This window comes from Flavobacterium ranwuense, from assembly GCF_004349315.1.
GTDB lineage: Bacteria > Bacteroidota > Bacteroidia > Flavobacteriales > Flavobacteriaceae > Flavobacterium > Flavobacterium ranwuense.
The window spans coordinates 115,344-230,686 of the sequence record NZ_SMLH01000001.1; the positions used below are offsets into that span (position 1 = coordinate 115,344).

Sequence of the window (115,343 nt, forward strand, 5' to 3'; positions counted from 1 at the left end):
CCGGTAAATCTTTTTTAGCAATGTAGGTTGAATCATAAGGAACATCTGAATTTGAATTAACGAATTCTACTGTGTTCGTCGTTGTTCTAAATCCTGGCAAAGTATCGTTTTTACCTGTAGCCTGGTTGTACACCACACTTCCGGTTAACAATGCATTTATTTTTGATTTTACTTCCGTTTCATCCGCTGCAGAAGCTTTGTCTTCGATCAAAACATATTCTACTTCACGAGATTCGTCAGCTTTGTATTTTTTTTCATTTTTCTTCATGAAATCAACAATTTCAGCATCAGTAATTTTTACTTCACTGTCTTTAATTGTAGAATATAAACCTGCAACGTAAGCAAAGTTTACTTTGTTAGCTTCCATTTCATATTTCAACTTTCCTTCGCTTTCAGTTGTATAAACTGCTGCTTTAATCAAAGTGTTATACATTTGATATTTAGCGTTCAAATCAGCATCTTTCTCTCTCTCTTTCAAGAATTGAGCTTGCGCAGGATTAGCTTTGAAGTATTCTTTGAATTTTGCAACGTCAAAAACACCGGCAGCATTTAAAAACAATGGGTTTCCACCAATATTTTGATCTGCTTTCAAAACTTCCAATAAGTGTTTTTCACCTACTCTAAGTCCTAATTTATCAAATTCAGAAGTTAGTAAAGCTATAGAAACTTCTTGTTCCCAAACTCTGTTTGCAGCTGCTGTTGAAGTAATCCCTTGACCACTTTTTTCAACATTACTTACTTTAACTCTAAAATCTTCAAATGAAATATCTTTCCCATCGATGCTTCCTACATCTTTTGATGTACTACTGAAACCACCGCTGTTGAATATATCACCTATGATAAATGCTAATAAACAAAACCCAATAACGAGTATCAGAAGAAGTGAACGTTGTCTAATTTTTTGTAAAACTGCCATTTTATTGTTGTTAATTTTTATATTCAGTTTGCGAAAATACAATTATCTAATTAATAATTATACTAGTAGCGTTTTATTTTGCAAGAAATTTTATTTTGCTAAAAAAAATCACTCTTGTACGGTCATTTTTACTAATTCTATTTTCTTATTTGTGGCTTCTTCAATTATAAAATGATAGCTGCCTATGGTAATTGTCTCGCCTTTTTGAGGGATTTCTTTTGTAAAATCTACTATAAACCCTCCAAGTGTCCCGTAAGAATCACTTTCGGGAATTGCAAGCTTATAGGTATCGTTCAAATATTCAACATCAAAACGGGTTGAAAAAACAAAAACTCCTTCTCCCAATTTTTTTTCTACCAATTCTTCGTCTGAATCGTGCTCGTCTTCAATTTCACCAAAAAGTTCTTCTACAATATCTTCTATAGTAATAATTCCAGACGTCCCTCCGTATTCATCTAATACTACTGCGACGCTTTTACGCTTTTTAGTAAGCAAATTCATGGCATCTTTTATGAATATTGTTTCCGGAACAAACTCAACCGAAATCACAATTTCCTTGATGTTATTTGGTTTTTTAAACAAATCAAACGAATGAACGTAACCGATGATATCATCAAGAGAATTTTGATACACCACTATTTTAGAATACCCTGTTTCTATGAATAACTGCTTCAGTTCTTCGATTGAACCGAATACATCAACTGCAATAATTTCTGTTCGCGGACTCATCACATCTCTGGCTTTCACGCCAGAAAATTCTAAGGCATTTTGAAACATCTGTATTTCAGAATCTACCATTTCATTATCCTCAATTGTACTCATTTGCTCCGTAATGTAATTTCCAAGTTCTATTTTACTGAAATACAACTGAATAGTATCCCCTTCCGTTTTAAAGAATTTCCTTAAAATAAAATCAGAAATCCCAATAAAAAAGGTAGAAATAAAATAGAAAAATTTATAAAAAACATACGCCGGAATTGCAAAAACCTTAATTAATGAGTTCGCATAAATTTGAAAAAAAACTTTAGGAAGAAATTCGGCAGTAATCAACATCACCAGTGTCGAAACCAAAATTTGAAGCACTAAACTTAACCAATCTGAAAAATGATATCCTAAAGCAGCAAACCACCGTATCAATAATTCTCCCATAAAAAAACCATAGACCACCATCGCTATAGTATTTCCAATAAGCATAGTTACTATAAAATTAGTAGGCTTTTCAGTAAGCTTTGTAAGTATTTTTGAAACGAAATTATCTTGTTTTTTTTCAATTTCAAGATAAATTTTATTGGAAGAGACAAAGGCTATCTCCATTCCTGAAAAAAAAGCACTTAGTATTAGACACAATATGATAATACTAATTTCCATTAATTAGGATTTTTTGTTTCGATCATCAAATTTTTTGGCAAATTTTCTTCTAAAGAAAAACATGAAAATAGCCAATCCTGCAATCATGAAACTCAACCAAGGCGTTCCTGCAGGATCTTTTAATTTAGTGACACCATCATAAATGAAATAGGCGCCAAAAACAAGATAAACGTATTGTGTATATTTTAGGTAATTCATAATGTATTTGTATTAATCGGCGGATTCTATTTCGCCTGTTATTTTTTGAGAATTAATCACTTTGAAATCTTTGCTAAAATCGATTCCTTGCCCGTTTGAAGTTCCTTTTGGATCCGTAAATTTAAACTTTCTTTCCGTAAAGAACCATTCATTTTTTTGATCAAAATACAACTGCTCCGTTTCTAGCGTCTGACCGTCTTCCGTGAAAATTTTTACTTTTCCTTGTAAATCAATGATGCTGGTTCCTTTATACGAAATGGCATAATTGGATTTTATAAATGTTTTCTTCGCTTTTTTATCGAATAAAGTAACATCAATCCCTTTTGGAAATTCCGTGAAAGGAAAATCAACACTGGAATAATCCAACATTTTAGGACTTACCAGAATTGCAGTAATTCGTCCCGAATCAGTGTATTTCAAATTTACTATATCAGCGTCACTGGTAGGAATAAATTCCGAAAAATTAATCTTCTGAATTTCCTTAAAATTACTTTCGCAACCAAAAAACAGTGTCACAGCAAAAACTGTGACAACTGATTTAATATAATATTTTTTGACTAAAGTCATACGCTGAACTTGGCGAAGAAATTTGGCAATAGTACCAATTCTTGTTTTTAGTTGAATTTTCGTTTTTCAAACCACCTGTCATTAAGTGAAAAACTCACACTTAAGTTTGCATAGTTCTCCTGAACAAGATTTGCTTTTGTAGTTCCTTTTTTTCCTAACTCCAAACCAAAATTAACATTTGAGAAACTACCCGTTATCGGAAGTCCTAAACCAAAAGTTAACCCCATATCATTTATAGATTCTGAGTTGATAACCAATCCTGTTTTTTCATATTTAATACCGGCTCTGTAAACAATTCTTTTTGCATAACTAGAAAACGAATTGTAATTAGGAACGTAATATCCTCCTAAACTAACGCTGCCATATTTTCCATAACCTACATTCGCTTCGTCATTATAATCGTTTGCCTGACCTGAAGTTTTACCATAAGAAATCTTACCCCCAAGAAGCCATTTTTTAGCCTCTCCAATTCCCGCGCTTAACGATATTTTACTTGGCATTGTTATACTTTTTTCTGTTTTAACATCATCAAGAGCATCAACTACAGCCAAATCAAAATTTGAATTATAGATTACTGTCGAAATATTTCTTGTATTTTTAGATGTTAAAGTGCTTTCCAATGAATATGTTAAACTACTAAAAACAGATATTTTTTTGTAAATCTTGGTTTGATACATCATTCCAAGATTAAAATTCACTCCTGATAAATCTGCTGAATTCAATTCGCGCGTCCCAATAGGAACTCCATTAATAAATTCAAGACTATTTGTTTCAATTTTACCAAAATTATAATTCACATCGGCACCAACGCTGAAATTTGGAGCAATTTTATATCCTAAACCCAAAAAAGCTTTATTCAAACCACCTGTGCCGTTAAACCGTTTGTTGTTTTCTGTTCCATTTTCTGAAATAGATTCAATTTTATACCCAACAGAAGAATACGGAATCAATCCAAAACCTAACCCAAACTTACCAAAAGGCAAACCAACTGCCAAATAATCCAAAGTAGTTCTTCTGGCATTTGCAGATTCAGTATTGTTTTTTAAAGTTGTAGTTCCATAAGTTCCTCCTAAAGTAAAAGTAGTTAATTTAAGACTCGCGTAACTGGCTGGATTTTGTAAGTTCATGTGTATACTATCCTGCTCAACAGCTACTCCTGCCATAGAGCGGTTTTCGAGCGTTCCTTTGAATCTTACATCCCCTATTCCGTAAAAAGAATATGGAGAAGATGTTCCTTCTTGAGCAAAAGACACTAATGATAAAAGCAAGCATGCGCTTATTATAATTTTTTTAATCATTTTTGATTTTATATTGAAATGTTTGGTTCAAACTTTCCAGAAGAAAATTTGAATTGGCAAATATGGTATTTTTTAATCGTTTAGCCAAAAAATCTGTGTCGCCACCCGTTAAAATTATTATAAAATTTGAATACCTTGCTTTATACTCCTCGATAAAACCGTCAATCTCATAGACGAAACCGTTAACCACACCAGAATGAATTGATTCAGAAGTAGATGTTCCAATTAAATCTTTTGGACTTTCTAATGATAACAAAGGAAGTTTAGCCGTAAAATTATGCAACGCTTCGTACCGCAATCGCAATCCTGGCGCAATAGCTCCGCCCAAATAATTATTTTGCTGATCAATAAAATCATACGTTACACAAGTCCCTGCATCAATAACTAATCGATTCTGATTTGGAAACTGAAGCGTTGCTCCTGCGGCAAGAACCATTCTGTCAATTCCCAAAGTTTTAGGAGTCGAATAGCAATTATGGAACGGAAAAGGATCTTCATGGGATAGAAAATGCACATTTAGCACTTTATCATAGGCTAAAAAAGACTGTTTTTCGACATCTCCAACAGATGAAACGATCAAATCAGTTATTTTTTCAAATTTTTTTAAAATATTTTCAATATTTTTTTCAAGTTCTATTTTAGAAAAAACAAAGACTTCAAAAAGTATAGCGCCCTCAAAAACAGCGCCTTTAATTCTGGTATTTCCAACATCGATAACTAAAATCATAATTTGTTTTTTGATGCTGCGAAGGTACGAATTGATTTTTTTTAAAAAATGTTTTGGATAAACTAAAAATCATTCTATATTTGCACCCGCAATAGCGCGGTACCTTAGCTCAGATGGTAGAGCAATGGACTGAAAATCCATGTGTCCCTGGTTCGATCCCTGGAGGTACCACAAAAAATTTCCCTAACCCTTTAATCAGGATTTAGGGATTTTTTGTTTTTGGACCTATTAGATTACTGACAATTGCTTGAATCATTTATTCTTCCTGTTTTACAACACAAATAATACTCTTTTACAAATCATCATTTAGTGTTATTTTGTCTAGCATGCTACCATCTTTAAAATAATCCCCTTGAAATATCGAAAATATTTTCTGCTCGTTATAAAATTAAAGTAATTCCTTCTTTAGAATTACCTTAAGCATATTCCAAGAAATAAAAAACAATGAATAATACTCCGCAGATTTCCCATACTTTTATATATTTACTAAAACCCAAGTCTCGCCTTTATTCGATCAACACAATTAAAATTTGACACAGCACTATCTGTTGCAAATATTAGAAACACAGTATCAAATAAAGTTTAGCTACAAAATTACAATTATGAGAAAACTTTCAATTTTACTGTTTTTTATTACTACACTACAATCTGCCATTGCTCAAAATGGGAAAGAGGCTATTAACCTGACGGATCTGTTAAAAATTAAAACTGTTGGAAATGTAACGCTTACTAAAGACGGATCAAAAGCAGCCTTCACTGTTACCGCTATTGAAGCTGATGAAAACAACAAGTTAGATTACAAGTATCTGACCCAAATCTATAGTGCTTCTCCATCAAACACCTCACCTCCAATACAACTCACTACTTCCAAAGAAGGTGCTACAAAACCTGCATGGAGCCCTGATGGGAAACGACTGGCTTTTACACGAATGATAGACAACAACTCTCAGATTTTTATTCTGTCAATTGAAGGAGGAGAACCAATCCAATTGACAAGCCATAAATACGGGGCAAACAATCCGAAATGGTCCCCAGACGGAAAAAAATTAATGTTTTCTTCCAATATCTCATTTCAAGAACTACTCAAAGATTCTACGTTAAACAAATCTTTTTCAACACCAACTTGGACAATGGAAAAACCAGGTTTTGACAAAAATGAACATTTGTTGCCTAATAAAGCTCGACTAGACCCCGACGGAAGTTTATCTGAAATAAGGGCTTATTTGGATAAAAATGCTACGGATAAAAAAGCTATTGTACTAAATAAATTGAACTTTCAAAATGAGTCAGTTATTTCTTCTGAAATAAATTTCAATCACTTTTTTGACATTAATACCAATGCAAATGCCAAACCCCGTTTATTAACAAAAGGCTTTTATAGTTTCACTAATGCTGAATACACACCAGACGGCAAACAAATTGTGTTTTCGGGAAATATTGATAGTACAGAGAACCCAGACCGTTCATTAGAAAGCGAAATTTATATAGCGGATAGTGATGGTGGTAATTTTAAAATGATTTTAGGCGAAAAAGATAAAAAATACAGCAATGCATCTGTATCACATTCTGGCAAATGGTTGGCTTTCCTCTATAGCAACACCTCTTTTATATCAGTACCTACGTTAGCAATAATGCCACTTAATGGAACCGAAAAAGACATCAAAACCTTTCCTTTCGACCGCAATAAAACAAATCTTACCTGGAGTAAGGATGATAAATATCTATACTTCACAGGACAAAGTAATGGAGGAAACATCTTGAACAGGCTCAATATAAACACCAAAAATATAGAGCCATTATCCAGTAGCGAAGTTGGCATTACAAGTTTTGATATTTCAAATAACACTCTTGTTTATTCTAAGACACAGGTATCAAATCCTTCTGAGCTGTATTTTGCAAATACTAATTTCAAAAAAGAAAAGAAAGGAAGCAATCTTAATGACTGGCTACTAAATAAGAAATTATCCTTTCCGGAAAAGAAAACTTTTATCAATGACGCAGGCATGACCATTGAGTATTGGGTAATGAAGCCTACCCAGTATCAAGAAGGAGAAAAATATCCGCTATTGTTAGAAATTCACGGCGGCCCCTCAGCCATGTGGGGACCAGGAGAAGAAAGTATGTGGCACGAATACCAATATTTCTGTAGTAAAGGGTACGGCGTTGTTTACAGCAATCCAAGAGGTTCCGGCGGTTACGGTTTAGATTTTTTAAGAGGTAATGTCAATGATTGGGGCAAAGGTCCTTCCAGCGATGTACTTACGGCTCTAGACAAAACCATAGATCAGGGCTGGGCTGACCCATCGAAATTACTAATAACAGGAGGGTCGTATGCCGGCTATCTTACAGCATGGATTATCAGTCATGACAATCGCTTTAAAGCCGCCTGCGCACAACGTGGTGTTTATGATCTTCCCACTTTTTTTGGCGAAGGAAATGCATGGAGACTCGTTCCAAATTATTTTGGGGGTTATCCATGGGAACCAAAAGTTAAGGAAATTCTAATACGAGAATCCCCATTAACATACGTTGAAAATATCAAGACACCATTCATTATTTTCCATGGAGGCAACGATCGTCGAACGGGATTTGTTCAAGGAGAAATGATGTTTCGCAGTCTTAAAGTATTAGGCCGTCCTGTCGAGTATGTGGTACACCCTGGTGCAACACATGAAATTACCAGAAATGGAGACAACCGACAGAGAATGGACCAAATGTTACGAACATTTGAATTCTTCGAAAGATGGTTAAATAAAGACAAGTAAAGTACACCTATGAATTTTATACCAAAAGGCATACCGATCAAAATGTATGCCTTCGCAAAATAGAAATAATTCTTTTAAAGGAATTCTACGTTCAATGGATACTATCGAAAAAAATAGGCTGTTCAATTAAACCCATTTCTACTTATAAGCGGAGTAAATTCAAATGGAACAAATTGAAAATCAATTCACCCTTTAAAACTAGCGGATAGCAAAGTATTCATTGGCTTTTTGGATTAATAATGTACCTTTGGTTTTAAACATTTCAAATGACAAAATCACAATTTCAAAATACATCTGATTGGATTGACGCGAAAAATGCTCAAGATCCAAATATTGAAATTTATCAATCTAAACGTTATCCGAAGGAATTATTATATTCTAATCGAATGTACCAAAGACTAATGTCTTTTTATCCTGAAGCGTCTGAAGAAGTACAGATTGCTTCCAAAGCGCAACATATCTGTCGATGGGAAGTCGCACGAGAGTCCTTTCCAATGGATCGAGTGGGTTATTTAAAATGGCGTGAAGATCTAAAAAAATTCCATGCTAACACTACTGCTATAATTTTAAAAAAAGCAGGCTATTCCGAGGAATTCATTGCACGTGTTTCTTTCCTAATCGAAAAAAAATTACTCAAGAAAGACACTGAAACACAGCTGTTGGAAGACGTAATCTGCTTGGTATTTCTAGAATACTATTTAGACCCTTTTGTTCATAAGCACGACAGGGAGAAACTGAAAAATATAATTCTCAAAACTTGGAATAAAATGTCTGAAAAAGGACATCAGGAAGCTCTAAAAATCAACTTCAGCACTACAAACTTTCAATTGATAAAAGAGGCTCTGGGATTGTAATTCGATTTCTATATATAAGAAATGGCAACATCCATACACACCCTTTCCTTTAGAGAATGTTAAGAACTGTACTAATTTGTCGCATATAGACATAGCCTTGACACTATTAACACAGCTTGCATATAGAGAGGCGCATTTACAAAAATTAAAAGGGCTTATTCCACGAGCATCAAAACATTGTTGTATTACAACAAGTGTCGATGCTATTGTTCAATTACACTTTTACCACACCATCATTTCACATAACCCTTTTGCAAAAATGCAATTTTAACTTCCGTAAAATATATTTTGTAAACAAAATGATTTCAAAACCAAACTAAGACCTTCAGGAAAGTCTTTATTTTGAAAGTCATAAAATTTATCAAACACACATAGTTTTCTCAATAAAAATGCACCTTTCATAAAATTAAACCAATTTTATTAGATAATTCTCTTTTATATAGTTGCTAAATTACTATATTTATGCAAAATTTATATATATGGAACTTTTAACGTGTCCGAAATGCCAAAATACCCACATCATAAAAAGCGGGATAATCAACAGTAAACAAAGGTACTTATGCAAAAAATGCAATTATTTTTTTACGGTTAATAAAATTGGCAAAAAGATCGATGATTACTATGTTACCAAAGCATTACAACTATATCTCGAAGGATTGAGTTTTCGTGAAATAGAGCGAATTATAGGGGTTTCCCACGTCACAGTAAGCAACTGGGTAAAGACCTTCAATATAAAAAAACCGTCTCACGCCAACTACCATCCTACTTACAAGATTTTTAGTCACTTAGAGCTGGTAGAATATTTAAAAAACAAACAATTACTCTCTGGTGCAGGTATGATAATAACCGAACTTGGCGATAAGTTTATGCTCATAAAGTGGGAGCGCTTCAAAGATTAACTATATACATTTACACATAAATATACCTAACTTTTTTTTTAGAATAAAATAATAGAATTTGGCGCTTTATTAACCAACCATTTAACAACCAAATCTTATTTATGAAAAAAATATTTTTTATAGCGGCAATACTCTTATTGTCCCTAAAAGGTTTTTCACAAGGCTCCACCGATTATGGTAGCGGAATGAAATTCAATTTGAACGAAGATGGTTCAAAGTACATGCGCTTCATTGCTTGGAACCAAATATGGTTTCGTTCCAGCCAAATGAATCCAGGAACAATGATTGGAGGCGAATCGGCTTCAACTGGAACAGATATCGGAAACAGACGTTTGCGTTTTCTGGCGTATTCTCAAATATCTAAACGATATATGATTGTGACACACTTTGGTATCAACAACCAAACCTTTACAAATGGGGGTGCTGCTGGAACTACAGGAACCGGCGGGTACGGAGCCGGAAAAAAACCAGGAATATTTTTCCACGATGCATGGAACGAATACGCCTTAGTTTTACCTGAAAAAGACAAAAAATTCAGTTTGACTATGGGTGGCGGATTGCATTACTACATGGGATTATCCAGAGCAACAATGGCCTCTACATTAAACTTTCTAACAATTGATGCTCCAATTTTTAACTGGCCGTTAATTGAAAACTCCGATCAGTTTGCCCGACAAATGGGCTTATTTGCCAAAGGTAAATATGGTAAACTAGAATACCGTGTGAGCTACAACAAACCTTTTGCAACCAACTTAGTCCCTACGAATGTAACTTCAGCTGATAATGCTGTAGCAGTAGACAATAGTGGAAATACAAAGTGGTCCAAAGCGGGTTATTTCGAATACCAGTTTTTAGATCAAGAAGCCAATGTACTGCCTTACAAAGTAGGAAGCTACCTTGGAACTAAAAAAGTATTCAATATTGGCGCTGGTTTTTACACTGCGCCTGACGCAACTAAATCTTCTGTTAACAATACTATCAGTAAACACAACATCAATCTTTTTGCAGCGGATGTTTTTCTTGATTTGCCTGTTGGAAAAAAAGAAAACAAAATGGCCGTAACAGCATACAGTGTTTATTACGACTATGATTTTGGTCCAAATTATTTACGCAACGTAGCTATCATGAACATTGGTTCTGCTGACCCTAGCTTCACTGGAAATAGAGCAATGGCCGGTCCTGGAAATGCACAAGCTACGATTGGATCAGGTAATATTTGGTACACACAAGCCGGAATTTTATTGCCCAACAAAGCAGTCAAACCTAAACTACGCGTACAACCATTTGGAGCTTTTACCTACAAAAATTTTGATGCTTTAGATAAATCAAGTACTCAATTTGATCTGGGGACGAACTTCTTCTTGGATGGACAACACGCCAAAATCACAGCACAATATTCAACCAGACCCGTTTACACTACTCCATCTAATATCTCAGGATCAAAAGGAGAATTCATTGTACAACTACAAATCTATCTATAAACTAATTTTAAAAGTATAATTATATGAGTACTAAATCAACAAAAGGAATTTGGAAAGTCATCTCGGCCTCCTCAATGGGCACAATGATCGAATGGTATGATTTCTACATCTTTGGAAGTTTGGCAGTTGTAATTTCAACCAAATTTTTTCCGTCAGACAATCCTACTGCAGCTTTCTTATCTACATTGGCAACATTCGCAGCTGGGTTTGTAGTGCGTCCGTTTGGAGCCCTTTTCTTCGGAAGATTAGGCGATTTAATTGGGAGGAAATACACCTTCATGGTCACTTTATTGTTAATGGGAGGAGCCACGTTCTTGATTGGTTGTATTCCGAGCTATGAAACCATTGGGTTTATGGCACCTTTATTAGTCTTAATTCTTCGTTTGCTTCAGGGTCTTGCGCTGGGTGGCGAATATGGCGGAGCCGCAACGTATGTGGCCGAGCACGCACCAGTGGGACAAAGAGGGTATTGGACTTCTTGGATACAAACTACTGCAACTGTTGGATTATTTATTTCTTTGATGGTTATTTTAGCCACAAGAAATATTCTTACTCCGGAACAGTTTGACGCATGGGGATGGAGAGTTCCGTTTTGGGTTTCTATTATCATGGTATTTGTTTCGTATTTGATTCGAAAAAACATGGATGAATCTCCTGTTTTCGCTAAAGCAAAAGCGGAAGGAAAAACAAGTACGAATCCATTGAAAGAAAGTTTTGGAAACCGTTACAATTTGAAATTTGTCTTGTTAGCTTTATTTGGAGCCACAATGGGTCAAGGAGTTGTTTGGTATACTGGTCAATTTTACGCTATGAATTTCATGAAAACGGTAATGTCTATTGACTCATCACAAGTCGATACTTTACTTGGAATTGCATTAATCCTTGGCACACCATTTTTTATCCTTTTTGGTTGGTTGAGTGATAAGGTAGGGAGAAAATACATTATGATGGGCGGAATGTTACTAGCTATCCTATTATACAGACCTATTTACAAAAGCATGTACGAAACCACATCAGTAGCAAATAAAACTGAAATGGTAGAAAAAACGACTCTAGTTGCTGAGTTGAAAGAAAACAAAAAGCAAACGATGGACTCTATCTACACTACAAACAAAGAGTTTGCAGATGGAACTACTTTGCTGGAAGTGAAAACCGTATCTTTAGAGAATGGCAAAGCTATGGTTGTAGATGGCAAAGCAAAAGTTGAAACCAAAACAACAATTAAAATCAACACTGCCGATAAATGGGCTTTAATCTTTTTAGTATTCATACAAGTATTATTTGTAACTATGGTTTACGGGCCAATTGCAGCATTCTTAGTTGAAATGTTCCCAGTTAAAATTAGATATACTTCTATGTCATTGCCATATCACGTAGGAAATGGAATTTTTGGGGGATTACTTCCTGCTATTTCAACTTATTTTGTTATCAATGCAAAAGAAGCAGGGAATCCAGAATTTTATCTCGAAGGGCTATGGTATCCTATAGTTATTGCTTCAATCTGTTTTGTGATTGGAATGGTTTACATTAAAAATAAAGACAAAAACACTCACATTTAAAAAAACAACTATGAATCAAATAAAAAGAATTTTAGGATTAGTTTGGATAGCATTAGCAGTTGCTGCAGCCTATTTTTGCATCTTTACTTTTGGATTACCAAAATTTATGTCAGGCAAACAAGAGGATTTAGTATTTGGAATTATTATCCTGTTCATACTCACACCATTAATCGTTCTAGGATTAGGCACCTTTGGGTATTATGCCTTGATGGGAGATTACGATGAAAAAAACAATTAATTAAATCAATACCAAAAAAACAATCTCTACATTCATTTGTAGAGATTGTTTATTTTTTTTTACAATGAAAAAAAGACATGAACAAAAGCTGGTTATTCTTTCAGTGCTAATTCTATTAGGATTGAACATTCCACTTTTGCTATTATTTGACAGTTCCAAACCTCTTTTTGGTTTCCCAATAATATACCTCTACATTTTTTCGGCATGGCTGTTTTCAATTGCTATTACCTACATAATCATAAAAAGGTATTATGAATAGTATATGGCTTTTATTGATTTTGGCACTCTATGTCTCGATTCTATTTTACATAGCGCATTGGTCCGAAAAAAGGAAACACTCTAAATGGACAAACAATCCTTATATCTATTCCTTCTCATTAGCTGTTTATTGTACTGCCTGGACCTACTATGGTAGCATAGGTGTAGCTGCAGAAACAGGATTGGGTTATTTGCCTATTTATTTAGGGCCCATAATTATTATACCCACCTGGATGATAATCCTGAAGAGAATTATCCGAATTTCGAGAGTAAATAAAATCTCAAGTATTGCAGATTTTATTTCTTTACGATACGGAAACAGCAGATTTCTAGGAGCATTAGTAACTATGGTTTGTGTTTTTGGAATAGTCCCTTATATTTCTTTACAACTAAAATCGATTTCAGACACTTTTCATATTGTTAGTAAAACCCAATCGAGCGAAAATATTTTTACAGATACTACTACTTACGTTTGTATTGCATTAGCATTATTTGCTTCGTATTATGGGACACGTTATGTAGACGCTTCCGAAAAAAGGCGCGGAATCGTAACTGCTGTGGCAATGGAATCCATCTTAAAGCTAGTTTTCTTTGTAATGATTGGTATCTACGTAACTTTCTTTGTATTTGATGGATTTGACGATATCTATCAAAAAGCGGCCGTACTTGAAAATTTCGACAAAAAGAATACTATTGGCGGCATCACTAAAGGAATTAACTGGTTTTTTCTTTGTGTGCTGTCCATGTTTGCCATTTTTCTTTTGCCTAGACAGTTTCACACTGCCATTGTTGAAAATAATAAAGAAAGCCATATCCGAACAGCAATGTGGCTTTTTCCTCTGTATTTATTGCTTTTTAACATTTTTGTTTTCCCAATTGCCTGGGGAGGAAATATTCTTTTTGAGGGACAAGGACTCAATTCAGACACGTATTCTTTATTGATCCCACAATATTTCAACAATAATACACTAACCGTTTTAGTGTTTCTAGGCGGGTTTTCGGCAGCCATATCCATGATTATCGTTTCCTCGATTGCACTGGCAACCATGCTGAGTAACAACTTATTAATTCCTTATGGATTCATTGGTTCGCTACAAAATTATTCACAAGAAAAAAACAACAAACGAATCTTGATTAGCAGAAAAATAGGAATTTTTTCACTCATTATTTTGGCATATGCCATATACCGGATTTTCATTCTCGACTATTCTTTGGTTTCCATAGGACTGGTTGCCTTTGTAGTTATAGCGCAATTAGCCCCTTCTTTTTTTGGCGCCATATTCTGGAAAAGAGGTTCAAAAAACGGTGCTGTAACTGGAATTATTCTTGGTTTTTTAACTTGTTTTTATACGCTTTTAATTCCCTACGCCGTTGGGATTACTGAATCAACAAGCCTGTTCATTCAAGAAGGACCTTGGGGAATTGAATTACTAAAACCTTTTCAACTTTTTGGATTGGATTATTTAGAACCCATACCACATGCTGTTTTTTGGAGTTTATTAATCAATTTGATGAGTTATTTGGCCGTTTCCGTAAGTTTCAAAGGAAATTACAGAGAACGCAATTATGCCGAAATGTTTGTAGATATTGACAAATACATTACCAATCACGAAAATGCTTTTGTATGGAAAGGAACGGCTTACATTTCCGATATTCAAAAAGTGTTGCAACGATTTCTAGGCGAAGAAAGAACAAAACGAGCGCTTACTATTTTCAATTTAAAATACAATATTGATAAAAATATCACTACCGCTGACGCCCGATTTATAAAATTTGCCGAAAATTTATTGACGGGACACATTGGTACGGCTTCCGCCAAAATATTAATCTCGAGCGTAGTCAAAGAAGATAAAATTAGTTTACCCGAAGTGTTGCGAATTTTGGAGGAATCCAAAGAAAATATCATTATCAACAAGAAGTTGACAGACACTTCGAATGAATTAAAAAAAATATCCGAACAGTTAAAAAATGCCAATCAGGAACTGGTCAACAAAGACATTCAAAAAGATGAATTTCTGGACACGGTTACCCATGAATTGAGAACCCCGATTACGGCTATTCGTGCCGCAAGTGAAATTCTTCACGATGATGATGACATTCCGGAAGAACTGAGAAAACAGTTTTTACAAAACATCATATCCGAGTCAGATCGTTTGAACCGTTTGATTGATAAAATTCTGGATTTAGAAAAATTTGAAACCGGAAAACAAAAAATTTATTTGTCTAAAAACAACATTACAAAAACCATTAAAAACACGTTAGATTCCTTGAATCAATTGATTAAAAACAAAAATATAAATGTTGAATTCGACACTTCGAACAAAGAAATAAGAGCTTTTTATGATGAAGAACGAATTATCCAAGTGATTCATAATTTATTGTCGAATGCAATAAAATTTTGTTCGGAAACTAATGGAAAAATAGTCCTTACAATCCTTGAAAATGAAACCAATATTGAAGTCAAAATTCACAACAACGGTAAAATAATTAAAAAAGAAGATGCCGAAGCGATTTTTGATAAATTCTATCAGTCCAGAAATCAAAATATTAAAAAACCAATAGGAAGTGGATTAGGTTTAGCTATTTGCAAACAAATAATTGAACATCATAAAGGTAAAATTTGGGCAGAAGAAAATATCGCGGAGGGAGCCACTTTTATCTTTAGGCTGCCCAACTATAATACAACCGTAAACAGTTAAAAAATGAAGAAAATTTTAATAGTAGATGACGAGCCAAACATTGTAATGTCACTGGAATATACTTTCAAAAAAAACAATTTTGAAGTTTTCATAGCACGAGATGGTCAAGAAGCATTAGATATTTTGAAAAACCAACTACCCGATGTGATTATTCTGGATGTGATGATGCCCATGGTTGACGGTTTTGCCACATTGGAACAGATAAAAAAAGACGAACGACTGCGGCATTGCAAAGTCATTTTCCTATCGGCAAAAAACAAAGAAAAAGACATTGAAAAAGGACTTTCATTAGGCGCCAATTTATATGTGGTCAAACCCTTTTCAATCAAAAAATTAGTAGAACAAGTACAGGATTTAATTCATCAAGGAACCCATTCAACACCATGAAATACGAAGAAATTTACACCCGAAGCATCGACCAACCGGAAGCATTTTGGGCTGCGCAGGCCGATGAAATTGAGTGGTACAGTAAACCGGAAACGATTTTGTCGAAAGATGAAAACGGCTATCCGCTGTGGTATAAAGATGGTGAATTAAACATTTGTTATCTTGCATTAGACAAACACATTCAAGACGGTTATGGTGATCAGATTGCCATTATTTATGATTCTCCGGTAACACAAATCATCAAAAAATATACTTTTTCGGAAGTAAAAATCGAAGTTGCAAAATTGGCTGGAGGCATGCAATCACTAGGATTAAAAAAAGGAGATACTGCAATTATTTATATGCCAATGATTCCTCAAACTGCATTTGCCATGCTGGCTTGTGCCAGAATTGGGGTGATTCATTCGGTTGTTTTTGGTGGTTTTGCACCGCATGAATTGGCCATTCGAATCGATGATTGCAAACCTCGAGCAATTATTACAGCTTCCTCAGGGATCGAAGTTGATCGATTAATTGCGTACAAACCTTTAGTAGACGAAGCCATTGCACTTGCTTCACACCGACCAAAAAAAGTAATTGTTTTCAATCGAAAATTAGGTGCTAGAATTCCGTTTAAAAAGTATGATGTAGATTATGACGCATTGGTTTACGGTTCCGAAGAAACGCCTTGTGTTCCTTTGCATTCCAATCATCCGCTGTATATTTTATACACATCAGGCACTACGGGTAAACCAAAAGGAATTGTAAGAGATACCGGTGGTTATGCAGTGGCGTTAAAATTTTCCATGAAACATATATACAATGTAAAAGAAGACGAGACTTTTTGGGCTGCTTCAGATATGGGCTGGGCAGTTGGCCACAGCTACATTCTTTATGGACCTTTATTGAATCGAAATACCACTATAATTTTTGAAGGCAAGCCCATAAAAACACCGGATGCGAGTACGTTTTGGAGAATAATATCAGAGCATAAAGTAGGCACCATGTTTACGGCTCCAACCGCCATTCGAGCCATCAAGAAAGAAGATCCAGAAGGAACATTTATCAAACAATATGATTTAAGCCATCTTAAAAATCAATTCTTGGCGGGAGAACGTTGTGATAATGCCACGTTAGAATGGTACCAACAGCACATTCCTATCCCGGTAATTGACCACTGGTGGCAAACCGAATCTGGCTGGCCAATGATTGCCAATTCACTTGGTATTGAAAAAATGCCCGTCAAATCCGGTTCAGCAACAAAAGCAGTTTGTGGGTATGACATTCGGATTTTTAATGAAAATGGAGAGGAATTAAAAGCAAATGAAGAAGGTTTGGTCGTTGTAAAACTGCCATTACCTCCAGGGAATATGTTGGGGATTTGGGAAAATGAAGCCCGTTTCAAAGCCAGTTACTTCAGTAAATTTGATGGGTATTATCTTTCTGGCGACGGTGGTTATAAAGATGAAGACGGTTATATTTTCATCACCGGAAGAACTGACGATGTAATTAATGTTGCAGGACATCGCTTATCAACAGCAGAGATGGAAGAAGTAGTTGCTTCTCACCAATCCGTTGCTGAGTGTGCTGTTATTGGAATCCATGATGAGCTAAAAGGGCAAGTTCCTTTGGCATTGATAGTAATCAAATTAGGAGATGAAATCGAACATTATCAATTAGAACAAGAAATTATTAAACTAGTCCGACACCAAATTGGGGCTGTAGCTTCCTTAAGAAATGCAGTCATAGTACAGCGATTACCAAAAACGCGTTCCGGAAAAACGCTCCGAAAATTAATGCGTAGTATCGCCGATGGCACCGATTTTCAAATTCCTTCAACAATTGACGATGAGAACATTGTAGGCGAAATTGCCATGGTTTTAAAGAAATATGAAATCGGTATTTATAATAAAAAACAAGAATAACTAAATTTATCAATAACATTATGAGTCGCTATAAAATTAACACCTTAGAAGAATACTTTAAAGAATACAAAAAATCAGTACGTGAGCCTAGAAAATTTTGGGACAAAATTGCTTCCGAAAATTTTACTTGGTACCAACAATGGGATAAAGTAGTCGATTTTAATATGGGGGAAGCTGAAATAAAATGGTTTACTGAAGCTAAAGTTAATATTACAAAAAACTGTATCGACAGACATCTTGCCAAAAAAGGTGATAAAACGGCTATCATCTTTGAGCCGAATGACCCAAAGGAAGAAGCTTTACATATTTCTTACAATGAATTACACCAACGTGTTTGTAAAATGGCCAACGTATTACGTGACCAAGGCATAAAAAAAGGAGATCGTGTTTGTATTTATTTACCAATGATTCCTGAATTGGCCATTACAACTTTGGCTTGTGCCAGAATTGGAGCCATCCATTCGGTTGTTTTTGCAGGCTTCTCTGCTTCGGCAGTAACTGCAAGAATAAATGATAGCGAATGTAAAATGGTCATCACCTCTGATGGTGGATATCGCGGTAACAAAACGATCGATTTAAAAAGTATCGTTGATGATGCGCTGGTAAATTGTCCTTGTGTAGAGAACGTTTTAGTTGCCAAAAGAATCAACTCAGAGATCAATATGAAAGAAGGTCGTGACCAATGGCTACAACCTCTTTTGGACAAAGCATCAGACAATAATGTGGCAGAAATAATGGATGCGGAAGATCCATTATTCATCCTTTACACTTCCGGTTCAACCGGAAAACCAAAAGGAATGGTACATACCACAGCCGGTTATATGGTATATACCGCTTATACGTTTAAGAACGTTTTTAATTATGAAGACAATGATATTTTTTGGTGTACCGCTGATATCGGTTGGATTACCGGACATTCCTACATCCTTTATGGACCGTTATTGAATGGAGCTACAACTGTAATTTTTGAAGGCGTTCCCTCCTATCCTGATTTTAGTCGTTTTTGGCAAACGATCGAAAAGCACAAAGTCACCCAGTTTTACACCGCTCCAACAGCCATTAGAGCCTTGGCAAAAGAAAGCATCGAATACGTACAACGCTACCAATTAACTTCTTTAAAAGTGATTGGATCCGTGGGAGAACCTATCAATGAAGAAGCTTGGCATTGGTACAACAACCACGTAGGAGATAAAAAATGCCCTGTGGTAGATACCTGGTGGCAAACGGAAACCGGAGGAATTATGATTTCACCAATTGCTTTTGTAACCCCAACAAAACCAACATACGCTTCGTTACCGTTGCCAGGAATCCAACCCGTTTTGATGGATGAAAAGCGCAACGAAATTGAAGGCAATCAAGTTACCGGAAGTTTGTGTATAAAGTTTCCTTGGCCGGGAATTGCCAGAACCATTTGGGGCGATCACCAGCGTTATAAAGACACCTATTTTTCTACCTTCCCAGGCAAATATTTTACTGGTGATGGTGCTTTGCGTGATGAAGTAGGATATTATAGAATTACGGGCCGTGTAGACGATGTAGTTATCGTTTCAGGACACAATCTGGGCACTGCACCGATAGAAGATGCCATCAATGAGCATCCGGCAGTTGCCGAAAGTGCTATTGTAGGTTTCCCACATGACATCAAAGGGAATGCTCTGTATGGTTTTGTAATTCTAAAAGAAACAGGAGAATATCGTGACAGAGAAAATCTTAGTAAAGAGATTAACCAACACATATCCGATCACATAGGACCGATTGCTAAGCTCGACAAAATTCAGTTTGTTTCCGGTTTACCTAAAACACGTTCCGGAAAAATCATGCGTAGAATTTTGCGTAAGATTGCCGAAGGGGACTATTCTAATTTTGGTGACATCTCAACATTATTGAATCCTGAAATTGTGGAAGAAATCAAAGATGGTAAAATTTAGATTTTAGTTTTAATCATTATTGGAAACTGCTTCATTTATGGAGCAGTTTTTTTGTATAAAAAAGGCTGTAATTTTACAGACAGCCTTTTTTACACTTAAAACAAACAAACCGTATTATTCCTTAATGAACTTCAATACCTCAACCCCATTATTCTCATCATACGCTTTTACTATATAAAGCCCTTGATTCAACTCACTAATTATAAATTGATGTCCTTCGGATTGATTTGCATCAAAAGTTTTCACCAATTGTCCAGTTATAGAAAAAATTTGAACTTTAGAAGTCACAGTATTTAAAGTAAAATAAATGGAAGCCGGATTTGGATACAACAAAGCACTTGGCGTTTTTTCATAGTCAACTATTGCCAAAGCCGCCGTTTTGTTTCCATAGATTCGGTATTCACCTGCCGGAATTGTTATTGGATCATTTACATTAGTCACCGTAATTGTTGTATTATCCATCAAATTGTACCACTCTCCAGTGTAAGGAAATCCAGTCGCTACATTTTGTGCGGTTACATTAAAATTAGCCAAGATTAAAACATCTTTAAGTTGGCTTGACGCCAAAGCACTATTGGTAATTTTGATATTTGGATACAAAGAACTTGTATTCGACATGGTTGCAGTTCCAGAAAAAACAGGCTCTACAGCTTTCATCGTAATCATTTTGGCCCAATCGTTGTAAATTTTACTTCTATTGCTATCTCCAAGCCAATTACTCACCCATTGTGGTTGCTGTTTGGTATCTAATTTACAATCCCCAGATGTTGCATCTGACGAAGTGTTTACCGTTCCATTATTACAAGCAAAAATAGAATTTTCCCAACCTAACTCCCCAAAATGCCAAATCATCTTTGGTCCAGGAACCAATAAAGAAACTGCTCCAATTGCTGACATTCTAGACAAAGCTACATTTAGTGTTTTTACATTATGGGCAGGATTTGTACTATTCCCAAATTGTAAATTTTTATACATCAAGCGTTCCTCATCATGACTTTCAGCATACCCCATCAGTCTATTTGCGGTAAAACCTCTGCTGGTACTGTTTATTCGAGAAATATTACCGGGATACCCCATAGACAATTCATTGTATTGACTGGTCATTATTCCCCACATCATAATTCCTTTACTTGGCGTTTCATTAATTCTATAATTGGCCCAAAGTTGTTCTTCATCATCATTCCCTAAGTGTTCAAAAATAGCATAATGAGTTGGATCTAAACCCCAAGAATAATCGGCATAAGCTTTCAAAACATCTACACGATCTTGTTGTTTAACACCAGTACAGGCATCCTGACCACCAGCAACATTAGACGGACAATTCTGAGTAAATCCTTTGGTTAAATCCCAACGCAATCCGTCAATTTTATATTCTTCTACCCATTGTTTAACCACTCTTTTTACGTAATTCTGTGTTCTGGCCTGTTGATGATTAAAATCTTCCCCTACACTATAACTATGCATTGCCGTTGTATTGAAGTATGGATTTTCAGTTGAAGGAGAACCCCAACCATCACCATCAGCATCGTTCATCCACATACGAACCATTGGATTTCTTCCAAAAGCATGGTTCAACGCCACATCAAGAATAACGGCAATTCCGTTTTGATGGCATAAATCCACAAACTCCTTTAACTTATCCGAAGTCCCATAGAATTTATCCAAAGCCATATGGAAAGAGGTATTATAACCCCAACTTTCGTTGCCTTCAAATTCCATTACAGGCATTAATTCAATGGCGTTTATTTTCAAATTTTTAAAATAATCGATTTTGTCAATCAAATTTTGATAGCTTCTATTGGCATCAAAATCGCGAACCAACAATTCATAAACTACTAGTTTTTCTTTAGCGGGTTTAACAAAATTGGTGGTGGCACTACTCCATGCATAAGGTGCTTTCCCAGTTTGTAATACCGTCACTTCACGTTCCTGACCTGCTGGATAAACCGGTAGATTTGGATAGGTAGAAGCCGGAATATTAGGGTCATCATAAGGAGATAAAACAAGTGTCGAATATGGATCGGCAGTTTTCACTAAAGATGGTGTCCCTGCAAGAGGTGTTGCATCAACAACCCAATATTGGTAGGTGTAATTTGTACCTGACACTAATCCGGTTAATTCCAACCAAAACTTACCAGAAACAGGATCTTTTTTCATTGCATAAGAAGCCGTAGGCTGCCAACTATTGAAACTTCCTGCTACATAAACAAAATCTTTGAATGGCGCATCCAGCACTAGAGTCGCTTTTGTCGCATCACCCGTATTGTAATTGATTCCGTCCAATAATCCCGCAGACATCGCTTCATTAATAGTACCCGGATTAACAATTGCACTGAACTTTTTAGTAATCAATGTGATTCCTTGAGTAACCTGCAGTTCGTAATTTTGATTCCCGACAATATTGGCATGAGTATACGAATAACTTGAAGCAGCAGCATTTGTATTCAAATTTGTACCGTTTGCTTTCAATACATAACTGGCATTTCCACCGGTATTAGCAGCTGAAATATTCAAACTCCCACCAGAAGTAACAATTGTTGAACTATTTTCAGCTGGAGTCGTCAAAGTAACTTGATAAGCGCCAACTTCAACAAAATTATCTTGCGATTTTTTATCTCCAGTTCCATCCTTTGCTTTAATAAGAAACCCTATTTTACCTATTCCAGTTCTATTATAAAAGGTATTTGGAGTAAATGTTTTAGCATAGGTGTCTGAGGCTGAATTGTAAGTAAATTTGTTTGCCTCGTTAGAAGCGGTCCATGAACCATTTGTTGGACAGTCAAGGCTGTTAGCATCATTGATATCTAAAGACCAAGTCCATAAATATAAAGAATGATCCGTAATTCCCCAACTTGCTTCATTTACACTACTTCCAGCAATAGTTAAAGTAATTGATGTTGTTTCCTCAAAGGGGTTAGGACTTATAGTGCTGGTTACTGTTTGCTGCTGAGCCGAAGAGACTAGTGACCAGAAAATTAATAATAAAAGTATAGTTTTTTTCATAGCTATTTGGTTTTATAAAAAAAGGGCTATCCATGAGATAGCCCTTTTTTTATTGAAAAAAATATTAATTTTTTGTAATCGTGTATTTGTAATTTCTAGGAGAACTTAAATCCAAGGTAATTGTATAAGTTCCAGCCGTTACAACAATATTATCTCCACCATATTCCAAGTGAGAACCATCTGGAGCAGTTTTAAGCTTCCCAAGATTAATATCCCAACCATTATTGGCTCTAAATTTAAATTCAGCTCCGGTTAATGTTGCAGTTACAGACCATAGTTTTGTAGTTTTATTATAAGTCATTGCTGTACTATTATCCCATCCACCAGCAGTTGCACTTCCAATGATCCCCCAAGCTGTTGCTGTCGCTTTGTATGTTAATTTTTCAGTATCAACTACAATTTGGTAATATCCTGCAGCAGGTATTTTAAGATTAGCTCCAGTAAGAGCTATTGTACCAGCTGTAGCACCAGCAGCAAATTCCCCTTTCCATTCTGGAAAACTTGTAAATTTATATTCTGCATTCGCATCATTAAAATTAACATACCCTTCAAAATCTACCTTACCAAATCCTGAAGCAGAAAGCTGTGGAGATGAAGCAGGATCCCAATCTTTAGCATATCCAGAAGCAACAGCATATCCACCAGGAACCCATAGTTTAGGATTTTCAGTAGTATAAGATGTAATAACAATTCCAATTACATTAGAATACATTGCAGCTAAAGTACCAGCGCTTGCTTTAACTCTTACTTCAAATTCTTTAGGAGAAAAAGGTGTTGCTTTTAATGCCAATGCAGCTCCATTCATTGATTCTACAGAAACAGAAACTTGATTTTCAGAAGGCAATGAACTCCCTATTACTTTAGGTGTTTTAAATTCATTTCCTTTAACATCCATTTCAACTACATAATTCACTTGAACATCTCCGCCGTAATTAGCTGATTTCCATGTAAAACGTTCTGCTTGAGCAGCTGCATTTTCTGGTTTTAAAACATAGGCTGAACCGGTAGTTGGAGCAGTCAAAACTGGAGAATCTATACCTTCGATAACGGGTCTGTCTTGAACATCTTCAACGCTGCATGACAAAGCAACTACTGCAAATAAAGCAATTATTGATTTAGTTATATTTTTCATTTTTATTAATTTTTTAAATTATTTAGTATCCTGGGTTTTGTTGTAATTTATTATTTGATGCTAAAGCTGTAGCTGGAATTGGGAATAAATCTCTGAATGATTGTGTTGGAGATCCGCTGGCAGATCCACCTTTCCATGGCCATAAGTAAGCACCTCCAGAAAATTTACCAAAACGAACTAAATCAGTTCTTCTTTGTCCTTCCCAGTGTAATTCTTTAGCTCTTTCATCAAGAATGAAATTTAGGCTTAAATCCCCTTGACTTACTGCATTTCCTTTTGCTCTTGTGCGTAACGCATTAACGTAAGTTGTAGCGGTAACTAGATTTGCTCCTGCACCTCTAACAGCACATTCAGCATACATTAAATAAGCATCTGCTAAACGGAAGATAGGGAAATCTGAATCCGAAAAATTACCGGCTTTATCTGAACCTTGAACTCCGTTTACACCTACGTTTCTAAACTTTTGAATAGCATATCCATCTGTAAAAGACCCGATGTTTTTAATTTCTTTACTTTGTCCATTAGTGTAGAATTGTCCACGTGTATCAGTTGTACTTGCTTCAAATTTATCAACAAACGCAGCAGTTGTTCTGATTCCAGCCCATCCACCATTGATTCCAAATTCACTTGCATTCATACTACCACCCACTGGTGCATGCGTTAAGAAAGTTGTCCCACCATATGTTTGAGTATGAAGACCATCAAAAGCGATAGCGAAAATAAATTCGTTTTGAGCTCCGTTCTTATCATTATCTGCAAAAAACAATTGATTGTAGTTTGTATGCAATTTATAGGTTGATCCTACAATTTTTGTAATTAATGGAACTGCAGCAGCATAATTATCAGTACCGATATATACTTTAGCATTCATATACAATTTAGCTTGTAACATCCAAGCAGCAGCCTGATCCACACGATACGCCTCATTTGATTTTGGCGTTTTCAATAATGGAGTAATTGCTGTTAATTCCTCATCAACAAATTTGTATAATTCTGCTCTTGTAGCATATTCCGGGTAGAAGAAAGTACTTGGAGACTCTTCAGTTACTAAAGAACCACCGCCAAACATATCAATTAAATGCCAATACGTCATCGCTCTCAAGAAACGAGCTTCTGCTCTGTAAGTAGCAATTTCTGCTTTCAAAGTGGCATCAATACCTCTGGCTGCCAATTTTTCATCCGTTGTTTGTCTTAAAAACTCATTACAGTTTACAATTTGAAAAGAGAAACGGGCAAATGTAGCCGTAATAAAACGATCCAAAGATGTCCATGTTTGCGAATGTAAATCTTTTATTGTCCCGTCATTCCAGGCAATAACTGCTTCATCAGTTGTTAGTTCCTGCATTAACCAAAGCCCTCTAATATACTGACTTTCTCCTTCATCTATTCCTGAAATATCCGCAGAACCGGCAGGTCCGGATTGTCCAGATGTAGCAAATCCAGCATATAATTTGGCAAGATTTTGCTTGTACGATTCTGGCGTACTAAAAAATTGTTCCCCAGGAATGGCATTAGCACTTTCTGGAGCTTGGTTTAAATCATCTGTACACGATGGGAACAACATCACCAACAGTAACAAAGAAATACCCAATAATTTTATGTGTGTCTTTTTCATTTTTCTTGTTATTTGTATTAGAAATTAACGTTTAAACCTAACGTGAAAGTAATTGGTCTTGGGTACAAATTGTTATCAATACCTCCTGAAATTTCAGGATCTATACCGCTATAATCAGTAAACAATAAAACGTTTTGTGCTGATAAAGTCAATTTAACTAATGACGAAGCATTTTCTTTTTGGTTAAAAGTATACCCAACACTTACATTGTCTAATCGAATAAAAGAAGCATCTTGGATGTAATAATCAGACTCGTATCTTTTTGTATCCTGAGTGGTAAAACCTGTTTCCAAAATATTAGCAACACCGTTAGACAAATCAGTTTCTCTTAATAATATGTTTTGGTAAGAACCTTTACTAGAATCTACGTTGTTGTAATTATAATTACCCCAAGATCCTCTCCAGTTCATTGCCATATCAAAATTCTTATACGTTACACTTGTATTGAAACCGTAAAAAACATCAGCAGCCGGTTTATGAAAACGGTATTTATCTTGCTCTGTAATAATACCATCTTTATTTCTGTCAATATACACACCGTCAATAGGTTTTGCATCCGCTCCATACGCTTGCTCGTATACGTAAAAAGAACTTGGTGAATACCCCACTTGGTGATTTTGAATCGTATTTCCAGTAGCTCCTTCATAACCACCTACATTAATACCAGGAGTATTATCTAACACAGTAGTTAATTTAGTGATTTTAGAATCTTGAAAAGTTACATTTCCTCCCAAAGTCCATTCAAAATCATCTGTTTTAACCGGTATTACTTCAGCGGCCAATTCGATACCTTTATTTTCTATGGTTCCAATGTTATAATTGTCATAGTTAGAGAATCCAAAGAAAGAAGGATTTTGTGTGTACAATAATAAATCTTCTGTATCTCTCTTGTATAAATCAACGCTACCATTGATTCTGTTATTTAAAAACCCATAATCAAGACCCACATTGACTGTTGTAGTTTCTTCCCATTTCAGATTACTGTTATACGGTTGTGGTCTAAATGTGTTATAAAACGTACTTCCAAATTGGTATTGTGCTGTACTATTAGACACTAAATACAATGGAATAGAAGGATAGCTTACTCCAATATCCTGTTGTCCAGTTATACCCCAACCTCCACGAAGTTTTAATGTAGAAATACTAGACACATCTTTTAAGAAATTTTCTTCATTCAATTTCCAAGCTAAAGCAACAGCAGGGAAATTTGCCCAACGGTTAGATTCAGTAAATCTTGAAGTACCGTCACGTCTATAAGATAAAGTTAATAAATATTTATCTGCTATAGAAATGTTAGTTCTTGCAAAAAATGACTGCAAGTTGACACGCGAAGGTACTGAGACCACATCAACAGTTGTTTTATTCTCAAAATTATAAGAAGATCCACCGTTAGAATCCCTAAAATCCTGATATGAATATCCTCCAGTAACATCAAAAACTGTGTTGATTGACTCTACTTTTTTGTTGTAGTTTAAATACAAATCCATTAATTTATTGAATCTTGAATTTGTATTTTCATACGTATTATTGAATCCAGAACCCGGAAGTCCATTTAGATAATTAGCGTCTGTATTACCATAAGATCTTCCGCTTAACTGATCGTAACCAAAGTTAGCAACCGCTTTCAATTCCGGTAAAAAATGCATTTTATATTCTGTTTGGATATTTCCAATACTTCTGTATGAAGTTCCGAAATTATTTTGTTGTTCAATTAATGATAGTGGATTTCTACCAGCCAATTGATTTAATCCTTCTTTTCCGTTCACTAAGGTATACCATTGGTAATAATTACCATCCGAAGCTCTTGTGATTCTTTGTGTTGGATCATAACTAATTGCAGCACCTATAGCTCCACGATTACTATAATTATTTCTTATTAAAGACGTATTATTGTTAGCTTCAATTTTTAAGTGGTTGTCCAAGAAATTTCCTGTAACGTTAACCCCTAAAGTTGATCTTTCCATGTTATCTCTTTTCAGGATACCATTTAAATTTGTATACCCTACAGAAGCTCTGTACACCACATTGTCCACTCCTCCGCTCAATGCGATATTATGATCTGTCCCAATAGCTGTTCTAAAGATTTCGTCTTGCCAATCTGTATCTGCAGTACCCATTAAAGCTTGTTGAGCAGGAGTACCATTAGCATTAACAAAAGCTCTAAATTGTGTGCTTGTTAAAGCATCAACTTTATCAACAATTTCTGAGACTTGGAAGTTACCATTGTAATTCACTTTCAATTCACCCGCTTTTCCTTTTTTAGTAGTAATGATAATTACCCCATTGGATGCACGTGAACCATAAATAGCAGTTGCAGAAGCATCTTTCAATACCGAAATAGATTCGATATTATTTTGATTGATCGTAGACAATGGATTTCTACCACCCGTAATTCCCCCTGCAGCAACAGGAATACCATCAATTACATATAAAGGATCATTGTTTGCAGACAAAGAAGATCCACTTCTAATTCTAATTGTAGCACCTTCACCCGGAGAACCTCCACCATTGATGATTTGCAAACCGGCAACTTTACCTTGAATCATTTGATCCGCAGAAGTTACAGGCCCTTTATTAAAATCTTTAGTTGTCAAAACGGTTACAGCACCTGTAGCGTCTTTCTTCTTAACTGTTCCGTATCCTACCTGAACCACTACTTCTTTTAATTGATTTGCATCTTCTTCTAAAGAAACGTTTAATGATTTTTGAGAATCGTAGTTAACAACCGTATTTTTGTATCCTATATAAGAAAATACGATATTATCGCCTTTCTTAACATTAGATAACTGATATTTACCATCAAAATCAGTAGAAACACCATTAGCGGCACCTTGCACATTCACATTTACCCCCGGAATTGGCTGTCCTGACACTTTATCAAGAACAGTTCCGCCTACAGAATTCTGAGCCAGAATACTAAAAGGGAGTAGCAGTAATAAAATTAACAACTTTTTATAAATTGTTTTCATACTTTTTGTTTAAATTAATTTATTTTTTCTTGAGTTTTTATGCTTAACTATTACTTCGAATGTTAAATTTATGTAAATTTTGTGACGCCCGACATGGCCTCATTTTATTTCAGTTACGAAAACGTAATAGTGTTGAAAACTTTCTGATTTACATAAAATTTTATCAGTTTAATTACCATTTATAAAATTTAATTTTATCTTTATTACGAAATAAATTATTACCACATCTTCATCATGAAAAGGAAAATAACGCTCAAACAAATTGCAAAAGAATTAGATGTATCAATCTCTACTGTTTCAAAGTCCCTGAGAAACAGTCTTGAAATAGGTGAAGAAACCAGATTAAAAGTGCAAGCCTTTGCTAAATTCTATAATTACAAACCCAATAATATAGCCCTTAGCCTAAAAAATCGAAAAACAAAAACTATTGGAATCATTATTCCCGAAATTGTTCACCATTTCTTTTCAACGGTTATTAACGGAATAGAACAAGTCGCCAATGAACATGGCTATAGCGTAATCATCTGCCTATCGGACGATTCATTTGATAAAGAAGTCTTAAATATGGAGATGCTTGCTAATGGCAGCATTGATGGTTTCATTATGTCACTTTCAAAAGAAACCCAATTCAGAGGTGATTTTCATCATATTACTGAGGTCATCAATCAAGGAATGCCTGTTGTGATGTTTGACAGAATTACTAATGATGTCCTTTGCGATAAAGTAATCATAGACGATAAATATGCAGCTTATGAAGCCGTTCAAAGCTTGATTGATAAAGGGCGAAAAAAAATCGCCTTGGTTACTACTGTTGACTATGTTAGCGTAGGAAAACTAAGGACTGACGGCTATATTAAAGCGCTTCTGGACAACGGAATCCCTTTTGATGAGAACCTAATTATCAAAATTGAAGATATTGATACCTGCGAAATCACTATTGGAAAACTGCTGGAAGACAAAGCCATTGATGCCGTTTTTGCAGTAAATGAGCTTTTTGCAGTAACCATAATTAAAACCGCAAACAAAATAGGATTAAACGTCCCTAAAGACTTAGCTGTTATTGCCTTTACCGATGGCATAATCTCAAAATATTCTACACCTACTATTACAACCGTAAGCCAGAGTGGAATAAAAATGGGAAATAAAGCGGCAAAAATGCTAATAGAAAGACTCGAATCTGAGGAAAATGAAGAAGATGAAAACTATAAAACCGAAGTAATTGAAACTCATTTGATAGAAAGAGAATCAACTAATTAATCTTTATTTGTTAATTTATTCATTACTACAACCTTGTAGTTAAATTTCTTTACTTTTATTTGTTTCTAAAAAATAAAAATCTGAAATATATTTTTATATTTACCTCCTCAAAGCTTTAACTTTTACTTCGAAAATAAGATAAGTTTTGATAAGCATAGCGCTTATCGTATTAATTTTTAAATTACGATAATGAAAAAGCGTAGATTAAGTTTCTGGGAAATTTGGAACATGAGTTTTGGATTTCTGGGAATACAGATGGGTTTTGCCCTTCAAAATGCTAATGCCAGTAGAATTCTTCAAATTTTTGGTGCTGATGTCCACGAACTTTCCTGGTTTTGGATCATTGCCCCTTTAATGGGACTTATTGTTCAACCTATAATTGGACACTACAGTGACAAAACTTGGGGAAAATTTGGAAGAAGAAAACCTTTCTTTTTAGTCGGTGCTTTATTAGCCTCAATTGGTTTAATATTAATGCCCCAAGCCGAAATTTTTATTGCGTTTCTACCTGCCTTATGGGTTGGTGCAGGAATGCTGATGATTATGGATGCTTCCTTCAATATTGCTATGGAACCTTTCAGAGCATTAGTAGGGGACAATTTAAGAACAGACCAGAGAACTTTAGGATTTAGCGTGCAAACTGCCTTAATAGGTTTTGGCGCCGTTATTGGCTCTTTGTTACCCTATGTTTTGACGAATTGGTTTGGCGTTTCAAATAAAAATGAAGATAGTGGCGTTCCTATGCACTTAATTTTATCTTTTGTCATTGGAGCAATCATTCTTGTCGCTTCAATTCTTGTTTCCATTTTTACTACCAAAGAATATTCTCCGGAAGAATTAGCCCAATTTGAAGACGAAATGGCGCATCAAGAGACGAGAGTTTCTGATACCAAGGAAAAAGAATCGAGTTTATTAGACATTTTTGACGATTTTAAAAAAATGCCTACTACAATGAGACAATTGAGTTGGGTGCAGTTTTTCTCTTGGTTTGGTCTTTTCGGAATGTGGGTTTTTACTACCCCTGCAATCGCCCATCACATTTATGGCTTACCGATTACTGATAGTAAAAGTGAAGCGTATCAAAATGCCGGCGACTGGGTTGGTGTACTCTTTGGTATTTATAATTTAGTTTCCGCGTTCTATGCTTTTGCTTTACCCTATATCGCAAAAAAATTCGGAAGAAAACTAACCCATTCTATCTCGTTAATTATTGGTGGTATTGGATTGATTTCCATCTATTTTGTACCCAATGAAGACTGGCTAATCCTTTCTATGATAGGTGTTGGCATTGCATGGGCGAGTATTTTATCCATGCCGTATGCCATATTAGCCGGGTCAATATCTCCAATGAAAATGGGAGTTTACATGGGGATTTTTAACTTCTTTATCGTTATCCCTCAAATTATCAACGCCTTAATCGGCGGACCATTAGTAAAATATTTATATAATGACAATGCCATATTTGCATTAGTCACTAGTGGAGTCAGCTTCTTGATTGCTGCTGTTTTAGTAGTTAAAGTACAAGATGTTGATGACGTAATAAAACAATAATCAATGACTAAAAAAGCATTTATATTCGACTTGGACGGAGTGATTGTTGACACGGCTAAATACCATTATTTAGCGTGGCAAAAAATCGCAAATGAATTAAATATTGAATTTACACTGGAACATAATGAATTATTAAAAGGAGTAAGCCGCGTACGCTCTTTAGATATTATATTAGAATTAGGAAAAGTGGAAGCTTCACAAGAAGATAAAAACAGATGGTTAGTTCAAAAAAATGAAGATTATTTATCCTATTTAGTTGACATGAACGAGAACGAAATTCTTCCGGGAGTTTTCACCATTTTAAAATTTTTGAAAGAAAACAAACAACCAATAGCATTAGGTTCTGCCAGTAAAAACGCCAGACCCATTCTGGAAAAAACCGGAATAATATCCTATTTTGACGCTATTGTCGATGGAAATGATGTTTCAAATGCAAAACCGGATCCTGAAGTTTTCCTGATTGCGGCTAAATTATTAGGAACAAAACCAGAAGATGCCATTGTTTTTGAAGATTCAGTTGCAGGAGTTCAAGCGGCTAATATTGGAAACATGACCAGCGTAGGAATCGGTGAGGCAGCGATTTTACATGAAGCAAAATACATATTTGAAGATTTTACTAAAATTGACTCCAACTTTATTGAAAAATTAATAAACAACTGAGAATTAAAAATTAAAAACTAGAATCAAAAATTATTTGAGATTAATATTAGCATTACAATCTTTAAATTTTAAAATTTTTGACTCTTTAAATTAGAAAAGATGAATCAAGATTATATAAAACCAGATAATTGGTCAATCATAGAAGAAGGATTTGATGTAGAGAACGTAAAATCATCTGAGAGCCTGTTCAGCATTGGTAACGGGGCTATGGGACAACGTGCTAATTTTGAAGAGAATTATACTGGAGAAACATTTCAGGGAAGTTACATCGCCGGAATATATTATCCGGATAAAACTAAAGTGGGCTGGTGGAAAAACGGTTATCCGGAATATTTTGCCAAAGTTTTAAATGCACCCAATTGGATTGGAATCGACATCGAAATCAACGGAGAAAAATTTGATTTAAATACCTGTTCAGAAGTCAAAAACTTTCGTCGTGAGCTGAATATGAAAGAAGGTTGGTACAATCGTTCTTTTGAAGCCACTTTAAAAAACGGAACTGAAATCGCCGTTACTATTCGTCGTTTCCTTTCTATCGTTTTAGATGAAGTTGGGATTATTAATTACGAAATCACACCTTTGAACAAAGATTCAAAAGTAGTGTACAAACCGTACATCGACGCTGGTGTAACCAATGAAGATGCCAACTGGGAAGAAAAATTCTGGGAACCGCTTGACGTAAAAAAGTCTGGAAATGAAGCTTTTGTAACGGCTCAAACGTTCAAAACACATTTCAAAGTAACTACTTTCATGCAAAATAGTATTTTGACTAATGGTGAAAAAACAGCTATTTCTCCTTCCAACATTGATGCGACATTCGATAAAATTCAATTTAGTTACGATGTAATTGTGGCTCAAGGCCAAAAATCATCCATTCAAAAAATTGGTGGTTATACCGTTTCATTGAATCATGAAAACACAATTACAGCTGCAGAAAAAGTAATCCAATCTGCAATAGCAAAAGGATACAATCAAATGTTGCAAGACCAAATTGATGCTTGGGCAAAAATTTGGGAAATGTCAGATATTACTATTGACGGCGATATAAAAGCACAGCAAGGGATTCGTTTCAATATTTTTCAGTTGAACCAAACTTATTTAGGAAAAGATTCCCGTTTGAATATTGGACCAAAAGGATTTACCGGCGAAAAATACGGAGGTTCTACCTATTGGGATACTGAAGCGTATTGTATTCCGTTTTATATGGCGACCAAAGATCAGGAAGTGGCTCGAAATTTATTGACGTACCGCTACAATCAATTAGACAAAGCCATTGAAAATGCTGCTAAATTAGGATTTACTAACGGCGCCGCTTTGTATCCAATGGTAACTATGAATGGTGAAGAATGTCATAACGAATGGGAAATTACTTTTGAAGAAATTCATAGAAATGGAGCCATCGCATTTGCTATTTACAACTTTTACAGATACACTGGCGACTATAGTTATATTCCTGAAAAAGGACTGGAAGTATTAATAGGAATTGCACGTTTTTGGCATCAAAGAGCCAACTTTTCAACGAATTTAAACCAATACGTAATTCTTGGCGTTACGGGTCCAAACGAATATGAAAACAACATAAATAATAATTTTTACACCAATTATATTGCAAAATGGTGTCTGGAATATACCTACGAACAAATTCAAAAAGTGTCTCTGGAATATCCTTCTGATCACAAGAGAATTACCGAAAAAGTAAAAATATCGGATTCCGAATTACAATCTTGGAAAAAAGTTTCGGACAATATGTACTTCCCTTTTTCGGAAGAACATAACGTGTACTTACAACAAGACGGTTTCTTGGACAAAGATTTAGTTCGAGTAGCTGATTTGGATAAAAGCCAAAGACCAATCAACCAAAAATGGTCTTGGGACAGAATTCTTCGTTCTCCTTATATTAAACAAGCCGATGTTTTACAGTGTTTTTATTTCTTCGAAGATCATTTTTCGAAAGAAGAACTGAAAAATAATTTTGAATTTTACGAATCGTTTACGGTTCATGAAAGTTCACTTTCGCCTTGCGTACACTCGATTCAAGCTGCCTTATTAGACAAAATGGATATGGCGTACACGTTCTATTTGAGAACTTCGCGTCTGGATTTAGATGATTATAATAAAGAAGTGGAAGAAGGTTGTCATATTACATCAATGGCAGGAACTTGGATGAGTATCGTAGAAGGTTTTGGCGGAATGAGAATTAAAGAAGACATGCTCCATTTTTCTCCAAAAATCCCAAAAGAATGGGAAGGATATTCGTTTAAAATTAATTTCAGAAATCAAATTTTAAAAATAGCTATCAATCATAAGGAAACAACTTTTTCAATTGACGGCAACAAAGAATTGAAAATCATAGTAAATGGTCAGCCTGTAATCGTTAAGTCTCAGAATCTAGTTACTGTATAATAAACAATTGCTAGAACTTGTAGTTAATTCTATCATTTTGTCTCAAACCTCACTGGGTTTACTAACAATCCCAATAAACATTGGGATTGTTTAATTGTTAATCCGTTCTTAAATCAAAACGGGCTGTAAACAATACACATTTAAACGTCACTGTTGTATAAAGCGCATTGCGTTTATTTTTACTATAATTAAAAAAATTATTAATCATAAAATGTATTTAATCATGAAAAAAACAAGTCCTTTACTATTCATAAACAGGAGCTTTCTAAAAAAAACAACCCTATTTCTTTTTTTTATGACTTTAACATTAAATGCCCAGATTGACAAAGTCGAACCGCCTTTTTGGTATGCAGGAATGCAAAATCCAGAATTGCAAATTCTTTTTTATGGTAAAAACATTGCTCAATACCAAGTCACTGTTTCTAATGGCATAAAAATAACCAACGTTAAAAGAACGGAAAACCTCAACTACATTTTTGTTACCATTGACACCAAAAAAGTGGTGGCATCTGATTTCGTTTTTACTTTTAAAAACAACGGCAAAGAAACGTTTACACAAAAATACAGTTTGCAGCAAAGAAGAGAAAATTCTGCTCAACGCAAAAGCTTTGACTCTTCGGATATGATGTATTTGTTGATGCCAGATCGCTTTGCCAATGGAAACAGAAATAACGACAGTGAAAATACTACCCAAGAAAAATACAATAGAGAATTACCGGGCGGAAGACACGGAGGCGATATTGAAGGAATCATTAAAAACTTGGATTACATATCAGAATTAGGCGCAACTACCATATGGAGCACGCCACTTTGCGAAGATAACGATGCCAAACATTCCTATCACACCTATGGACAATCTGATGTTTATAAAATAGATCCACGTTATGGAACCAATGCCGATTATGTTCTATTGGCTGCTGAAATGCACAAAAGAGACATGAAACTGGTGATGGATTATGTGACGAATCACTGGGGAATTGAACACTGGATGATGAAGGACTTACCTACAAAACAATGGATCAATCAATTTGATACTTATACGCAAACCAATCATAAAAGAACGGTTATCCATGACACTAATGCTTCCGAAATTGATAAAAAAATCACAATAGACGGCTGGTTTGTTCCATTGATGCCCGATTTAAATTTGACGAATCCTTTAACATTAAAATACCTGATTCAAAATGCAATTTGGTGGATAGAATACGCCGATTTGGATGGTTTTAGAGTCGACACCTATAATTATTCAGATCCAAAAGGAATCGCAAAATGGACAAAATCCATAACCGATGAATATCCAAATTTTAATATTGTAGGGGAAGTTTGGATGCAAAGTCAAGCTCAAATGGCGTACTGGCAAAAAGACAGCAAAATAGGTCAAATTCAAAATTACAACTCGTATTTACCAAGTGTAATGGATTTTACATTATATGAGGCAACCAGCAAAGCTTTCAGTGAAGATGACGGTTCTTGGGACAAAGGAATGATAAAATTGTATGACAATTTTACGAATGATTTTCTGTATCCAAATACCAATAACATGCTGGTTTTTGTCGAAAATCACGACACCAATCGTTTCAATCAAACCTATGGAAACGACATCAGAAAATACAAAATGGCAATGACTTTAATGGCTACCATTCGTGGAATCCCTCAATTGTATTATGGAAGCGAAATAGGCATGGCCGGTGATAAAAACAAAGGCGATGCGGATATTCGTCAAGACTTTCCGGGCGGTTGGGAAAGTGATCAAAATAATGCTTTCACCAAAGAAGGAAGAACTCCGGGACAAAATGATTATTTTGATTTTACTTCAAAATTATTCAATTGGAGAAAAACAAAAGCGGCAATTCATTTTGGAAAAATGACACATTACATTCCTGAAAACAATGTATATGCTTATTTTAGATACAACACGGATGAAACGATTATGGTTTTAATGAACAACAGCAATGAAACCAAAACTGTAAACACACATCGTTTCAAAGAAAATATAAAAGACTTTAAAACAGGAAAAGATGTCATTTCTGAACTTACATTTGACGTTACAAACGAAATTATTATTGAACCTAAATCGGTTTTGATTTTAGAATTGAAGTAATGTAAACCACATAAAACAGCTAAGAAAATAATCATTTAATGCTAAAAAAAATGAAAAAATATTCTATCCCACTTTTACTATTAACCATGACAATTCTAAGTAGTTGCTCCAGTACAAAAACCGTTTCCGATAATACTAAAACACCTTTCGTTTGGGAAGGAGCGAATGTTTATTTTCTAATGACAGACCGTTTTAATAATGGTGACACTTCAAATGATATAAACTTCAATAGAACCAAAACAACAGGAAAACTTCGTGGTTTTGAAGGTGGTGATATCAAAGGGATTTCTAAAAAAATTGAAGAAGGTTATTTTGATAAATTAGGAATCAATGCCATTTGGTTTACACCAATAGTGGAACAAATCCACGATGGCGTTGACGAAGGAACCGGTTTGAGTTATGGATTTCATGGCTATTGGACCAGAGATTGGACGAACTTAGATCCTAACTTTGGAACCAAAGAAGACTTAGCAGCATTAGTTCAAAAAGCACACGCACATGGAATCCGAATCATCCTTGATGGTGTAATCAATCATACCGGACCCGTAACTGCAGAAGATACGGTTTGGCCAAATGACTGGGTGAGAACAGGACCAAATTGCGATTATAAATCGTTTGAAAACACAACCGCTTGTACACTGGTTTCTAATCTTCCGGATATAAAAACAGAGAGCAATCAAAATGTAGCGTTGCCATCTTTTTTAATCGAAAAATGGAAAAAAGAAGGACGTTATGAACAAGAAATAAAAGAACTGGATGCATTTTTTGTTCGTACCGGATATCCCAGAGCGCCAAAATATTACATCATTAAATGGTTGACCGATTATATTGTGGATTACGGAATTGACGGTTACAGAGGTGACACCGTAAAACATACCGATGAAACGGTTTGGGCTGATTTTAAAATCCAGTGTGATTATGCTTTTGAAACTTGGAAGAAAAACAATCCGACAAAAATTTTAGACAATAATGCTTTTTACACGATTGCCGAAGTATACAATTATGGCATCAGCGGTGGACAAGATTTTGATTTTGGAGATAGAAAAGTAAACTATTTTAAAAATGGTTTCAACAACATGATCAATTTTGAGTTCAAATGGGATGCGCAAAAAGACTATGAATTTATATTTTCCAAATATTCAAACAAGTTGAACAATGACTTGAAAGGATATAGTGTTTTAAACTATTTATCTTCCCATGATGATGGTGGACCATTTGATGGAAATCGTACCAAAACTATAGAAAGCGGTACAAAATTATTATTGAGTCCGGGACTTTCTCAAGTGTATTATGGTGATGAGAGTGCACGTTCCTTAGTTATCGAAGGAACAAAAGGTGATGCTACATTGCGTTCTTTTATGAATTGGGACGCTATTAAATCAAATCCTGAAACACAAAAAACACTGTTGCATTGGCAAAAACTGGGTCAATTTAGAAAAAACCATCCCTCTGTTGGAGCAGGAATTCACAAACAAATTTCGGCTCAACCGTATACTTTTTCCAGAACTTTTTCTAAAGGAGATTATTCAGATGCAGTAGTTGTTGGATTAGATTTAGCGACTGGTACAAAAGAACTTTCTGTAGGTTCTATTTTCGCAGATGGTACATCATTAAAAGATGCGTATTCTGGAAAAGAAGTACTTGTTACTAATGGAAAAGTGACAATCGATTCAGAATTTGATATTGTTTTATTAGGATTGAAAAAATAATTTCAAAATAATTTCAAAATAATTTCATCAAAACGCCTTTAGAAATGAAGGCGTTTTTTTTTATGTTTACCTTTACCAAAAAATAAAAGGCAATGCTCAAAATTGGACATCGTGGCGCAAAAGGATATGAACCCGAGAACACCTTTGTTTCGTTCCAGAAAGCATTAGACATGCAAGTGGACGGCATTGAGCTCGACGTGCATTTGAGTGCTGATGGCGAATTAATGGTTATTCATGACGAATCCATTGACAGAACAACCAATGGAAAAGGATTTGTAAATACATTATCTTTGCGCGAATTGAATGCTTTTCGAATAAATAGAGAACACAAAATTCCAACGCTGAAGGAAGTTTTTGATTTGGTAAACCAAGATTGTTTTATCAACATTGAACTCAAAAGCTATGAAGCGACAGAGAAAGTAGTTTCACTGATTGAAAAATATGTCACTAAAAAAGGATGGAAATACGATTGTTTTTTAGTTTCCAGTTTTGATTGGAACGCGCTGCAACAAGTGGCCTTTTTAAATGATAAAATTCCAATTGGCGTTTTAACAGAAACCGATTTAGACTTGGCTTTGGCTTTCGCCAAATTCATTCAGGCAAAATCTATTCATCCTCATTTTCACTTATTGACAAAAGAAAACACGGCCAAAATACAGGAAAAAGGATTGCAGGTTTTTCCTTGGACTATCAATGAATTAGAAGATATTCAAAAAATAAAAACATTCAACGTAAACGGAATCATCACTGATTTCCCAAATAGAATATGAACCAGAATTTCGATATAATAATAGTAGGCGGTGGTGCAGCAGGATTTTTTACAGCAATCAACATTGTAGAAAAAAATCCAAAACTAAAAGTTGCCATTTTGGAACGTGGTGCAGAAGTGCTTAATAAAGTTCGTATTTCTGGTGGTGGAAGATGCAACGTGACGCACGCTTGTTTTGAACCTAATGAACTAGTGAAATTTTATCCTCGAGGCGAAAAAGAATTGCGAGGTCCTTTCCATCAGTTTTGCTCCGGCGACACGATTGAATGGTTCGAAAAACATGGAGTAGAACTAAAAATTGAAGCAGACGGGCGTATGTTTCCTGTTTCGAATTCCTCACAAACGATTATCGATTGTTTCCTAAAAGCCAAGCAAAAACTAGGAATTGCAGTACTTACAGGACAAAGTGTGCAGTCTATTTTTAAGAAAGAAAACACATGGAAAATAGAAACGCAAAGTGAAAACTATCTAGCTGAAAAATTAATTCTAGCCACTGGAAGCAATCCTAAAGTATGGGAAATGTTGCAGACTTTTGGGCATGCTGTTGTTAGTCCGGTTCCTTCTCTATTCACTTTTAACATCAAAGATTCCAGAATAAAAGAATTGCCCGGAGTTGCTGCCCAAGTTACCGTAAAAGTAAAAGACACCAAACTCACCTCTACAGGACCTTTATTAATTACCCATTGGGGAATGAGCGGTCCGGCGATTTTGAAACTCTCCGCTTGGGGCGCCCGAATCTTACATGACAAAAATTACCAGTTTACCATTTTTGTAAATTGGTTAAATGATGAAGACACCGCGGATGTCGAGAAAAAGCTAAAAGAATTAAAACAAGAACACGCGAAAAAATCGGTTTCTAAAAAATCACCTTTCGAATTAACCAATAGGTTATGGGAAAGTTTAGTACTCGCCTCAGGAATTGAAGTTGAAACTAAATGGGCGGATTTATCTAAAATTCAATTGCAAAATTTAGCCAATCAATTGACAAATGGCACCTTTCAGGTGAATGGAAAAAGTACCTTTAAAGAAGAATTTGTCACTGCAGGCGGAATTGATTTAAAAGAAATCAACTTCAAAACCATGGAAAGCAAACTACACGAAAATCTTTATTTTGCTGGAGAAATCGTGAATATCGATGCGATTACGGGAGGATTCAATTTTCAGAATGCGTGGACAAGCGGGTTTATTCTTGCAAACAACATATAAAAAAAGCTCTCCAACGAGAGCTTTTTAAATTTTATTTTTTTCCACCAATATGTACATTTTGCCAATCTTTCAGCTTTTTCCATTTTCCTTCAAAGGCTAATTTTGACTGATGCGGCCAAGTTTTCGGGTCATGAACAACAAACTGTTCTCCAGCCATATCCAAAATTTCCTGACACCGATTAACGGAAGTTTCTGAAAGCACTTCCCATGTTAAAATTCCATTAGCATTGAACAGCTCTTCAATTTTTGGACCAATTCCTTCAATGACTTTTAAGTCATTTTCTTTTACTTTTTTTCCAAAATCAGAGGATGCTAAATCCGCATCAAAAGGAACATAAGCCCCTATAAGTCCAGAATTAACTGCTTGTGGTGCTACAAAGCTGCTGCTTTTAGCTTTTAAAGTTGCTAACTCAGCCTCTAGCTTAGATGATTTGGCTCTGCAATTGTCTAATTCTAGTTGCAAGGCGCTTAAATTGTCTTTGCCGGAGGAAAGTATTTTTCCAAGTAAATAGCCTAATACTGCGCAAACTAAGCCTACTCCAACCGGGATTAATATACAAGGTGAATTCATAATTATAATTTATTAAGTTAATTTATTAGTCTATTATAACAACAAAGTCTGTTTTTAGCTCTACTCCTAGTGCTCAAAGTCTCTGCCTTTGAGGATGTGTTAACCAGTCTTAGACTGACACAAAGATCGAAGATTGAAAAACAAACCAAAAACAAGGTCGATAAAAACCGAAAGTCACTACCTTAAAGTCAGAGACTTTGTGGTGCGGCCGGTTCGGTAAATTTAACAACTAACTCAAAGTTACTAAAAATCAATTAGTTATATTAAAAAAAACTAAGAAATCAGTAAAAATAAATTTAAACTATTTTTATCTATTCAACCACCAAATACTCGCTTTCAAAACGGCTGCAAAACTTTAATTAAGAGAACTTTAGTTTTTGATTAACAAGAATTTATTATTCTGTTTTTATTTTCATAGAATGATTTGAATATGTTTGTAATCAAAATATTACGAATGATTAAAAACTACTTTTTTGTTTCCTTACTGGTTTTTGTATTTCAATCTAGTTTTTCACAATCAGAAAAATCAATTAAGGGTATTGTTTTGTATGAAAAATTTCCTGTCGGTAAAGTCGAAGTTGCTAATTTTAGTTCTAAAAAAACTACCATTACAAACGCAGCTGGGGAATTTTTTATAGTAGTAAAAACGGGAGATGCACTCGTTTTTGTCTCAAAAAACCATGATATCAAAAAGATTGTAGTGGATAAAAACACCTTTGACAAAAATAATCTTATTATTTCATTAACACTTAAACCCGAAGAGTTAAAGGAAGTCGTAATTACAAAAATTCCTTCTATTCAACTAAGTACAGATAAAGCGTATGAACAAGGAAAGCTGGATAAATTAGCTTTAGAGAAAGCCGCAAAAAGGCTAAAAACGGGTGTTTACGATGGAACTATTGAAAATGGGATGGATTTGATGCGAATTGGCGGAATGATTTTTGGTTTATTCAAAAAAGAAAAAGAGCCCGTTAAAAAAGCTGTTCCAAAAATTCAATTCAAAGAATTAGCAAAAAGCACCTGTGATCAAAAATTTTATCTTCAAACTTTAAAATTAAAACCAGACCAAATAAACCTGTTTCTCGAATTTTGCGATGCCGATCCAAAATCAAAAACAGTAGCCGAAAGCAACAATGTTCTGAGTGTAATGGATTTTTTACTTTCGAAAAATATTGAATTTAAAAAACTATAAACGGAATACTATCGATTCAACCACCAAATACTTCCATTTAAAACGGCGGCAAAACTTACCCAAGCCAAATACGGAAGCAATAAATATCCTGCAATTTTATTGATTTTGGCAAATTGAATGTATGTTTCATATATCATCAACCACAATACTATAATTTCTAAACCGGCTAACATTGGGTTGTGCAATCCAAAAAATAAATAGGACCATAACGCATTTAGTGCAAGCTGAATGGCAAAGAAAACCAACGCTTTTTTTACGATTTCTTTTTCTGCTTCTATTCGATCCCAGACTAATCCGGCCGCGACCCCCATCATCACATACAACATGCTCCAAACTGGTGCAAAAACCCAATTAGGTGGATTAAAACTTGGCTTTACTAAGGTCGGATACCATGTTGTAATTGAGGAACGAGTAACAATTCCGGAGAAATAACCAATCGCAAGACAAGTGACAACAACAGCTAATATTCGGGTAATTTTATTCATTTTATGTTTTTCTAATGTGCGCCAAATTTACTCAAAAGTTTAGTACAATTCGATAATTAAACAAATCTGCTTGTAAACCAAAAAAAGTATCTTTGCGTAAATTTTTAAATTCATGATTTCAGCAAACGATTTTATTCCATCAAAATATACGCATTCGGTTGAAGAAGGAAATTTTCAATGGAGTGCACCCAGTAACATTGCACTTGTAAAATATTGGGGCAAAAAGGACAATCAGATTCCAGCCAATCCTTCGGTGAGTTTTACCTTGAATAATTGCAAAACCATCACTAAGTTGGCTTTTGCCAAAAAACAAAATGATGGTACATTTTCCTTTGATTTACTTTTTGAAGGACAACCAAAAGAAGATTTCAAACCAAAAATCCAAAAATTCCTGGAGCGAATTGAAATCTATTTACCATTCTTGAAAGACTACCATTTTACGATTGACACAGAGAATACCTTTCCGCACAGTTCCGGAATTGCTTCATCAGCATCAGGAATGGCGGCTTTGGCAATGAACCTGATGAGTATTGAGAAAGCGTTATACCCTGAAATGACCGAGGAGTATTTCTATCAAAAAGCGTCTTTATTAGCGCGTTTGGGTTCCGGAAGCGCTTGTAGAAGTGTAAAAGGAAGCGTAGTAGTTTGGGGAAATCATACAAATATCTCCGGAAGTTCTGATTTATTTGGAGTGGAATTTCCAAATGCCATTCATGCTAATTTCAAGAATTTTCAAGATACCATTTTACTGGTTGACAAAGGTGAAAAAAAAGTTTCAAGTACTGTTGGACATGATTTGATGCACAACCATCCTTTTGCCGAAAGGCGATTTGCACAAGCGCATGAAAATTTAGACCAACTGATTACCATTTTTGAAAGTGGGGATTTAGAGGAATTTATCAAAATTGTAGAAAGTGAAGCCTTGACTTTGCATGCCATGATGATGACTTCAATGCCTTATTTTATATTAATGAAACCGAATACTTTGGAGATTATAAATGCGATTTGGAAATTTAGAAATGAGACTAAAATTCCGGTTTGTTTCACGCTGGATGCCGGTGCAAATGTGCATGTTTTATATCCTGAAAATGTTGCCAAAACAGTTTTACAATTTATTAAGAACGAATTAGTTGGCTATTGTCAAAATGGTCAGTACATTTGTGACGAAATTGGAAATGGAGCTATGTTGATTTAATTTGTTTTTTTCCTATCTTTAATTTTTAAAGAGCTGAAAATATGGACATTCAATCCGAAAAATTAGAATTGATCAAAATGTTGTTAGAAACTGACGACAAGACTATAATCGAGGCTATAAAAAACATTTTCAAAGCACAAAAAAAAGATGTTTGGAAAGAATTATCTCCCGAGCAACAGGAAGAAATTGATCTTGAAATTCAAGAGGCAAATCGTGGAGACCAAGTTGATTTATAAAAAAAATTATTTGTTGCAATATATAATTACCAACCCCAAATTGTTAATTTACAATCTAATATGAAAGGACCTTTATTTTACTCAAAAATATTACTCTTTGGAGAATACGGAATCATTCGTGACTCAAAAGGGTTGTCTATTCCTTATAATTTTTACAACGGTGCGCTTAAAAGAGATGAAAATCCGTCTGAAGAAGCCATCAAATCAAATGGAAATTTGAGACGTTTTGTTATCTATTTGGAAACGTTACAAAACGAACAGCCTGATTTAGTCACTTTCGATTTAGATACGTTAAAAAATGATGTTGAAACCGGAATGTATTTTGATTCCAGCATTCCTCAAGGCTATGGTGTAGGCAGCAGTGGCGCACTTGTAGCAGCTATTTATGATAAATATGCACAAAATAAAATCACGGTTTTGGAAAATTTGACTCGTGAAAAATTATTGCAATTAAAAAACATATTTTCTCAAATGGAGAGTTTTTTCCACGGAAAAAGTTCTGGTTTAGATCCTTTAAACAGTTATTTGAGCATTCCAATACTTATCAATTCTAAAGACAATATTCAAGCAACAGGAATTCCGAATCAAAGTTTTGATGGGAAAGGCGCTGTATTTTTGTTGGATTCCGGTATTGTGGGCGAAACCGCTCCGATGGTCAACATTTTCATGGAAAACCTGAAAGACAAAGGTTTCCGTACTATGTTGAAAAATCAATTCGTAAAATATACTGATGCTTGTGTGGAAAATTTCCTTGGCGGTGACATGAAATCATTATTCATGAATACCAAAAAATTATCAAAAGTGGTTTTGAATAACTTCAAACCAATGATCCCGGAACAATTTCACGGAATTTGGCAACAAGGAATTGACAGCAATGATTACTATTTAAAATTATGTGGCTCTGGTGGTGGCGGTTACATCTTAGGTTTTACCGAAGACTTAGAAAAAGCCAAAGCTTCCCTGAAGGATTATAAACTAGAAGTAGTGTATCAGTTTTAAAAACTTCTAGCTTTAAACTCCTACAACTTTAAGCTGACAGCACAATTCTATATATTGAATGCTGTCCGTTTGTTATCCTTATTATTAGCATAAATTCCTTTTTGCTTTTTTGGGCAAAACTCTATTTCTCATTCGAAAATCATGAATTTACTGGACTAAAATTGTCTTATAACATTCGTATTTCTTGATGGTTCTGTGGCAATACCGTATATTGATCCGCCTGTTTTTTTTCAACAAAAAAACTTTGAAATAAAAATCAAATTATTCCACATAAAAAAATTGAAATAAATTTAAACAAAATCTTACATTTCGATAAAAAAACAGCTTATCTTTAAGCATCTGATTTTTTTTGCTCTTTTACTTACTAAAAACCTATATGTTTAAACGCAAGATTCTTGAAAAATATAAGCCACGCAATGTTTTCACTCCGCTGATTATAGTAATTCTATCTTGCTCTTCGCTGATTATTATCAACTACCTGACGATTAAAATCTTGTCCGCATCCAGAGCGTATGTAAATGGAGAATCCCATTATTCAAAAGGGCAAAAAGATGCAGCCCGCCACCTTATCACCTACCTTTATACTAAAGATCCCATTCAATGGAAATTGTTCAACGAAGAATTAAGTGTTCCGAAAGGAGATGGTATTGCGCGAATTGGTTTGACCAATAATGATGACATTAACACCATTGAAAATGGATTAAGGGCTGGCAGAAATCACGAGAAAGATTTGGATGATATGGTTTGGCTATTTAGACATTTCCACGCTGTTCCTTTCTTGGCAAAAGCTATTAATGAATGGAAAAAAGCGGACTATCTAATTGACCAACTTGCTTCGATTGGAAATGAAGCTAATAAAAAAATAAGCGGTAATACTTCAAAATCAGACGACAGGCAAAAAATTCTCCAAAGGATAAACATCATTACTGATAAATTAACAATAAATCAGCGTAATTTCTCTGATGCACTTGGAGAAGGCACTCGCTTAATTAAAACCTACCTTCTTTTTACCAATATCTTTTTTACTCTGATGATCATTGGAAGTGTAAGCCTTTACTATTCTGTAATGGTTAACAGACTAAGACGCTCGAAGCAGGAAACAGATGACAAGAACAGGAATTTAATAATTGCCAATAAGGAGCTTGACAAGTTTGTTTACAGTGCTTCGCATGATCTAAGGTCTCCTATCTCTTCTTTAAAAGGATTAATAGAAATTGTGAAATTAGAAGATGATTTGGATCAAATTAGGGATTATTTAGATCTAATGCATCAAAGCCTTGATAAGCAAGACCAATTTATAAGAGAGATAATTGATTATTCGAGAAATAAGAGAAAAAAAATAACCGTTGCTTCCGTTAGTTTAAATAAAGTTATAGATGAGATTATTGCTCAACATCTTTATATTAAAGGAACGAATGAAATTGCTATCAAAAAAGAATTGTCAGTTGATGAGGTTTATAGTGACGGTTTGAGACTGAAAATTATTTTAAATAATTTATTGTCAAATGCCATCAAGTATACTGACGAAAGCAAAGAAAAAAAGTACATTTCAATTAAAACGTATACCAAAGGAGAATTTTACAAAATAGAAATTGAAGACAATGGCATCGGAATTAATAATGAATACCATGTCAAAATCTTTGAAATGTTTTTTGTAACTAACAACAACAAGAAAGGCTCCGGTTTAGGCCTTTACTTAGTAAAAGAAGCTGTTGAAAATCTTAATGGAAGCATAAGCGTAAATTCGAAAATGAATATTGGAAGCAAATTTATAGTAACTATCCCGAAACAATATGAAGCCCAATTATAAAATTTTGATAATTGACGACAATACAATTGATCAAATTGTCACCAAACAATTGCTAAAAAAAACACTTGGCATAACTGATATAAGTACTACTAATAATGGTAAAGAAGGAATTCAATGGCTTAATAATCACAAAAAGAGTTTTGAAGAATCTCTAATTATTCTGTTAGACATTAAAATGCCGGAAATGGATGGATTCGAATTCCTTTCGGAATATGAAACGCTACCCGAAGAATTGAAAAAGGAAACTCAAATTTTCATGCTTTCCTCAACATTAGATCCTAATGATATTAGGCGGGCAAAAAATAATAAATATGTAAAAACGCTTTTAAGCAAACCTTTACCAATTAAAGAATTTGGAGAAATGATTTATCCTGATTCTTCTCCAAAATAGTACAATCCGTTTTTGAATCAAATGAAATCAGAATTATTACCAATGGATATGCCCGAAATAATCGTAGCATTTAGCAATTTCTCTTAAAAAAATTCTCGTGTGTGTGTTTTTGTAAAAAAATCAAGTTGATTTTAGAAACAAAATCCTAAATTTGAAGATAAATAGGCAAGTTTGCTATACCATTGTAAAAACTTGACAAAAAAACTACTACTAAAAAATGTTAAGCAGGCAACATAAGCTTTTAGTGATGAAGATTATTAGTTTATTCTCTGTTGTTAGAGGATATAACATTCCAATAATAATTTTGGCGCAATACCTTTCGGCGATATTTATTCTGGCTCCCGAAAAAAGAGCGCTGGATATTCTACTCGATTTTAATTTATTCATACTGGTTTTCGCTTCTTCACTTACTATTGCTTCGGGTTATATCATCAATAATTTTTATGACAGCCGAAAAGATTTAATCAATCGTCCTAACAAGTCGATGCTGGATCGATTAGTGAGTCAAAAAACAAAACTGAGCGTCTATTTTACACTCAATTTTATTGTGGCTTTAATGGCTTTGTTTGTTTCTTGGCGTGTATTTTTATTTTTTTCAGGATATATATTTTTCATCTGGTTTTATTCCCATAAAATAAAAAAATACCCAATAATAGGAAACCTGACAGCCGCTTTACTGGCAGTTTTACCCTTTTTTGCGATACTGTTGTATTTTTATACTCGGATTCCATATGAAGAGATTGAAAATTACAAAAGACAACTTGGAGTGATTTTCTCTCATGCTTCCTTTCTGTTTTTACTACTGTTGATTCGAGAAATGATTAAGGATTTAGAAAACCTAAAAGGCGACTTAGCCAATGACTATAAAACGATTCCGATTGTTTATGGTGAAGAAATATCAAAAAAAATCATTACTGCTTTGACAATTCTGACTGTTTTTCCAGTTTATGTTTTAATCGAAATTTACGATGTAGGTTACATGGATGTTTATTTTTATTCCTGTCTCATCAGTCTGATTTTTTTCTTGACTTACTTGTGGAAATCAAACACAAAAGCACAATTTTTATTGCTTCATAATGTCCTAAAATTCCTTATTGTCGCTGGTGTTTTTTGTATTGTATTGATTAATCCGAGTGTTTTGTGGCACGGAAAAAGATTATTGATGACGGTTTAGATGATTTCTGCTTTGGGATTATAAAAGGTTGAAAACAATTTTCTCAACAACTCTTAAATTCCTCCATTTGGTTAGCCCCGATTGAAATGGAATCCTTTTTCTTTTTTCTTTAAAAGAAAAAGATAGAGTGGAAAGCGGGAAATAGCTCCAAAAAACGAAACTAAAACGTATTAATTAGCTTATTAACTAGATAGTTAGCGTTTTTATAATTGGCTGTTATTGATTGTCAACTATATAAATAGTATCTTTGCACAAATTATTGGAATATTATGAATAACAAGGAAGGCAATAATAAGAAAAGTGGTCCTAGAGCAGCTAGCTCAAGACCAAGTTCAAATAAGCCAAAACCTGCCATGCAGAAGCGCGCTCAAGGGCCGAAAAAAGTTAAAGTAAATACTAAAGTTGCCGATATCGCTACTGATAAAGTAGAGAAAAAACCAAATCAAGCACCAAAGAGACCGAAAGTAAAAGACGAAATTCGTTTGAATAAATACATTGCTAATTCTGGTGCGTGCTCGCGTCGTGATGCTGATATTTATATTCAATCCGGGACGGTGAAAGTAAATGGAATTCCTGTTACCGAAATGGGATACATGGTAAAACCAGGAGATGTTGTAAATTTTGACGGTGCCACTTTGACACCGGAGAAAAAAGTGTACATCTTACTGAACAAACCAAAAAACTTTACTACTGCCATGGACGAAGGTCAGGAATATCGTAATGTATTGGAATTAGTTAAAGGTTCTACTACTGCAAAAATTGGCGCAGTGGGAAGAATGGACAAGAATACAACTGGATTGCTATTGTTCACAAACGATACGGATATGATCCGTAAGTTTACGTTACCAAGCCAAAAATCATCTAAAATTTACCAAGTTTCACTAGATAAAAACTTGAAATTTGAGGATTTAGAAAAAATAAACAAAGGTTTGACTCTTGACGGACACCGCGTTTTTGTGGAAGATGTAAGTTACATTGATGGTGAAGCAAAAAGTGAAATTGGGTTGCAATTAAGATCGGCTAACGTGAAAGTGGTTCGTTCCATTTTCGAACATTTCAGTTATGATGTGTTGCGAATTGACAGGGTTGCTTTTGCTGGTTTGACCAAAAAGAATTTACCAAGAGGAAACTGGAGATTACTTACTGAACAAGAAATTATCAATTTGAAGAACGTTTAATATTTCTTTGAAATTATAGCAATAAAATCCCTTTCGCATAAAGCGAAAAGGGATTTTTTAATTAAAAACAAATCCTAATTACCATGACACCAGAAAAACTACAATCAATTGCTTTTAAATGGTTTGAAACTTTTAATAATAAAGAATTAGAAAAATTATTGTCTTTATATGATGAGGATGCAGTTCATTTCAGTCCGAAACTAAAAATCCACAAACCAGAGACTAACGGTTTTGTTACTGGTAAAGAAGCACTGCGAGAATGGTGGCAGGATGCTTTTGAGCGTTTACCAAGTTTAAATTATAAAGTAAAATCATTGACCGCAAATGGCGACCGCGTTTTTATGGAATATATTCGAACGGTTGTTGGTGAAGAAGACTTACTGGTGGCGGAAGTTTTGGACATCAAAGAAAATAAAATAATTGCTTCTCGAGTATATCACGGATAAATTTTAAATATAATTTAAAAAAAATAAATTAGCTTTACGGTTGTTATAAATTCAAAAACTATGAAAAAGACATTATTATTTACTTTCTTACTATCATTGCTGATGATAAACTGCAAAAAAGAGGAAAAGACACAAGATTTTTCTGCGTTGACCAAAAGCTATTTTGACGATAGAAATGCGATGAGTCCTTTGGATGCAACGCAAAATGGTCAAAATGAGTATAACGACCAGTTGCAATTTGAAATGACGGACAGTTACAGAAAGTCGCAAGAAGCTTTTTTTGATAAATATCAAACTGCTCTAAAAACTATTGATAAAGAAAGTTTATCCGAAGAAGAAAAAAACAGCTACGAAATAATCAAATGGGAAGTTGAGATTGGTAAAGATTTATTGAATCAACCTACAAACCTCATGCCTGTACATCAATTTTGGGGAACACACCTAACTATGGGACAATTTGCGGGAGGAACCAGCGCACAACCTTTTAAAACAGAAAAAGACTATACTAATTTCCTAAAAAGAATGGACAAATATTCTGTTTGGATTGATTCTGCAATGGTATATATGAAGAAAGGAATAGCAAAAGGAATTGTACTGCCAAAATCATTAACAACCAAATTGATTCCACAATTTGCCGAAATGGCCACACCAAAAATTGAAGATAATTTATTTTACTCGTCGATAAAACTGATGCCAGCATCCTTTTCTGATGCTGTAAAAAAAGACTTAACCACAAAATACACGGCCACCATCAATGACAAATTGATTCCTCAATACATGAAAATGGCTGATTTCCTCACCAACGAATACCTTCCTGCCTCAAGAACAACCAGCGGAATAGGAAACTTCCCTTTTGGAAAGGATTTGTATGCCACGTATGTAAAACAATGGACTACAACCGAAATGACTCCAGAGGAAATTCATGAATTGGGATTAAAAGAAGTAGCCCGATTAAATGCCGAAATGGAAAAGGTAAAAACTCAAGTAGGTTTCAAAGGAACTTTAGTACAATTTTTCGAAGAAGTTAGGAACAAAAAAGAGCTAAAACCTTTCAAAAAACCAGAAGAAGTTATTGCTAATTTTCAAAGCATTTATACCCGAATCAAACCGAATGTAGACAAATTATTCGCACTGCAACCCAAAACAAAATTTGAAATCAGAAGAACGGAAGCCTTTAGAGAAAAAACGGCAAGTGCCGAATACATGCAAGGAACGGCAGACGGTTCGCGTCCCGGTATTTTTTATGTTCCAATCCCTGATGTAGCCAATTATAATCTTTATGGAGATGAAGATTTATTTTTACACGAAGCCATTCCAGGACATCACTTCCAAATTTCATTGCAACAAGAAAATGCCAGTCTTCCAGATTTTAGAAAATTCAATTGGTTTGGTGCTTATGGTGAAGGCTGGGCTTTATATACCGAAAGTTTAGGCAAAGAGCTTGGATTGTATCAAGATCCGTATCAATATTTTGGAATGCTAGGCAATGAAATGCACAGAGCGGTTCGATTAGTAGTTGACACAGGACTACATTCAAAAGGTTGGACTAGAGAGCAGGCTATCAAATATTCATTAGCAAACGAAGCCGAAAGTGAAGCTAGCATTATTCCGGAAATAGAGCGTTATATGGCAATTCCAGGACAAGCTTTGTCTTATAAAATAGGCCAGTTAAAAATTATAGAACTTCGTAAAAAAGCGGAATCCAAAATGGGTACAAAATTTGATATTAAAAAATTCCATGAAAAAGTATTAGAATCTGGGGTAATGCCTTTAGCATTATTAGAGATGAAAATTAATGCGTGGATAAATGAATCTAAATAATAAAAATTAAAAACTATGAAAAAACTATTGCTAAACACATTATTACTGTCTTTTATGGCGTTCAATGGTAATGCGCAACGAATTATGGACACCATGGATCCCAACTCCTCTGGAGCTTTATTTAGAAACAATGTTTTAAATAAAAAAGACTTGGCTAAAATAGAAGGCTCCGAATACCTTGTTGACGAATTTAGATTAGCGGAGGTTTCAGGTATTCCCCAACAAATCATGGTCCGATACAATGCAATGACCGATATGATAGAAGTTCAAAATGAAAAAAAAGAGCTTTTTTCGCTAATGAAAAAGGATCCTTTCAACATCATAACTATTATCCCTTTCACTGATAAAATCAAGCTTTTGAATTATAAAACTAAAGAGGGAGAAGCAAATGGATATTTAGTAGAATTATTTAATAAGAATGACGTTGCATTATACCGAAGAGATAGAATTACCCTTCAAAAGGGGAAAGAAGCTGTTAATTCATATGCAGCTGCTACACCAGCAAGATATGTTAAAACAAGTGACGAATATTATTTAAGTTTAAAAAATGAAACGGCTATAGCCTTACCGAAAAATAAAAAAGAATTTCAAGATCTTTTTCCGATGAGAAAAGAAGAAATTACAGCTTATCTTAAGAAAAATAACTTTTCTTTAAAAGATGAAAAGAGTATTATTGAAATGGCAAAATTCATAGCTAATTTCTAATACATACAAAAAAAGCTTCTCGATAGAGAAGCTTTTTTTTGTGCGGATAATAGGACTCGAACCTACACGCCTTGCGGCACCAGATCCTAAGTCTGGCATGTCTACCAATTTCACCATATCCGCGCAATTGTGGGTGCAAAGATAAACATAACTTCCAATTTTCAAAGTAATTTACATAAAAAATATTCATACTCTTTTTTGTACTTTTGAAATTATAAAAAAATTCAAATAATGGAAAATATTAAAGCATACGTTCAACAACACAAAGATCGCTTTATCAACGAGTTAATCGAATTATTAAAAATTCCATCCGTGAGTGCTGACACCGCTTATTCGCATGATGTTTTTGAAACAGCTGATGCCGTAAAGGCCAGTTTAGAAAAAGCAGGCTGCGATTTTGTTGAAATTTGCGACACTCCGGGTTATCCAATCGTTTATGGTGAAAAAATCATAGACCCATCATTACCAACCGTTTTGGTTTATGGTCATTATGATGTACAACCGCCAGATCCAATGGAACTATGGACTTCCCCTCCCTTTGAACCCGTAATCAAAAAAACTGAAATCCATCCCGAAGGTGCTATTTTTGCCCGTGGATCATGTGATGATAAAGGCCAAATGTACATGCACGTAAAAGCATTGGAATATATGGTTCAATCGAATACTTTGCCTTGTAATGTAAAATTCATGATCGAAGGCGAAGAAGAAATTGGCTCTAAAAGTTTGAGTTGGTTTGTGGAACGCAATCAGGAAAAACTAAAGAATGACGTGATTTTAATTTCGGATACCGGAATGATTTCTAATCAGCAACCGTCAATTACAACAGGATTACGTGGATTAAGCTATGTAGAAGTAGAAGTTACGGGGCCAAACCGTGACTTGCATTCTGGATTATATGGTGGTGCTGTTGCCAACCCGATAAACGTTTTAGCCAAAATGATTGCTTCACTTCATGATGAAAACAATCACATTACAATTCCCGGTTTCTACGATAATGTAGCAGAATTATCACTGGAAGAAAGAGCCGAAATGGCCAAAGCGCCTTTCAATTTAGAAAACTACAAAAAAGCATTAGACCTAAATGACGTTTATGGCGAAAGCGGCTATGTAACTAACGAAAGAAATTCCATTCGTCCTACGCTAGATGTAAACGGAATTTGGGGTGGTTACACCGGAGAAGGTGCCAAGACAGTGATTGCAAGTAAAGCTTTCGCTAAAATATCGATGCGTTTGGTTCCAAATCAAGACTGGGAAGAAATTACCGAATTGTTCACCAAACATTTCACAAGCCTTGCTCCTGCCGGCGTTACCGTAAAAGTAAAACCGCATCATGGCGGACAAGGTTATGTAACCCCAACAAACAGCATTGGCTACAAAGCCGCAAACATGGCATATACAGAAACCTTTGGCGTTCCCGCAATTCCCGTGCGTTCCGGAGGAAGTATTCCTATCGTAGCGTTATTCGAAAAAGAACTGAAAAGCAAAACCATTTTGATGGGATTTGGATTGGACAGCGATGCCATTCACTCTCCAAACGAACATTTCGGAATCTTTAATTACCTAAAAGGAATTGAAACCATTCCGTTGTTTTACAAATATTTTGTAGAACTGTCTAAATAATAGTTAGCGATATCGTCAGTTCGAGTTTTTTTGTAAAGAGAAACGGAACAAAAAAGTATCGAGAACCTTCATTAAATTCTATATCCGCTCTTATAAACAGGGCGGATTTTTTTTGGGCGTTCCCCGCTGAAAAAAGCGGGTCAGGCTGTCCGTTCTCAATCTTTTTATTTTTTAAAGAAAAAAAATAAAAAGGATTTCCACTCTCATCCTTAACGCAAACCCCTGACAACCAAAATATTTTTATTTAAAATTTGTATATTTGGATTTATATTCTACATTTGTAGAGCAATGTTTTAATCTGTAGAATATGAAAGCCACAAATCTTTATAAAATTGCCATCCTTTTAATATGTATAAGCCTAACTAGCTGTAAAATTAATCAAACCAAAAACGGATTAAAAACGGGTAAATGGATCCAAAATGAGAAATTCATGAACATCGAATCCAGTGCAACAGGAAGATACAAAAAAGGAGATAAGATTGGCACTTGGAAAGAATTCATGAGCGATAGATTACTTTCAAAAGAAAAATATAAAAAAAACAGTTGCCACATCATCAAATATCACAATACTGGAAAAATTCAACAAATAGGTGTTTCAAATAAAGCCATAATAAATTCAAAAATAGAATGGCTACCCACAGGAGAATGGAAATTTTATGACTCCGAAGGGATTTTACTTGGAACCAAAATCTATGAAAAAGGAATACCTGTTCAAGAAATTTACACCAAATAAAAAATAAACATGCAACAACTAACGAACGCAGAAGAACAAGTAATGGAACACCTTTGGAAACTCGAGAAAGCCTTTATGAAAGACTTGCTTGAAGCCTATCCAAAACCAAAACCCGCTACCACAACCATCGCTACTTTATTAAAAAGAATGATTGACAAGCAATTTGTAGCCTACAATGAATTTGGGAACTCTCGGGAATATTATCCTTTGGTAAAGAAAACCGACTATTTCTCGAAACACGTCAACGGATTGATTAGCAATTTCTTTAATAATTCGGCATCGCAATTTGCCTCTTTCTTTACTACCGAAACCAATTTGTCCCAAACGGAACTGGAAGAACTTAAGAAAATAATAGACAGTGAAATTCAAAAAAAGAAAAAATGAGCGACTTTCTAATCAAATCGACAATTACTTTATTCGTGCTACTGGCGGTGTATTATTTGTTTTTGGAAAAAGAAAAAATACACGTATTCAATAGGTTTTACTTGTTGTTCAGCCTTGCCTTTTCGATGATACTCCCATTTATAACCATTGAAGTTATTCAGGAAATAGCACAACCTACAGTCAATCCGGAAAATATGCAGATCCTACAAGGAAACGCAGTAATACTAGAGGAAACTAACTATCTGGCAATAGGATTATGGAGTTTGTATGCGGTAGTAACAATCGTTTTGGCGGTACGTTTTATCAGCAATATCAATAAGATTTCGTCTAAAATGAAGTCGAATACACCTATTGACTATAAGAATGCCAAATTGATTTTGGTTCCCGAAAAAACGTTGCCACATACTTTCTTGAATACGATTTTCATCAACGAATCGGAATACAACAACCGTCAAATTGAAGCTGAATTGTACACACACGAATTGACGCATGTAACCCAAAAACACACTTTGGATATTTTATTCATTGAACTATTGAAAACCGTTTTTTGGTTCAACCCCATTTTTATTTTTTACAAAAAAGCCATACAACTCAACCACGAATTTCTTGCCGATGAGAAAGTAGTGACCTGCTATAACAACGTTCCGTTCTACCAATCTTTATTACTATCGAAAGCAAACGAGAACCAAACTTTTTACTTGGCCAGTAATTTGAATTATTTAATAACTAAAAAACGATTACTTATGATGACAAAAACCACATCAAAAACAGAAGCTTTATTAAAAAAAGCAATGCTAATTCCTGTAGTAACTGCCTTATTGTTTTTATTGTGTACGAAAGTCGTTGCGCAAGAAACCAATGTAAAAAAAGAAACTACTCCTAAAAAATCCGAAAATTTATTTAAAACGTATTACGACAAAACTACTTTTAAAATCAAAGATGAAAAAGGAAAGATTGCCAGCGAAAAAAAATACAATGAACTAACTCCTATAGAAAAGAGGGCAATACCTTCCATCCTATCCAAGCAAAAAGAATTGCCTACAAACGAGGAACTTCTGGGGATTTTAAGTAAAGGAGCTCCTGAAGTGATTGAAATTGATGCGTACGATTCTGAAAATCAGTTTGTCCAAAAAGGGGAAAATGAAGTCTATAATACTGCTGGAATAACCGAAAAACCAGATTTTCCAGGAGGAATTATGGAATTTTACAAATTTGTCGGCAATAATTTTAAAACTCCAGAACAACCTAACTTAAAAGGAAAAGTATACATCACCTTTATCATAGAAAAAGACGGCAGTTTAAGCGATATAAAAAACATACGAGATATTGGTTTTGGAACTGGTGAAGAAGCCATACGTGTTTTGAAAATATGCCCGAAATGGATTCCCGGAAAAATGAACGGTGTCCCTGTTAGAGTAATGTACAGCTTACCAATAACTATTCAATCTGGAAAGGTGTAATTGTAAAAAAAGAAATCCGCTTCAAAAGAAGCGGATTTATAAAACTGACGTTTCACTGCTTGGCAATGTGGCGGATTTAGAAAACCTAAATCTTCAATTAATGACTAATTTTCCAAGTAAAAAACCAACTTTAAACTAAGCTGAAACCTCTCCGCAAAAAAGAGGAACAAAATTTTCTTGGAAATACCTCTAAAATCTTTACGATAATACCATAGTGTTAACGGCAGGCACTCTGTTCCGTTCAACACGGGCTTCATTGTTCGTGCTACGCACGCAACGAAACCCTAGCTGTTAGCAGACGTTTTTTGTGTATATGTCAAGTCTTTAAACCATTTTCATAAAATTTCTTTCCTAATTCGTTAATCATAAATAATGTTCCGTGTCTATGACCTATTCCACAAGCAAACATTAATGCTTCACCTATTTGGTCTCTACCGTGATTTGCGTAATTGTATTCTTTAGCCATTTTGTCTAAAAACAAAAATCCTTTTGGGTGAATATTATCTAGGACAGCCGTTAAATCGGTCAACTCATCCCAAGATATTTTCTCTTCTATGTGAGAAATTATCAATTTCGCTAAAATTTTTGATTTCTCTATTTGCAAAAATCTTTCATTTAGTAATGTTATAGTTTCTACCACTTGATTTTGATAATCAATGTCTTCATCGAATTTTTGCTTAAATTTTCCTAATTTGTCAGGTTTAATTTCGGATGAATGAAATTCTTTAAAAAATGTCAAAATCTTTTTTGTCTTATGTCTATCAATTATAGAATTACCAATATTGTAAAATGAAACAACTGACTTCACAAATGGAATTTCTTTAAGAACACCGTCTTTCAAAAATTCATCTAATGCTAATTCTGAATAATCAATTCCTAAATCTAATGTCTTACAACTAATTTCTTTTGAGACTATTTTAGTCATGTCGGTTGAATTGATACTATTTTCTTGTTCTCTGTTCTCCATTTGAATGATGTATTTGATTTCGTTTTCTACAAAATGACTTCTAACCTCTACATATGCGAAACAAACCTTCGTATATACTCCTACTTCTGGGTACCTTGGCGCAGGTTTGTTTCGCCTTAGTCATTCCCAAATGTAATCAAATTTTCTTACAATTTAGTAAAAAAACGACACGTCATTGGAATGCTTTGCGTGAGGGATGGCAGCGAAAATCCTTTATGTTTTTTCTTTAAAAACATAAAGATTGCAGCGAACAGCCCGACCCGAAGTTGCGAGGAGGAACGACGAGGCAATTTGCAGGGTCACGCCCATACTTCGGCGACGCTCAGCATAAATAAAGAATTTTAAAAAACAAATCCGCTTCAAAAGGAGCGGATTTATCAAACTAAAAATCTAAAAAACTACTAACTAAACTCTTTATCCGGATTGTATCCTAAATACGACATGGATTGTTCTTTGAAAACAACACCATATTCTTCTAATTCTTTCAAAATAGGCACATAGACTTCTTTACGAATAGGCAATTGAACTCCCGGAGTCGTAATTTTACCATTCAATATTAATAAAGTTGCCATTGCAACGGGTAAACCCACGGTTTTTGCCATAGCAGTATAGGTTTGATCATCACCAATACAAACCATTTTTGAATCTATTTGTTCTTTTTTGCCATGTATTTCGTATCCAAATTTGTGATACATGACAATCATATCTTTATCTTTAGGTTGAAGTGTCCAACTATCACTGAGTATTTTTTCCAAAATTTGAGCCGGAGTAGCATTCTTCAATCCTACTTTTTTATCACGATTGAACAAATCTAATTCTAACAATTTATCCCACATGATGTCATCTTGGTCAATTTTTAGAATCAAACGCGTTTTAATTTCTACTGAATCCGTTGGGTGATACGGTAAAAAAGAATTCACAAATTCTCTATAACTCATGTTTTCAGAATCTTCCATGATGTAACTGTCATCCGTCATTCCTAATTGCACAAACATATTCCACGCTTTAGAAAAACCCACACGACGAATCGTTCCTCTATATAAAGTAAGCACATTATCTAAACCATACACACTTCTGTATTTTAGGGAATCCCTATTCGAATAGGCTTCAAATCGCCCGTATCCTTCTACATCCAGAAACTCTGTTCTACGGAATAAATTACAATACGGAATGTATTTATACGTACCTTCCTGAATAAACTTGGCAGCGCCACCCTGACCGGCAAGAACGACATTACGAGGCGCCCAGGTAAATTTATAATTCCAAAGATTCGTATCAGACTCGGGGGCTACTAATCCACCGCAAAAGGATTCAAAAAGAAGCATTTCTCCGCCTTTTTCTTTAATCTCATCAATCACTTTCATCGCACTCATGTGGTCAATCCCAGGATCAAGTCCAATTTCATTCATGAAAATCAAATTATTCTCTTTGGCTGCAATATCTAATTCCTGCATGGCATCACTCACGTATGAAGCGGTAACCAAATGCTTTTTGTAAACAATACAATCCTTAGCCACTTCGATATGCAAATGAGCCGGCAACATTGAAATAACAATATTAGCTTTCTGAATCGCTTCTTTTCTTTGATTTTCATCAAAAATATCTAAGGCAATCGCAGTTGCATTGGGATGATTATTTGTCTTTTTTTGAGCTAATGCCAATGACAAATCACCAATAATAAGATGCAAGTTCTCTTTTTCTGATTTATTTAAAAGATACTGAATCAAAGATGAAGCTGATCTTCCTGCTCCAATGATTAAAATTGTTTTCATTTTTTATAATTATAACACAAACATACAAAATTGTTGTATTTATAACAAATAGCGTTGTTAAAATTTTTCATAAATGGCAAAAAATTCAACACCTGCTAAATCAATCCCTATTAAAAGTATCTCATAAAACACTTTTAATTTAAATATAGATGAGATACTTTTGTATTAAAACAAAATCAACATGGACAAAAAGATAATTTCAACAGGAGCTATTTTGGGAATGATTGCAATAATTCTTGGTGCTTTTGGCGCACATGCCCTAAAAAAAGTACTGTCTATGGAGCAATTAGCTACTTTTGAAACTGGTGTACGCTACCAAATGTACCATGCGCTGTTTTTATTATTTATTGGACTAATGAAAGAAGTACCTCAAAAAACAAAAAAAGCAATCTATTTTTTGGTTCTTTTTGGTATACTATTATTCTCTGGATCGATTTATTTATTGGCAACGAATGATCTCACTTCTTTTGATTTTAAAATTATAGGATTCGTGACTCCTATTGGCGGACTCCTATTAATACTGGCCTGGGGCGTTTTATTAATGAATATTATGAATAAAAAATCACAAAATTAGTAGAATCAAACTGTATCTGAAATATAATTTCTACTTTTGCAGTCTATAAAAAAGAAACTACACAACAATAAATTTATGGACAATAACACGCTTTTCTCGCAATCGATTTCGTTAAAAGAATTAGGAATTGAAAATACAAAAATTCATTACCAGTTATCCCCTGAAGAATTACACGACATAACAATAAAATCAGGTCAAGGAATTGAAAGTTCTACTGGAGCATTAGCCGTAAATACAGGAGAATACACAGGCCGTTCACCGCAAGACAGATATATAGTTAAAGACAGCATAAGTGAAAATCAAGTTTGGTGGGGAAAAGTAAATATTCCTTTTGAGCCAGCTGCTTTTGAAGCGCTATACAATAAGGTCACCACTTATTTATCCAACAAAGAAGTTTTTGTCAGAGACTCTTACGTATGCTCTGATCCAAATTATAGATTGAATGTTCGCGTAATTACAGAAACACCTTGGGCAAATTTATTTTGTTACAATATGTTTTTAAGACCTGAACAGGAAGAATTAGCAAAATTTAGCCCAGAATGGACTTTACTTTGCGTGCCTAGTTTTATGGCAGATCCTGCAGTTGACGGAACTCGTCAAAGCAATTTTGCGATTCTTGATTTTACAAGAAAAGTAGTTTTGATAGGCGGAACCGGGTATACAGGAGAAATGAAAAAAGGGATATTTTCTGCTTTGAATTTCATTTTACCAGTTTTCAAAAACACCTTACCAATGCACTGTAGTGCCAATGTTGGAAAAGACGGTGATACTGCCATTTTCTTTGGACTATCAGGAACCGGAAAAACAACATTATCAGCAGATCCAAACAGAAAATTAATTGGTGATGACGAACATGGTTGGACCAATGAAAACACTGTTTTTAATTTTGAAGGAGGTTGCTATGCAAAAGTGATAAACCTTACTGAAGAAAACGAACCAGACATTTTTAGAGCTATAAAAAAAGGTGCAATCCTTGAAAATGTTGTTCTTAAAAAAGACACCAATGAAGTTGATTTTGAAGACATTTCCATCACTCAAAACACTCGAGTAAGTTATCCTATTTACCATATTGACAACATTCAACCTGGTTCTATTGGGAAAAATCCTAGAAACATCTTTTTTTTAACTGCCGATTCATTCGGAATATTACCTCCAATTTCTAAACTGACTCCTGGGCAGGCTGCGTATCATTTTATTTCTGGTTATACGGCAAAAGTTGCGGGTACAGAAGCTGGAATTACAGAACCTCAGCCTAATTTTTCTGCTTGTTTTGGCGCACCTTTTATGCCATTGCATCCGACAAAGTATGCTGAAATGTTGAGTAAAAAAATGAAGGATGCCAATGTAAAAGTTTGGTTAATCAATACCGGTTGGACTGGCGGTCCTTACGGAACAGGAAGTCGAATGAAATTAAAATACACGCGTGCCATGATTACCGCTGCATTAAACGGAGAATTAGATGATGTAGCTTACGAAAACCATAAAGTATTTGGAATTGCAAAACCGCAAACGTGTCCAAATGTTCCTAATGAAATATTGAATCCGAGAAACACATGGGAAGATCCTGAATTATACGATAAAAAAGCGGTAGAATTAGCTCAAAAATTCAAAGCTAACTTCGCCAAATTTGAAGAATTTGCCAATGCCGAAATTATGGCAGGAGCACCATTAGCCTAAGTTAATATTAATTCAAAAACCAATTGAGCCGTTCGTAAAGAGCGGCTCTTTTTTTATACGCAAAAACCTAATTAAAAACATACCAACTATTTATACCAATATTCATTTTTTGGCGTTAAATTTGTGATCATCAATCAATCAAAAAAATCAATCATGTTAAAACAATTTTTTATCCTTTGTTCCGGAGCTGACAAAGATCTTCTTGAAGGCTGTTCCGAAGGCGAACAAACCAAATATGTTGGTATTGGCGCCACCGTTTTCTTCACCGCCATCATGGCTTTTCTTGCCAGTTCTTATGCGTTGTTTACCGTTTTTGACAGTATATATCCCGCAATCGCGTTTGGTATAGTTTGGAGTTTACTTATCTTTAATTTAGATCGTTTTATTGTTTCCACGATTCGAAAAAGAGACCAGTTTGGAAGTGAATTTCTGCAGGCAACCCCCCGAATTATTTTAGCGGTAATTATTGCGATAGTGATTTCAAAACCATTGGAAATTAAAATCTTCGAAAAAGAAATTAATACCGTTTTATTGAAAGAAAAAAATGCCATGGCTTTGAATAACAAAAAAGAAGTGGCCAATTATTTCAAATCGGATTTGGACAAGAACAAAACTGAAATAGCAAGTTTGAAATCGGAAATTACCAAGAAGGAAAAAGAAGTCAATACACTCTATGAAACGTACATCACAGAGGCAGAAGGAACTGCCGGAACTAAAAAATTAGGCAAAGGCCCTGTTTTTAAAGAAAAAATTGCCAAACATGATTTGGTGAAAAAAGAGCTGGACACTTTACAAAAAACCAACTTGGCTAAAATTGCTGAAATGGAGAAAAATACCAAAACCCTCCAGACCGATTTAGACAAGAAAGTTACCGAAACCCGACCTATTATTGATGGATTTGACGGTTTAATGGCACGGATCAACGCCTTGGATAAATTACCTTGGCTGCCTTCATTTTTTATTATGCTCTTATTTTTAGCCATAGAAACCTCTCCTATTATCGCCAAACTTTTATCCCCAAAAGGCGAATACGATTATAAATTAGAAGATTTAGAAACGGCGCTAAAAGCAACAATCGAACAAGACAAATACCAACGCACTTTGTTGGTAAAAACAAGTGCTGTTATGCACGATAAAGTCTATGGTGACATCGCTGACGATAAAAAACTGTATGATTTACAACGAAAAAACGCTACCGATTTATTAGAATTACAATCCAATAATTTTGTAGAAAAGCAGAAAAGAACTCTTTAGTCTAAATGTTAAAAAGTCATATAGTCAAAAGATATCGTATTCCCTTTTGACTTTATGACTTTCGACTTTAAGACTAATTACATAAAACTCAAAATTTCTTTTTTGAAAGCATCATATTCGCCTTGCAAAATCAATCCGTTGTCAAGCAATTTTTTATAATTCTGCAATTTTTCAAAAAGTTCATCTTGTGATAAATCGCTCAAAGATTTGTCTTTTGATGTTACTGCAATCTCCTCGAATTCTTGATTTTCAGCAGTGAAATTTGGTTGTGAAACCGGCATTATTTCAGCAAAACTAGTCACTTCTTCCGTTTCCATTTCTTCGATTATTTCCACTTCTTCTATTGGAACAATCGGAACCTCATCCATCATGGTTGCATTTAATACAGACCCAACTTTCAATATATCCAATTGTTCTTTGGCATACGTAAAAATCTTTCGCGCTTGGATTTTAGGAATGTAATCAATGGAAACTTCCATATTTGTTCTGGTTGTGAATGAAAACTCTGAACCAAGAATATTTTCTTTTACAAAAGTACCTTCAATCTCATCCCAAGTGTAATCAATAAAATTCATTGAAAGTCCCAGATTTTTGGGTTGACAAATGATAATTCTTTTATTTGTCATCACAATACTATCTGGCAAAACGGTAATCGCTGGTTTTTTTTGAACAGCAATATATCCAATTTCTTCATTCTTCATCAATAAATCACTCAATTTTGAAGCGATTTTTTCAATAGCTTTTGGGTCTTGTTCTTCGTTTAAAAACTTCTTAAATTGTTCTTTCATATGATATGCTGAATTTATTTCAGTATGTGTTTATAATTTCTATTCTGAATTTATTCGCAAAAGTAATGCCTAATTTTCTAATTCTTAAATTTCACTCTGCAATTTCTTTGTTAAACTTTTGAAAACCAATTCATAGGAATGGTCAATCAACTCTTTGACAAGCGTATCCGAAACTGATGTATTTACTGCAATTGTATTCCAGTGTGTTTTACTCATGTGAAAACCCGGCTGAATAGCATCGTACTCCGCGCGTAATTCCTGAGCGCGTTCCGGATCACATTTTAAATTGACTGATGGCTGTCCTTTTTCCCATTGACTTAAAGACGACAACGCAAACATTTTCCCGCCCACTTTAAATACCAATGTATCTTCATCAAAAGGAAAATATTCCGTTACTCCTTTTTTGGAAAGACAATATTCGTAATACGTTTCTAAGTTCATTTATTGAAATTATTTTAAATTACTTTAATTCAAAATTTATAATTCATCATTTAAAATACCATACAAAACTGGCTTACTGGGACTTGCATCATTCTCGAAAGAAGCAATTTGTAAATTCAACAAATAACTGCCGTCTTTCACCTCATCTGGAACAAAAATCATTTCCGTTATGGTGCAATCCAATCGTGCATCAACATTCAAATTATTGATATTGGTTACATTCCAAAATGCTTTGTGTGCCAATAATTTCCCATCATCTTTTTCTTTATCGACACTGGGCAAGTCAATCAGTAAATGCTGAATCCCGCTTTCGCGAATGAATCCCGCAGCATCTTGATCCAGATAAGATGGATTGGTATTCGAATATTTTAGTGATTTTTTTGTTTTAAAATTAGGAAGAGTTCTAATAATTATGGCATCAGGAGTTTTTCCACCCAACCCCTTTTCAATCTGATCTTTAGTTATCACCAAATCTTCTTGTTGTATTTCCGGTACAACCGAAATCAATTCAGCCAAAAAGAAAAACTGTTTCAACGACTGATTAACACTGTAAAATTCTCGTGTAATATGACCCAGACATTCGGTGTGGGTTCCGTGTCCGTGTGGATTGAAGAAAATGTTATTAAAGTTTGTTGAGGATTTCCCTTCCGATACTTTTCCAATCCAATCCCCAAAAACCACGGGCTCAATTACTGGTTTGTCGATATACCAAGCAATTGGATTCTCATCAGTATTCGTTAACGGAATCGAAATATCAATGGGTTTTGATAAATCGACTTTGAAGTTATCAATAGTTGCAATCATAATTATTTAACCACAAAGGGCGCTAAGATTAACACCAAGATTACAAAGCATAGTGGACTTTACGCCGTCTTTGTGTTCTTAGTGATTATATGTTATTCCAAATTTAAGTAAAACAAATCACTTGCAATTCCATCTGTCAGAAATTTTCCTTTTGGAGTTGGTTTCAAAATATTGTTTTCAATGAAAAGTAAGTTGTCATCAAGGAATTTCTGAGATTGTTTATTTAAATATTCCAAATAATCACTTCCAAATTCTATTTCGATTCTATCCAAAGAAACGCCCCAAATCGTTCGCAAACCCGTCATAATATATTCATTATAACGGTCCGTAATCGAAAGGATTTCTATTTCATTGGGCAATTTATTTTCTTGAATGGATTTTAAATAAATGGAATTATTCGAAACATTCCAACTTCTCGAAACGCCATCATAACTGTGTGCCGAAGGACCAATTCCAATATATTTTTTCCCTAACCAATATGCCGAATTGTTTTTGGAAAAATAATTGGCCTTCCCAAAATTCGATAATTCATAATGAATAAAATCATTTGCTTCGAGCATTTCCACCAAAACAGCAAAGTGTTCTTGGGCGACATCGTCTTTAGGTGCTGCAATTTTTCCGGTTTGAATCAGTTTATTCAAAGCCGTTTTAGGCTCCACCGTCAACGCATAACTCGAAATATGCGGAATCCCAAAAGACAATGCTGTTTCAATATTTTGTTTCCATTTCTCATTGCTCATTCCCGGAATTCCGTAAATCAAATCAAGAGAAATATTATCGAAATACTTGGTAGCTTCTTCCAAGCATTTTTTGGCTTCTGCCGAATTATGAGCACGGTTCATCAGTTGTAAATCATCTTCAAAAAAAGACTGAATCCCGATACTTAAACGATTAATTTTACTTTTAGACAATTCAATTATTCGCTCTTCAGATAAATCATCAGGATTAGCTTCTAAGGTAATTTCAGGGTTTTCAATTACAGAATAATTGCTATAAACCGCAGCAATCAAAAAATTAATTTCTTCGGAAGTTAAAACACTTGGGGTCCCACCACCCAAATAAATGGTTTCCACTGTTTGCTTCGCATGTTCGCTTTCGCTCGGGTCGTTTTTAAACTCACTTTTGCGCATTTGAATTTCTTTGGCAATAGCCAAAACCATTTCTTCTTTCTTCTTCATCGAAGTCGAAAAATGGAAGTCGCAGTAATGACACGCCTGCTTGCAAAAAGGGATATGTATATAGATTCCGCTCATTTATTAGTATTCAGTGGTCAGTTTTTAGTGTTCAGTTCTGCAAACTGAATACTGAACACTGAACACTATTTTTTAATTCTTTCTTCGTTTTGTTTTACAAAAGCATCCCAACCGGTATAACTTTTAGCGCCAACCACTTTTCCTGAATTGAAAAAATGACAAACCGCTGCTGCCAATCCGTCCGTGCTATCGAGATTTTTAGGCAATTCTTTCAAGCCTAATAACTGTTGCAGCATTTTGGCAACTTGCTCTTTGCTGGCGTTTCCGTTTCCGGTAATCGCCATTTTTATTTTCTTGGGTTCGTATTCGGTTATAGGAATATCTCTCGAAAGTCCTGCTGCCATGGCCACGCCTTGTGCGCGTCCTAACTTCAGCATCGATTGCACATTTTTACCAAAAAAAGGTGCTTCAATTGCAATTTCATCTGGATTGTGTGTATCGATTAATTCAATGGTGCGTTCAAAAATGATTTTTAGCTTTTGATAATGATTGTCATATTTGGACAATTGCAACTCATTCAATTGCAAAAATTCCATTTTTTTATTGACAATTTTTATCAATCCAAAACCCATAATCGTAGTTCCCGGGTCAATTCCTAATATGATGCGTTCGTTTGCCAATTTTAATTTGTTATTTTGCAGTAATGATTACAATTCCACACAAAACTAAGCAATTCCTCGTACTTCTAATCAAACTTTTGATTGTGGGCGGTGCGTTTTATTTTATTTACAATCAATTGGCCAATAACGACAAACTGGATTGGCAGAAATTCATCATTTTATTCCAGAAAAACCAATCCATTGGCGGAATCGCCTTTATTTTGTTATTGAGTGTTTTGAATCGGTTTTTTGAAATCTTGAAATGGCAGAATTTAGTCGAATTTATCCATAAAATATCGCTGGGCGAAGCAACCAAACAAGTTCTTGGCGCACTGACTGCCGGACTGTTTACACCAAACGGCGTAGGCGAATATGCCGGAAAAGCATTGTTTTTTGATAAATCAAATACTAAAAAAATCATTTTTTTGAATCTGATTTGCAATGGAATCCAAATGATATTGACCGTTATTTTTGGAATTTTTGGTTTGTTATATTTCAACGCAGAATATAATGTGATTACTACAAAAACCGTCGCACTCCTTTTTGGAATTCTAATACTCCTTTTCATTGTTTTATTTTCGGTCAAAAAAATTACCATCAAAGGCTATTCTATCGAAAAACTAATTCATAAAATTAATGAAACCCCAAAACCCATTCATCAAAAAAACATCTTTTTAGGCATTTGCCGTTATCTGGTTTTTTCGCACCAATATTATTTTTTGTTTTTAGCTTTTGATGTTGATTTACCTTATTTTACCTTGATTGCAACCATTTCATCTGTTTATTTTTTAGCTTCCTCCCTCCCTACTTTTCAATTTTTGGACTTTGCCGTAAAAGGAAGTGTTGCGGTTTATTTTTTTGGAATTCTTGGTGTAAACGAATGGATTGTCATTTTTATTTCGACTTTAATGTGGTTTTTGAATGTGGTTTTACCAGTAATAATTGGCAGTTATTATGTATTGAATTTTAAAACTAAAAATCCAATATGATTTTTGTTTTGCACTTCGTCATCATCCTGTATTGCATGGCGATTTGCTTTCTGATTTATGGTTTCACCAAAGTAAATGCTATTGATTATATTGGTTTAAAGCCAAAAACAAAATTCTCAATTATAGTCCCTTTTCGGAATGAAACTGAAAATCTGCCTTTTTTATTAGACAGTTTATCCCAATTGAATTACCCGATGGAAATGTTCGAAGTGATTTTGGTTGATGATGAATCGGAAGAAGCCTTTAAAGTTCAAAGTTTAACGTTTAAAGTTTCGGTCATAAAGAATTTTCGGGTTTCAAATTCACCCAAGAAAGATGCGATTGTAACCGCAATGCAAATCGTAAATACGGACTGGATTATCACCACCGATGCAGATTGCACAGTCAATAAAAACTGGTTATTGACATTGGATAATTACATTCAGCTTCATAATGTTGCTATGATTGCTGGAGCAGTAACGTATGATTGTGGGAATTCATTTCTGCATCATTTTCAGCAATTGGATTTAGCCAGTTTACAAGGCGCAACGATTGGAGGTTTTGGAATTAACAAAGGGTTTATGTGCAATGGCGCCAACTTTGCTTACACCAAATCATTTTTTCAAGAGCTGAATGGTTTCGAAGGAAATGATGGAATTGCAAGTGGCGATGATGTTTTTCTATTGCAAAAAGCGGTTGCCCAGTTTCCTAAAAAAGTCCATTATCTAAAATCTCAAAACAATATTGTCATCACAAAACCATTGGATGATTGGAAATCGTTATTCTATCAAAGAGTACGTTGGGCCTCAAAAACAGGTTCGTATCAAAGTACTTTCGGAAAAGGATTGGGACTGTTGGTCTTTGCGGGAAATTTGTGTTTGGTTTTGGACTTTGGACTTTGGACTTTGGGCTTAACTGCTTTTCAGAACGTCTTTTTATTATTTGCTTTAAAGTTCACTGTTGATGCAGTTTTGATTTATAAATCTCATTATTTTTTAACCAAAACTAAAATACGTTATTTAATTTTGAGCAGTTTGTTCTATCCGATTTTTAGTACGAGCGTGGCTTTGTATTCTTTGTTTGGGGAATACGAATGGAAAGGAAGACGGTTTTAGATGAAATCAAGATTGATTTCTTAACTTTCTGTAAAGACAAAGTTAGCATGTTCAATTGCTTGTTTAGCCAATAGTAGATACAAAAAAAGCTTCCGAAATTAACGAAAGCTTTTTTAAGTATTTTATGATGCTTTTAGTCTCTGTTGACTAATGCTTCTTGTTTCCATGTTTTTACTGAAGCAATTCTGCTGTTAGAGTAATCTACTTCGCTTAAGTTATTGCCATTCCAGAATAACCATTTTCCAGTTTTTTCACCTTTTTCATAATTAGCAATAGATAACTTGTTGCCGTTCGTGTCATATGAAGTCCAAACTCCTTCCAGTTTGCCATTTTTAAAGAAGCCTTCCTGTTGTACTTTTCCATTTTCAAAGTAGTAAGTTGTTTTTACTAACTCACCTACAGCTTCTAATTTTGGATTGTTTTCTTGTGCAAATAAAATGCCTGAGAATAATAGTGCGGTTAAGATTATATATTTTTTCATGTCGTTTGGATTTTTAAATTCATATTAACTAAACAAATATATAAAACATTTTACAATAAAAAAACTATTACTTAACAATTTAGTAACATTGGAGTAAAACTTAACATTGGGAATATCCAGAAATAAAAAAACCAATGCTTTCACATTGGTTCGTTTATGTTATTTTTATGAGACCTATTTTAAAAGAACATCTAACTCTTCTTGTAGTTTTGGTGATGAAGGTCTGGCCGCATCTGCTTTTACAACTTTTCCATTCGGATCTATCAAAATGAACCTAGGGATTCCGGTGATATTAAAGTCTTTGACAAATTGAGAATTCCAATCATTATCCGCAAAAACCTGAACACCGCCCAATTCTTTTTCTTTTATCATGGTTTTCCATTTTTCGAGATCCTTTAATTTATCAATAGAAATGCTCACAAAAGCAATGTTTTTATCATGGTATTTTTCTTCAACTTTTTTCAAGAAAGGAATTTCGGCACGACAAGGTCCGCACCAAGTTGCCCAAACGTCTATATATACATATTTTCCTTTAAAGTCTTCCAACTTAGTTTTTCCACCCTTGTAATTAGCATAATCAAACGAAGGAGAAGCGGAATTGTTTAATTTATTGTTCGCTTGACCTTGTTTGTAATATTTAGTCAAACCGTCTAAATTATTCTCAATATCTTTCTTTTGAAGAGCAACAAAATTAGGATCCATTTTGTTAGTTTCTAATTTTGCTAAATCGGCTTTGTTTTTCTCGGCAATTAATTTATTGAAAGCTTCTTCATTAGACGATAACATTTCATCGTAATTAAATTTGCTTTCTGATATGGTGTTTTGAGCCAAAAAATTGTTCTCCACAGCTCCTTTTCCTGAATACACAATGGACTCGTCAAATTGTTTCGCATCCATTTTTAACTTTAAATCATATCCGTTTTTAAGATACAATTTGGTATATTCAACCCCGTCAAACATTAGATATAAGCCGCCTTTTATGTTTAAGGTATCTTTAAAAACGCCTTCTTTATTGATTTGGATTTTTCGAATCACTTTTTTGTTATCTCTGATATAAATAGAATCTCCATTTCTGTTGGTTATTTCGGCATTAAAAGAAACGTAATTTGGACCTTGCCCGTAACTATAAAACGTAGCGGCAAATAGAATGGCAATAAGTACTAATTTTTTCATAAATGATGAGGTTAGATTGTGTTAGTCAAACTTAATTATTTAATATATGATTTTCAAAAGATTAACAATAATTTAATTTTCGTTGAAGTTTCATGGTTTTAGGGTTTAATACAATATTTGTTTTTACTTTTGCAGTCTAAAATTTTGATCATGTATAGAAGTCATAACTGTGGCGAATTGAACGCCTCACATATTAATACCGAAGTTACACTTGCAGGTTGGGTTCAAAAATCACGTGATAAGGGATTTATGAACTGGGTTGATTTACGCGACCGTTATGGAATTACGCAATTGATTTTCGACGAAGGTCGTTCAGAAAAATCAGTTTTTGAACTGGCAAAAACACTTGGTCGTGAATTTGTAATTCAGGTAAAAGGGACTGTTATTGAGCGTGAAGCCAAAAATAAAAATATCGCAACAGGCGAAATAGAGATTTTAGTTACAGAATTGAATATTCTTAACGCTTCGCTTACGCCTCCTTTCACTATTGAAGACGAAACGGACGGTGGAGAAGACATCAGAATGAAATACCGTTACTTGGATATTCGTAGAAATCCGGTAAAAAACAGTTTGATGTTTCGTCATAAAGTAGCGATGGAAGTGCGTAAATACCTTTCGGATTTGGATTTTTGTGAAGTGGAAACGCCTTATTTAATAAAATCTACTCCAGAAGGTGCCAGAGATTTTGTTGTTCCTTCTCGAATGAATGAAGGGCAATTTTATGCGTTACCACAATCCCCACAAACTTTCAAGCAATTATTGATGGTAGGTGGAATGGATAAATACTTCCAAATCGTGAAATGTTTCCGTGATGAAGATTTACGTGCAGACAGACAGCCGGAATTTACACAAATCGATTGTGAAATGGCTTTTGTGGAACAAGAAGATATTTTGAATGTTTTCGAAGGATTGACAAGACATTTGCTAAAAGAAATAAAAGGGATTGAAGTAGATAAATTTCCAAGAATTACCTATGAATATGCCATGAAAACCTATGGAAATGACAAACCGGACATTCGTTTCGGAATGGAGTTTGGGGAGTTGAACCAATTTGCACAACACAAAGATTTTCCGGTTTTCAATGCTGCGGAGTTGGTGGTGGGAATTGCGGTTCCGGGAGTTGGAAACTATACTCGTAAGGAAATAGATGGATTAATTGACTGGGTAAAGCGTCCTCAAGTGGGTGCGTCAGGAATGGTGTATGTGAAATGCAATGAAGACGGGACTTATAAATCATCAGTAGATAAATTCTACGATCAAGATGATTTAAGTGCTTGGGCAAAAACTACAGGTGCTCAGCCGGGCGATATGATTTTTGTGCTTTCTGGTCCAGCTGACAAAACGCGTACGCAGTTAAGTGCGTTGCGTATGGAATTAGCAACACGATTAGGGTTGAGAAATCCTGCTGAATTTGCGCCGCTTTGGGTGGTTGATTTTCCTTTGTTGGAATTCGATGAAGAAAGTGGTCGTTACCATGCTATGCATCATCCGTTTACATCTCCTAAACCAGAAGATATGCACTTATTGGAAACGAATCCAGGAAAAGTTCGTGCTAATGCGTATGATATGGTTTTGAATGGAAATGAAATTGGTGGAGGTTCAATTCGTATTCACGATAAAGCGACTCAGCAATTAATGTTTAAATATTTAGGGTTCACGGAAGAAGAAGCTAAAGCGCAATTCGGATTCTTGATGGATGCATTCCAGTTTGGTGCGCCACCACATGGAGGATTGGCTTTTGGATTGGATCGATTAGTAGCAATTCTTGGTGGTCAGGAAACGATTCGGGACTTCATTGCTTTTCCAAAAAATAATTCAGGAAGAGATGTTATGATTGATGCTCCGTCAACAATTGACGAGTCACAATTGAAAGAGTTGCATATAAAATTAGTTTTATCATAATTTGCGGTATAAATTAGTTAGAAAACGTTGAATATCAATATTTTTACAAAATAAAAAGAGAAGAATGTCTTTCGTATTATATTAAATATTACATTTGCCTCATTATAAATTATTATTACTATTACAATGCGTACAGGTACAGTTAAATTTTTCAATGAATCTAAAGGTTACGGATTCATTACAGACGAAGAAACAGGAAAAGACATTTTTGTTCATGCATCAGGAATCAACGCGGAAGAATTACGCGAAGGTGACAGAGTTAGCTATGAAGAAGAAGAAGGAAGAAAAGGAAAAGTTGCTGCGAAAGTAGCAGTTATCTAAGCATAAAAAATTATTTTTTTTTGCCTACGAATGTTTAAAAACGTTCCGATTTATTTCGGAACGTTTTTTTTTATTCAAAATTTTTATCACTTTCGAAAAAAATCAACCTTCTTTTTAAGATTGTTAAATTTTATAAACGTTAAACACATCTTAAGATAAAAATGTTTCCTTATTTATAATTAATAAAAATTGTAAATTTACAACGTTATAGTTGCGATGTATTTTTGAGTTTTTATTGTTATTTAATAATTTGAAAGTTATCTTTGTGGCTTATTTTTATTCAAAAAAATCGATAATATGCAATCCGATCAATTAAATTATATCCCAATTTTAATGCAGTTTATTCTAGCTGTAGGATTTGTTGTGGGTACTATATTCGTTTCAGGAAAATTAGGCCCTAAACGTTCCTCTGAAATCAAAGATAAAAACTTCGAATGTGGTATTGAATCTGTTGGAAATGCGAGAATTCCATTTTCAGTTAAATATTTTCTTGTTGCTATCTTATTTGTCTTATTTGATGTTGAGGTAATTTTCTTGTATCCATGGGCAGTCAATTTCAGAGAGTTAGGAATGGAAGGAATGGTTAAAATGGTGATTTTTATGATGTTGCTTTTGGTTGGTTTCTTTTATATTATCAAAAAGAAAGCATTGGAGTGGGAATAAAGATTAATTACGAATTAGAAATTACGGATTGTAAAAATTTCAATTTCTAACGTATTTAAAAGAATGTTTTTAAATTTTAAATTACGAACTCATAATTCATAATTCATAATTCATAATTTTACAAAAATGAGTGATTCAAATATAAATATGGTTGCCCCTCCAGAAGGTGTTGTTGGTGAAGGTTTCTTCGCTACAAAACTGAATGATGTTGTGGGATTGGCTCGTGCAAATTCATTGTGGCCTTTGCCTTTTGCAACTTCATGTTGTGGGATTGAATTTATGGCAACGATGGCTTCGCATTATGATTTAGCACGTTTTGGTTCGGAGCGAGTGAGTTTTTCTCCTCGTCAAGCGGATATGCTAATGGTAATGGGAACAATTTCAAAAAAAATGGCACCAATCTTACGTCAGGTATACGAACAGATGTCAGAGCCTCGTTGGGTAATCGCTGTTGGCGCTTGCGCTTGTTCCGGTGGTATTTTTGACACCTATTCTGTTTTACAAGGGATTGACAAAGTAATTCCGGTTGACGTTTATGTTCCGGGTTGTCCACCAAGACCTGAACAAATTGTTGACGGGGTTATGAAATTGCAAGAATTGGTTAAAACGGAATCGGTAAGAAGAAGAAGTTCTCCAGAATACCAAGAATTATTAGCTTCTTATAATATCAAATAAATAATGGCGCTAGAAACGATACAAATCCAAGAAAAATTAGTTGAAACATTTGATTCGGCTGTTTTTGAATTCAATCAGGAAAAAGATATATTTTCATTTGAAGTGGCTGCTGATAAAATTACTGCAGTGATTCTTTTTTTGAAAAATGATCCTGAATTGCGTTTTCATTTTTTAACGGACTTATGTGGGATTCACTATCCGGATAATGATGTTGATCATCAATTTGCGGTAGTATATCATTTGCACAATTGGTACGAAAACAAAAGGATTAAAATCAAGGCTTTTATCAATGGAGAAAACCCTGAAATAAAAACGATATCAAACATTTTCTTAAGTTCTAACTGGATGGAAAGAGAAACGTTTGATTTTTATGGGATAAATTTTATTGGTCATCCACAATTGAAACGTATTTTGAATATGGATGAAATGATTTCTTTTCCAATGCGAAAAGAATTTCCAATGGAAGACAGCGGAAGAACGGATAAAGATGACCGTTTCTTTGGAAGAACAACCGACAATTATTAAAAACACACACTATTATAATTTTTCACATTAAATAAATGTCAGAACTATTATTACCCCCAGAGCATCGCTATGCTAAAAGAATTGCAGCCCAACTAAACGAAGATGGAAGCGAGCTTTCGATTCTAAATTTAGGGCCTACTCACCCAGCTACACACGGTATTTTTCAAAATATCTTGTTGATGGATGGGGAAAGAATTCTGGAAGCGGAACCAACAATTGGTTACATTCACAGAGCTTTCGAAAAAATCGCTGAAAATCGTCCTTTTTACCAAATCACGCCTCTTACTGATAGAATGAACTATTGTTCATCACCTATAAACAATATGGGTTGGTGGATGACATTAGAAAAATTGTTAGATATTGAAGTGCCAAAAAGAGCGCAATATTTAAGAGTTATTGTAATGGAATTGGCTAGAATCACGGATCATATTATCTGTAATTCAATCCTTGGTGTGGATACCGGAGCGTATACCGGATTTTTATATGTATTCCAATTTAGAGAAAAAGTCTATGAAATCTACGAAGAAATTTGTGGAGCGCGTTTGACTACTAATATGGGAAGAATTGGTGGTTTCGAAAGAGATTGGTCGCCAGAAGCTTTTAGAAAATTAGATGTGTTTTTAGAGGAATTTCCAGCAGCTTGGAAAGAATTTGAAAACTTATTCGAAAGAAATAGAATTTTTATCGACAGAACTGTAAATGTTGGAGCAATAACAGCTGAACAAGCGATGGCTTACGGTTTTACAGGTCCAAATTTACGTGCGGCAGGTGTGGATTATGATGTTAGGGTGTCGCAACCGTATTCTTCTTACGAAGATTTCGATTTTATCATTCCTGTTGGAAAATCGGGAGATACGTATGATCGTTTTTGTGTCCGTAATGCCGAAGTTTGGGAGAGTTTGAGCATCATTCGTCAAGCTTTAGCAAAAATGCCCGAAGGAAATGACTTTCATGCGGATGTTCCTGATTATTACCTTCCACCAAAAGAAGATGTTTACACCAGTATGGAATCGTTGATTTACCATTTCAAAATTGTTATGGGTGAAGTTCCTGTTCCAGTTGCTGAAATATACCATCCTGTTGAAGGCGGAAATGGAGAACTAGGTTTTTATTTGGTTACTGACGGAAGTCGAACTCCTTATAGATTGCATTTCCGCAGACCTTGTTTTATTTACTATCAAGCGTATCCAGAAATGATTAAAGGTTCATTACTATCGGATGCAATTGTTATTTTGTCAAGTTTAAATGTTATTGCCGGAGAATTAGACGCATAAAGATTTCAGATTGTTGATTTAACGATTTTAGATTTCAGATTTAAAAGAAAAAATGGAAAGAACATATCACAAACAAGAAATAAATATGACTGAAGCATTGATGAACCGCATCAATGAATTGATCAGTCATTATCCTGAAGACAAAAGAAAATCAGCTTTATTGCCTGTTTTACATGAAGTTCAAGATGCTCACGAGAATTGGTTGAGTATTGAATTAATGAATAAAGTGGCCGAAATCCTTTTGATTAAACCAATTGAAGTTTACGAAGTAGTATCGTTTTATACGATGTACAACCAAAGGCCAATAGGAAAATACATGTTCGAATTTTGCCAAACTTCTCCTTGTTGTTTGAATGGGGTCGAAGATTTAATGGATTATACCTGTGAGAAATTGGGTGTAAAAGTGGGTGAACCTACTCCAGACGGTCTGTTTGAAGTTAGAGGCGTTGAATGTTTAGGTGCTTGTGGTTACGCTCCAATGATGCAATTAGGTGATTTTTATAAAGAACATTTGACAGCGGGAAAAATCGACCAGTTAATTGAAGATTGCAAAAACAATACAATACTATTACACGATAAATAATATGTCACAAAAAATATTATTAGATAAAATAAATATTCCAGGAATTAAAACCTACGAAGTATACCGTCAAAACGGGGGTTATGCTTCAGTAGAAAAAGCCATAAAAACATTAACACCAGACGAAGTGGTCGAAGAAGTGAAAACTTCAGGATTGCGTGGTCGTGGTGGCGCAGGATTCCCAGCAGGAATGAAATGGAGTTTCATCGATAAAAAATCAGGAAAACCAAGACATTTAGTTTGTAATGCAGATGAATCAGAGCCGGGTACTTTCAAAGATCGTTATTTGATGGAATTTATTCCTCATTTATTGATTGAAGGAATGATTACTTCCAGTTATGCTTTGGGTGCAAACCTTTCTTACATCTACATTCGTGGAGAATACATGTGGGTTTATAAAATATTAGAAAGAGCCATTAATGAAGCAAAAGCAGCCGGATTTTTGGGTAAAAATATATTAGGTTCAGGGTATGATTTAGAACTTTATGTTCATTGTGGTGCCGGAGCTTACATCTGTGGAGAAGAAACTGCATTGATTGAATCCTTGGAAGGGAAAAGAGGAAATCCTCGTATCAAGCCACCATTTCCTGCTATTTCAGGACTTTGGGCAAATCCAACGGTTGTAAATAACGTAGAAACTATTGCCGCTGTGCCTTGGATTATCAATAATACAGGTGCAGAATATGCTAAAATCGGTATCGGACGTTCTACAGGAACCAAATTAATTTCGGCTTCTGGGCATATCAAAAATCCGGGTGTTTACGAAATTGAATTGGGTCTGAGTGTTTACGAATTCATGAATTCTGATGAATATTTAGGCGGAATGAGTTCTGACAGACCTTTAAAAGCTTTTGTTCCGGGAGGAAGTTCTGTTCCCGTTTTACCAGCCCATTTAATTTATAAAACCGCAAACGGTGAAGATCGTTTGATGTCATATGAATCGTTAAGTGACGGTGGATTTGCAACTGGTTCTATGTTAGGATCAGGTGGATTTATTGTTTATAATGATACGTCATGTATTGTTCGTAATACTTGGAATTTCTCTCGTTTTTACCACCATGAAAGCTGTGGACAATGTTCCCCTTGTCGTGAAGGAACAGGATGGATGGAAAAAGTATTGCACCGAATCGAAAATGGTCACGGTCGTGAAGAAGATATCGATTTGCTATTGAGTATTCAGAGTAAAATTGAAGGAAATACAATTTGCCCGTTAGGTGACGCGGCAGCTTGGCCAGTGGCGGCAGCAATTCGTCACTTTAGAGAGGAGTTTGAATACCATATTCGTTTCCCGGAAAAAATAAAAAATAGAGATCATTTTGTTGCTGAGCCTTTTGAAAAAGTAAAGCATTTAGTTTCTAAAGAAATGATTTAAGATTGAGGATTAACGATTTTTGATTTCAGAATTAAGATACTCCGTAGGAGTTAAATATTGGTAGATAATGAAAGTAACCATAGACGGTCAAAGCATAGAAGTAGAACCAGGAACAACAATCCTGCAGGCAGCACGTATGATAGGTGGAGAAGTAGTTCCGCCAGCAATGTGCTATTATTCTAAACTAAAAGGTAGCGGTGGAAAATGCCGTTGTTGTTTAGTGGAAGTTGCAAAAGGTAGTGAAGCTGATCCAAGACCAATGCCTAAATTAATGGCATCTTGTGTAACGGGTTGTATGGACGGAATGGAAGTGAACAGTAAATCTTCGCCAAGAGTAACCGAAGCCAGAAAATCAGTAACAGAGTTTTTATTAATCAATCACCCATTAGATTGTCCGGTTTGTGATCAGGCAGGAGAATGTGATTTGCAAAATTTAAGCTTTGAGCACGGGAAATCAGAAACTCGTTTTATTGAAGAAAAAAGAACATTTGAGCCAGAAAATATTGGTCCAAATATTCAATTACACATGAACCGTTGTATTCTTTGTTACCGTTGTGTAATGGTTGCAGATCAATTGACTGACGATCGGGTGCACGGAGTAATGGATAGAGGAGACCATTCTAATATATCGACTTGTATCTCAAAAGCGGTTGATAATGAGTTCTCCGGAAATATGATTGATGTTTGTCCGGTAGGCGCTTTGACTGATAAAACGTTTAGATTCAAATCTAGAGTTTGGTTCAGTAAGCCTTATAATGCACACAGAAATTGTCCTACTTGTTCTGGAAAAACTACCGTTTGGATGTTTGGTGACGAAATCCAACGTGTTACCGGAAGAAAAGATGAGTACCATGAAGTAGATGAATTTATTTGTAATGGATGTCGTTTTGACCACAAAGACATTGCAGATTGGACTATTGAAGGACCAAGAGCATTTGAAAAAGACTCGGTTATCAATCAAAATAAATACAACAGAAAATTACAAAAAGTGGAGATTGCTACCGAAGATCATATCCTTTTAGGTAGAGAAGAAGACCGTAAGAAAATAAGCATGGTTGAAATTCCATTGACTGCGGAAGACATTATTAATCAAAAAAGCTTGGGTAATAATGGATAGTACTATTATCATAGAAAAAAGTGTCATTATTGTTGCAGTTTTTGCTTTGACAATGTTGATGGCAATGTATTCCACTTGGGCTGAACGAAAAGTTGCCGCTTGGCTTCAAGACCGTGTAGGGCCAAACAGAGCGGGTCCTTTTGGATTGTTTCAACCGCTTGCTGATGGTTTAAAATTATTCTCGAAAGAAGAATTTGAGCCAAACACTCCAAATAGATTTTTGTTTTTTGTGGGTCCGGCAATTGCTATGAGCACCGCTTTAATGACGAGTGCCGTAATTCCTTGGGGAGACAGGCTGCATTTGTTTGGAAGAGATATTTTATTGCAGGCTACTGATTTAAACATCGGATTGTTATACTTTATTGGAGTTGTTTCAGTAGGTGTTTACGGAATAATGATTGGTGGTTGGGCATCTAATAATAAGTTCTCTTTGATGGGCGCCGTTCGTGCTGCTTCGCAAATGGTATCTTATGAAGTTGCCATGGGACTTTCCTTGATTGCTTTGTTGATGATGACTGGAACATTGAGTTTAAGAGAAATTTCGGCACAACAAGCAGGAATGAATTGGAATGTGTTTTACCAACCGTTATCGTTTATTATATTTTTAATTTGTGCTTTTGCAGAAACCAATAGAACACCTTTTGATTTAGCGGAATGCGAAACGGAATTAATTGGGGGATATCACACGGAATATTCATCGATGAAAATGGGATTCTATTTATTTGCTGAATATGCGAATATGTTTATTTCTTCAACGATTTTAGCAGTTTTATTCTTTGGAGGATATAATTATCCAGGAATGAGTTGGGCAGTAGAAAATTGGGGTGTGAATATTGCGAATGTTATAGGATTTGGTGCTTTGTTTATCAAATTATGTGGATTCATCTTTTTCTATATGTGGGTTCGTTGGACTATTCCAAGATTCAGATACGATCAATTGATGCATTTGGGTTGGAGGATTTTAATTCCATTATCCATTATCAATATTATGATTACCGGAATTGTAATTTTGAGAAGTGAAATTGCAACTTATTTAGGATTTTAATTAGTACCGAAAAAGCCCTAGCCCTGATAGCAGTGGAAATCCTTTATTGTTTTTTCTTTAAAAACAATAAAGATTGAAACGAATAGCAGGATTAAGCTTCAAATAAATAAAAAAAATGTCAATAGAAAGTATATCCTTATCGGGAAGAAAAAAGCTGGTCTCTAACAAGGAGATGACTTTTTGGGAAAGAATGTATCTTGTTGCGATTGTCAAAGGTTTGATAATTACGATTCAGCATTTGTTTAAAAGAAAAGTAACGATTCAATATCCGGAACAAGTACGTGAAAGAAGTTCAGTTTATCGCGGTCAGCACATGTTGAAGCGTGATGAGGAGGGTCGTGAGAATTGTACGGCTTGTGGTTTATGCGCTTTGTCTTGTCCTGCAGAAGCGATCACGATGAAAGCAGAAGAACGCAGAGGGGATGAAAAACATTTGTACAGAGAAGAAAAATATGCATCGATATATGAGATCAATATGTTGCGTTGCATTTTCTGCGGATTGTGTGAAGAAGCTTGCCCAAAAGACGCCATTTACCTGACTACATCCAAAGTATTGGTTCCTTCCAGCTATGAAAGAGAAGATTTTATTTTTGGAAAAGATAAATTAGTCATGCCTTTAGATATCGCAATGAAAAATGCTCAACTTAAAAACGCTAATTAATGTCTACGATACTTATAATTTTTTGTGTATTGGCTGCTATCACATTAGCAACCGCATTTTTGACAATTTTTAGCAAAAATCCGATTCACAGTGCTATTTATTTAGTGATTTGTTTCTTTTCGATTGCGGGTCATTATCTATTATTGAATGCTCAATTTTTAGCGATAGTCCACATTATTGTGTATTCTGGAGCGATTATGATTTTGTTTTTATTCACCATCATGTTGATGAATTTAAATGAAGAGCATGAGGTACATAAACCAAGGATTACACGTTTAGGGGCTATTGTTTCTTTTTGTTTGATATGTATTGTCCTGATTCTGATTTTCATCAACTCAAAACCTATTGTTGGAGAATACGTAACTACCGGTGAAGATTATCAGTCTATAAAAGTATTGGGTAAAATACTCCTGAATGAATATATGGTTCCGTTTGAATTTGCTTCTATATTACTTTTGGTTGCTATGATTGGTACTGTGTTATTGTCTAAAAAAGAAAAATTGCAAAAATAAGATGAATAATATTTTAAACCACATTGGTATTGAAAATTATATATTCCTAAGCGTAATACTTTTTTGTATTGGTGTTTTCGGAGTGCTGTACAGACGAAATGCAATTATCGTATTTATGTCAATTGAAATTATGCTGAATGCAGTAAACTTATTGTTTGTGGCATTTTCAACCTATCATCAAGATGCGCAAGGACAAGTTTTTGTGTTCTTCTCGATGGCTGTTGCTGCGGCAGAAGTTGCGGTAGGATTGGCAATTCTAGTTTCTATTTTTAGAAATTTAGGTTCAATTACTATCGATAATTTAAAAAACTTAAAAGGATAAATGGAAATGAATACCAATATAGCTTTAGTTTTAGTTCTTGCTCCTTTTTTAGGATTTTTAATGAATGTTTTCTTTGGGAAAAGTCTGGGAAAATTGCTTTCAGGAATATTAGGAACCTTGTCAGTTGTGGTTTCTTTTATTGCGACTGTTTATTTCTTCAGTGGAATAGCTGCGCAACCGGAAGGAATTCGAATTGTTCTTTTTGACTGGATTCAAATCAGCAATTTCAAAGTTGATTTTGGATTTCAATTGGACCAATTGTCCATTTTATGGTTGCTTTTCGTAACCGGAATTGGGTCTTTGATTCATTTATATTCGATCAGTTACATGCACGATGATGAAAATATGCACAAGTTCTTTGCGTATTTGAATCTGTTTATATTCTTCATGATTCTTTTAGTAATTGGAAGTAACTTATTAGTGATGTTCATCGGTTGGGAAGGCGTAGGTCTTTGTTCGTATCTGTTAATTGGATTTTGGCATAAAAACCAAGAATTTAATGACGCTGCTAAGAAAGCATTCATTATGAACAGAATTGGTGATTTAGGATTATTGATTGGTATTTTCATTCTTGGATCTTTATTTTCAACTGTAGATTTTGCAACTTTAAAAACAGCCATCGCTACTGCGCCAGATTATAATGACTTTTGGGTTGCGGTTGCTGCCTTAGCTTTGTTTATTGGAGCTTGTGGTAAATCAGCTCAAATTCCATTGTATACTTGGTTACCGGATGCAATGGCAGGTCCAACTCCTGTTTCGGCCTTGATTCACGCAGCTACGATGGTAACCGCTGGTATTTTTATGATAACAAGATTAAATTTCTTGTTTGATTTGGTTCCAAGCGTTCAGTCTATAATCGCGATAGTTGGAGCCGTTACTGCTTTGGTAGCCGCAACAATTGGACTGGTTCAAAATGATATCAAGAAAGTACTGGCTTATTCTACCGTTTCTCAATTGGGATTAATGTTCCTGGCTTTGGGATTGGGTGCTTATGAAGTGGCTGTTTTCCATGTAATCACACACGCTTTCTTCAAAGCTTGTTTGTTCTTAGGTTCAGGTTCTGTTATTCACGCTTTGCACGGAGAGCAAGACATGCGTAACATGGGTGGTTTGAAAAAAGCGATGCCAATTACGTTTGTAACAATGTTAATTGCTTCTTTAGCAATTTCTGGAGTTCCATTGTTTTCAGGTTTTTTCTCGAAAGACGAAATTTTATTAGTGGCTTTTCATCATAACATTCCGTTATGGGCTGTGGCTTCGGTTGCTTCTATAATGACTGCTTTTTATATGTTCCGTTTAATGTTTTTAACGTTTTTCCAAGAATTCAGAGGAACAGCAGAACAAAAACACCATTTGCATGAAAGTCCTTCTTTGATAACCATTCCTTTGATTGTTTTAGCAATTTTGGCTACTATCGGTGGTTTGATTAGTTTGCCTGGAAACAGTTGGTTGAATGAATATTTGACTCCTATTTTACCAAAATTAGCAACTGCAGAACACCATTTAGGAACTACTGAATATATCTTGATGGCTATTGCTGTTGTGGGTGGATTGGTAGGAATTGGTATTGCTTACGCCAAATACATCAAACAAAATACAGTTCCAACAGAAGATACTGCCATTACAGGATTTTCTAAAGTGCTTTACAATAAATATTATGTTGATGAATGCTATGATGCTATTTTTGTTAAACCAATTAATGTTTTGTCTCGTTTTTTCAGAGATACTCTAGAAACAGGTTTGTCAGCTTTAGTTTTTGGATTCGGAAAAGTTACCAACGAAATAAGTTACCAAGGAAAGAAAATACAAAATGGAAGCATTGGTCTTTATCTTTTTGTTTTCGTATTAGGGCTTTGTGCCATTGTTTCTTATTTATTTTTAGCTCAACAATAATCATATATCATGAATGTATCTCTAATATTAATTATACTTTTGGTTGGTGCGTTTGCAACTTTTCTTGCAGGCGATAAACTGGCTTCAAAAGTGGCTTTGTTCTTTGGGTTAGCTGCTGCCGCCGCTTCAATTGTATTATTAAATCACTATAATTTAGGTAAAAACATCAGTTTCATCAACCAGTGGATCACGCAACCTAATATTTCTTTTGCTCTAAAAGCAGATGGATTATCGATGGCGATGCTTTTATTGACCACAGTTTTGACTCCAATAATTATTTTTTCTTCTTTTGGAAATGACTATAAAAATTCAAAATCATTTTATGCGTTAATCTTGTTTATGTCGTTTGCAATGGCAGGAACATTTTTGGCATCAGACGGTTTGTTGTATTACATTTTTTGGGAATTGTCATTGATTCCAATTTACTTCATTGCATTAATGTGGGGTAACGGGGACACAGAAGAACGTAAAAAAGCAGTAGTTAAATTTTTTATCTACACGCTTGCAGGTTCCTTATTTATGCTCGTGGCTTTTGTTTATATGTATCAAAAAGCAGGTAGTCTTTTATTAGAAGATTTATATAAACTGAACTTAACAGCAACCGAACAATTATGGATATTCCTGGCTTTCTTCTTGGCGTATGCAATTAAGATTCCATTAATTCCGTTCCATACTTGGCAAGCAAATGTGTACCAAAAAGCACCAACCGTTGGTACGATGCTTTTATCTGGTATCATGCTAAAAATGGGATTGTACAGTGTTATCCGTTGGCAATTGCCATTGGCGCCATTGGCAGCCAAAGAATACATGTACATTTTCATTGGTCTTGGAATTGCGGGTGTAATTTACGGATCTATCGTTGCATTGAAACAAAAAGATTTAAAGAAATTATTAGCGTATTCTTCTTTGGCTCACGTTGGTTTAATTGCAGCAGGAACGTATACTTTGACATTAGACGGATTGCGTGGCGCGGTTTTACAAATGATTGCACACGGATTTGTGGTTGTTGGATTGTTTTATGTGGCTGAAATTATCTTCAGAAGATACGAAACCAGAGCCATTGCTGAAATGGGTGGTATTCGTACGCAATCACCAAAATTCACCTCGATGTTTTTAATTTTGGTTTTAGCATCTGTTGCTTTGCCTACTACTTTTAACTTTATTGGAGAATTCACTGTTTTATACAGTCTTTCACAAATTAATATTTGGTTTGCCATTCTAGGAGGAACAACCATAATTTTAGGAGCGTATTATATGTTGAAAATGTTTCAACATGCCATGTTGGGTGAAACCAATTCAAAAGTTTTTGCTGATGTAACTGTCAATGAAGGAATAACTTTGGTACTAATAATTGGTGTTTTATTCTTTTTTGGAATGTATCCAAAGCCAATTACCGATTTGATTACCCCAAGTCTGGAAGAAATTTTAACTCAAATAAACCGAATTAACTAAGTCAAATAAAAAAATGAATACATTAATAGCTATAATAGGATTAGGTGTTTTATGCCTTTTATTTGAAATTTTTAATTTAAGGAAAGCCATTGTTCCAATAACAATCATTGGATTATTGGGAGTGCTGGGTTTAACCATATCTGAATTTAATTCAACGGAAAGCTACTACAACAACATGATTGTTGTGAGTAAATTTTCAAGTACTTTTTCGTCTTTGTTTATTGTGCTTACCATTTTCTTGGTGGCTTTAGGGCATAATTTTTACGAAAATCATCAATCTAAAATCTCTGATTATATTGCCATAAAAATATTTTTATTGGCAGGAGCAGTGGCGATGGTTTCTTTCGGAAACTTAGCGATGTTCTTTTTAGGAATCGAAGTATTGTCAATTGCACTTTATATTCTTGCGGCAAGTGATCGTATGAATTTAAAAAGCAACGAAGCGGGAATGAAGTATTTCTTAATGGGATCTTTTGCTTCGGGAATCATTCTGTTTGGTATCTGTTTAATTTACGGAGCCATGGGGAGTTTTGATGTTACTGAAATCAGTGAATTATCACAATCAGCTGAATTGCCAATTTGGTTTCCAATAGGAATTGTATTGGTAACAATAGGAATGTTGTTTAAAGTGGCTGCGGTTCCGTTTCATTTCTGGGCTCCGGATGTTTACGAAGGTTCTCCAGCGTTGACAACGGCATTGATGAGCACTTTGGCGAAAGTAGTTGCTATGGCGACTTTGTATAAGTTACTATCTGTAATGAATGCGGATATTTCTGAGTCATTCAAAATCATTGTTGTAGTAATTTCTATGGCTTCGATGACGGTTGGTAATATTATGGCCTTGAGACAAACGAATGTAAAACGTATGTTGGCTTTTTCAGGAGTTTCTCATGCCGGTTTTATGTTGATGACTTTATTGAGTCTATCTACTTCTGCAGGAAGTTTGTTGTATTATGCCTCAGCGTATTCTTTATCTGGAATTGCGGCTTTTAGTGTGATTTTATATGTTTGTAAAAATAGGGATAACGAAGATATTGTGAATTTTCATGGTTTAGGAAAGACCAACCCATTGTTGGCAGCCATTCTTACGGCAGCACTACTTTCTATGGCCGGTATTCCAATTTTTGCCGGATTCTTTGCTAAGTTGGTTTTGTTCAATCAAACGATTCAAGCGGGTTATTTGGCTTTAGTAATCGTAGCAGTGGTGAATTCTATTATAAGCGTTGGATACTACTTCAAATTGATTTTGGCGATGTATACCAAAGAACCAAATGAAGAACGAAAAGGAACTCCGGTTATCATTTATGCAGTTGCCGTTATTTCGATTGTTTTGAATATCGTATTAGGTTTGTTCCCTTCTTTAGTTTTGGATTTATTGGCATAAGCCAAAGTTTTAAAAATATACAAAAAACCATCAAGAGCAATTTTGATGGTTTTTTTATTTGAAGCAAATTGTAAAATATCTTGTCAACAATATTATCTTATATTTACTTTGACGTAAGTATATATAGAATCGGGAAGAGTTGAATAATCGATATTAAAACACAGCTCAAAGTCGGAGACATTTGTGCAGCGTAACCGACGAACACTTCGTAGAGCAGGGTACAGATCTAAAATCAAGTAAAAATGATTAATAAAAATATAGAACCAGAAATTATTCGTTGGGGTATTGTGGGATGTGGAAATGTTACAGAGATAAAAAGTGGTCCTGCCTATCAGAAAACAGAAGGGTTTCAGCTCACAGCGGTAATGAGAAGAGATGGTGACAAAGCTGCCGATTATGCCAGAAGACATGGAATTACTAAATATTATACGGATGCAGATGCGCTAATCAACGATCCCGAAATTGATGCGGTTTATATTGCGACTCCTCCGGATACCCATAAATACTACGGACTTAAAGTAGCGTTAGCGGGAAAACCCTGTTGTATCGAAAAACCGTTAGCGTCAAATTATCAAGACAGTCTGGCGATTCATCAAGCCTTTACAGCTAAAAATATTCCTTTGTTTGTTGCTTATTACAGGCGTTCACTCCCTCGTTTCAAACAGATAAAAACATGGATTGATGCCAATGAAATTGGTGAAGTCCGACATATAAGGTGGCATTTGAGTAAACCTGCAACACCTCAAGATTTGTCAGGAAACTATAACTGGAGAACTGACGCTAAAATAGCTACTGGTGGTTATTTTGATGATTTAGCCAGTCATGGGTTGGATTTGTTCATCTATCTTTTAGGAGATATAACAGCGGTTTCCGGTATTAGTCTTAACCAGCAGGGATTGTATTCCGCCAAAGATGCGGCTACTGCCTCTTGGCTACATGAGTCGGGAATTACGGGTACAGGCAGCTGGAATTTTGGATGTTATGAACGGGAAGATACGGTAGAAATTTTTGGAAGTAAAGGTAAAATAGCATTCTCTATATTTGATGATGAACCAATAGTGCTTTCGAACAAACAAGGAAAAACAGAACTTTTTATTGCGCATCCGGAAAATATACAACTGTATCATGTACAGCAAATTCGGGAACATCTTTTGGGGAACAGCAAGCATCCTTCCAATGGTTTGACAGGCGCTCATACCAGTTGGGTTATGGACAAGATTATCGGTAATATTTAGGGTGTAATAAAAAACGGTTTGAATTTTTACGATAAATTTCCAAAAGGGAAGAATTACCAATAAAAACCTAAAGGTAAAACAGCTCAAACTGAATTGATTATTTTTGCATCATAGAACCAGCTACGTAACGAAGTGTATTTGTAATAAATAAAAATTGAACTGAGAATTTATTCGATTCAATAGCACTCTTTTTAAACAAATACCAATCTGCCAATTCCTAATAAAAGCATAATATGGAATTAGTTTCAAACTTCTTTTATTACATTTGTATATACAAATGACTTAATCGTTTATTAAATAAATGAAAATGGAAAATAAATTAAAAGTGCAAATCTGGTCGGATATCATGTGTCCGTATTGTTATATAGGAAAAAGAAGAATAGAAGGCGCTTTGGAGCTTTTTGAACACAAAAACGCAGTCGAAATTGAATGGAAAAGTTTTCAGTTAGACCCAAGCTTTATTGCTTCGCCTGAAGACAATATGGCGGATCATTTAGCCGAAAAATACAGAAAAGATAGGGATTGGGCACAAGACATGCTCGATAACATGACTCAAAATGCAAAAAATTCAGGATTGGATTTTCATTTTGAAAAAGCAGTTATGGCTAATTCATTGAATGCGCATCGCTTGTTACATTTGGCTAAAAAGTATAATTTGGCGAATGCCTTAGAAGAATTATTATTCAAAGCCTATTTAACCGATGGCAAGAATGTTAATGATTTGGACACATTGAAAGCGTTGGGACTGGAAGTAGGACTGAATGCCGAAACTATTGACGAAGTATTGTATTCTGATGCCTACGCAAATGAAGTACAGCAGGACATTGCAGCAGCGCAATCTATCGGTGTTCAAGGTGTTCCTTTTTTTGTTTTCGATAGTAAATATGCAGTTTCTGGGGCGCAACATGTTGAAACGTTTGTAAAAACACTCGAAAAAGTATGGGAAGAAGGTAAATTTGAAACAAAGCCTACTTTATTAAATACTACCGATGGAGACAGCTGCGGAATTGACGGATGTGACTAAAACAAAAATAACTTCAAACAAAATTCCCGTTGGCACAAATACCAACGGGAATTCTTAAACAAACCACTTATAACTAACTAAAACTATCTTCTGTCTATTCTAATGGCTACACTACCGGATTCTCTAGTGTCCTCGATTTTGGCTTTTGTACCATTTGTTCTGTAATAGTAATAGTCATCATCATTCGAGTTTTGGTTGTTGCCATAATCGTTGTACCCATTGTTGTTTTGGTTGTATTCATAAACTCTTCCTCCTTTTACAGTTCCAACGACATCAACAATTTGACCACGACGGTTGTAGATAATTTCCAGCCCCCCTACTCGTTCCAAAGCATAACGGTTATATGTCATGTAAACTGAACCTACGCGTTTGATTCTATCATTTGAATCATAGTTGATAAACACATTTCCAACTTGTCTTACTCTACCCATGTTGTCGTGCTCTACTTTTACACCGTAATTTCCATTTCGAACATTTGCTGGCGCACCATACGTTTTATTTTTTCCATTTTTTTTGCCAACTTTATAATACATATCACCAGTTGAACCGGTTGAAGGGCGTGTATTAAAATCAAATTGTCCGTCAGGGAATATGAAGAACTCAATTCCTCTTTCTGTAAACACAATTGGGTCGGCATTTCTAAAATCTACTGGAGATCTTCTTTCAACAGAAAAATTGATTTTTTCTGCTGCATTCACTACACTACCTCCAAATACGAAGATACTAGCTACTAAAAGGGTAATTTTTTTCATGATACATATATTTTGAATTTTGCCTACTCTTGAGCTTTTCGGCTTACGCTTTTTTACTTATTTGATTAGGTATATTCAAGTAGCATGCCAAAGATTTGAACCACGGTTTTGTGTTTTTAGATTTTGAATAAATTTTATACGAGTAATTTATTTAAAATCAACACGTTGGTATTTCAAAAAAAAATAAAAAATAATTTTATTTAGAAGCGAACATTAAGATTTTTTTAATACAATTCTTGTTGACTCGATGAGTTTTTTTGTGGTTTTGACGAAGAAATAATCCGAAGAAAAGAGAAATAATCTAATTTTTAGAAACCTTTTTACTTAAAATTACTTATCAACATTGCTTTAAAATTAACTTTAGTTACAAACTCGCATCAATTGATATTGAGTAATTTTGCAACATGTATGCTTTAGTCGATTGTAACAATTTCTATGCTTCCTGCGAGCGTGTTTTTCAACCGAAATTCGTTGGAAAACCGGTTGCAATATTGTCAAATAACGACGGCTGTGTGATTTCCAGAAGCAATGAGGCAAAGGATGTAGGAGTTCCTATGGGTGCGCCAATATTCAAGATTAAGGAATTGGTAAAAGAGAAAAATGTAGAAATATTTTCTTCGAATTATCCGCTTTATGGTGATTTGAGTAATCGAGTGATGTCAATTTTAGGTCAATTTACACCAAATGTAGAAATTTACAGCATCGATGAAGCCTTTCTGAATTTTGATGGTTTGACTATTTCCGATTATCAGAATTATGGAATCCAAATGAAAACCCGCGTACAAAAATGGGTAGGAATTCCTGTTTGCATTGGTTTTGCACCAACGAAAGCATTATCAAAAGTAGCCAATAAAATTGCCAAGAAATTCCAAGACAGAACGCAAGGTGTTTATGTTATTGATACCGAGGAAAAACGCATCAAAGCCTTGAAATGGACTAAGATTGAAGATGTTTGGGGCATTGGTTATCGCATGAATAAAAAGATGAAAACGAGAAATATTGTGACTGCTTTAGATTTTATTGCACCACAACACGAAGCTTGGATCAAAAAAGAAATGGGTGTGATAGGTATGCGTTTGAAATATGAACTGGAAGGAAAATCAGTTTTGGATTTAGAACCCATTGTTGACCAAAAGAAAAGTATCGCTACGACCCGAAGTTTTCCAAAACAGATTTCCGATTTTGATTTGCTGCGCGAACGTGTGGCTACTTTTGCATCGGTTTGCGCAGAAAAATTGCGAAAACAAAATTCCTGCTGTCATACCATTATTGTGATGCTGGTGGTTGATAAACATACGGTGCAAACTTCCAAATATTATTTTAACATGGCGATTACATTGCCGTATGCGTCAAATTCTACGTTGACAATTTCCAATGCAGCCATCGATATGTTGAAAAAACTGCACCAAGGAAATGAGCATTTGAAATTCAAGAAAGCGGGTGTTATCGTAACCGAATTGATTGATCAGGACAAGAAACAGCTGCAGTTGTTTGACGAGGAAAACCCCAAACATTTGGTACTGATGAAAGTCATGGATGGTCTCAATAACAAAATTGGAGATAAAAAAGTAAAGTTGGCTACCCAAAATTTAAGTTTGACCTGGAATATGAATCAGAATCATTTATCACCAAAATACACCACTAATTTTAAAGATATTCTCGAAATAAAATGCCAATAAATAAAGATAAAGATCAAAAACTAACGTTCTTTCTGCCTGATTTTGAAAGTGACTTAAAAATTCCTTTCATAAACGAAGGTGTTTCGGCGGGATTCCCCTCGCCTGCCGCGGATTTTATGGAAACGAATATTGATTTGAACAAAGAACTTAGTGAAAATCCGTTAGCAACTTTTTACATCAAAGTCAAAGGGAATTCCATGATTGATGCCGGTATAAATGACAAAGATGTTCTTGTCGTGGACCGAAGCTTGGAACCGCAGAACAACAAAATTGCAATTTGCTTTATCGATGGTGAATTTACCGTAAAACGCATGCAACTGGAAAAAGACTGTTTGTATCTGATGCCAGAAAATTCCAATTATTCTCCGATAAAAGTCACCGAAGAAAACCAATTAATCATTTGGGGAATTGTGACCTATGTGATTAAGAAGGTATAGCGTCGTTTTTAGTTAAAAACTACTGTAAAGAGAGCCGGGATATGAATATGCAAATAAAAAATGTACAAAAAGAAAGTACTAATTTCTAATAATTGGTTAAAATTGATTTTTATAGTTTAAAAAATTTAGGATTCAATTTCAATAAAAAAAATCAAATTATTATAAGCCGTTTCTAGTAATAACTATAAATTGCTATTCAAATACTCATTAAGTATTTGCAAACAGTACCATTCCTGTCTTGGTAAATGAAAAGGGCCTTTGAACATATTTCCTTTGGCGGTTTGGGCAATAGTCCCATCCTTATGTAAATAGCCAAACCATTCTCCATTGGCTGCATCATGAAATTTATCGTACGCATAATCATGGACCATTTTATGCCATTTTGCATATTTTTCATCACCAGTCATGGTATAGGCTAAGAGTGTCGCGATGATTACCTCATTATGAGGCCACCAAAATTTCATGTCCTGCCAGTATTCCTGTACCGGTTTATCATACACATCACGGAAATATAAAATACCGCCATCTTCCTTATCCCATCCGCGTTCCCACATATAATCAAGTATTTTACAGCCCAACGCAATTAAATGGGGGTCGTTATTTCTGTGTTTTGCTTCATGCAAAATGAACCAAGCTCCTTCAATGGCATGTCCGGGATTCAAGGTGCGTCCATCAATATGATCGATTATAGAACCATCTGGTGCTACTTGTTCCATGACGCATTTAATATCGTCTTTTACAAAATCGCGCTCAATTTCGGTAATCCATTTGCTGATCCATTCGTCACAACGCGGATCTCCTATGTTTTCTCTTAATTGTTGCGCCGTGTTCATCATAATCATCGGCACTCCAATTCCTTTAGAAGGACGGGTTGAAGTAAATTTAGGTTCTAATAAACCCGGAGTACTGGAGTATTCAATACATTTTCCGAATAAAAAACGGGCTTTTTCAGCAGCAGCCTCATCTCCGCTTGCTTTTGCGTAAGCAGACAAGGCAATCACCGCAAAGGTTTCCGAAAAATAATAGCGACGTTTACGTATCGGTTGTCCATCACGGGTTACATGAAAAAACATCTGCCCATCGGTATCAAAACAATGATTATTTAAAAAATCGATACCAGATTTAGAACCTTCCAGCCATTCTTGTTTTGGTTCAACGGTATTGTAAAGTGTTGCCAATAACCAAGCGGCACGGCCTTGTATCCAAACGGCTTTGTCATCGTCAATCAAACTTCCGTCCTGATCCCGCATTAATAAATAACCTCCAAACTCGGTATCAATAGAACGTGGAAACCAAAATGGAACGGTGTCATTTAATAATTGATTCTGATAAAACTCTTTTAGGTTTTGGAGATCTCTTTTTGAATAGCTCATTTTAATATATTTTTAGAAACCAATATTTTTTCATTCACACTGGTTGTTAACTTTTAGGTCGTTTGGTTAATGTTATTGACTATTTGTTTTAAAATTTATAGCTGTTAACAGGCTGGACAATGCTTGTTACTATATCAGATAAGGCGAAATCTGGAAATTTCGCCTCAACGGATAAAAAACCAACCAAACCAAACAAATTTATGAGAACATAGTAGCGCTATGTTTGTGAATAGTAGGCATAGACAAAGTCATTTCCCTTTGGGTACAGGAAACTGATTTGAACAAGTAAAGTGATTAAAACAATAACGGTCTTTAAAGCAAATCCTGACGTGGAGTCTACCTTTGATATTTTTTCGTACCCATTTATTATGAAACACCGCTAAAATAACTCTCAATAGTTATGAGAGATTATTATGGGTGCTAAATGAGTTGAAACAAGTCCCTTGTTACTGTTGGATTTCCATAAGATCTCTTTAATTAAACCGGAAACAGTTAACTGTTTCCGGTTTAATCTTTAGAGTGTAGTTCTAAAATCCAGATTTTATTATGGATTTTGAGTGATTTTTGGATTGAAGTTAATGGTGTTTTGAGATATTGGAAACAATATCTTTTTACCTACCATTGATAGAACAAGATTTGTTTTATTGAAACGAACTAAATCCCACCACGCTTTACCTTCAAAAGCTAATTCTTTTAGACGTTCATTTAAAATAACATCATTATTAGCTGCCTGAGAACCATTTGTAAATGAGGCAGAAGCATCGGCTCTTTGCATTACTAGGTTCATTTCGGCAGTTGGATCCTGACCTAAAGCATTTTTAATTTCTGCTTTCATCAACAAGATGTCAGCCCAACGGTAAATAATGATATCGCTGACAAATCTTCGGGTAGCGCCGTCAACAGTTCCATTATATTTTACCAAACCTGTTACTACCGGAGTAGATCCATTATATAAAGTTAAATAAGTAGCTGTTTTTCTGGTATCGTTGGCCGCAAAGTTAAAACGCGTAATATCCGGTTGAACTCTGGAAATACCTGCATTACCAGCACCAACTCCCAAAGTTCCAAAAGTTGCAGTTGCAGTTGCAGCTGTTAATGGAGCAAAGTCACTTGGTCCAACAAACATAAAAGAATTCCAATTATCAGATAAAGAGGAAGGCACATCTGCTAATGAATAGCGCACTGCAAAAAGCACTTCAGCATTTCCTTTATTGGTAAAACCAAATACATCTTTGAAATTAGGTAATAATGTGGGTGCTGAAGGAATAGCATTAATTGCAGTCAAAGCCGTATTTAAATCAGTACTTCCGCCACCTAATTGTTTTGCAGTCCATAAATTTACATCTGCTTTTAAAGCATAAGTTGATGATACGGATAATTGGGTTTTATTGTTTGTTGCATCCGGATAATTGGCAATCGCCAATTCAATATCAGACTTAATAAATGCAAAAGTTTCTTCAATTGTATTACGCGGAACAATATATTCGGATTGATTTGTATTCTCAGTTGGCGTAGTTACTATTGGTACACCACCCCAAGAACGAGCCATTATGAAATAAGCCAAAGCGCGCATAGAATACGCTTGCGCGATGTATCTCTTTTGCTCATTCACGGTTGTTGGACTAAATTGAATCGTCGGAACATATTTCAAAACTAAATTCGCTTGGTGAATTACCTTGTATAAACCAGCCCAGTCCACATCTATATTTTGTGCCGTTAGGTTATTATTGTAATAATTTGCCAAACTCAGAGGTGATTGTACACCACTAGTTATTTCAGCACTTCTTGCTCCTCCCAAAAGGTAATAATTTTGTTGGGTTTGGGTTCTAAAGTTGAAGTACATGCCGTTTACACCAGCTTTCGCATCATCTTCTGTTTTCCAAAAACTGGCAGAAGTAATTACGCTTTCAGATTGTAAGTTTAAATCGTCTTCACACGAACTGAATAGTGAAAGTCCTGTAAAAAGTATAGAATATAAAAGAATTTTCTTTTTCATGATATTTATTATTAAAAATTACAAACCAATATTTAAACCAAGGATGAAGTTTTTTGGAACAGGATAAGTCCCTTTTGCTCCGGCATCATTTAATGCAAGACTTGAACCACCGTCAACACCTTGTACTTCCGGGCTTAAACCACTGTATTTAGTAAAATAGTGTAAATTGCTTCCTGTTACATAAACACGTACATTAGATAATCTTGCTTTCTCAACCATTGATTTTGGGAGCGTATAGCTGAATGTAATTTCTCTGATACATAGATAATCCCCACTTTCGTAGTAGCGGCTATTTCCTTGGAACATATTAGTATTATAAGCGGCACCACTTGCTTCAGAACGGAATAAGTTGTTTTGGTTGGTTTGATCCGCCCAACGGTAACGAGGTACATCTGTAATGTCCCCTTCTTTTTGCCAAGATTGTAAGCTTTCGGCCAATAATCCGTAATTTCCTTGAAATTGACCTACAAAACGCGCTCTGGCCTCATTGTAAATAGTAGCTCCTAAAGAGTAATCAGTTCTTACGGTTAATGAAAATCCTTTGTAATTGGCATCAAAATTAAACCCTCCTACAAATTTAGGGAACATATTACCCATGTAAGTTCTGTCACGGCTGTCAATTGTACCATTGGCATCAGCATCTAAAAAGACTGCGTCTCCAGCAAATTTCTTACCTGTTGGGTTACCGCCGCCTGCTGCAGTTTTAGTTACATAATTATCCTTTGTAGTTAAGTTGTAAGCATCGGCTTCTGCTTGTGTAGAAAGAATACGCAATTGTTTGTGGGCATAAAAGTCACCAATTTTTTGACCCTCTTGTAAACCACCCACAAATTTATAAGAACCGCTAGCTGTGTCCCAAATTTCAGTTCCACCAATTCTATTGTTTAAATTCCCGTTGAAAGGTAATTTTTCAATTACGTTTGTATTGTGCGAAACATTGGCCCCAACATTAATTTTCAATTCATTTTTGTTGTAAACATTAGCGTTTAATTCTAATTCAAAACCTTTACTTCTTAATCCGCCTAAATTTGTTAGTACTGTAGAGAAACCACTATTAGAAGGAAGAGTCAAATTAGTCAATAAATCAGAAGTTAATTTATTATAAAAGTCTCCAATTATTCTAATTCTGTTGTCGTGAATACCCAAATCAAAACCGGCGTTTAAAGTTTGTGATTGCTCCCATTTCAAACCTGGATTTGCAATTTGAGAATTTATAATTGCAGATTGACCATTGTAACTGTTGGCAAATCCGTTAGCAGAACCGGAATATAATCCACCTGCTTGAAAATCACCCAATGTGCCTAAGTTTCCGTTTACTCCATAACTTCCACGAAGTTTGAAAGAAGAAACAGCTTCGGGCATCACTTTCCAAAAATTCTCTTCATGTGCATTCCAACCTACAGATAATCCTGGAAAAAAACCATATTTTTGATCCGGACCTAAACTTGAAGCACCATCATAACGGAAAGACGCTGTTGCAAAATACCTGCTTTTGTAATCGTAATTTACACGACCAAAAACACTATTCAATACTAACTTTGTATTGTTACTAAATACAGAAACCGGTATAGGTGACGAATCCAAAGTTTGAGCAAGATCCGAAGGGCTTCCTTTTCCAGAAGCATTAAATGTTTTTATGGTTCTTTCAAATTTAGAGACCCCTAATTTTGCATCAAAAGCACCTAGGTTATCCAATGGCTTAATATAATTGAATACTCCTTCGTATTGATATTGAGTCAATTGGTTGCTTGTTCTAGTGGCGGTACGCATATTGTCAACTAGACCATTGTTCCCACTTAAAAAAGCTTGTTGGAAAGTATTGTTATTGTCACTTTCGCTGTAAAGCGATAATGAAGGAGTGAAGCTAAAATCTTTAGTGATTTTCAAATCACCATCAACACCCATCTGTAATTTATTATTTTCATTGATCCCTTTCACTTTACCCATTTGGTATAATGGATTTCCGTTGATGTTGTTTTGGCCTGGAGCCAAAGTACCATCTTCCAAGTATAATTTTGTTGTAGGGGAGTTTCCTAAATACCTGTTGAAAACAACGCTATTGGCAACTACTTGATTATTGCTTGATTTAGAGTATAATACTCTACCGTTTACCGTAAAGTTATCGGCTACTTTCAATGACGCATTCAATTTACTGGTGAAACGTTGGTACCCGGTAAAAATAGTGATACCATCCCCTTTTAAATACCCTAAACTTAAATCAAATACACCGGTATCTCCACCACCACTAATACCTAAAGTGTGATTTTGTGTAATTGCATTTTGAAATAAAACATCATTCCAATCCGTGCTTTTATACATAATAGTATTGGCAGCATTAAGAGGATCTGCCATTTCTTGCCAACCTTTAGCTTGTAAACCTTGAATAGTAGTTGCAGATAAATTTGATTTTAACAAAGTAGCAAATGGCGTATTTGATAATAAATTATTTCCTGTTCCGGCAGGAGTAGCTCCCGTTAATTGTCCTAATCTCGCAACACCTGTGGTAGTCGAAAGTCCGGCAATTTCGGCAGCATTATACAAACCTAAACGTTGCAATCTAATATAGTCTCCACCATCTAAAAAGTCATATTTTTTACCTACTTGACTATTTTGCGTAGAAACATTATAAGTGATTTTAGTTTTACCGGCTTTACCAGTCGAGGTTGTAATAATAATTACACCATTAGAAGCACGTGCTCCATAGATTGATGTTGCTGCAGCATCCTTTAACACTTGTAAAGAGGCAATATCCAGAGAGTTGATATCGTCAATCTGAGTACGAATAACTCCGTCAACAATATACATAGGAGTTGCGCCTGCCGGATTGTCAATAGAAGTACCTCCACGAACTAAAATGTCAGATGCTTTACCTGGTTGCCCAGATGCTGTACGTACCACTAAACCCGTTACATTTCCCTGTAATGCTTGTGTTACATTTGAATAAGGAACATTTTCTAAAACTTTTTTGTCTAATTTAGAAACTGAGGTGCTTAAGGTTCGTCTGTTTTGCGAACCATAACCTACAACAATAACCTCATTCATTTGCTGTCCTACTTCTTTTAGAACTATAGCAAGAGGCATATTTCCAATAGTTACTTCTTGTTCCTGAAGTCCAATGTAAGAAACAACTAATGTTGTAACATTGTCAGGAACTTCAAATGCAAAATTTCCGTCAAAATCGGTTTGTGTTGAAATAGTAGTGCCTTTGGCAATAATATTTACTCCAGGTAAAGTTTCTCCTTTTTCATTAGTTACCTTTCCAGTAATTTTCTTTTGGATTGTTTCTAATTTGGTTGTTTCTTTTGTAGCGGTACTGTTTTTTTCAAAAAAAACAGTCGTTCTTAAAGATCCTGAAGCTGATGCTTGAACGGTAAAAGCGACTAGAAATAAGGATGTTAATTTCATAGCTTTCCCAAAGTTAGGGGTAAGCCAATAATTTTTAGGCTTGCTTTTTGGTAATAAATACATACTTTTGTAATGGTTTTGGTTAATAATTCTTCCTTCTTGGTTTATTTATTTGTTTTCAGAACCTAGTCCTTTTTTATAAGGACCCAACCAGCGATGTTAGTAGCATTTGCTGGTTTTTTTATGGATTAAAAAATAAATAAATATTTTGTAAAAAAGGGTTGCCCCGCTCTAGTCTAACTATTATGCAATCACTTTTAAAAAAAATCTCAGTTTTAAAATAAAATTATACTTTAGTTCTCAAAGGCACCTCTTTCTCATTTACAACCTCTACGTCACATTAGAGAATTATCTGTGCAAAATTATTTTGAGATTTCCAATATTAAAAAAAGGGAATTCTCTTTTTGTGCTACTAATTCCTTTCTGTGTTTTATTCTCTTAAACTAGGCTATATTTCTTGATACAGCTTCAAGGTGAGAAGATGAAAAACAGATATTAGGAACAACAATAAAATAGAATATTTATTTCTCTGTGTTATTGGCTTAATTATCACGATGGTAAATATATAAAATAATTTAATAAATATACTACAATTAATAAAATATTTTAATAATAAAAATTAGAATACTAATTTAAATGTTAATTAACGAGAATATTTTTTATCAAAGGCTGAAAATAGCGGTAATTCCGACATGGAGTCATTTTAGTTATAATCATGGGAAAATAGTACTTATTATATAATTATAAGTAAATTCTTACTTAATGATTATTACGAAATTTCAGGAATACAACCCGTTAGGTGCAATTATTTGAAGAAAAATAAATACGCCTAACAGATTTTAAATAAGAGTTTACTGATGAAAAAGTTATAAAATTCTGTTTTCTAGATTTTTTAACGTGTCTTTATTTATTTTGGCTATGTTTGTTCCAATCTTATTGTATTAAAACTTACAGCCAACCCATAATATGAATTCCCAATTGATATCTTCAAATGAATCTGCTCTTTTACTAAGGGTGGCAGCGGGAAATGAATTGGCTTATACACAACTTGTCGAAAGACACTGGAAAAAGGTACTTCAGCATGCCCTCAGCTTTGTAAAATCATATCCAGTTGCCGAGGAATTAACGCAAGATGTTTTTATTCAGGTTTGGGAAAAACGAAAAAAACTATCTGAAGTAAATAGTTTTAACAACTACCTCTTTATCGTGAGTCGCAATTTGATTATTAGCCATATTCGGAAAAAACTTATAGAAACAGATTCGCTAAAAGGAGAAAAACTACATGAGCTATTTTTCAAACCAGACGAACAATATGAGTTTAAAGAATTGGTTGAAATTATAAATGAAGGAGCTGCACTTTTATCAGAACCTAGGCGTTCCGTTTTCCTGTTAAGCCGCATGGAAGGTAGAGATGCTGACTATATCAGTAAAGAATTAGGTATCGCTACAAGAACCGTTCGTTGGCACTTAGTACAGGCATTAAATTTTCTTAGAAATTACCTGCACAAGCATTATAATGTCAATTTATTAACACTAATTTCATTAGGGTTAATTTTTTTTTCCTAATTTTTTCATTTTTCATTGCCACTTTAGCAACCAATCCTCGTCTTTATAATTGGAGGACAGTTCAGGTCGGCCCAAAATCTTGTATTTATGTATCAAAACAAAGTGTTTAGAGAACTTATGGATCAGTTTATTTCTGGAGAAATTTCTCCTGAAGGTAAAGCAAAGCTACTTGGAATGTTGGATAATCCCAAATATTCAGAGGAATTGAATGTCATTCTTCGAGAAAATTATGACTCAGTAGAAATTCCTTCTATTGGTTCTGAAGCAACCGAAAAATTCATCAAAGAACTCAGGGTGAAAATAAATACTTCTTCAAAAATAAAAGAATCGTCCGTTTTTGGGTTATTCAACTGGAGAAAAATAGCGGTAGCTGCAAGTATTTTAGTAACCGTTGGTATTGGAACTCTTGTTCTCTTTCAAAAAAATGGTCAATCCTCTATTGAGGTAGCGTCAAAGGATAGCGATGATAAAGAACCAGGTAAAACAGGCGCAATACTTACTCTTTCCAATGGTTCAAAAATCGTTTTGGATAGTGTAGGAAATGGATTATTGACCAATCAAAACAATACGGCTGTTTCAAAAAAGAATGGCGGAGTTGTATATACAGCAGGTAGCGATGCACAAATAGTATACAATACAATGACCACTCCAAGAGCGCGTCAGTATAATCTAGAATTGTCAGATGGCACCAAAGTATGGCTCAACGCTTCTTCATCAATTACTTTTCCAACTGCTTTCGCGGCAAACGAAAGAAAAGTAATTCTAACTGGAGAAGCTTATTTTGAAGTAGCCAAAGATAAAACAAGACCTTTTAGAGTTGCAGTCAATGATATGCAGGTAAATGTATTAGGAACACATTTTAACGTAAATGCCTATAATGATGAAGATGTCGTAAACACCACCCTTTTAGAAGGAAGTGTATTGCTTACCGAGAAAGGGAAAAAAGTACTATTGAAACCTGGGCAGCAAGCCGAAAAGCAAAAATCAGGTGCGATCGTTGTAAAAGATAATGTAAATTTAGAGGAAGTGATGGGCTGGAAAAACGGTGTATTCTACTTTGAAAATGCTAGTATTCAAACGGTTTTGCGACAAGTAAGTCGCTGGTATGATGTAGATGTAGTATTTGAAAAAGGAGTACCCACAAGAACATTTGAGGGTGAAATACAAAGAAATTTACAGTTATCACAAGTGTTGAAAATTTTAGAAAAAAATAAGGTGCGCTTTAAAATCGAAGGAAAGATTTTAAGAGTGATGCCTTAACAATATATACGACAAAACGGGGAAACCCTTTTTTATAAAATATGTATTTGTATCCATAAAAAAAGCCAGTAATGCTTGTAACATATACTGGCTTGTTCCTAAAAAAGGAACAGTTATGAGAAATAGATAGATAAACCTAGCAAGGAGAATTTATTATTAACCAATAACCATTACCAAAAGTATGAAATTATTACCAAAAACCAAGCCAAAAAACCATTGGCTAACTTCAAAAACCTGGAAAGTTATGAAATTAACGTCCATTCTAGTTATTGCCCTAACTTTACAAGTTTCTGCGGCAGCATCTTCACAAACGATTACTTTTTCCGGAAAGAGCGTAGCTTTTAAAAAAGTATTATCGGTCATAAAAAATCAAACTAATTATGTTTTTTTCTATGATGTGGCTATTTTAAAAAATGTTAAGCCAATTTCTATAAATGTAGTAAATGCCCCAGTTGAGAAAGTACTGGAACAAGCTTTCTTAGATGCCCCAATTACATGGATTATTGAAGGTAAAACAATTTCGTTTGTTCCTAAATTCGAGATAGCAAAAAAATCAATCAATTTGGCGCCAGTTATAATGCAAATAAAGGGTAAGGTCACCGATGAAAAAGGAGAACCGCTAGCTGGAGCCACTATACTCATAAAAGGTACTAAAAAGGCCGTGGTGACAGATTTTGATGGTAAGTTTACAATTGATGTCCCTGATTCCAAAAGTGTTCTTGTTGTTTCCTATACAGGATTTATCGCTAAGGAAGTGGTTGTGGGTGCCGGTGGAAATTCCATGGAAATTCAATTAGTAGAAGATAATACTGCTTTAGATGATGTTGTTGTTGTAGGTTATGGTAAGCAAAAGAAAGGACAAATTGTTGGAGCTGTTAGCACTGTAAAGGGCGAACAAATGCGATTTCCTACCAGAAACTTAACCAATAATATGGCGGGTCAGGTTGCTGGTCTTATTGCGATACAAAGATCCGGAGAGCCGGGTTATGACAACTCTGAATTCTTCATTAGAGGGATAAGCACTTTTTCAGGAGCAGGAGCTAAGCCTTTAATTTTGGTGGATGGTGTTCCTCGTGCAATAAATGATATTGAACCGGATGAGATAGATACCTTTACGGTGCTTAAAGATGCTGCCTCAACGGCAGTTTATGGTGCGGAAGGAGCTAATGGTGTAATAATCATTACGTCAAAAAGAGGAAGGGCTCAAAAACCAGTCATCAGTTTTAGGACAGAACATAGTTTATCGCAACCTACAAGGCTTCCTAAATTTGTAGATTCTGCTGATTATCTTGAATTGTATAATGAAGCCTTAAGAAATGACGGGCAAACACCAATTTATAGTGATGCTCTTATTTCAAAATACAGAAATAATGTAGATCCGGATCTTTATCCGAATACAGACTGGCTGGGTACTATGTTAAAAAAACTTACGGATGCCCATAGATATACCCTAAATGTGCGTGGAGGGACTGAGCAGTCACGCTATTTCGTTTCTGGAGCCTATTATGGTGAGAGCGGAATTTTTCAAGACAATCCTAATCCGCGTTATGAAACTAATATTGGAGTTAAACGTTTCAACTTGAGAAGTAACATTGATATGGATATTTCAAAAACAACGTTGTTGAGCGTGGATCTCAGCGGACAATATTTGGTAAATCGGTATCCGGGAACGTTTGCTGTGGGAACGCTTTCTCCATCTGCAACTATTTTTCGACAAATGATGATTACGCCTCCTCATCTTTTTCCTCCAGTCTATAGTGATGGTACGCTTTCAACATTCAATTCTGAAGCTGAAGCAAATAAAAGAAACCCGTATAATCTGTTGCATAATGCCGGTTATTCAAAAGAATGGCGTTCCAGTATCCAATCGGCAGTGCGATTAGAACAAAAATTAGATGTTGTTACTCCAGGCTTGTATTATCGCGGTTTGGTGAGTTATGATTATAACGGGAATTTTTCTGCCGGCAGAATTGATAACCCAAGCAAGTTTCTTGCTACAGGCAGGGATGCGAATGGCAATCTCATTTTTTCAACAAGCGTTTCAGGCACACCGGATTTGCCTGAACCTGTAGAAACAAGCAATGCAACCAAGAATGTTTATATGGAATCCTCTCTAAACTACAAAAGAGTATTTGACAGGCATACTGTAGAAGGGATGGCATTGTATATGCAAAAAGAGAGTCAACTTAATACAGAGGCTCTTGCTTTTAGAAAACAAGGAATAGTGGGTAGGGCAACGTATTCGTTTGACAATCGCTATTTTATAGAGGGAAATTTTGGTTATACCGGAAGTGAAAAATTCGCAGACGGGTACCGATATGGTTTTTTCCCGGCTGTAGGTATTGGCTATCAAATATCGAACGAAAAATTCTATCCGGAAGGCTTAAAGGATTATTTGACCACTTTACGATTTAGAGCCTCTATGGGACGCACTGGAAATGACGAGACACTTGTGAGTGGGGCTGATCGATTCCTTTATCGTCCTACCTTTGGTATGGCCGCAGGAGGGTTTAATCAGGGGATTACCTCTGGCGGTGGCTCAAATGGTCTTGGAGCAGGGATAATAGAAGGTCGCGCTGAAGCCCCATATTTAGGATGGGAAATTGAAGAAAAACAAAATTATGGCGTTAATATAGGATTGTTTAATGGTCGTGTTGAAATTATTGCAGACTATTTCAAATCGGAAAGAACATCTATTTTATTGCAACGAAGAACGATTCCTGGTGTCGCAGGTTTCAGGCAAGCCCCTTATGAAAATTTTGGGAAAGTTAAAAATTGGGGGATAGATGGAAGTCTTAACGCTAATCAAACCATAGGTGATTTAAAAATTGGTTTTAGAAGTACCTTTACCTTTGCAAGAAATGAAATCACCGAATATGATGAATTACCGCAGCCCTATCCATGGATGGCCACTACAGGGTCAAGGATAGGTGATAACGTATTGTATATAGCAGAACGTTTGTACACTGATGATGATTTTGTTATAACTCAAAACACTAATGGAACCAATTCTTATGCATTGAAAAGCGGAATACCTGTTCCTACTTTAAATGGAAGAATAGGACCTGGAGATATAAAATACGAGGATTTGAATGGTGACGGTTTGATTAATCAATTTGACAGAAAAGTAGGTGTGGGTAATCCCACAAACCCTGAAATTAACTATGGAGCTGGGTTAAATCTTGAATACAAAGGGTTTTATGTGAGTGCATTTTTTCAAGGAACAGCCAATACCTCGGTAATTTTTGGAGGTAATACCCCTGAAGCATGGAATCCTTTTGCTTTTGGAGTAGATCAATCTAATTACAGGACATTTGCTTTAGACCGTTGGACAGAAGCAAACCCAAGTCAAAATGTGCTAATGCCACGTTTGCATAGTATTGCTAATAATGGAGCTAATAACAATGTACAAAGCACATGGTGGCTTAAAGACGGTAGTTTTCTTCGTTTGAAAAATGTTGAAATTGGGTATAATCTTCCTAAGTTCATCACGCAGCAGGCACATATAAATACGGCGAGAATATACATGATGGGGTATAACTTAACGGTTTGGGATAAAATAAAACATTGGGATCCTGAGACAGGAAACGGAAACGCAGGCTTGAATTATCCATTGCCTCGCACGATTACGTTTGGACTTGAATTGACACTTTAAAAATTTAATTATTTCGATATGAAATGAGCATAACCGTAAATTGGTCGCAAACACCAATGAAGATATGCGAATTACATATGACCGATAAAAAACAATAAATATCTACATATGAAAAACAGTATAAAAATTTTTCTATTTACACTTGTATTGGGGTTTTCCTCTTGCAGTAAAGATTATCTCGACGTCTCTGATGAGCTTTCGGGCGGTTTAAACAATGTTGATCAGGTTTTTGATAATGCGGCCTATACCAGAAGATGGTACGCCAATGTTTTCACAGGAATACCAGATTATACTGATATGGTTCATGCCAATTGGGATGCTGGAGGACAAACTGGTTTACAGAACCCATGGACAGGAATGACAGATGAAATAAACACAGGCTATGGTGATAATGCTAATTATCAAATTGCATTCCGCAACTCTTCAAACATGGGGTTTCATAGATGGAACACACTTTATGCATTGATAAGACAGGCTAATATTTTCCTGGAAAAGGCCAAAGTTATTCCGGATTCGGGGGTTAATGCTGACAAACTTGAATCAATAGAACTTGATAAGATGATAGTCAATGTGAAGTTTATGCGTGCGTATTATCATTATCTTTTGCTGGAGCAATATGGTCCGGTGCCTATCATGGATAGGTCTTATAATCCTGGTGAAGATCTTGACATACCCCGTTCCTCTGTTGATGAGGTAGTTAATTTTATTGATGCCGAGTTGGTTAAGGTTATCCCGTTGTTACCGCAAACACCGGCTACCAATGATGATGTAAAAGCTTTGCCTACTAAAGGCGCGGCCTTGGCAGTGAGAGGAAAATTATGGATTCATGCCGCAAGCCCTTTATTAAACGGAGGATTTACTGAAGCACTTGCATTGGCTGATACCGACGGTAAAAAATTGTTTCCGGCTGCGGATCCTGCAAAATGGAACAAAGCAGTACAGGCTCTTAAAGACCTTATTGATTATGCAAATGGAAATCACCAGTTGTATAAAAATACCGGTGTATTCGACCCGGCTAAATCGGTTTACGAACTGTTTCAGGTATATAACAGTGAAATTATTTGGGCTACATCCGTAAATGGAAACGTTGGGCTCAATGGAGATCGTTGGGAAAGAAGAGCAACGCCTCGTAGCGAAACCAATGGATTGGGAAGTACAGCTGTATTGCAGGAACTAGTTGATGATTTTTATATGAAAGATGGAAAGCCAATTAAAGCCACCAGTTTTTTACCGGCATCCACAGCGTATTCAGAAACAGGAACTAGTTCATACACTGAGGCAGTAACAGCCGCAGCGCCATTCGCATCAGCCACACCAACCCCGGTTAACAATATGTATATCAATCGAGAACCCCGTTTTTATAATACGGTATTCTTTGCAGGAAGAAGATGGCATGTATCCAACAAAGTGACTCATTTTTACGTGGGAACACCAAATGATAGAAGTGTTCCTCCAGCTCAATATACAGCTAGCGGTTATTTGCTCTATAAAAGATACAATAGAACGGTAAGTTTGCCGAGCCCGGGTCTTGCGACTAGGTTCAGACCATCAATCATTTTCAGGCTGGCAGAGTTTTATCTGTTATATGCAGAAGCACTTAATGAAGTGAGTCCGGGCAGCCCTGATGTGTTGAAGTATGTGAATCTAGTAAGAGAGCGTGCCGGCTTACCTAATCTTGAAGTGTTAAATGCGGGTATTGCAGGGAATAAAGCCTTGCAAAGGGAAGCTATCAGACGTGAGAGCCGTATCGAATTGGCAACAGAGGGTCAACGTTATTTTGATGTAAGAAGATGGATGATTGCTGAAGCTCCTGAAGGCAGACAAGCGGGTGACTTCTCTGGAATGAATATGGCCGGAAATGCGACTACATTCTTTCAAAGAACAAATTTTCAAACTCGCATTTTTGAACGTAAACAATATTTATATCCAATACCATTTAGTGAAATGCAGAAGAGTAAAAACTTAGTGCAGAATTGGGGATGGTAATATATTGAGTTGTCAAAAAACGGTTTTTCTAAATTTATTGGACAAAACTGGCCTTGAACGAACGAAATACCATACTGTAAATTCTCAGTATAAAACCTAGCGAAAAACATTGGTTTGTTTTGGTTAAAAAGGCATCATCAGATTTATTTATGATGGTGTCTTTTTTTTTGTATGCAGATCTGTAATTATTAAGTTAGTCAACCAACCAGAGCATTGCCTTTTCGAGTACTGCTTTAAAGAGCCGAGTTTTAGAATCGGCTTAAAACAGATTTTCAATACGGTTAAATAAATAACAGATTTTTTGAATCGGTATTTCCCCACTAAAAAAAATAAAAAAAATATTTATGAAGAACAGGATAAGTTTAAAAAAAATACAGAATGGAATTTTATTTTTATCAGTAATGTCCTTGTCGCTATCGGCTTGTTCCAAAGAAGATACACCAGTGCCGCCTGAAAATAAGGCCCCTACAGCAAATGCAGGAGCCGATCAAACCATAACTGTAAATACAGTAACATTAAATGGTAGCGGAACCGATGTTGACGGAACGATTAAATCTTACGAGTGGTTAAGAATTGATGGACCCACACAATATAGTATTGCCGCACCTACACAGGCACAAACAGCTGTCAACAATTTAACGCAAGGAACTTATCAATTTGTACTAATTGTAACCGATAACCTGGGAGCAAAAGTGCGAGATACGGTAACAGTAATAGTAAATCCCAAAGTCTGGACACTTGTATTTGAGGATAATTTTAATGCTACCGGAAACTTTGATACTAGCAAATGGTCTTATTGTTCCAGGAATAATGCGTCATGGGCAAAATATCTGACTTCCACATCAGATTTTGCATCATTGGATGGTAGTAATTTACTTTTAAAAATGGATAATAAAACAATTTCCAACGATGCGGTTCCTTACCATTCGGGTGGTATTGAAACCAATGGAAAAGTTGCGTTCACGTATGGAAAAGTTGAGGTAAGGGCAAAATTTACCCAGGGTCAGGGCTCATGGCCTGCAATCTGGATGATGCCTGCAACTCCCAATGCTTATGGTAGCTGGCCCAATAGTGGTGAAATTGATATCATGGAGCATGTTAATAATGAAAATGTAATTCATCAGACTGTTCATAATGGCGCAGTTACCAATTCTAGCGGAGTAAGTTCAGTAACTAAATCTTCTAGTTATATTGCTAGTGATTATAATACCTATGGTATTATTTGGCAAGAGAATAAAATAGAATTTTATTTGAATGGAGTGCTTACAAGTACTTACAATAAACCAGCCAACGCAACGAGTGCCCAGTGGCCATTTGATAAACCATTTTATTTAATACTGAATCAATCTGGGGGCGCAGGATGGCCAGGGCCTATTACCGATAGCAATCTGCCTTTTCAGATGCAGGTAGATTGGGTACGTATTTCACAATAACCAAACTAAAATAGTGCTTCTATCTTGCTTAGATAACATATTTCTTTTGAGATTCCTTATAAGTAGGCTAGCCTTTTTTATCTTTCTATAACTTTTAATTTAAAAGCCATGTTAAAATCTTTTTGAGTTTGATTTAAATTACTCTTACAATCAATATTTTTCATATTAGTTAACTTTTGTGCCAACTTATTCCAGAAGATAAATATTGACAATGCCCCTAGAAAATTTGATAGAGCCATGTATTTATATCCAATTCAATTCTCTGAGATATCAAACAGTAGAAAACTGGTACAAAATCCAGGTTGGTAATTTCCGAATTAAAGAATTAGTAATTTACTATTTTATAAAGGAGTTGATTGAAAATATTTTTTGACAACTCCTTTTATTTAAACGGTCAGTATTATTGTGCAGACAATAAAGTGGCGGGTCAGAAGTATCTATTTTTGATGCACTGATGCTATATCAGCATTACTGTTCTAAATCAGTCGGCAACATTGAAAGATGTAATTTAAAACAGTGCAAACGGTAAAAAGTATTTAAATAGTTGCAATAGTGTATTAATTGCGACACATCAATACGTTTTTAAAATTTTGGTTTGCTTGTGGTTAGTTTGGTTAAAAAGGTGTTGTCAGCTTTAATTCTGATGACGCCTTTTTTTAAATGTTATTTAATGTTATAACCTAGGTAATGTCATGGTACCATGCAAAAAGGCTTCCAATAGTATTGGAAGCCTTTCTTTATAGCTAAAAAATGAAATTTACACTGTATGTTTTGGATTAAATCCGTCTTCGCTTAATTCGGTGTGCACGTAATCAGCAACCATTTCAGCTTCATAATCAACTTTTTCTCCTTTTGAAAGTTTGTTGATGGCTTTTTCCATAATTTGGTAAATTACCGGAACTACGACTAAAGTTAGGAATAATGAGGAAATTAATCCTCCAATAATTACCCAAGCCAAACCATTTTTCCATTCAGCTCCAGCTCCAGATGCTAGTGCAATCGGGAACATACCAAATACCATCGCGATAGTTGTCATCAAAATTGGACGAAGACGCGCATGATTCGCTTGGATTAATGCTGTTCTAACCGTTTCGCCAGCTTTACGCCTTTGATTGGTATAATCTACAAGCATAATCGCATTTTTACAAACTAGACCAATAAGCATGATGATACCTAAAATAGTAAATATATTCAGTGTATTATTGGTTAAAGCCAAAGCCAACATTGCTCCAATAAATGAAAGCGGAATCGCAAACAATACCACAAATGGATGTACAAAACTATCGTATAACGAAACCATTACAAGGTAAACCAAGATAATCGCAGCTAATAAAGCTATTCCTAATGTTCCAAAACCTTCACTTTGGTTTTCTTGATCGCCACCCCAAATGTAATTTACACCAGTTGGTTTTTTTAATTTATCAATTTTTTCTTGCCATTGCGTTACAATTGTTCCAGAAGGAACTCCTACATTTTGACCTTTTACAGTTACCGATGCCGATTTGTCTCTTCGTTCTAATTCACTTGGTCCAGAACCTTCTGTTACGGTTGCAAATTGATTCAGTTTTATTTGCTGACCAGCTTCATTTATAAAAATTAAATTGCTTACATCGGCAATACTTTTTCTGTCGAAAGCATTGTATTTAATGTTGATGTCGTATTCGTATTCACCAGCTCTAAATCTTCCATCAGTATTTCCGCTAAAAGCAGTTTGCATGGTCATACCAACTGTTTGCAAACTCAATCCCAAAGCTGCCATTTTATCTCTATCCACTTTTACATTCACTTCTGGATTTCCATCTTCTACTGATAATTCGATTTCTGTTGCTCCTGGAATGGTACGTAATTCTTTTTCTGCTGCTTTCGCAAATTGCATGGCGCTTTCTACATTTGGACCAGTTACAATTAATCCTAAAGTGGCATCTTCTGCAGTTCCTAAAATACCAACTGGAACCGTTTTCACTTTTGCGCCAACTAATATTTTTTCTAATTTACGTTTTGTTTTTGCAGCATACACATTTGCAGGTTCATCACGTTTATCTAATCCAACCATTTTAACGTTTATCTCAGACTTGTAAGCAGTTGCTTGCGAAGCACCAAGACCTTCACTGGTTTGACCAATCGTTGTAATTTGACTAAAAACATACTCTTCTTTCTTCAAAAATGCTTCTGCTTTTTGCGTCATGAAATTGGTTTGCTCTAATGAAGCATCTTTTGGCATTTCTATTTGAACTAAAAACTCACCACTATCAGACGCTGCAAAGAATTCTCCACCAATAAATCCACCACCAAATAAACTAATCATAGAACCAAAAAAGAGTACTAAAACTATAGCCAGTGTTTTAAAATAATGATCCAAACACCATTCTAATAATCTTGAAACCCAGTTTGTAAAACGCGTTAAATAGCTTTCAAATCCAAGTATAATCCTTCCAAAAAGGTTTTTACCTTCAATATGTTCTAGTTTTCCATATCTTGAAGACAACCACGGAATGATTGTAAATGAAGCCACTAAAGACAACAATGTTGAAATAATTACAGTCACGCAGAATTGCGTAATAATGTTAGAAACCAATCCGGTACTCATTGCAATTGGTAAAAATACCACTACAATTACTAAAGTAATCGACACAACAGTTCCACCAATTTCCGCAGTTCCATCATAGGCTGCACGAACCTTGTTTTTACCCATTTCCATGTGCCTGTAAATATTCTCCAGAACAACAATAGCATCATCCACAAGAATACCTACAACAAGAGACAGACCTAATAAACTCATTAAGTTTAAGGTATAACCCATCAAATAAATTCCGATGAAAGTAGCAATTAATGAGGCAGGAATAGAAACCATTACAATCAACGAGTTTCTAATACTGTGCAAGAAAAACAACATTACAAGAGCAACTAAAAGTACCGCAATAAGTAAATCATGCACAACAGCATCAGCAGCTTCAAGTGTAAAAATGGTACTGTCTTTAGCAATTTCTAATTTTAAACCATTCGCTTTATAATCGGTTTCCAGTTTAGCAATTGTTTTAACTAATTCTTCACTTACCGCAACCGCATTGGCATCAGATTGCTTTATAATTTGTAAAATAATGGCGCTTTTTTGATTGACACGCGCTACTTTTTCAGTGATTTTTTGAGTATCCTGAACATCAGCAATATCGCGTAAACGAACTTGAATTCCGTTTTTAGATGATACAACCAAGTTTCTTAATTCGTCAACATTTTTATATTTTCCGGCCAAACGAATTAATATTTTCTGCTCACGAGTTTGAATATTTCCTGTTGGAAAATCTAAATTAGAAGATAAAATATTTTGTTGCACTTGCGGAATAGAAAGTCCATAAGCTTGCATTTTTACTGCATCAAGATTGACTTGAATTTCTCTTTCTTGTCCACCAATAATATTTACTTGTGCTACACCTTCTACTCGAGAAATAACTGGTGCTAATTTTTTATCAATTAAGTCGTAAAAAGCAACTTCATCCATTTTTCCGTTGGCACCAATAGTCATAATTGGTAAATCGCTTAAGGAAAATTTACTCAACGAAGGCATTTCAACATCATCTGGTAAATCACTAAGAATAGCATTTATTTTACGTTGAGCATCGTTCATAGAGATATTAACATCAGCCGAAGAGGTCAATGTAATAGACACTGTTGACAAACTTTCGTAGGACTTCGAGTCTATTTTTTTAATATTTTCTAAGGATGCAATCGCATCTTCAATTTTTTTAGTCACCGTATTTTCTACCTCGCTTGGAGACGCTCCTGGATAAATAGTGGCAACAGTAATTACATTGGTTTCGAATTTTGGAATCAATTCGTAGCCCAATTGGCTGTAACTAAACAGTCCTCCTAGCGTTAGAATCGTAAATAATACGATAACTAATGAGGGACGTTTTATGGATATTTCTGCTAATTTCATTTTTTTCTTTGCTTTAGGCTTTAAGCTTTAGGCTTTAAGCGGTTTCTTTATGACTTTCGACTTTAAGACTTATTTTATAACGTCCACTTTAGATCCGTCTTGAAGGTTGATTTGTCCTGTAATAATTACAGTTATGCCATCAGATAATCCGTTAAGAATTTCAACTTTATCACCAAGAATTCTTCCAGCAGTTACTGTTTTCAATTTAGCAGTTCCATTTTCGATTACAAATATTTCGTTGCTGCTTACACTTCCTACAAAGGCATTTCTAGGAACGATCATCAACGATTGTTTTTGTTGGTTTGAAGCAAACTCAGCAGTTCCATACATACCAGCTTTTAAGTCTTTAGAAGCATTGTTTGTAATTTCAATTTCTACCGGAAAGTTCAAACTTTCGTCAGCTTTAGAAGCAATAAAAGTAATTTTTCCAGAAAAAGTTTTGTCCGGATAAACACTAGCGGTAACTTTAATTGGAGTTCCAACTTTTAAGCTTGCTACTTGACTTTCATTAACGGCAACTTTTAATTTTAATTTAGAAACGTTCACTATGTCAAATAGTTCAGTCGCTGGCATTCCTGTTAAAATAGAACCTGGTTCGATGTATTTTTTATTGATAAATCCGCTAATTGGTGCTTTTATTCTTGTATCACCAACATTGATGTTTGCTTGAGTTAATTGCGCTTTTGCATTTACCATTGCTAGTTTTGCTTGGTCTAATTGTTGCTTGGTAACACCGCCAGTTTTAAAAGCATTTTCATATCTATTGTAATCTGCCACAGCATTTTGGTATGATGAATTTGCAGTTTGTGCATTTACATTTATAACATCACTTCTAACAATTGCAAGTGTTTGACCAACGGTTACATAATCACCTTCTTTAGCCAAGACTTTTACCACTTTTCCTGATTTTTCTGCAGAAAATTTTAATTCTTGAATTGGTTCAAAATTTCCGTTTGATGTGAAATCTAATGAAACTTCTTCTGTCTTTACCGTTTCAATTCTTACAGAAACCGTAGCATTTTTCTCAGCAACAATGGCCGTTTTAGCTTCGTTTTCTTTTTTGTTATTAGTTAACACATAAGCAATTAGCCCTAATGCTGCTACAATTACTACTGTTGTTATTATAATTTTTTTCATCTTGATTATTTGTTTGTTAGTGTTTTAAGTTCGCCTTTTGATTTGATTAATTGTATTTCTGCCAGTTTATAATCTAATAATGCTGTTGTGTAGTTGTTTTGTGCAGCTACTAATTCGTTTTCTGCATCTAATAAATCAGTTAAAGAAGCCAAACCTTGAATGTAATTGTTGTTGGTATTCGTTAAAACTTCCTGAGCCAATTGCGCATTTTGTTTTTGATTGTTGATAGATATGATGCTGTTGTCAATTTGAGTTTTAGCATTTTCATATTCTAAATCCAATGACAATTTGGTTTCTTCTAAATCTACTTTTATCGATTCTAATTTGTTCTCAGCTTGACGTACTTTGGCGCGAGTTCCAAATCCGGTGAAGATTGGAATGTTTAGATTTAAACCAATTGCCGCATAATCTGACCAATAAACACCATCGGATGGTTTTTTAAACCAAGGCATTTCTGGACCTTGACCAATGTAATTGTAACTTCCAGTTAAAGAAAGTGTAGGATAATAAGCTGCTTGAACTGATTTTTTCTGAAATTGTAAAAGTTGTTCGTTCTTTTTTAACAACAAATATTCTGTTCTAGTTGTTGTGTCAGGCGTTTGAGAAAGCGCATTTGCAGTAACTTCAAATTCGGTTTGCGGAATAGAAATTTTAGTTTCAATTGGCATTCCTATCAAAAATTTTAAAGAATTTTCTTGAATTTGAACCGCGTTTATTGTTTGTTGACGTTGCGTATTGATATTCGAAATCCTTACCAGAATTCTGTCTAAATCAATTTTTTTAGCCAGTCCATTGTCAAATTGACCTTTAATGATGTCTTTAACTTTATTGGTGTTTTTCAAATTATTATCAAAAACATTTAAGTTTTGACGTGTCACATATACTTGATAATAGGCATTTGCAACTTTTTCAATAACTTGTTCTTCGGTTAATTGTGCATTTATCTGATAAAATTCTCTGGTAGATTTTGCAGCTTTCAGTCCAATAAAAACCGATTGATCGTATAAAGCTTGGTTTAGCGTAATTCCAGCGCCAGAACTCCATTTTTGTCCAAAAGCTGCTTGAATTGTAGTTCCGGGTGCACCAAATCCTGCTCCATCAATAACTGTAGTTTGTATTATTGGGTTGTGATTTAAACTTCCGCTAGCAGAAATTTGTGGTAATGCTCTTGAACGTATTTCTTGAATTTCGTATTCGCCATTTTCTACTTGTAGTTTTGCTTTTTTGGCATCGGCTTTATTCTCTAAAGCGTAGTTTATGGCTTCTTTCAGTGTTAGCGTTTTTATTGGACTTGCAGCAGTATTGCTCAAGTTTTGTGATTGCGCCGAAAACGCAAAAGTCAAAATCGTTATTAAAATTATATTCTTCATTATATGGTGTAGTTTAGTAATTGTTTTTCAAGTTCGATAATTCCGGCTGGCGTAGCCATAGCTCTGGTGTGGTATTCTAGTATTTCAAGTTCTATTTTTTGAGATTCTTTTTCTGAACTTATATTTTCTTTATTGCTAAAAATTAAGTGATAGTAAAATCGTACATAATATTCAATATTTAGGTCAGATCGATATAAACCTTCGTCAATTCCTTTTCTTATATTTCGCTCAAAAGTCGTATTACACTCCTTTATTTCTCGAGACATCACCTTCTCATATATTTCAGGATAATGTTTTTTTAATTGATAAATAGGAGAAGTGTCTGAAGCTTTAAACATTTCTTTAAACATCTTTCTGATTTCAAAATTCTCTTCAATGGCATTGTAATTTTTAGCAACAATGTTGTCTATAATTTGATGAACTTCTTTGTGAATAGTAGCTGTACTCTCTTCAATAAGTATTTCTTTATTACAAAAATATTTGTAAATTGTCTTTTTTGAAATGCACATTTCACCTGCAATATCATCCATTGTAATGCTCTTAAAACCTAGTTTTAAGAACATATCACTCGCTTTTGATATAATTTTCTCTTTCATTTTCTTTATTCTTAATCAGTTGTGATGTATTAAAACTGTTAAATTTCGATGCAAATGTAATTTGGAAACTTTGAAAACCAAAATAGTTTCCTTAAATTTTGTATTTATTTAACATTAAAC

Annotated in this window: 93 protein-coding genes and 2 tRNA genes (1 of these 95 only partly in view); 65 read left to right on the top strand and 30 right to left on the bottom strand. The window is 35.0% G+C overall.

Features of this window, described 5'->3' with window-relative positions; translation table 11 throughout:
• From E0I61_RS00485 to E0I61_RS00510, 6 genes are all read right to left on the bottom strand, one after another.
• Window positions 1-916: the 5' portion of a peptidylprolyl isomerase gene (locus E0I61_RS00485; protein ID WP_132068695.1), read on the bottom strand. Its footprint begins 1,181 nt before the window's first position; the window shows 916 of its 2,097 coding nt (coding positions 1-916); its start codon is at window positions 914-916; its stop codon lies off the left edge, out of view.
• 108 nt (window positions 917-1,024) lie between these two features.
• On the bottom strand, window positions 1,025-2,284 hold the full coding sequence (locus tag E0I61_RS00490; RefSeq protein WP_132068697.1) for a hemolysin family protein: 1,260 nt from the start codon (window positions 2,282-2,284) through the stop codon (window positions 1,025-1,027).
• Between the two features lie 3 nt (window positions 2,285-2,287).
• Window positions 2,288-2,482, bottom strand: coding sequence for a hypothetical protein (locus E0I61_RS00495; protein WP_131991395.1), 195 nt, complete (start codon window positions 2,480-2,482; stop codon window positions 2,288-2,290).
• A gap of 12 nt (window positions 2,483-2,494) precedes the next feature.
• The gene (gene lptC, locus E0I61_RS00500) at window positions 2,495-3,049 is read right to left on the bottom strand and encodes an LPS export ABC transporter periplasmic protein LptC (protein WP_131991393.1); all 555 of its coding nucleotides are present in this window, start codon (window positions 3,047-3,049) and stop codon (window positions 2,495-2,497) included.
• A 47-nt stretch (window positions 3,050-3,096) separates the two neighbouring features.
• The gene (locus tag E0I61_RS00505) at window positions 3,097-4,347 is read right to left on the bottom strand and encodes a hypothetical protein (protein ID WP_132068699.1); all 1,251 of its coding nucleotides are present in this window, start codon (window positions 4,345-4,347) and stop codon (window positions 3,097-3,099) included.
• Complete coding sequence (locus E0I61_RS00510) at window positions 4,340-5,074, bottom strand: type III pantothenate kinase (RefSeq protein WP_132068701.1); 735 nt, start codon at window positions 5,072-5,074, stop codon at window positions 4,340-4,342. The genes E0I61_RS00505 and E0I61_RS00510 overlap by 8 nt, the downstream gene beginning before the upstream one ends.
• Before the next feature lie 98 nt (window positions 5,075-5,172).
• Between E0I61_RS00510 and E0I61_RS00515 the strand changes: the two genes are divergently transcribed.
• The 11 genes from E0I61_RS00515 to acs all read left to right on the top strand — a co-directional run bounded on the left by E0I61_RS00515 (window position 5,173) and on the right by acs (window position 20,046).
• A tRNA-Phe gene (locus tag E0I61_RS00515) sits at window positions 5,173-5,245 on the top strand.
• 431 nt (window positions 5,246-5,676) lie between these two features.
• Complete coding sequence (locus E0I61_RS00520; protein WP_132068703.1) at window positions 5,677-7,839, top strand: S9 family peptidase; 2,163 nt, start codon at window positions 5,677-5,679, stop codon at window positions 7,837-7,839.
• A gap of 266 nt (window positions 7,840-8,105) precedes the next feature.
• Window positions 8,106-8,693 (top strand): DUF4202 domain-containing protein, encoded by a 588-nt coding sequence (locus tag E0I61_RS00525; protein WP_131991385.1) that lies wholly within the window; start codon window positions 8,106-8,108, stop codon window positions 8,691-8,693.
• Window positions 8,694-9,172: 479 nt separating this feature from the next.
• Window positions 9,173-9,592, top strand: coding sequence for an IS1/IS1595 family N-terminal zinc-binding domain-containing protein (locus tag E0I61_RS00530; protein ID WP_131991383.1), 420 nt, complete (start codon window positions 9,173-9,175; stop codon window positions 9,590-9,592).
• Window positions 9,593-9,693: 101 nt separating this feature from the next.
• A complete protein-coding gene (locus E0I61_RS00535; protein WP_131991381.1) occupies window positions 9,694-11,073 on the top strand; it encodes a porin in 1,380 nt (459 codons plus the stop codon).
• Between the two features lie 23 nt (window positions 11,074-11,096).
• Entirely contained in the window at window positions 11,097-12,632 is a 1,536-nt protein-coding gene (locus E0I61_RS00540) for an MFS transporter (protein WP_131991379.1), read from the top strand.
• Window positions 12,633-12,642: 10 nt separating this feature from the next.
• Window positions 12,643-12,870, top strand: coding sequence for a DUF6814 family protein (locus E0I61_RS00545; RefSeq protein WP_131991377.1), 228 nt, complete (start codon window positions 12,643-12,645; stop codon window positions 12,868-12,870).
• Window positions 12,871-13,121: 251 nt separating this feature from the next.
• Window positions 13,122-15,827, top strand: a complete 2,706-nt coding sequence (locus tag E0I61_RS00555; protein WP_131991373.1) for an ATP-binding protein — start codon at window positions 13,122-13,124, stop codon at window positions 15,825-15,827.
• Between the two features lie 3 nt (window positions 15,828-15,830).
• Window positions 15,831-16,214, top strand: coding sequence for a response regulator transcription factor (locus E0I61_RS00560; protein WP_131991371.1), 384 nt, complete (start codon window positions 15,831-15,833; stop codon window positions 16,212-16,214).
• The gene (locus E0I61_RS00565) at window positions 16,211-18,118 is read left to right on the top strand and encodes an AMP-binding protein (RefSeq protein ID WP_132068705.1); all 1,908 of its coding nucleotides are present in this window, start codon (window positions 16,211-16,213) and stop codon (window positions 18,116-18,118) included. Before E0I61_RS00560 ends, E0I61_RS00565 begins: the two co-directional genes overlap by 4 nt.
• Before the next feature lie 8 nt (window positions 18,119-18,126).
• On the top strand, window positions 18,127-20,046 hold the full coding sequence (gene acs, locus E0I61_RS00570) for an acetate--CoA ligase (RefSeq protein WP_317126161.1): 1,920 nt from the start codon (window positions 18,127-18,129) through the stop codon (window positions 20,044-20,046).
• Between the two features lie 114 nt (window positions 20,047-20,160).
• Here the strand turns inward: acs and E0I61_RS00575 are convergent, their stop codons facing one another.
• The 4 genes from E0I61_RS00575 to E0I61_RS00590 all read right to left on the bottom strand — a co-directional run bounded on the left by E0I61_RS00575 (window position 20,161) and on the right by E0I61_RS00590 (window position 28,765).
• Complete coding sequence (locus E0I61_RS00575; RefSeq protein ID WP_132068707.1) at window positions 20,161-23,049, bottom strand: alpha-amylase family glycosyl hydrolase; 2,889 nt, start codon at window positions 23,047-23,049, stop codon at window positions 20,161-20,163.
• 64 nt (window positions 23,050-23,113) lie between these two features.
• Window positions 23,114-24,181, bottom strand: coding sequence for a SusE domain-containing protein (locus E0I61_RS00580; protein ID WP_132068709.1), 1,068 nt, complete (start codon window positions 24,179-24,181; stop codon window positions 23,114-23,116).
• Window positions 24,182-24,203: 22 nt separating this feature from the next.
• Window positions 24,204-25,796 carry a RagB/SusD family nutrient uptake outer membrane protein gene (locus tag E0I61_RS00585; RefSeq protein WP_132068711.1) on the bottom strand — a complete coding sequence of 531 codons (1,593 nt, stop codon included), beginning with the start codon at window positions 25,794-25,796 and terminating at the stop codon, window positions 24,204-24,206.
• Between the two features lie 17 nt (window positions 25,797-25,813).
• Window positions 25,814-28,765 (bottom strand): SusC/RagA family TonB-linked outer membrane protein, encoded by a 2,952-nt coding sequence (locus E0I61_RS00590; protein WP_131991359.1) that lies wholly within the window; start codon window positions 28,763-28,765, stop codon window positions 25,814-25,816.
• A 234-nt stretch (window positions 28,766-28,999) separates the two neighbouring features.
• On the opposite strand from E0I61_RS00590, the gene E0I61_RS00595 reads away from it, so the two are divergent.
• From E0I61_RS00595 to E0I61_RS00630, 8 genes are all read left to right on the top strand, one after another.
• On the top strand, window positions 29,000-30,022 hold the full coding sequence (locus E0I61_RS00595) for a LacI family DNA-binding transcriptional regulator (RefSeq protein WP_131991357.1): 1,023 nt from the start codon (window positions 29,000-29,002) through the stop codon (window positions 30,020-30,022).
• 189 nt (window positions 30,023-30,211) lie between these two features.
• Window positions 30,212-31,573, top strand: a complete 1,362-nt coding sequence (locus tag E0I61_RS00600) for an MFS transporter (protein ID WP_132068713.1) — start codon at window positions 30,212-30,214, stop codon at window positions 31,571-31,573.
• 3 nt (window positions 31,574-31,576) lie between these two features.
• Window positions 31,577-32,233 (top strand): beta-phosphoglucomutase, encoded by a 657-nt coding sequence (pgmB, locus tag E0I61_RS00605; RefSeq protein WP_132068715.1) that lies wholly within the window; start codon window positions 31,577-31,579, stop codon window positions 32,231-32,233.
• A 99-nt stretch (window positions 32,234-32,332) separates the two neighbouring features.
• Window positions 32,333-34,636: a glycoside hydrolase family 65 protein gene (locus E0I61_RS00610; protein ID WP_132068717.1), complete on the top strand. Its 2,304-nt coding sequence runs from the start codon at window positions 32,333-32,335 to the stop codon at window positions 34,634-34,636.
• Between the two features lie 295 nt (window positions 34,637-34,931).
• Window positions 34,932-36,737: a glycoside hydrolase family 13 protein gene (locus tag E0I61_RS00615; protein ID WP_235832040.1), complete on the top strand. Its 1,806-nt coding sequence runs from the start codon at window positions 34,932-34,934 to the stop codon at window positions 36,735-36,737.
• 50 nt (window positions 36,738-36,787) lie between these two features.
• Window positions 36,788-38,446: an alpha-amylase family glycosyl hydrolase gene (locus E0I61_RS00620; protein WP_132068721.1), complete on the top strand. Its 1,659-nt coding sequence runs from the start codon at window positions 36,788-36,790 to the stop codon at window positions 38,444-38,446.
• A gap of 92 nt (window positions 38,447-38,538) precedes the next feature.
• Entirely contained in the window at window positions 38,539-39,216 is a 678-nt protein-coding gene (locus E0I61_RS00625; protein WP_132068723.1) for a glycerophosphodiester phosphodiesterase, read from the top strand.
• A complete protein-coding gene (locus E0I61_RS00630; RefSeq protein ID WP_132068725.1) occupies window positions 39,213-40,421 on the top strand; it encodes a BaiN/RdsA family NAD(P)/FAD-dependent oxidoreductase in 1,209 nt (402 codons plus the stop codon). The genes E0I61_RS00625 and E0I61_RS00630 overlap by 4 nt, the downstream gene beginning before the upstream one ends.
• 31 nt (window positions 40,422-40,452) lie before the next feature.
• Here E0I61_RS00630 and E0I61_RS00635 read toward each other — a convergent pair whose 3' ends face one another.
• A complete protein-coding gene (locus E0I61_RS00635; protein ID WP_132068727.1) occupies window positions 40,453-40,992 on the bottom strand; it encodes a hypothetical protein in 540 nt (179 codons plus the stop codon).
• 454 nt (window positions 40,993-41,446) lie between these two features.
• Here E0I61_RS00635 and E0I61_RS00640 point away from each other — a divergent pair, with 454 nt between their 5' ends.
• Window positions 41,447-42,184, top strand: a complete 738-nt coding sequence (locus E0I61_RS00640) for a hypothetical protein (protein ID WP_132068729.1) — start codon at window positions 41,447-41,449, stop codon at window positions 42,182-42,184.
• A gap of 8 nt (window positions 42,185-42,192) precedes the next feature.
• Here the strand turns inward: E0I61_RS00640 and E0I61_RS00645 are convergent, their stop codons facing one another.
• Entirely contained in the window at window positions 42,193-42,669 is a 477-nt protein-coding gene (locus tag E0I61_RS00645; protein ID WP_132068731.1) for a TspO/MBR family protein, read from the bottom strand.
• 112 nt (window positions 42,670-42,781) lie between these two features.
• Between E0I61_RS00645 and E0I61_RS00650 the strand changes: the two genes are divergently transcribed.
• The 10 genes from E0I61_RS00650 (at window position 42,782) to E0I61_RS00695 (ending at window position 52,624) form a co-directional block, all read left to right on the top strand.
• A complete protein-coding gene (locus E0I61_RS00650; RefSeq protein WP_132068733.1) occupies window positions 42,782-43,864 on the top strand; it encodes a diphosphomevalonate/mevalonate 3,5-bisphosphate decarboxylase family protein in 1,083 nt (360 codons plus the stop codon).
• Window positions 43,865-43,905: 41 nt separating this feature from the next.
• The gene (locus tag E0I61_RS00655) at window positions 43,906-44,100 is read left to right on the top strand and encodes a hypothetical protein (protein WP_131991334.1); all 195 of its coding nucleotides are present in this window, start codon (window positions 43,906-43,908) and stop codon (window positions 44,098-44,100) included.
• Between the two features lie 60 nt (window positions 44,101-44,160).
• Window positions 44,161-45,099 (top strand): mevalonate kinase family protein, encoded by a 939-nt coding sequence (locus E0I61_RS00660; protein WP_131915547.1) that lies wholly within the window; start codon window positions 44,161-44,163, stop codon window positions 45,097-45,099.
• A gap of 376 nt (window positions 45,100-45,475) precedes the next feature.
• The gene (locus E0I61_RS00665) at window positions 45,476-46,909 is read left to right on the top strand and encodes a sensor histidine kinase (RefSeq protein WP_132068735.1); all 1,434 of its coding nucleotides are present in this window, start codon (window positions 45,476-45,478) and stop codon (window positions 46,907-46,909) included.
• Window positions 46,893-47,300: a response regulator gene (locus E0I61_RS00670; protein WP_131991330.1), complete on the top strand. Its 408-nt coding sequence runs from the start codon at window positions 46,893-46,895 to the stop codon at window positions 47,298-47,300. The genes E0I61_RS00665 and E0I61_RS00670 overlap by 17 nt, the downstream gene beginning before the upstream one ends.
• Before the next feature lie 217 nt (window positions 47,301-47,517).
• Entirely contained in the window at window positions 47,518-48,474 is a 957-nt protein-coding gene (locus E0I61_RS00675) for a geranylgeranylglycerol-phosphate geranylgeranyltransferase (protein ID WP_131991328.1), read from the top strand.
• Between the two features lie 269 nt (window positions 48,475-48,743).
• A complete protein-coding gene (locus tag E0I61_RS00680) occupies window positions 48,744-49,652 on the top strand; it encodes a pseudouridine synthase (RefSeq protein ID WP_132068737.1) in 909 nt (302 codons plus the stop codon).
• 83 nt (window positions 49,653-49,735) lie between these two features.
• Window positions 49,736-50,098, top strand: coding sequence for a nuclear transport factor 2 family protein (locus E0I61_RS00685; RefSeq protein WP_131991324.1), 363 nt, complete (start codon window positions 49,736-49,738; stop codon window positions 50,096-50,098).
• A gap of 60 nt (window positions 50,099-50,158) precedes the next feature.
• Window positions 50,159-51,919, top strand: a complete 1,761-nt coding sequence (locus tag E0I61_RS00690) for a DUF885 domain-containing protein (protein WP_132068739.1) — start codon at window positions 50,159-50,161, stop codon at window positions 51,917-51,919.
• 15 nt (window positions 51,920-51,934) lie between these two features.
• The gene (locus E0I61_RS00695; RefSeq protein WP_132068741.1) at window positions 51,935-52,624 is read left to right on the top strand and encodes a hypothetical protein; all 690 of its coding nucleotides are present in this window, start codon (window positions 51,935-51,937) and stop codon (window positions 52,622-52,624) included.
• 41 nt (window positions 52,625-52,665) lie between these two features.
• Here the strand turns inward: E0I61_RS00695 and E0I61_RS00700 are convergent.
• A tRNA-Leu gene (locus E0I61_RS00700) sits at window positions 52,666-52,747 on the bottom strand.
• A 108-nt stretch (window positions 52,748-52,855) separates the two neighbouring features.
• Between E0I61_RS00700 and E0I61_RS00705 the strand changes: the two genes are divergently transcribed.
• The 4 genes from E0I61_RS00705 (at window position 52,856) to E0I61_RS00720 (ending at window position 56,821) form a co-directional block, all read left to right on the top strand.
• A complete protein-coding gene (locus E0I61_RS00705) occupies window positions 52,856-54,244 on the top strand; it encodes a dipeptidase (protein ID WP_132068743.1) in 1,389 nt (462 codons plus the stop codon).
• 430 nt (window positions 54,245-54,674) lie between these two features.
• On the top strand, window positions 54,675-54,977 hold the full coding sequence (locus E0I61_RS00710) for a hypothetical protein (protein ID WP_165930162.1): 303 nt from the start codon (window positions 54,675-54,677) through the stop codon (window positions 54,975-54,977).
• A gap of 9 nt (window positions 54,978-54,986) precedes the next feature.
• Window positions 54,987-55,361, top strand: coding sequence for a BlaI/MecI/CopY family transcriptional regulator (locus E0I61_RS00715; RefSeq protein WP_099713699.1), 375 nt, complete (start codon window positions 54,987-54,989; stop codon window positions 55,359-55,361).
• A complete protein-coding gene (locus E0I61_RS00720; protein ID WP_132068747.1) occupies window positions 55,358-56,821 on the top strand; it encodes a M56 family metallopeptidase in 1,464 nt (487 codons plus the stop codon). Before E0I61_RS00715 ends, E0I61_RS00720 begins: the two co-directional genes overlap by 4 nt.
• Window positions 56,822-57,137: 316 nt before the next feature.
• Here E0I61_RS00720 and E0I61_RS00725 read toward each other — a convergent pair whose 3' ends face one another.
• Complete coding sequence (locus tag E0I61_RS00725) at window positions 57,138-57,788, bottom strand: hypothetical protein (protein WP_132068749.1); 651 nt, start codon at window positions 57,786-57,788, stop codon at window positions 57,138-57,140.
• 401 nt (window positions 57,789-58,189) lie between these two features.
• Entirely contained in the window at window positions 58,190-59,560 is a 1,371-nt protein-coding gene (locus E0I61_RS00730; protein WP_132068751.1) for a saccharopine dehydrogenase family protein, read from the bottom strand.
• Window positions 59,561-59,741: 181 nt separating this feature from the next.
• Here E0I61_RS00730 and E0I61_RS00735 point away from each other — a divergent pair, with 181 nt between their 5' ends.
• The 3 genes from E0I61_RS00735 (at window position 59,742) to E0I61_RS00745 (ending at window position 63,065) form a co-directional block, all read left to right on the top strand.
• Window positions 59,742-60,134 (top strand): DUF423 domain-containing protein, encoded by a 393-nt coding sequence (locus tag E0I61_RS00735; protein ID WP_132068753.1) that lies wholly within the window; start codon window positions 59,742-59,744, stop codon window positions 60,132-60,134.
• A gap of 75 nt (window positions 60,135-60,209) precedes the next feature.
• Complete coding sequence (gene pckA / locus E0I61_RS00740; RefSeq protein ID WP_132068755.1) at window positions 60,210-61,811, top strand: phosphoenolpyruvate carboxykinase (ATP); 1,602 nt, start codon at window positions 60,210-60,212, stop codon at window positions 61,809-61,811.
• A 153-nt stretch (window positions 61,812-61,964) separates the two neighbouring features.
• Entirely contained in the window at window positions 61,965-63,065 is a 1,101-nt protein-coding gene (locus tag E0I61_RS00745) for a DUF4407 domain-containing protein (protein ID WP_132068757.1), read from the top strand.
• Between the two features lie 77 nt (window positions 63,066-63,142).
• On the opposite strand, the gene E0I61_RS00750 is transcribed toward E0I61_RS00745, so the two are convergent.
• The 5 genes from E0I61_RS00750 to ruvC form a co-directional block, all read right to left on the bottom strand.
• Window positions 63,143-63,853, bottom strand: coding sequence for a PH domain-containing protein (locus tag E0I61_RS00750; RefSeq protein WP_132068759.1), 711 nt, complete (start codon window positions 63,851-63,853; stop codon window positions 63,143-63,145).
• A gap of 84 nt (window positions 63,854-63,937) precedes the next feature.
• Entirely contained in the window at window positions 63,938-64,294 is a 357-nt protein-coding gene (locus tag E0I61_RS00755; RefSeq protein ID WP_132068761.1) for an MmcQ/YjbR family DNA-binding protein, read from the bottom strand.
• Between the two features lie 36 nt (window positions 64,295-64,330).
• A complete protein-coding gene (locus E0I61_RS00760) occupies window positions 64,331-65,098 on the bottom strand; it encodes a cyclase family protein (protein WP_132068763.1) in 768 nt (255 codons plus the stop codon).
• 92 nt (window positions 65,099-65,190) lie between these two features.
• Window positions 65,191-66,351: a radical SAM family heme chaperone HemW gene (gene hemW / locus E0I61_RS00765; RefSeq protein WP_132068765.1), complete on the bottom strand. Its 1,161-nt coding sequence runs from the start codon at window positions 66,349-66,351 to the stop codon at window positions 65,191-65,193.
• Between the two features lie 65 nt (window positions 66,352-66,416).
• Entirely contained in the window at window positions 66,417-66,971 is a 555-nt protein-coding gene (gene ruvC, locus E0I61_RS00770; RefSeq protein WP_131991294.1) for a crossover junction endodeoxyribonuclease RuvC, read from the bottom strand.
• A 23-nt stretch (window positions 66,972-66,994) separates the two neighbouring features.
• Here ruvC and E0I61_RS00775 point away from each other — a divergent pair, with 23 nt between their 5' ends.
• Complete coding sequence (locus tag E0I61_RS00775; protein ID WP_132068767.1) at window positions 66,995-67,939, top strand: lysylphosphatidylglycerol synthase domain-containing protein; 945 nt, start codon at window positions 66,995-66,997, stop codon at window positions 67,937-67,939.
• A complete protein-coding gene (locus E0I61_RS00780) occupies window positions 67,936-69,033 on the top strand; it encodes a glycosyltransferase family 2 protein (protein WP_132068769.1) in 1,098 nt (365 codons plus the stop codon). Before E0I61_RS00775 ends, E0I61_RS00780 begins: the two co-directional genes overlap by 4 nt.
• A gap of 133 nt (window positions 69,034-69,166) precedes the next feature.
• On the opposite strand, the gene E0I61_RS00785 is transcribed toward E0I61_RS00780, so the two are convergent.
• Both E0I61_RS00785 and E0I61_RS00790 read right to left on the bottom strand, forming a co-directional pair.
• Entirely contained in the window at window positions 69,167-69,514 is a 348-nt protein-coding gene (locus E0I61_RS00785; protein ID WP_131991288.1) for a toxin-antitoxin system YwqK family antitoxin, read from the bottom strand.
• A 174-nt stretch (window positions 69,515-69,688) separates the two neighbouring features.
• Window positions 69,689-70,687 carry a TlpA family protein disulfide reductase gene (locus tag E0I61_RS00790; protein WP_132068771.1) on the bottom strand — a complete coding sequence of 333 codons (999 nt, stop codon included), beginning with the start codon at window positions 70,685-70,687 and terminating at the stop codon, window positions 69,689-69,691.
• A 150-nt stretch (window positions 70,688-70,837) separates the two neighbouring features.
• On the opposite strand from E0I61_RS00790, the gene aspS reads away from it, so the two are divergent.
• The 18 genes from aspS (at window position 70,838) to E0I61_RS00880 (ending at window position 88,644) form a co-directional block, all read left to right on the top strand.
• Window positions 70,838-72,589, top strand: a complete 1,752-nt coding sequence (gene aspS, locus E0I61_RS00795) for an aspartate--tRNA ligase (RefSeq protein ID WP_132068773.1) — start codon at window positions 70,838-70,840, stop codon at window positions 72,587-72,589.
• A gap of 126 nt (window positions 72,590-72,715) precedes the next feature.
• Entirely contained in the window at window positions 72,716-72,910 is a 195-nt protein-coding gene (locus E0I61_RS00800) for a cold-shock protein (RefSeq protein ID WP_007137066.1), read from the top strand.
• 297 nt (window positions 72,911-73,207) lie between these two features.
• Complete coding sequence (locus E0I61_RS00805) at window positions 73,208-73,573, top strand: NADH-quinone oxidoreductase subunit A (protein ID WP_132068775.1); 366 nt, start codon at window positions 73,208-73,210, stop codon at window positions 73,571-73,573.
• 126 nt (window positions 73,574-73,699) lie between these two features.
• Window positions 73,700-74,248: an NADH-quinone oxidoreductase subunit B gene (locus E0I61_RS00810; RefSeq protein ID WP_131991280.1), complete on the top strand. Its 549-nt coding sequence runs from the start codon at window positions 73,700-73,702 to the stop codon at window positions 74,246-74,248.
• A gap of 3 nt (window positions 74,249-74,251) precedes the next feature.
• Complete coding sequence (locus E0I61_RS00815) at window positions 74,252-74,773, top strand: NADH-quinone oxidoreductase subunit C (protein WP_131991278.1); 522 nt, start codon at window positions 74,252-74,254, stop codon at window positions 74,771-74,773.
• A 35-nt stretch (window positions 74,774-74,808) separates the two neighbouring features.
• Window positions 74,809-76,047 (top strand): NADH-quinone oxidoreductase subunit D, encoded by a 1,239-nt coding sequence (locus E0I61_RS00820; protein WP_132068777.1) that lies wholly within the window; start codon window positions 74,809-74,811, stop codon window positions 76,045-76,047.
• 52 nt (window positions 76,048-76,099) lie between these two features.
• Window positions 76,100-76,630: a complex I 24 kDa subunit family protein gene (locus E0I61_RS00825; RefSeq protein WP_132068779.1), complete on the top strand. Its 531-nt coding sequence runs from the start codon at window positions 76,100-76,102 to the stop codon at window positions 76,628-76,630.
• Between the two features lies 1 nt (window position 76,631).
• Complete coding sequence (gene nuoF / locus E0I61_RS00830; protein ID WP_131991272.1) at window positions 76,632-77,999, top strand: NADH-quinone oxidoreductase subunit NuoF; 1,368 nt, start codon at window positions 76,632-76,634, stop codon at window positions 77,997-77,999.
• A gap of 67 nt (window positions 78,000-78,066) precedes the next feature.
• The gene (locus tag E0I61_RS00835) at window positions 78,067-79,116 is read left to right on the top strand and encodes a 2Fe-2S iron-sulfur cluster-binding protein (protein WP_132068781.1); all 1,050 of its coding nucleotides are present in this window, start codon (window positions 78,067-78,069) and stop codon (window positions 79,114-79,116) included.
• Window positions 79,109-80,161 carry an NADH-quinone oxidoreductase subunit NuoH gene (gene nuoH / locus E0I61_RS00840; protein WP_131915651.1) on the top strand — a complete coding sequence of 351 codons (1,053 nt, stop codon included), beginning with the start codon at window positions 79,109-79,111 and terminating at the stop codon, window positions 80,159-80,161. The genes E0I61_RS00835 and nuoH overlap by 8 nt, the downstream gene beginning before the upstream one ends.
• A gap of 115 nt (window positions 80,162-80,276) precedes the next feature.
• Window positions 80,277-80,822 (top strand): NuoI/complex I 23 kDa subunit family protein, encoded by a 546-nt coding sequence (locus E0I61_RS00845; protein ID WP_131991266.1) that lies wholly within the window; start codon window positions 80,277-80,279, stop codon window positions 80,820-80,822.
• Window positions 80,822-81,334: an NADH-quinone oxidoreductase subunit J family protein gene (locus E0I61_RS00850; protein WP_131991264.1), complete on the top strand. Its 513-nt coding sequence runs from the start codon at window positions 80,822-80,824 to the stop codon at window positions 81,332-81,334. Before E0I61_RS00845 ends, E0I61_RS00850 begins: the two co-directional genes overlap by 1 nt.
• 1 nt (window position 81,335) lies before the next feature.
• Window positions 81,336-81,656, top strand: coding sequence for an NADH-quinone oxidoreductase subunit NuoK (nuoK, locus tag E0I61_RS00855; protein ID WP_066079401.1), 321 nt, complete (start codon window positions 81,336-81,338; stop codon window positions 81,654-81,656).
• Window positions 81,657-81,662: 6 nt separating this feature from the next.
• Window positions 81,663-83,549 carry an NADH-quinone oxidoreductase subunit L gene (nuoL, locus tag E0I61_RS00860; protein WP_132068783.1) on the top strand — a complete coding sequence of 629 codons (1,887 nt, stop codon included), beginning with the start codon at window positions 81,663-81,665 and terminating at the stop codon, window positions 83,547-83,549.
• A 9-nt stretch (window positions 83,550-83,558) separates the two neighbouring features.
• Window positions 83,559-85,001 (top strand): complex I subunit 4 family protein, encoded by a 1,443-nt coding sequence (locus E0I61_RS00865; protein WP_132068785.1) that lies wholly within the window; start codon window positions 83,559-83,561, stop codon window positions 84,999-85,001.
• A 13-nt stretch (window positions 85,002-85,014) separates the two neighbouring features.
• Window positions 85,015-86,385, top strand: a complete 1,371-nt coding sequence (locus E0I61_RS00870; RefSeq protein ID WP_131991259.1) for an NADH-quinone oxidoreductase subunit N — start codon at window positions 85,015-85,017, stop codon at window positions 86,383-86,385.
• 242 nt (window positions 86,386-86,627) lie between these two features.
• Entirely contained in the window at window positions 86,628-87,620 is a 993-nt protein-coding gene (locus E0I61_RS00875) for a Gfo/Idh/MocA family protein (protein ID WP_131991257.1), read from the top strand.
• Window positions 87,621-87,927: 307 nt separating this feature from the next.
• On the top strand, window positions 87,928-88,644 hold the full coding sequence (locus E0I61_RS00880) for a DsbA family oxidoreductase (protein WP_132068787.1): 717 nt from the start codon (window positions 87,928-87,930) through the stop codon (window positions 88,642-88,644).
• Between the two features lie 83 nt (window positions 88,645-88,727).
• On the opposite strand, the gene E0I61_RS00885 is transcribed toward E0I61_RS00880, so the two are convergent.
• Window positions 88,728-89,396 carry a hypothetical protein gene (locus E0I61_RS00885; protein WP_132068789.1) on the bottom strand — a complete coding sequence of 223 codons (669 nt, stop codon included), beginning with the start codon at window positions 89,394-89,396 and terminating at the stop codon, window positions 88,728-88,730.
• A gap of 404 nt (window positions 89,397-89,800) precedes the next feature.
• On the opposite strand from E0I61_RS00885, the gene E0I61_RS00890 reads away from it, so the two are divergent.
• Together E0I61_RS00890 and E0I61_RS00895 are read left to right on the top strand one after the other, a co-directional pair.
• Entirely contained in the window at window positions 89,801-91,075 is a 1,275-nt protein-coding gene (locus tag E0I61_RS00890) for a Y-family DNA polymerase (RefSeq protein WP_132068791.1), read from the top strand.
• The gene (locus E0I61_RS00895; RefSeq protein ID WP_131991249.1) at window positions 91,066-91,512 is read left to right on the top strand and encodes a LexA family protein; all 447 of its coding nucleotides are present in this window, start codon (window positions 91,066-91,068) and stop codon (window positions 91,510-91,512) included. Before E0I61_RS00890 ends, E0I61_RS00895 begins: the two co-directional genes overlap by 10 nt.
• A 182-nt stretch (window positions 91,513-91,694) precedes the next feature.
• Here E0I61_RS00895 and E0I61_RS00900 read toward each other — a convergent pair whose 3' ends face one another.
• The 3 genes from E0I61_RS00900 to E0I61_RS00910 form a co-directional block, all read right to left on the bottom strand.
• The gene (locus E0I61_RS00900) at window positions 91,695-92,885 is read right to left on the bottom strand and encodes an AGE family epimerase/isomerase (RefSeq protein WP_132068793.1); all 1,191 of its coding nucleotides are present in this window, start codon (window positions 92,883-92,885) and stop codon (window positions 91,695-91,697) included.
• Window positions 92,886-93,429: 544 nt separating this feature from the next.
• The gene (locus E0I61_RS00905; protein ID WP_132068795.1) at window positions 93,430-94,881 is read right to left on the bottom strand and encodes a RagB/SusD family nutrient uptake outer membrane protein; all 1,452 of its coding nucleotides are present in this window, start codon (window positions 94,879-94,881) and stop codon (window positions 93,430-93,432) included.
• Window positions 94,882-94,899: 18 nt separating this feature from the next.
• Window positions 94,900-98,286, bottom strand: coding sequence for a SusC/RagA family TonB-linked outer membrane protein (locus tag E0I61_RS00910; protein ID WP_165930163.1), 3,387 nt, complete (start codon window positions 98,284-98,286; stop codon window positions 94,900-94,902).
• Between the two features lie 966 nt (window positions 98,287-99,252).
• Between E0I61_RS00910 and E0I61_RS00915 the strand changes: the two genes are divergently transcribed.
• The 6 genes from E0I61_RS00915 (at window position 99,253) to E0I61_RS16580 (ending at window position 108,495) form a co-directional block, all read left to right on the top strand.
• Window positions 99,253-99,852 (top strand): RNA polymerase sigma factor, encoded by a 600-nt coding sequence (locus tag E0I61_RS00915; protein WP_132068799.1) that lies wholly within the window; start codon window positions 99,253-99,255, stop codon window positions 99,850-99,852.
• An 87-nt stretch (window positions 99,853-99,939) separates the two neighbouring features.
• A complete protein-coding gene (locus tag E0I61_RS00920; protein ID WP_131991239.1) occupies window positions 99,940-101,112 on the top strand; it encodes a FecR family protein in 1,173 nt (390 codons plus the stop codon).
• A gap of 244 nt (window positions 101,113-101,356) precedes the next feature.
• A complete protein-coding gene (locus E0I61_RS00925) occupies window positions 101,357-104,767 on the top strand; it encodes a TonB-dependent receptor (RefSeq protein ID WP_132068801.1) in 3,411 nt (1,136 codons plus the stop codon).
• 108 nt (window positions 104,768-104,875) lie between these two features.
• Window positions 104,876-106,753 carry a RagB/SusD family nutrient uptake outer membrane protein gene (locus E0I61_RS00930; protein ID WP_132068803.1) on the top strand — a complete coding sequence of 626 codons (1,878 nt, stop codon included), beginning with the start codon at window positions 104,876-104,878 and terminating at the stop codon, window positions 106,751-106,753.
• 344 nt (window positions 106,754-107,097) lie between these two features.
• Window positions 107,098-108,186, top strand: coding sequence for a glycoside hydrolase family 16 protein (locus E0I61_RS00935; protein ID WP_132068805.1), 1,089 nt, complete (start codon window positions 107,098-107,100; stop codon window positions 108,184-108,186).
• 198 nt (window positions 108,187-108,384) lie between these two features.
• Window positions 108,385-108,495 (top strand): RagB/SusD family nutrient uptake outer membrane protein, encoded by a 111-nt coding sequence (locus tag E0I61_RS16580; RefSeq protein WP_394346058.1) that lies wholly within the window; start codon window positions 108,385-108,387, stop codon window positions 108,493-108,495.
• Window positions 108,496-108,943: 448 nt separating this feature from the next.
• Here E0I61_RS16580 and E0I61_RS00945 read toward each other — a convergent pair whose 3' ends face one another.
• The 4 genes from E0I61_RS00945 to E0I61_RS00960 all read right to left on the bottom strand — a co-directional run bounded on the left by E0I61_RS00945 (window position 108,944) and on the right by E0I61_RS00960 (window position 115,223).
• The gene (locus tag E0I61_RS00945; protein WP_132068807.1) at window positions 108,944-112,120 is read right to left on the bottom strand and encodes an efflux RND transporter permease subunit; all 3,177 of its coding nucleotides are present in this window, start codon (window positions 112,118-112,120) and stop codon (window positions 108,944-108,946) included.
• A gap of 69 nt (window positions 112,121-112,189) precedes the next feature.
• Window positions 112,190-113,257, bottom strand: a complete 1,068-nt coding sequence (locus E0I61_RS00950) for an efflux RND transporter periplasmic adaptor subunit (protein WP_132068809.1) — start codon at window positions 113,255-113,257, stop codon at window positions 112,190-112,192.
• A gap of 5 nt (window positions 113,258-113,262) precedes the next feature.
• Window positions 113,263-114,627 carry a TolC family protein gene (locus tag E0I61_RS00955; RefSeq protein ID WP_132068811.1) on the bottom strand — a complete coding sequence of 455 codons (1,365 nt, stop codon included), beginning with the start codon at window positions 114,625-114,627 and terminating at the stop codon, window positions 113,263-113,265.
• Window positions 114,627-115,223: a TetR/AcrR family transcriptional regulator gene (locus tag E0I61_RS00960; protein WP_132068813.1), complete on the bottom strand. Its 597-nt coding sequence runs from the start codon at window positions 115,221-115,223 to the stop codon at window positions 114,627-114,629. Before E0I61_RS00960 ends, E0I61_RS00955 begins: the two co-directional genes overlap by 1 nt.
• Between the last annotated feature and the right edge of the window lie 120 nt (window positions 115,224-115,343).

Bases quoted from the DNA above. Each gene is read 5' to 3' on its own strand.
- E0I61_RS00490 (WP_132068697.1), bottom strand. From the start codon at position 2,284: ATGGAAATTAGTATTATCATATTGTGTCTAATACTAAGTGCTTTTTTT.
- E0I61_RS00495 (WP_131991395.1), bottom strand. From the start codon at position 2,482: ATGAATTACCTAAAATATACACAATACGTTTATCTTGTTTTTGGCGCC.
- lptC (WP_131991393.1), bottom strand. From the start codon at position 3,049: ATGACTTTAGTCAAAAAATATTATATTAAATCAGTTGTCACAGTTTTT.
- E0I61_RS00505 (WP_132068699.1), bottom strand. From the start codon at position 4,347: ATGATTAAAAAAATTATAATAAGCGCATGCTTGCTTTTATCATTAGTG.
- E0I61_RS00510 (WP_132068701.1), bottom strand. From the start codon at position 5,074: ATGATTTTAGTTATCGATGTTGGAAATACCAGAATTAAAGGCGCTGTT.
- E0I61_RS00520 (WP_132068703.1), top strand. From the start codon at position 5,677: ATGAGAAAACTTTCAATTTTACTGTTTTTTATTACTACACTACAATCT.
- E0I61_RS00525 (WP_131991385.1), top strand. From the start codon at position 8,106: ATGACAAAATCACAATTTCAAAATACATCTGATTGGATTGACGCGAAA.
- E0I61_RS00530 (WP_131991383.1), top strand. From the start codon at position 9,173: ATGGAACTTTTAACGTGTCCGAAATGCCAAAATACCCACATCATAAAA.
- E0I61_RS00535 (WP_131991381.1), top strand. From the start codon at position 9,694: ATGAAAAAAATATTTTTTATAGCGGCAATACTCTTATTGTCCCTAAAA.
- E0I61_RS00540 (WP_131991379.1), top strand. From the start codon at position 11,097: ATGAGTACTAAATCAACAAAAGGAATTTGGAAAGTCATCTCGGCCTCC.
- E0I61_RS00545 (WP_131991377.1), top strand. From the start codon at position 12,643: ATGAATCAAATAAAAAGAATTTTAGGATTAGTTTGGATAGCATTAGCA.
- E0I61_RS00555 (WP_131991373.1), top strand. From the start codon at position 13,122: ATGAATAGTATATGGCTTTTATTGATTTTGGCACTCTATGTCTCGATT.
- E0I61_RS00560 (WP_131991371.1), top strand. From the start codon at position 15,831: ATGAAGAAAATTTTAATAGTAGATGACGAGCCAAACATTGTAATGTCA.
- E0I61_RS00565 (WP_132068705.1), top strand. From the start codon at position 16,211: ATGAAATACGAAGAAATTTACACCCGAAGCATCGACCAACCGGAAGCA.
- E0I61_RS00575 (WP_132068707.1), bottom strand. From the start codon at position 23,049: ATGAAAAAAACTATACTTTTATTATTAATTTTCTGGTCACTAGTCTCT.
- E0I61_RS00580 (WP_132068709.1), bottom strand. From the start codon at position 24,181: ATGAAAAATATAACTAAATCAATAATTGCTTTATTTGCAGTAGTTGCT.
- E0I61_RS00585 (WP_132068711.1), bottom strand. From the start codon at position 25,796: ATGAAAAAGACACACATAAAATTATTGGGTATTTCTTTGTTACTGTTG.
- E0I61_RS00590 (WP_131991359.1), bottom strand. From the start codon at position 28,765: ATGAAAACAATTTATAAAAAGTTGTTAATTTTATTACTGCTACTCCCT.
- E0I61_RS00595 (WP_131991357.1), top strand. From the start codon at position 29,000: ATGAAAAGGAAAATAACGCTCAAACAAATTGCAAAAGAATTAGATGTA.
- E0I61_RS00600 (WP_132068713.1), top strand. From the start codon at position 30,212: ATGAAAAAGCGTAGATTAAGTTTCTGGGAAATTTGGAACATGAGTTTT.
- pgmB (WP_132068715.1), top strand. From the start codon at position 31,577: ATGACTAAAAAAGCATTTATATTCGACTTGGACGGAGTGATTGTTGAC.
- E0I61_RS00610 (WP_132068717.1), top strand. From the start codon at position 32,333: ATGAATCAAGATTATATAAAACCAGATAATTGGTCAATCATAGAAGAA.
- E0I61_RS00615 (WP_235832040.1), top strand. From the start codon at position 34,932: ATGACTTTAACATTAAATGCCCAGATTGACAAAGTCGAACCGCCTTTT.
- E0I61_RS00620 (WP_132068721.1), top strand. From the start codon at position 36,788: ATGAAAAAATATTCTATCCCACTTTTACTATTAACCATGACAATTCTA.
- E0I61_RS00625 (WP_132068723.1), top strand. From the start codon at position 38,539: ATGCTCAAAATTGGACATCGTGGCGCAAAAGGATATGAACCCGAGAAC.
- E0I61_RS00630 (WP_132068725.1), top strand. From the start codon at position 39,213: ATGAACCAGAATTTCGATATAATAATAGTAGGCGGTGGTGCAGCAGGA.
- E0I61_RS00635 (WP_132068727.1), bottom strand. From the start codon at position 40,992: ATGAATTCACCTTGTATATTAATCCCGGTTGGAGTAGGCTTAGTTTGC.
- E0I61_RS00640 (WP_132068729.1), top strand. From the start codon at position 41,447: ATGATTAAAAACTACTTTTTTGTTTCCTTACTGGTTTTTGTATTTCAA.
- E0I61_RS00645 (WP_132068731.1), bottom strand. From the start codon at position 42,669: ATGAATAAAATTACCCGAATATTAGCTGTTGTTGTCACTTGTCTTGCG.
- E0I61_RS00650 (WP_132068733.1), top strand. From the start codon at position 42,782: ATGATTTCAGCAAACGATTTTATTCCATCAAAATATACGCATTCGGTT.
- E0I61_RS00655 (WP_131991334.1), top strand. From the start codon at position 43,906: ATGGACATTCAATCCGAAAAATTAGAATTGATCAAAATGTTGTTAGAA.
- E0I61_RS00660 (WP_131915547.1), top strand. From the start codon at position 44,161: ATGAAAGGACCTTTATTTTACTCAAAAATATTACTCTTTGGAGAATAC.
- E0I61_RS00665 (WP_132068735.1), top strand. From the start codon at position 45,476: ATGTTTAAACGCAAGATTCTTGAAAAATATAAGCCACGCAATGTTTTC.
- E0I61_RS00670 (WP_131991330.1), top strand. From the start codon at position 46,893: ATGAAGCCCAATTATAAAATTTTGATAATTGACGACAATACAATTGAT.
- E0I61_RS00675 (WP_131991328.1), top strand. From the start codon at position 47,518: ATGTTAAGCAGGCAACATAAGCTTTTAGTGATGAAGATTATTAGTTTA.
- E0I61_RS00680 (WP_132068737.1), top strand. From the start codon at position 48,744: ATGAATAACAAGGAAGGCAATAATAAGAAAAGTGGTCCTAGAGCAGCT.
- E0I61_RS00685 (WP_131991324.1), top strand. From the start codon at position 49,736: ATGACACCAGAAAAACTACAATCAATTGCTTTTAAATGGTTTGAAACT.
- E0I61_RS00690 (WP_132068739.1), top strand. From the start codon at position 50,159: ATGAAAAAGACATTATTATTTACTTTCTTACTATCATTGCTGATGATA.
- E0I61_RS00695 (WP_132068741.1), top strand. From the start codon at position 51,935: ATGAAAAAACTATTGCTAAACACATTATTACTGTCTTTTATGGCGTTC.
- E0I61_RS00705 (WP_132068743.1), top strand. From the start codon at position 52,856: ATGGAAAATATTAAAGCATACGTTCAACAACACAAAGATCGCTTTATC.
- E0I61_RS00710 (WP_165930162.1), top strand. From the start codon at position 54,675: ATGAACATCGAATCCAGTGCAACAGGAAGATACAAAAAAGGAGATAAG.
- E0I61_RS00715 (WP_099713699.1), top strand. From the start codon at position 54,987: ATGCAACAACTAACGAACGCAGAAGAACAAGTAATGGAACACCTTTGG.
- E0I61_RS00720 (WP_132068747.1), top strand. From the start codon at position 55,358: ATGAGCGACTTTCTAATCAAATCGACAATTACTTTATTCGTGCTACTG.
- E0I61_RS00725 (WP_132068749.1), bottom strand. From the start codon at position 57,788: ATGGAGAACAGAGAACAAGAAAATAGTATCAATTCAACCGACATGACT.
- E0I61_RS00730 (WP_132068751.1), bottom strand. From the start codon at position 59,560: ATGAAAACAATTTTAATCATTGGAGCAGGAAGATCAGCTTCATCTTTG.
- E0I61_RS00735 (WP_132068753.1), top strand. From the start codon at position 59,742: ATGGACAAAAAGATAATTTCAACAGGAGCTATTTTGGGAATGATTGCA.
- pckA (WP_132068755.1), top strand. From the start codon at position 60,210: ATGGACAATAACACGCTTTTCTCGCAATCGATTTCGTTAAAAGAATTA.
- E0I61_RS00745 (WP_132068757.1), top strand. From the start codon at position 61,965: ATGTTAAAACAATTTTTTATCCTTTGTTCCGGAGCTGACAAAGATCTT.
- E0I61_RS00750 (WP_132068759.1), bottom strand. From the start codon at position 63,853: ATGAAAGAACAATTTAAGAAGTTTTTAAACGAAGAACAAGACCCAAAA.
- E0I61_RS00755 (WP_132068761.1), bottom strand. From the start codon at position 64,294: ATGAACTTAGAAACGTATTACGAATATTGTCTTTCCAAAAAAGGAGTA.
- E0I61_RS00760 (WP_132068763.1), bottom strand. From the start codon at position 65,098: ATGATTGCAACTATTGATAACTTCAAAGTCGATTTATCAAAACCCATT.
- hemW (WP_132068765.1), bottom strand. From the start codon at position 66,351: ATGAGCGGAATCTATATACATATCCCTTTTTGCAAGCAGGCGTGTCAT.
- E0I61_RS00775 (WP_132068767.1), top strand. From the start codon at position 66,995: ATGATTACAATTCCACACAAAACTAAGCAATTCCTCGTACTTCTAATC.
- E0I61_RS00780 (WP_132068769.1), top strand. From the start codon at position 67,936: ATGATTTTTGTTTTGCACTTCGTCATCATCCTGTATTGCATGGCGATT.
- E0I61_RS00785 (WP_131991288.1), bottom strand. From the start codon at position 69,514: ATGAAAAAATATATAATCTTAACCGCACTATTATTCTCAGGCATTTTA.
- E0I61_RS00790 (WP_132068771.1), bottom strand. From the start codon at position 70,687: ATGAAAAAATTAGTACTTATTGCCATTCTATTTGCCGCTACGTTTTAT.
- aspS (WP_132068773.1), top strand. From the start codon at position 70,838: ATGTATAGAAGTCATAACTGTGGCGAATTGAACGCCTCACATATTAAT.
- E0I61_RS00800 (WP_007137066.1), top strand. From the start codon at position 72,716: ATGCGTACAGGTACAGTTAAATTTTTCAATGAATCTAAAGGTTACGGA.
- E0I61_RS00805 (WP_132068775.1), top strand. From the start codon at position 73,208: ATGCAATCCGATCAATTAAATTATATCCCAATTTTAATGCAGTTTATT.
- E0I61_RS00810 (WP_131991280.1), top strand. From the start codon at position 73,700: ATGAGTGATTCAAATATAAATATGGTTGCCCCTCCAGAAGGTGTTGTT.
- E0I61_RS00815 (WP_131991278.1), top strand. From the start codon at position 74,252: ATGGCGCTAGAAACGATACAAATCCAAGAAAAATTAGTTGAAACATTT.
- E0I61_RS00820 (WP_132068777.1), top strand. From the start codon at position 74,809: ATGTCAGAACTATTATTACCCCCAGAGCATCGCTATGCTAAAAGAATT.
- E0I61_RS00825 (WP_132068779.1), top strand. From the start codon at position 76,100: ATGGAAAGAACATATCACAAACAAGAAATAAATATGACTGAAGCATTG.
- nuoF (WP_131991272.1), top strand. From the start codon at position 76,632: ATGTCACAAAAAATATTATTAGATAAAATAAATATTCCAGGAATTAAA.
- E0I61_RS00835 (WP_132068781.1), top strand. From the start codon at position 78,067: ATGAAAGTAACCATAGACGGTCAAAGCATAGAAGTAGAACCAGGAACA.
- nuoH (WP_131915651.1), top strand. From the start codon at position 79,109: ATGGATAGTACTATTATCATAGAAAAAAGTGTCATTATTGTTGCAGTT.
- E0I61_RS00845 (WP_131991266.1), top strand. From the start codon at position 80,277: ATGTCAATAGAAAGTATATCCTTATCGGGAAGAAAAAAGCTGGTCTCT.
- E0I61_RS00850 (WP_131991264.1), top strand. From the start codon at position 80,822: ATGTCTACGATACTTATAATTTTTTGTGTATTGGCTGCTATCACATTA.
- nuoK (WP_066079401.1), top strand. From the start codon at position 81,336: ATGAATAATATTTTAAACCACATTGGTATTGAAAATTATATATTCCTA.
- nuoL (WP_132068783.1), top strand. From the start codon at position 81,663: ATGAATACCAATATAGCTTTAGTTTTAGTTCTTGCTCCTTTTTTAGGA.
- E0I61_RS00865 (WP_132068785.1), top strand. From the start codon at position 83,559: ATGAATGTATCTCTAATATTAATTATACTTTTGGTTGGTGCGTTTGCA.
- E0I61_RS00870 (WP_131991259.1), top strand. From the start codon at position 85,015: ATGAATACATTAATAGCTATAATAGGATTAGGTGTTTTATGCCTTTTA.
- E0I61_RS00875 (WP_131991257.1), top strand. From the start codon at position 86,628: ATGATTAATAAAAATATAGAACCAGAAATTATTCGTTGGGGTATTGTG.
- E0I61_RS00880 (WP_132068787.1), top strand. From the start codon at position 87,928: ATGGAAAATAAATTAAAAGTGCAAATCTGGTCGGATATCATGTGTCCG.
- E0I61_RS00885 (WP_132068789.1), bottom strand. From the start codon at position 89,396: ATGAAAAAAATTACCCTTTTAGTAGCTAGTATCTTCGTATTTGGAGGT.
- E0I61_RS00890 (WP_132068791.1), top strand. From the start codon at position 89,801: ATGTATGCTTTAGTCGATTGTAACAATTTCTATGCTTCCTGCGAGCGT.
- E0I61_RS00895 (WP_131991249.1), top strand. From the start codon at position 91,066: ATGCCAATAAATAAAGATAAAGATCAAAAACTAACGTTCTTTCTGCCT.
- E0I61_RS00900 (WP_132068793.1), bottom strand. From the start codon at position 92,885: ATGAGCTATTCAAAAAGAGATCTCCAAAACCTAAAAGAGTTTTATCAG.
- E0I61_RS00905 (WP_132068795.1), bottom strand. From the start codon at position 94,881: ATGAAAAAGAAAATTCTTTTATATTCTATACTTTTTACAGGACTTTCA.
- E0I61_RS00910 (WP_165930163.1), bottom strand. From the start codon at position 98,286: ATGAAATTAACATCCTTATTTCTAGTCGCTTTTACCGTTCAAGCATCA.
- E0I61_RS00915 (WP_132068799.1), top strand. From the start codon at position 99,253: ATGAATTCCCAATTGATATCTTCAAATGAATCTGCTCTTTTACTAAGG.
- E0I61_RS00920 (WP_131991239.1), top strand. From the start codon at position 99,940: ATGTATCAAAACAAAGTGTTTAGAGAACTTATGGATCAGTTTATTTCT.
- E0I61_RS00925 (WP_132068801.1), top strand. From the start codon at position 101,357: ATGAAATTAACGTCCATTCTAGTTATTGCCCTAACTTTACAAGTTTCT.
- E0I61_RS00930 (WP_132068803.1), top strand. From the start codon at position 104,876: ATGAAAAACAGTATAAAAATTTTTCTATTTACACTTGTATTGGGGTTT.
- E0I61_RS00935 (WP_132068805.1), top strand. From the start codon at position 107,098: ATGAAGAACAGGATAAGTTTAAAAAAAATACAGAATGGAATTTTATTT.
- E0I61_RS00945 (WP_132068807.1), bottom strand. From the start codon at position 112,120: ATGAAATTAGCAGAAATATCCATAAAACGTCCCTCATTAGTTATCGTA.
- E0I61_RS00950 (WP_132068809.1), bottom strand. From the start codon at position 113,257: ATGAAAAAAATTATAATAACAACAGTAGTAATTGTAGCAGCATTAGGG.
- E0I61_RS00955 (WP_132068811.1), bottom strand. From the start codon at position 114,627: ATGAAGAATATAATTTTAATAACGATTTTGACTTTTGCGTTTTCGGCG.
- E0I61_RS00960 (WP_132068813.1), bottom strand. From the start codon at position 115,223: ATGAAAGAGAAAATTATATCAAAAGCGAGTGATATGTTCTTAAAACTA.